General features: G+C 71.4%; 104 protein-coding genes, 1 other RNA gene and 1 pseudogene (2 of these 106 cut by a window edge). 49 read left to right on the top strand and 57 right to left on the bottom strand.

Annotated elements, in window-relative coordinates; all coding sequences use genetic code 11:
- Positions 1-405, top strand: the final stretch of a protein-coding gene (locus tag OHS57_RS11480; protein WP_443042872.1) for a bifunctional glycosyltransferase 87/phosphatase PAP2 family protein. It extends 1,704 nt beyond the left edge of the window; only the last 405 of its 2,109 coding nucleotides appear in the window; its start codon lies beyond the left edge, outside the window; the stop codon is at positions 403-405.
- 26 nt (positions 406-431) lie between these two features.
- Here the strand turns inward: OHS57_RS11480 and OHS57_RS11475 are convergent, their stop codons facing one another.
- A complete protein-coding gene (locus OHS57_RS11475) occupies positions 432-1,775 on the bottom strand; it encodes a prenyltransferase/squalene oxidase repeat-containing protein (RefSeq protein ID WP_328581853.1) in 1,344 nt (447 codons plus the stop codon).
- 358 nt (positions 1,776-2,133) lie between these two features.
- On the opposite strand from OHS57_RS11475, the gene OHS57_RS11470 reads away from it, so the two are divergent.
- Entirely contained in the window at positions 2,134-2,724 is a 591-nt protein-coding gene (locus OHS57_RS11470) for a DUF6461 domain-containing protein (RefSeq protein WP_328581852.1), read from the top strand.
- A gap of 73 nt (positions 2,725-2,797) precedes the next feature.
- Here the strand turns inward: OHS57_RS11470 and OHS57_RS11465 are convergent, their stop codons facing one another.
- The gene (locus OHS57_RS11465; protein WP_328581851.1) at positions 2,798-3,700 is read right to left on the bottom strand and encodes an LLM class F420-dependent oxidoreductase; all 903 of its coding nucleotides are present in this window, start codon (positions 3,698-3,700) and stop codon (positions 2,798-2,800) included.
- A gap of 127 nt (positions 3,701-3,827) precedes the next feature.
- Here OHS57_RS11465 and OHS57_RS11460 point away from each other — a divergent pair, with 127 nt between their 5' ends.
- From OHS57_RS11460 to OHS57_RS11450, 3 genes are all read left to right on the top strand, one after another.
- The gene (locus tag OHS57_RS11460; RefSeq protein ID WP_443042871.1) at positions 3,828-5,180 is read left to right on the top strand and encodes a glycosyltransferase family 4 protein; all 1,353 of its coding nucleotides are present in this window, start codon (positions 3,828-3,830) and stop codon (positions 5,178-5,180) included.
- 142 nt (positions 5,181-5,322) lie between these two features.
- A complete protein-coding gene (locus OHS57_RS11455) occupies positions 5,323-6,057 on the top strand; it encodes a class I SAM-dependent methyltransferase (protein WP_041990268.1) in 735 nt (244 codons plus the stop codon).
- On the top strand, positions 6,054-7,160 hold the full coding sequence (locus OHS57_RS11450; RefSeq protein ID WP_041990271.1) for a prenyltransferase: 1,107 nt from the start codon (positions 6,054-6,056) through the stop codon (positions 7,158-7,160). The genes OHS57_RS11455 and OHS57_RS11450 overlap by 4 nt, the downstream gene beginning before the upstream one ends.
- 23 nt (positions 7,161-7,183) lie before the next feature.
- Here the strand turns inward: OHS57_RS11450 and OHS57_RS11445 are convergent, their stop codons facing one another.
- Positions 7,184-7,477 carry a hypothetical protein gene (locus tag OHS57_RS11445; RefSeq protein ID WP_041990274.1) on the bottom strand — a complete coding sequence of 98 codons (294 nt, stop codon included), beginning with the start codon at positions 7,475-7,477 and terminating at the stop codon, positions 7,184-7,186.
- 74 nt (positions 7,478-7,551) lie between these two features.
- Here OHS57_RS11445 and OHS57_RS11440 point away from each other — a divergent pair, with 74 nt between their 5' ends.
- A complete protein-coding gene (locus OHS57_RS11440) occupies positions 7,552-8,364 on the top strand; it encodes a maleylpyruvate isomerase family mycothiol-dependent enzyme (protein ID WP_041990276.1) in 813 nt (270 codons plus the stop codon).
- Positions 8,365-8,455: 91 nt separating this feature from the next.
- On the opposite strand, the gene OHS57_RS11435 is transcribed toward OHS57_RS11440, so the two are convergent.
- The 4 genes from OHS57_RS11435 to OHS57_RS11420 form a co-directional block, all read right to left on the bottom strand.
- Positions 8,456-9,373, bottom strand: coding sequence for a hypothetical protein (locus OHS57_RS11435; RefSeq protein WP_328581850.1), 918 nt, complete (start codon positions 9,371-9,373; stop codon positions 8,456-8,458).
- Between the two features lie 179 nt (positions 9,374-9,552).
- Positions 9,553-10,488 (bottom strand): N-acetylmuramoyl-L-alanine amidase, encoded by a 936-nt coding sequence (locus tag OHS57_RS11430; protein WP_328581849.1) that lies wholly within the window; start codon positions 10,486-10,488, stop codon positions 9,553-9,555.
- Between the two features lie 114 nt (positions 10,489-10,602).
- Positions 10,603-11,250, bottom strand: coding sequence for a class I SAM-dependent methyltransferase (locus OHS57_RS11425; protein ID WP_328581848.1), 648 nt, complete (start codon positions 11,248-11,250; stop codon positions 10,603-10,605).
- 122 nt (positions 11,251-11,372) lie between these two features.
- Positions 11,373-13,148 (bottom strand): MFS transporter, encoded by a 1,776-nt coding sequence (locus OHS57_RS11420; protein WP_041990288.1) that lies wholly within the window; start codon positions 13,146-13,148, stop codon positions 11,373-11,375.
- Between the two features lie 335 nt (positions 13,149-13,483).
- Here OHS57_RS11420 and OHS57_RS11415 point away from each other — a divergent pair, with 335 nt between their 5' ends.
- Complete coding sequence (locus OHS57_RS11415; RefSeq protein ID WP_328581847.1) at positions 13,484-14,944, top strand: MFS transporter; 1,461 nt, start codon at positions 13,484-13,486, stop codon at positions 14,942-14,944.
- Between the two features lie 22 nt (positions 14,945-14,966).
- Here the strand turns inward: OHS57_RS11415 and OHS57_RS11410 are convergent, their stop codons facing one another.
- The 5 genes from OHS57_RS11410 to OHS57_RS11390 all read right to left on the bottom strand — a co-directional run bounded on the left by OHS57_RS11410 (position 14,967) and on the right by OHS57_RS11390 (position 20,098).
- Positions 14,967-15,599: a response regulator transcription factor gene (locus OHS57_RS11410; protein ID WP_041990291.1), complete on the bottom strand. Its 633-nt coding sequence runs from the start codon at positions 15,597-15,599 to the stop codon at positions 14,967-14,969.
- A gap of 100 nt (positions 15,600-15,699) precedes the next feature.
- On the bottom strand, positions 15,700-16,869 hold the full coding sequence (locus OHS57_RS11405; RefSeq protein WP_328581846.1) for a sensor histidine kinase: 1,170 nt from the start codon (positions 16,867-16,869) through the stop codon (positions 15,700-15,702).
- A complete protein-coding gene (locus OHS57_RS11400; RefSeq protein ID WP_041990294.1) occupies positions 16,866-17,594 on the bottom strand; it encodes an ABC transporter permease in 729 nt (242 codons plus the stop codon). Before OHS57_RS11400 ends, OHS57_RS11405 begins: the two co-directional genes overlap by 4 nt.
- The gene (locus OHS57_RS11395) at positions 17,594-18,544 is read right to left on the bottom strand and encodes an ABC transporter ATP-binding protein (protein ID WP_078863953.1); all 951 of its coding nucleotides are present in this window, start codon (positions 18,542-18,544) and stop codon (positions 17,594-17,596) included. Before OHS57_RS11395 ends, OHS57_RS11400 begins: the two co-directional genes overlap by 1 nt.
- A gap of 360 nt (positions 18,545-18,904) precedes the next feature.
- A complete protein-coding gene (locus OHS57_RS11390) occupies positions 18,905-20,098 on the bottom strand; it encodes a hypothetical protein (protein ID WP_328581845.1) in 1,194 nt (397 codons plus the stop codon).
- A 227-nt stretch (positions 20,099-20,325) separates the two neighbouring features.
- On the opposite strand from OHS57_RS11390, the gene OHS57_RS11385 reads away from it, so the two are divergent.
- The 4 genes from OHS57_RS11385 (at position 20,326) to OHS57_RS11370 (ending at position 24,494) form a co-directional block, all read left to right on the top strand.
- A complete protein-coding gene (locus OHS57_RS11385; protein WP_328581844.1) occupies positions 20,326-21,357 on the top strand; it encodes an ABC transporter substrate-binding protein in 1,032 nt (343 codons plus the stop codon).
- Positions 21,358-21,615: 258 nt separating this feature from the next.
- Complete coding sequence (locus tag OHS57_RS11380; RefSeq protein WP_328581843.1) at positions 21,616-22,452, top strand: Nif3-like dinuclear metal center hexameric protein; 837 nt, start codon at positions 21,616-21,618, stop codon at positions 22,450-22,452.
- Entirely contained in the window at positions 22,449-23,192 is a 744-nt protein-coding gene (locus OHS57_RS11375; protein ID WP_198533419.1) for a CT398-like coiled coil hairpin domain-containing protein, read from the top strand. Before OHS57_RS11380 ends, OHS57_RS11375 begins: the two co-directional genes overlap by 4 nt.
- A gap of 9 nt (positions 23,193-23,201) precedes the next feature.
- Positions 23,202-24,494: a bifunctional RNase H/acid phosphatase gene (locus tag OHS57_RS11370; RefSeq protein WP_328581842.1), complete on the top strand. Its 1,293-nt coding sequence runs from the start codon at positions 23,202-23,204 to the stop codon at positions 24,492-24,494.
- Between the two features lie 100 nt (positions 24,495-24,594).
- Here the strand turns inward: OHS57_RS11370 and eda are convergent, their stop codons facing one another.
- Both eda and yaaA read right to left on the bottom strand, forming a co-directional pair.
- Positions 24,595-25,224, bottom strand: coding sequence for a bifunctional 4-hydroxy-2-oxoglutarate aldolase/2-dehydro-3-deoxy-phosphogluconate aldolase (eda, locus tag OHS57_RS11365; RefSeq protein WP_328581841.1), 630 nt, complete (start codon positions 25,222-25,224; stop codon positions 24,595-24,597).
- Positions 25,225-25,308: 84 nt separating this feature from the next.
- Positions 25,309-26,124: a peroxide stress protein YaaA gene (gene yaaA / locus OHS57_RS11360; protein WP_328581840.1), complete on the bottom strand. Its 816-nt coding sequence runs from the start codon at positions 26,122-26,124 to the stop codon at positions 25,309-25,311.
- A 120-nt stretch (positions 26,125-26,244) separates the two neighbouring features.
- Between yaaA and rnpB the strand changes: the two genes are divergently transcribed.
- Positions 26,245-26,645, top strand: an RNA gene (gene rnpB, locus OHS57_RS11355) — RNase P RNA component class A.
- Between the two features lie 66 nt (positions 26,646-26,711).
- Here the strand turns inward: rnpB and OHS57_RS11350 are convergent.
- The 3 genes from OHS57_RS11350 to OHS57_RS11340 form a co-directional block, all read right to left on the bottom strand.
- The gene (locus OHS57_RS11350) at positions 26,712-27,452 is read right to left on the bottom strand and encodes a class I SAM-dependent methyltransferase (protein WP_328581839.1); all 741 of its coding nucleotides are present in this window, start codon (positions 27,450-27,452) and stop codon (positions 26,712-26,714) included.
- A gap of 82 nt (positions 27,453-27,534) precedes the next feature.
- Positions 27,535-28,470 carry an alpha/beta fold hydrolase gene (locus OHS57_RS11345; protein WP_328581838.1) on the bottom strand — a complete coding sequence of 312 codons (936 nt, stop codon included), beginning with the start codon at positions 28,468-28,470 and terminating at the stop codon, positions 27,535-27,537.
- A gap of 225 nt (positions 28,471-28,695) precedes the next feature.
- Positions 28,696-29,745, bottom strand: a complete 1,050-nt coding sequence (locus OHS57_RS11340) for a PP2C family protein-serine/threonine phosphatase (RefSeq protein ID WP_328581837.1) — start codon at positions 29,743-29,745, stop codon at positions 28,696-28,698.
- Positions 29,746-30,040: 295 nt separating this feature from the next.
- On the opposite strand from OHS57_RS11340, the gene OHS57_RS11335 reads away from it, so the two are divergent.
- Genes OHS57_RS11335 through OHS57_RS11325 form a run of 3 tightly spaced genes read left to right on the top strand, consistent with a single transcriptional unit; the run spans position 30,041 to position 34,833 of the window.
- Positions 30,041-31,405 (top strand): cytochrome ubiquinol oxidase subunit I, encoded by a 1,365-nt coding sequence (locus OHS57_RS11335; protein ID WP_443043071.1) that lies wholly within the window; start codon positions 30,041-30,043, stop codon positions 31,403-31,405.
- Position 31,406: 1 nt separating this feature from the next.
- Positions 31,407-32,435, top strand: a complete 1,029-nt coding sequence (locus tag OHS57_RS11330) for a cytochrome d ubiquinol oxidase subunit II (RefSeq protein WP_328581835.1) — start codon at positions 31,407-31,409, stop codon at positions 32,433-32,435.
- A 52-nt stretch (positions 32,436-32,487) separates the two neighbouring features.
- Positions 32,488-34,833: an FdhF/YdeP family oxidoreductase gene (locus tag OHS57_RS11325; protein ID WP_328581834.1), complete on the top strand. Its 2,346-nt coding sequence runs from the start codon at positions 32,488-32,490 to the stop codon at positions 34,831-34,833.
- 14 nt (positions 34,834-34,847) lie between these two features.
- Here OHS57_RS11325 and OHS57_RS11320 read toward each other — a convergent pair whose 3' ends face one another.
- A complete protein-coding gene (locus OHS57_RS11320) occupies positions 34,848-35,645 on the bottom strand; it encodes a DUF3152 domain-containing protein (RefSeq protein WP_328581833.1) in 798 nt (265 codons plus the stop codon).
- 340 nt (positions 35,646-35,985) lie between these two features.
- Here OHS57_RS11320 and OHS57_RS11315 point away from each other — a divergent pair, with 340 nt between their 5' ends.
- Positions 35,986-36,768 (top strand): DUF899 family protein, encoded by a 783-nt coding sequence (locus OHS57_RS11315; RefSeq protein ID WP_328581832.1) that lies wholly within the window; start codon positions 35,986-35,988, stop codon positions 36,766-36,768.
- A gap of 47 nt (positions 36,769-36,815) precedes the next feature.
- Here the strand turns inward: OHS57_RS11315 and OHS57_RS11310 are convergent, their stop codons facing one another.
- The 3 genes from OHS57_RS11310 to OHS57_RS11300 are packed head-to-tail and all read right to left on the bottom strand — an operon-like array spanning position 36,816 to position 40,026.
- A complete protein-coding gene (locus OHS57_RS11310) occupies positions 36,816-37,247 on the bottom strand; it encodes an STAS domain-containing protein (protein ID WP_041990331.1) in 432 nt (143 codons plus the stop codon).
- Positions 37,244-38,347, bottom strand: a complete 1,104-nt coding sequence (locus tag OHS57_RS11305) for a cobalamin B12-binding domain-containing protein (protein WP_328581831.1) — start codon at positions 38,345-38,347, stop codon at positions 37,244-37,246. Before OHS57_RS11305 ends, OHS57_RS11310 begins: the two co-directional genes overlap by 4 nt.
- Complete coding sequence (locus OHS57_RS11300) at positions 38,344-40,026, bottom strand: SpoIIE family protein phosphatase (protein WP_443042870.1); 1,683 nt, start codon at positions 40,024-40,026, stop codon at positions 38,344-38,346. Before OHS57_RS11300 ends, OHS57_RS11305 begins: the two co-directional genes overlap by 4 nt.
- Positions 40,027-40,409: 383 nt before the next feature.
- Between OHS57_RS11300 and OHS57_RS11295 the strand changes: the two genes are divergently transcribed.
- Positions 40,410-41,693, top strand: a complete 1,284-nt coding sequence (locus tag OHS57_RS11295; RefSeq protein ID WP_241778614.1) for an MFS transporter — start codon at positions 40,410-40,412, stop codon at positions 41,691-41,693.
- Here OHS57_RS11295 and OHS57_RS11290 read toward each other — a convergent pair.
- Positions 41,674-42,387: an MBL fold metallo-hydrolase gene (locus OHS57_RS11290; RefSeq protein ID WP_328581829.1), complete on the bottom strand. Its 714-nt coding sequence runs from the start codon at positions 42,385-42,387 to the stop codon at positions 41,674-41,676. The two genes, OHS57_RS11295 and OHS57_RS11290, sit on opposite strands and share 20 nt — an antisense overlap.
- Before the next feature lie 116 nt (positions 42,388-42,503).
- On the opposite strand from OHS57_RS11290, the gene OHS57_RS11285 reads away from it, so the two are divergent.
- Both OHS57_RS11285 and OHS57_RS11280 read left to right on the top strand, forming a co-directional pair.
- Entirely contained in the window at positions 42,504-43,031 is a 528-nt protein-coding gene (locus tag OHS57_RS11285) for a TetR/AcrR family transcriptional regulator (protein WP_041990339.1), read from the top strand.
- 64 nt (positions 43,032-43,095) lie between these two features.
- Positions 43,096-43,677, top strand: coding sequence for a mismatch-specific DNA-glycosylase (locus OHS57_RS11280; protein ID WP_328581828.1), 582 nt, complete (start codon positions 43,096-43,098; stop codon positions 43,675-43,677).
- Between the two features lie 6 nt (positions 43,678-43,683).
- On the opposite strand, the gene OHS57_RS11275 is transcribed toward OHS57_RS11280, so the two are convergent.
- Positions 43,684-44,673, bottom strand: a complete 990-nt coding sequence (locus OHS57_RS11275; RefSeq protein WP_328581827.1) for an SDR family NAD(P)-dependent oxidoreductase — start codon at positions 44,671-44,673, stop codon at positions 43,684-43,686.
- Positions 44,674-44,750: 77 nt separating this feature from the next.
- On the opposite strand from OHS57_RS11275, the gene OHS57_RS11270 reads away from it, so the two are divergent.
- Positions 44,751-45,359 carry a TetR/AcrR family transcriptional regulator gene (locus OHS57_RS11270; RefSeq protein WP_041990345.1) on the top strand — a complete coding sequence of 203 codons (609 nt, stop codon included), beginning with the start codon at positions 44,751-44,753 and terminating at the stop codon, positions 45,357-45,359.
- Between the two features lie 58 nt (positions 45,360-45,417).
- On the opposite strand, the gene OHS57_RS11265 is transcribed toward OHS57_RS11270, so the two are convergent.
- Positions 45,418-45,837, bottom strand: coding sequence for an ATP-binding protein (locus tag OHS57_RS11265; protein WP_328581826.1), 420 nt, complete (start codon positions 45,835-45,837; stop codon positions 45,418-45,420).
- Between the two features lie 601 nt (positions 45,838-46,438).
- Between OHS57_RS11265 and OHS57_RS11260 the strand changes: the two genes are divergently transcribed.
- The 3 genes from OHS57_RS11260 to OHS57_RS11250 are packed head-to-tail and all read left to right on the top strand — an operon-like array spanning position 46,439 to position 49,208.
- The gene (locus tag OHS57_RS11260) at positions 46,439-47,512 is read left to right on the top strand and encodes a hypothetical protein (protein ID WP_328581825.1); all 1,074 of its coding nucleotides are present in this window, start codon (positions 46,439-46,441) and stop codon (positions 47,510-47,512) included.
- 32 nt (positions 47,513-47,544) lie between these two features.
- Positions 47,545-48,462 carry a DUF4397 domain-containing protein gene (locus tag OHS57_RS11255; RefSeq protein WP_052457133.1) on the top strand — a complete coding sequence of 306 codons (918 nt, stop codon included), beginning with the start codon at positions 47,545-47,547 and terminating at the stop codon, positions 48,460-48,462.
- A gap of 5 nt (positions 48,463-48,467) precedes the next feature.
- Positions 48,468-49,208, top strand: coding sequence for a class F sortase (locus OHS57_RS11250; protein ID WP_328581824.1), 741 nt, complete (start codon positions 48,468-48,470; stop codon positions 49,206-49,208).
- Here the strand turns inward: OHS57_RS11250 and OHS57_RS11245 are convergent.
- A complete protein-coding gene (locus OHS57_RS11245) occupies positions 49,205-49,819 on the bottom strand; it encodes a TetR/AcrR family transcriptional regulator (protein ID WP_041990350.1) in 615 nt (204 codons plus the stop codon). The two genes, OHS57_RS11250 and OHS57_RS11245, sit on opposite strands and share 4 nt — an antisense overlap.
- A 130-nt stretch (positions 49,820-49,949) precedes the next feature.
- Positions 49,950-51,218 (bottom strand): aminotransferase class I/II-fold pyridoxal phosphate-dependent enzyme, encoded by a 1,269-nt coding sequence (locus OHS57_RS11240; RefSeq protein WP_041990353.1) that lies wholly within the window; start codon positions 51,216-51,218, stop codon positions 49,950-49,952.
- Between the two features lie 230 nt (positions 51,219-51,448).
- Between OHS57_RS11240 and OHS57_RS11235 the strand changes: the two are divergent.
- From OHS57_RS11235 to OHS57_RS11225, 3 genes and pseudogenes are all read left to right on the top strand, one after another.
- A pseudogene (locus tag OHS57_RS11235) lies at positions 51,449-51,622 on the top strand (glycosyltransferase); the annotation flags it as partial.
- Between the two features lie 155 nt (positions 51,623-51,777).
- The gene (locus OHS57_RS11230) at positions 51,778-52,356 is read left to right on the top strand and encodes an RNA polymerase sigma factor (RefSeq protein WP_041990357.1); all 579 of its coding nucleotides are present in this window, start codon (positions 51,778-51,780) and stop codon (positions 52,354-52,356) included.
- Positions 52,349-53,338: a CU044_5270 family protein gene (locus OHS57_RS11225; protein WP_328581823.1), complete on the top strand. Its 990-nt coding sequence runs from the start codon at positions 52,349-52,351 to the stop codon at positions 53,336-53,338. Before OHS57_RS11230 ends, OHS57_RS11225 begins: the two co-directional genes overlap by 8 nt.
- Before the next feature lie 43 nt (positions 53,339-53,381).
- Here OHS57_RS11225 and OHS57_RS11220 read toward each other — a convergent pair whose 3' ends face one another.
- On the bottom strand, positions 53,382-53,990 hold the full coding sequence (locus OHS57_RS11220) for a TIGR03086 family metal-binding protein (protein ID WP_328581822.1): 609 nt from the start codon (positions 53,988-53,990) through the stop codon (positions 53,382-53,384).
- Positions 53,991-54,067: 77 nt separating this feature from the next.
- Between OHS57_RS11220 and OHS57_RS11215 the strand changes: the two genes are divergently transcribed.
- The 3 genes from OHS57_RS11215 to OHS57_RS11205 all read left to right on the top strand — a co-directional run bounded on the left by OHS57_RS11215 (position 54,068) and on the right by OHS57_RS11205 (position 58,734).
- A complete protein-coding gene (locus tag OHS57_RS11215) occupies positions 54,068-54,481 on the top strand; it encodes a MarR family winged helix-turn-helix transcriptional regulator (RefSeq protein ID WP_328581821.1) in 414 nt (137 codons plus the stop codon).
- A 149-nt stretch (positions 54,482-54,630) separates the two neighbouring features.
- The gene (locus tag OHS57_RS11210) at positions 54,631-54,954 is read left to right on the top strand and encodes a hypothetical protein (RefSeq protein ID WP_041990364.1); all 324 of its coding nucleotides are present in this window, start codon (positions 54,631-54,633) and stop codon (positions 54,952-54,954) included.
- Between the two features lie 414 nt (positions 54,955-55,368).
- Positions 55,369-58,734: a discoidin domain-containing protein gene (locus OHS57_RS11205; protein ID WP_443043070.1), complete on the top strand. Its 3,366-nt coding sequence runs from the start codon at positions 55,369-55,371 to the stop codon at positions 58,732-58,734.
- Here OHS57_RS11205 and OHS57_RS11200 read toward each other — a convergent pair.
- From OHS57_RS11200 to OHS57_RS11175, 6 genes are all read right to left on the bottom strand, one after another.
- The gene (locus tag OHS57_RS11200) at positions 58,725-59,867 is read right to left on the bottom strand and encodes an aldose epimerase family protein (protein ID WP_328581819.1); all 1,143 of its coding nucleotides are present in this window, start codon (positions 59,865-59,867) and stop codon (positions 58,725-58,727) included. The two genes, OHS57_RS11205 and OHS57_RS11200, sit on opposite strands and share 10 nt — an antisense overlap.
- A gap of 88 nt (positions 59,868-59,955) precedes the next feature.
- Positions 59,956-61,005 carry a LacI family DNA-binding transcriptional regulator gene (locus tag OHS57_RS11195; RefSeq protein ID WP_328581818.1) on the bottom strand — a complete coding sequence of 350 codons (1,050 nt, stop codon included), beginning with the start codon at positions 61,003-61,005 and terminating at the stop codon, positions 59,956-59,958.
- A 57-nt stretch (positions 61,006-61,062) separates the two neighbouring features.
- Positions 61,063-62,064 carry an ABC transporter permease gene (locus tag OHS57_RS11190; RefSeq protein WP_328581817.1) on the bottom strand — a complete coding sequence of 334 codons (1,002 nt, stop codon included), beginning with the start codon at positions 62,062-62,064 and terminating at the stop codon, positions 61,063-61,065.
- Positions 62,061-63,029: an ABC transporter permease gene (locus tag OHS57_RS11185; protein WP_041990373.1), complete on the bottom strand. Its 969-nt coding sequence runs from the start codon at positions 63,027-63,029 to the stop codon at positions 62,061-62,063. The genes OHS57_RS11190 and OHS57_RS11185 overlap by 4 nt, the downstream gene beginning before the upstream one ends.
- Positions 63,026-64,759 (bottom strand): sugar ABC transporter ATP-binding protein, encoded by a 1,734-nt coding sequence (locus OHS57_RS11180; RefSeq protein WP_328581816.1) that lies wholly within the window; start codon positions 64,757-64,759, stop codon positions 63,026-63,028. The genes OHS57_RS11185 and OHS57_RS11180 overlap by 4 nt, the downstream gene beginning before the upstream one ends.
- Positions 64,760-64,801: 42 nt before the next feature.
- Positions 64,802-65,935, bottom strand: coding sequence for an ABC transporter substrate-binding protein (locus OHS57_RS11175; RefSeq protein ID WP_041990375.1), 1,134 nt, complete (start codon positions 65,933-65,935; stop codon positions 64,802-64,804).
- 415 nt (positions 65,936-66,350) lie between these two features.
- On the opposite strand from OHS57_RS11175, the gene OHS57_RS11170 reads away from it, so the two are divergent.
- Positions 66,351-67,298, top strand: a complete 948-nt coding sequence (locus tag OHS57_RS11170) for an aldo/keto reductase (protein ID WP_328581815.1) — start codon at positions 66,351-66,353, stop codon at positions 67,296-67,298.
- 91 nt (positions 67,299-67,389) lie between these two features.
- A complete protein-coding gene (locus OHS57_RS11165; protein ID WP_328581814.1) occupies positions 67,390-67,872 on the top strand; it encodes a MarR family winged helix-turn-helix transcriptional regulator in 483 nt (160 codons plus the stop codon).
- Positions 67,873-67,998: 126 nt separating this feature from the next.
- Here the strand turns inward: OHS57_RS11165 and OHS57_RS11160 are convergent, their stop codons facing one another.
- The gene (locus OHS57_RS11160) at positions 67,999-68,604 is read right to left on the bottom strand and encodes a TetR/AcrR family transcriptional regulator (protein WP_328581813.1); all 606 of its coding nucleotides are present in this window, start codon (positions 68,602-68,604) and stop codon (positions 67,999-68,001) included.
- 103 nt (positions 68,605-68,707) lie between these two features.
- On the opposite strand from OHS57_RS11160, the gene OHS57_RS11155 reads away from it, so the two are divergent.
- On the top strand, positions 68,708-69,754 hold the full coding sequence (locus tag OHS57_RS11155; RefSeq protein ID WP_328581812.1) for an ABC transporter permease: 1,047 nt from the start codon (positions 68,708-68,710) through the stop codon (positions 69,752-69,754).
- Here the strand turns inward: OHS57_RS11155 and OHS57_RS11150 are convergent.
- On the bottom strand, positions 69,714-70,928 hold the full coding sequence (locus OHS57_RS11150; RefSeq protein ID WP_328581811.1) for an FAD-dependent oxidoreductase: 1,215 nt from the start codon (positions 70,926-70,928) through the stop codon (positions 69,714-69,716). The genes OHS57_RS11155 and OHS57_RS11150 overlap by 41 nt on opposite strands.
- A gap of 90 nt (positions 70,929-71,018) precedes the next feature.
- Complete coding sequence (locus OHS57_RS11145) at positions 71,019-71,495, bottom strand: MarR family winged helix-turn-helix transcriptional regulator (RefSeq protein ID WP_328581810.1); 477 nt, start codon at positions 71,493-71,495, stop codon at positions 71,019-71,021.
- Positions 71,496-71,558: 63 nt separating this feature from the next.
- Between OHS57_RS11145 and OHS57_RS11140 the strand changes: the two genes are divergently transcribed.
- Positions 71,559-72,257 (top strand): DUF3159 domain-containing protein, encoded by a 699-nt coding sequence (locus OHS57_RS11140; protein WP_328581809.1) that lies wholly within the window; start codon positions 71,559-71,561, stop codon positions 72,255-72,257.
- 113 nt (positions 72,258-72,370) lie between these two features.
- Here the strand turns inward: OHS57_RS11140 and OHS57_RS11135 are convergent, their stop codons facing one another.
- Complete coding sequence (locus OHS57_RS11135) at positions 72,371-73,225, bottom strand: SAM-dependent methyltransferase (RefSeq protein WP_328581808.1); 855 nt, start codon at positions 73,223-73,225, stop codon at positions 72,371-72,373.
- A 165-nt stretch (positions 73,226-73,390) separates the two neighbouring features.
- Between OHS57_RS11135 and OHS57_RS11130 the strand changes: the two genes are divergently transcribed.
- Positions 73,391-73,930, top strand: coding sequence for an SRPBCC family protein (locus OHS57_RS11130; protein WP_328581807.1), 540 nt, complete (start codon positions 73,391-73,393; stop codon positions 73,928-73,930).
- A gap of 2,002 nt (positions 73,931-75,932) precedes the next feature.
- Complete coding sequence (locus OHS57_RS11125; RefSeq protein WP_328581806.1) at positions 75,933-76,415, top strand: hypothetical protein; 483 nt, start codon at positions 75,933-75,935, stop codon at positions 76,413-76,415.
- Here OHS57_RS11125 and OHS57_RS11120 read toward each other — a convergent pair.
- The 3 genes from OHS57_RS11120 to OHS57_RS11110 all read right to left on the bottom strand — a co-directional run bounded on the left by OHS57_RS11120 (position 76,405) and on the right by OHS57_RS11110 (position 79,209).
- Positions 76,405-77,295, bottom strand: a complete 891-nt coding sequence (locus OHS57_RS11120; protein ID WP_328581805.1) for a PhzF family phenazine biosynthesis isomerase — start codon at positions 77,293-77,295, stop codon at positions 76,405-76,407. The two genes, OHS57_RS11125 and OHS57_RS11120, sit on opposite strands and share 11 nt — an antisense overlap.
- A 41-nt stretch (positions 77,296-77,336) precedes the next feature.
- Complete coding sequence (locus OHS57_RS11115; protein WP_328581804.1) at positions 77,337-78,119, bottom strand: SDR family oxidoreductase; 783 nt, start codon at positions 78,117-78,119, stop codon at positions 77,337-77,339.
- Between the two features lie 73 nt (positions 78,120-78,192).
- Complete coding sequence (locus OHS57_RS11110; RefSeq protein ID WP_328581803.1) at positions 78,193-79,209, bottom strand: Gfo/Idh/MocA family protein; 1,017 nt, start codon at positions 79,207-79,209, stop codon at positions 78,193-78,195.
- A 79-nt stretch (positions 79,210-79,288) separates the two neighbouring features.
- Between OHS57_RS11110 and OHS57_RS11105 the strand changes: the two genes are divergently transcribed.
- A complete protein-coding gene (locus tag OHS57_RS11105) occupies positions 79,289-80,599 on the top strand; it encodes a multidrug effflux MFS transporter (RefSeq protein ID WP_328581802.1) in 1,311 nt (436 codons plus the stop codon).
- Between the two features lie 65 nt (positions 80,600-80,664).
- Here OHS57_RS11105 and OHS57_RS11100 read toward each other — a convergent pair whose 3' ends face one another.
- The gene (locus tag OHS57_RS11100) at positions 80,665-82,032 is read right to left on the bottom strand and encodes a hypothetical protein (protein ID WP_328581801.1); all 1,368 of its coding nucleotides are present in this window, start codon (positions 82,030-82,032) and stop codon (positions 80,665-80,667) included.
- Between the two features lie 129 nt (positions 82,033-82,161).
- On the opposite strand from OHS57_RS11100, the gene OHS57_RS11095 reads away from it, so the two are divergent.
- A complete protein-coding gene (locus OHS57_RS11095) occupies positions 82,162-83,214 on the top strand; it encodes a small ribosomal subunit Rsm22 family protein (RefSeq protein WP_328581800.1) in 1,053 nt (350 codons plus the stop codon).
- 195 nt (positions 83,215-83,409) lie between these two features.
- Entirely contained in the window at positions 83,410-83,796 is a 387-nt protein-coding gene (locus OHS57_RS11090) for an STAS domain-containing protein (protein WP_328581799.1), read from the top strand.
- A gap of 72 nt (positions 83,797-83,868) precedes the next feature.
- Here the strand turns inward: OHS57_RS11090 and ddaH are convergent, their stop codons facing one another.
- Entirely contained in the window at positions 83,869-84,735 is an 867-nt protein-coding gene (gene ddaH / locus OHS57_RS11085) for a dimethylargininase (RefSeq protein ID WP_443042868.1), read from the bottom strand.
- A 219-nt stretch (positions 84,736-84,954) separates the two neighbouring features.
- Here ddaH and OHS57_RS11080 point away from each other — a divergent pair, with 219 nt between their 5' ends.
- Positions 84,955-85,707, top strand: coding sequence for a bifunctional DNA primase/polymerase (locus OHS57_RS11080; protein ID WP_041990403.1), 753 nt, complete (start codon positions 84,955-84,957; stop codon positions 85,705-85,707).
- Between the two features lie 61 nt (positions 85,708-85,768).
- Here the strand turns inward: OHS57_RS11080 and OHS57_RS11075 are convergent, their stop codons facing one another.
- The 7 genes from OHS57_RS11075 to OHS57_RS11045 form a co-directional block, all read right to left on the bottom strand.
- Positions 85,769-86,680, bottom strand: a complete 912-nt coding sequence (locus tag OHS57_RS11075; RefSeq protein WP_328585040.1) for a hypothetical protein — start codon at positions 86,678-86,680, stop codon at positions 85,769-85,771.
- Positions 86,637-87,602, bottom strand: a complete 966-nt coding sequence (gene efeU / locus OHS57_RS11070; protein WP_078863675.1) for an iron uptake transporter permease EfeU — start codon at positions 87,600-87,602, stop codon at positions 86,637-86,639. The genes OHS57_RS11075 and efeU overlap by 44 nt, the downstream gene beginning before the upstream one ends.
- A gap of 27 nt (positions 87,603-87,629) precedes the next feature.
- Positions 87,630-88,883 carry an iron uptake transporter deferrochelatase/peroxidase subunit gene (efeB, locus tag OHS57_RS11065; protein WP_328581797.1) on the bottom strand — a complete coding sequence of 418 codons (1,254 nt, stop codon included), beginning with the start codon at positions 88,881-88,883 and terminating at the stop codon, positions 87,630-87,632.
- Between the two features lie 31 nt (positions 88,884-88,914).
- Positions 88,915-90,063, bottom strand: a complete 1,149-nt coding sequence (efeO, locus tag OHS57_RS11060; protein ID WP_328581796.1) for an iron uptake system protein EfeO — start codon at positions 90,061-90,063, stop codon at positions 88,915-88,917.
- 190 nt (positions 90,064-90,253) lie between these two features.
- Positions 90,254-91,135 carry a heme ABC transporter ATP-binding protein gene (locus OHS57_RS11055; protein WP_328581795.1) on the bottom strand — a complete coding sequence of 294 codons (882 nt, stop codon included), beginning with the start codon at positions 91,133-91,135 and terminating at the stop codon, positions 90,254-90,256.
- Positions 91,132-92,166, bottom strand: a complete 1,035-nt coding sequence (locus OHS57_RS11050; RefSeq protein WP_328581794.1) for a FecCD family ABC transporter permease — start codon at positions 92,164-92,166, stop codon at positions 91,132-91,134. The genes OHS57_RS11055 and OHS57_RS11050 overlap by 4 nt, the downstream gene beginning before the upstream one ends.
- A 66-nt stretch (positions 92,167-92,232) precedes the next feature.
- A complete protein-coding gene (locus OHS57_RS11045; protein WP_328585039.1) occupies positions 92,233-93,198 on the bottom strand; it encodes a heme/hemin ABC transporter substrate-binding protein in 966 nt (321 codons plus the stop codon).
- Between the two features lie 170 nt (positions 93,199-93,368).
- Between OHS57_RS11045 and OHS57_RS11040 the strand changes: the two genes are divergently transcribed.
- The 3 genes from OHS57_RS11040 (at position 93,369) to OHS57_RS11030 (ending at position 97,159) form a co-directional block, all read left to right on the top strand.
- Positions 93,369-94,757 (top strand): HtaA domain-containing protein, encoded by a 1,389-nt coding sequence (locus tag OHS57_RS11040; protein WP_328581793.1) that lies wholly within the window; start codon positions 93,369-93,371, stop codon positions 94,755-94,757.
- Between the two features lie 61 nt (positions 94,758-94,818).
- A complete protein-coding gene (locus tag OHS57_RS11035) occupies positions 94,819-96,405 on the top strand; it encodes an HtaA domain-containing protein (protein ID WP_328581792.1) in 1,587 nt (528 codons plus the stop codon).
- Between the two features lie 88 nt (positions 96,406-96,493).
- Entirely contained in the window at positions 96,494-97,159 is a 666-nt protein-coding gene (locus OHS57_RS11030) for a PhzF family phenazine biosynthesis protein (RefSeq protein WP_328581791.1), read from the top strand.
- Between the two features lie 31 nt (positions 97,160-97,190).
- On the opposite strand, the gene OHS57_RS11025 is transcribed toward OHS57_RS11030, so the two are convergent.
- Positions 97,191-97,850, bottom strand: coding sequence for a biliverdin-producing heme oxygenase (locus OHS57_RS11025; RefSeq protein ID WP_328581790.1), 660 nt, complete (start codon positions 97,848-97,850; stop codon positions 97,191-97,193).
- 169 nt (positions 97,851-98,019) lie between these two features.
- Entirely contained in the window at positions 98,020-98,877 is an 858-nt protein-coding gene (map, locus tag OHS57_RS11020; protein WP_041990423.1) for a type I methionyl aminopeptidase, read from the bottom strand.
- 68 nt (positions 98,878-98,945) lie between these two features.
- Between map and OHS57_RS11015 the strand changes: the two genes are divergently transcribed.
- Entirely contained in the window at positions 98,946-99,176 is a 231-nt protein-coding gene (locus OHS57_RS11015) for a hypothetical protein (RefSeq protein WP_041996546.1), read from the top strand.
- Between the two features lie 61 nt (positions 99,177-99,237).
- Here the strand turns inward: OHS57_RS11015 and OHS57_RS11010 are convergent, their stop codons facing one another.
- On the bottom strand, positions 99,238-100,560 hold the full coding sequence (locus tag OHS57_RS11010; protein WP_328581789.1) for an MFS transporter: 1,323 nt from the start codon (positions 100,558-100,560) through the stop codon (positions 99,238-99,240).
- A 74-nt stretch (positions 100,561-100,634) separates the two neighbouring features.
- A complete protein-coding gene (locus tag OHS57_RS11005) occupies positions 100,635-101,246 on the bottom strand; it encodes a hypothetical protein (protein ID WP_041990425.1) in 612 nt (203 codons plus the stop codon).
- Between the two features lie 280 nt (positions 101,247-101,526).
- Between OHS57_RS11005 and npdG the strand changes: the two genes are divergently transcribed.
- Positions 101,527-102,240 carry an NADPH-dependent F420 reductase gene (gene npdG, locus OHS57_RS11000; RefSeq protein WP_041990427.1) on the top strand — a complete coding sequence of 238 codons (714 nt, stop codon included), beginning with the start codon at positions 101,527-101,529 and terminating at the stop codon, positions 102,238-102,240.
- An 84-nt stretch (positions 102,241-102,324) separates the two neighbouring features.
- Entirely contained in the window at positions 102,325-102,519 is a 195-nt protein-coding gene (locus OHS57_RS10995) for a hypothetical protein (protein WP_041990429.1), read from the top strand.
- Here OHS57_RS10995 and OHS57_RS10990 read toward each other — a convergent pair.
- Positions 102,509-103,330, bottom strand: coding sequence for a site-2 protease family protein (locus tag OHS57_RS10990; protein ID WP_041990431.1), 822 nt, complete (start codon positions 103,328-103,330; stop codon positions 102,509-102,511). The genes OHS57_RS10995 and OHS57_RS10990 overlap by 11 nt on opposite strands.
- Positions 103,331-103,532: 202 nt before the next feature.
- Here OHS57_RS10990 and OHS57_RS10985 point away from each other — a divergent pair, with 202 nt between their 5' ends.
- Positions 103,533-106,859: an ATP-binding protein gene (locus OHS57_RS10985; protein WP_328581788.1), complete on the top strand. Its 3,327-nt coding sequence runs from the start codon at positions 103,533-103,535 to the stop codon at positions 106,857-106,859.
- Positions 106,860-106,966: 107 nt separating this feature from the next.
- Here the strand turns inward: OHS57_RS10985 and OHS57_RS10980 are convergent, their stop codons facing one another.
- The 3 genes from OHS57_RS10980 to panB form a co-directional block, all read right to left on the bottom strand.
- A complete protein-coding gene (locus tag OHS57_RS10980) occupies positions 106,967-107,821 on the bottom strand; it encodes an ABC transporter permease (RefSeq protein ID WP_328581787.1) in 855 nt (284 codons plus the stop codon).
- Positions 107,818-108,855 carry an ATP-binding cassette domain-containing protein gene (locus tag OHS57_RS10975; RefSeq protein WP_041990437.1) on the bottom strand — a complete coding sequence of 346 codons (1,038 nt, stop codon included), beginning with the start codon at positions 108,853-108,855 and terminating at the stop codon, positions 107,818-107,820. Before OHS57_RS10975 ends, OHS57_RS10980 begins: the two co-directional genes overlap by 4 nt.
- 169 nt (positions 108,856-109,024) lie before the next feature.
- Positions 109,025-109,900, bottom strand: coding sequence for a 3-methyl-2-oxobutanoate hydroxymethyltransferase (gene panB / locus OHS57_RS10970; RefSeq protein ID WP_328581786.1), 876 nt, complete (start codon positions 109,898-109,900; stop codon positions 109,025-109,027).
- Positions 109,901-110,107: 207 nt separating this feature from the next.
- Between panB and OHS57_RS10965 the strand changes: the two genes are divergently transcribed.
- From OHS57_RS10965 to OHS57_RS10955, 3 genes are all read left to right on the top strand, one after another.
- Positions 110,108-111,730, top strand: coding sequence for an MFS transporter (locus tag OHS57_RS10965; protein ID WP_328581785.1), 1,623 nt, complete (start codon positions 110,108-110,110; stop codon positions 111,728-111,730).
- Between the two features lie 250 nt (positions 111,731-111,980).
- On the top strand, positions 111,981-112,604 hold the full coding sequence (locus OHS57_RS10960) for a TetR/AcrR family transcriptional regulator (RefSeq protein WP_328581784.1): 624 nt from the start codon (positions 111,981-111,983) through the stop codon (positions 112,602-112,604).
- 229 nt (positions 112,605-112,833) lie between these two features.
- Positions 112,834-113,449 carry the 5' portion of an endonuclease/exonuclease/phosphatase family protein gene (locus tag OHS57_RS10955; protein WP_041990443.1) on the top strand. It continues 410 nt past the right edge of the window, so only the first 616 of its 1,026 coding nucleotides appear in the window; its start codon is at positions 112,834-112,836; its stop codon lies beyond the right edge, outside the window.

The raw sequence follows: 113,449 nt of genomic DNA, 5'->3' as shown, positions 1-113,449 counted from the left end.
TACGGCGCGATGACGGCGCTCACCAACCAGTACGCGGCCATGCCGTCGCTGCACTTCGGCTGGTCGCTGTGGTGCGGTCTGGTCATCGTCGTGCTGGCGCCGAAGCTGTGGATGAAGCTACTGGCGCTGCTCCACCCGCTGTTCACGGTCTGCGCGATCGTCGCGACCGCCAACCACTGGGTGCTGGACGCGGTCGGCGGCGCCGCCGTGGTCGGTGCGGGCTTCGGCCTGACGTATCTGCTGGCGGGCCCGCGCAAGCTGGTCACACCGGTCCCGAAGGAGCCGGCCGACGCCGACCGCGACCCGTTCCCGCAGGGGAGCAACGGCAGCAAGGGCGGCAACGGCGACAAGGACGACGCAGGGCCGGCGGGCGCTTCCGTCCCGGCCGGCGGGCCCGCGGGGTAGCGGGAAGGCGGCCCCGCGGGCGGGGCTCAGGACCGTACGGACCTGCGGCGGCGGCTGACGTAGACGGCCGCCCCGACGCACACGACCAGGCCGACGGCGATGACCCACAGCGCCGCCTGCGCCTTGCCGACGCTGGCTTCCCTCACGGCGGCGGCCTGTGCACTGGCGGGGATGGTCGACGAGGGGGAGAGGGCGGGTACCGGGATCGGGGCGGGGCCCGTCGCGTTGAGCCGCTCCACCAGGTCGACACCGCCGAAGTGGTGCGGGTCGACGCCCGCGGTGTGGGCGGCGAAGATGAGCTGGGCCCAGGCCGCGGGGCCGTTCGCCGCCGCCCAGGACGCGGAGTTCTTCTTCAGCCAGTCCAGCGCGCCCGTCGCCTTGTCCCCGTACCCCGCGGCGCCCAGCGCCACGATCGCGTCGGCCGTGTTGCCCGGGTCGGGCCGGGACGGTCCTGCGGGGGCGCCCGGCAGGGCCGACCGGTCGAGGTGCCCGTCCTCGGCGAGTATCCGCGCGAGGTAGGCGGCGCCGTTGCGCGCCGTGAACTCCGGTGTCGGATGCGCCGACTTGTGGCAGGTCGGGGCGGGGCCCGGCGATACGGGCGCGGCGACCATCCGCTTGCCGATGCCCCCCAGCACCGCGGCGGCCGTGGCGTCGTTGTCGGCGACGAGCGTGCCCGACGGGCCGGGCTGGTGGGCGAAGGCGCCGGCACCGGTCGCCGCGTCGCACGGGATGGCGAGAGTGATCAGCGCGTCGTAGCCGTTCTTGCCGTCCAGCGACCGCATGGAGCCGGGGTGCGCGCCCGCCGTGGTCAGTGAACCGATCACGAGCGCCGTGGAGTTGGCGTCGGTGGGGGCGCCGTTGGTCCGGCCCCAGCCGCCGTCCTTGTTCTGCGCCAGGCGCAGCCAGCCCACCGCCTTCTGCATGAACTCCCGCTGCCCGCCGACGCTGGCGAGCGCCTGGAGCGCGGCGGAGGTGGAGTTGACGTCCGTCGCTGTGTTCAGGTCGCAGGGCACCGCCGGGTCGGGGCGGTACGCCGGGAACGAGCCGTCCGCACACTGCTGGCTCTTGAGCCAGAGGATGGCGGAGTTGGCGGGTCGCAGCCCGGCCGCGTACTGCCCGAGCATCGCCAGCGACTGGCGCCACACACCGTCGCGGGTGGGGTCCTTCGTGCCGTACAGCCCTGCGGGGAGCCGGGCGGGCGCGCCGGCGGCGGGGGAGGGCGAGGCGGCGAGGGGGGAGGGCGAGGCGGCGGCGGGGGAGGGTGAGGCGGTGCCGGCCGTCGTGTCATCGGCTACTGCTGCCGGGGCCAGGGCCACACACAGCGCGGCGGATGCGGCGAGCGCTGCGGCGCTGCGGCGGACGGTGGTCATGGCGGGCGGTGCCTCTCCTGCGGGAGCCGGGCTCAGGCACACTCAGGCACCAGGCTCCGGCCCCGTGAACCTCGACGGTGCCGGGCCACCGGCGGATTCCGGTGGCACGAGCCGGTCATGACCGCCAACGGGGCACTCCGGCCCGCCACCGGCAAGGGCGGCTCACGGCTGCGGGTCGGCGGCCGGTTCTGCACCGGCTTTTCCCCGTACGGGCATGATGACGACCCGCCCACTCTACCGGCCGTCGCACGCGCGTCCCGTGCCGGATCGTGAGCGCGTCGCGCGCGCCCGGTGCGGGGCGCCGAAGGGCGGCGCAGACTGGACCGGGACGACAACGCGGCGGACCGGGGGAGCGCACATGGCCGGGGGTATCGGATGGCTCCTGGAGCCGTACGTGGTCGACTGCGTGACGTTCGCGCGCGGCATCGGCCCCGTCGACCTCGTGCTGCGGCTGGGCGCCCGCGGTGGCCCGCCCGCGCGGTCGGCGACGGCGGAGGAGGCGATGGATCTGCTCACGTCACCCGGCGTCGACAGCGTCGCCCGGGTCGGCACGGCCGGCGAGTGGGCGTATGCCGTCGAGTACGGGGACGCGGTCGGCTGGACCCGCGCCGGGCTCGCCGAGGCGTCGCGTGACGGGGCGGAGGTGGTGAACTTCCTGCTGACGCCGTGGCATCCGCCGTCGATGTTCAACTACTACCGGGACGGGGTCAGGGTCTGCTCCTTCGGCATCGGCGAGGAGGCCCACCGGTGGGGACAGGACCGGGATCTGCTGCTGCCCGCGCTGTCCCGCGCCGGTGTGCTGCCGGGCCGCCGCGCGCGGTCGGGCGCGGACCGCGAACACGGCCGCCTGCTCAGTGTGCTGACCGTCGGGGAGCACTTCGGTCTCCAACTGCCCAGGGAGGACATCGTGGAGGGCCGCCTCCCGCTCTACCTGGTGCGGGAGCGCTGAGATTGGTGCGCCGAGATTCGCGCGCTGAGATTCGTGCGCCGAGATTCGCGCGGCGGGAGTCAGGCGCGCGGACTCAGCTCTTGGCCAGGCCCAGCGTCGACGCCAGCTCGCGCCAGGCGGCCAGCGGCAGATCGGTGCGCGGGTCGTCCGACACCACCTGGATCGCGAGGTGGTCGGCGCCCGCTTCGAGGAATTCCGCCGCCCGGCTCGCGACCGTGTCCGCGTCGCCGAGGGCGAACATCGCGTCCAGCAGCCGGTCGCTGCCGCCGTCGCGGTAGTCGGCGTCTTCGAAGCCCAGCCTGGTGAAGTTGTTGGTGTAGTTGGGCATCGCGAGATAGCCGCTCAGGTACTCACGCGCGGTGGCCCGGGCGCTGCTGATGTCCGGGTCGAGCACGACCTTGAACTCCGGTGCGAGCAGCGCGTCCGTGCCGAGGATGGCGCGGGCCTTCGCGGTGTGTTCGGGCGTGACGAGATACGGGTGCGCGCCGCCGGCGCGGTCCCGGGACAGCTCCAGCATCTTCGGGCCGAGCGCGGCCAGCACGCGCGCGCTCGCCGGTACGGGGGCGGGCGCGGAGTCGAGCCCGGTCAGGTACTCCTTCATCGCCGAGTACGGCCGGGCGTACCGCTCGGCGAGCCGGCTGTGGCTGACCCCGATGCCCAGCACGAAGCGGCCGGGATACGCCTGCTCCACGACGGCGCGGTCCGCCGCGACGTCCGCCGCCTCGTGGTCCCAGATGGACAGGATGCCCGTCGCGACGCGGATGGTGGACGTGGCGGCCAGCAGCGGCGTCGCCTGCGTCACGGCCGGACTGCCGCCGATCCACAGCGCGCCGTAGCCGAGGGCTTCCAGCTCGGCCGCCGCGGCGCCGACCGCTTCGTCGTGCGCGGGATCGCCGTTTCCGGTGCGCAGCGCGCTGCTCCAGATGCCGATCCGGCCGAGGGCGGTGCGGTCCGTGGTCGTGGCGTCAGTACTCATGAGGTGCGTAACAACGGGTTGGATCTTGTTATTCCGTGGCGCGAATCACCTGCTCGGAAGGTTCGTGCGAGGCTACCTGCCGGTAGATTCAGAGGCTGCCGACGATCAGGGAGACAGGGGGCCGAGAGTGACCGCTGAGGCCATAGCGGCGGACACCGGTGCGGGGGCCAGCGAAAGCGCGGGAGTCCGCGCGGTACCCGGCGGCGCGGACGGGCGGCCGTTGCGCATCGCCCTCCTCAGTTACAAGGGGAATCCATTCTGCGGAGGTCAGGGCGTCTACGTCCGGCATCTCTCCCGTGAACTGGCGCGGCTCGGACACAGCGTCGAGGTGATCGGCGCCCAGCCCTACCCCGTGCTCGACGAGGGCGTACGCCTCACCGAACTGCCCAGCCTCGACCTCTACCGGCACCCCGATCCGTTCCGGACGCCGAAGCCCGGCGAGTACCGCGACTGGATCGACTCGCTGGAGGTCGCCACGATGTGGACGGGCGGCTTTCCCGAACCGCTGACCTTCTCGCTCCGGGCCAGGCGCCATCTGGCGGCCCGCGCGGGGGAGTTCGACGTGATCCATGACAACCAGACGCTCGGTTACGGGCTGCTGGGCGAACTGGGCGCGCCCCTCGTCACCACCATCCACCATCCGATCACCGTCGACAGACAGCTGGACCTGGCGGCGGCGCCCAACTGGCGGCGGCGGGCCTCCGTCCGGCGCTGGTACGGCTTCACCCGGATGCAGAAGCGGGTCGCGCGCCGGATGCCGTCCGTGCTGACCGTGTCCGGCACCTCGAAACAGCAGATCACCGAACACCTCGGGGTGCGGTCCGACCGTATCGAGGTCGTCCATATCGGCGCCGACACCGAGCTGTTCTCGCCCGACCCGGCCGTGCCCGAGATCCCCGGCCGGATCGTGACGACCTCCAGCGCCGACGTACCGCTGAAGGGGCTCGTCCATCTCGTGGAGGCCCTGGCCAAGCTCCGCGCCGACCACCCGCAGGCGCATCTCGTCGTCGTCGGCAAGCGCGCCGAGGACGGCCCGGTGGCGCAGGCCATTGAGCGCTACGGGCTCGGCGGCGCCGTCGAGTTCGTCAAGGGCATCTCCGACGCCGAACTCGTCGATCTGGTACGCGGGGCGCAGGCCGCCTGCGTACCGTCCTTGTACGAGGGCTTCTCGCTGCCCGCCGCCGAGGCGATGGCCACCGGCACCCCGCTGGTCGCCACCACCGGCGGCGCGATCCCCGAAGTCGCGGGCCGCGACGGCGAGACGTGTCTCGCCGTACCGCCCGGCGACCCGGCTGCGCTGGCGGCCGCGCTCGGCCGGCTGCTCGGCGACGAGCGGCTGCGCGCCAGGCTGGGGGCAGCCGGACGTGAGCGGGTGCTGTCCCGGTTCACCTGGGCCGGAGCGGCGCAGGGTACGGCGGAGCTGTACCGCGCCGCGATCGACCGGCAGGGGCGCACGGCGCTCCCGCGCGGCGCCGGCTGACCCGCGACCGGCGAAGGGCGCAGCACGGCGAAGCTCCGGCCGCCGCCCCGTGCGCCCGTACCCGCGACCCCGCGTCCTCCGTAAACTCTCCCGCCATGAGCCGCAGTTCCACCGACCGTCCCGACCGCGAAAGCAGGACCCTGTGCTGACCGTGGACTTCACCCGCTTCCCGCTGGCTGCGGGCGACCGCGTACTCGACCTGGGCTGCGGCGCGGGCCGGCACGCCTTCGAGTGCTACCGGCGCGGCGCCCAGGTGGTGGCGCTGGACCGCAACGGCGAGGAGATCCGCGAGGTGGCGAACTGGTTCGCCGCGATGAAGGAGGAGGGGGAGGCGCCCGCGGGCGCCACCGCCACCGCCATGGAGGGCGACGCGCTCAACTTGCCGTTCCCCGACGAGTCGTTCGACGTCGTCATCATCTCCGAGGTGATGGAGCACATCCCCGACGACAAGGCCGTGCTCGCCGAGATGGTCCGGGTCCTGCGGCCCGGCGGCCGGATCGCGGTGACCGTGCCGCGCTACGGCCCCGAGAAGGTCTGCTGGGCGTTGTCGGACGCGTACCACGAGGTCGAGGGCGGCCATATCCGGATCTACAAGGCCGACCAACTGCTGGGCAGGATGCGGGAGGCCGGGCTCAAGCCGTACGGCAGCCATCACGCGCACGCGCTGCACGCGCCGTACTGGTGGCTCAAGTGCGCGTTCGGCGTGGACAACGACCGTGCGCTGCCCGTCCGGGCGTACCACAAGCTGCTGGTCTGGGACATCATGAAGAAGCCCTTCGCGACCAGGGCGGCCGAACAGCTCCTCAACCCGGTCCTGGGCAAGAGCTTCGTCGCCTACGCGACGAAGCCGCACCTGCCGGCCGTGGCCGCCAAGTGACCTTCTCCGGGCCGGGACCCGGCCGTACGGAACATCTCGTGCTGCCCGGGGTGCTCACCGCCGAGCAGGCCGCGCTGACCGTGTCCGGCATCCTCGCCGTCCAGCGTCCCGACGGCGCCCTGCCGTGGTTCCGCGGGCACCACCTCGACCCCTGGGACCATGTCGAGGCCGCGATGGCGCTGGACGCGGCGGGTGAACACGAGGCGGCAGCCGCCGCGTACGCGTGGCTGGCCCGCGCGCAGAACGAGGACGGGTCCTGGTACGCGTCGTACCGCGACTCCTACCGGGACGGCGAGGCCAGCGTCCCCGACGACCTGGACCGCGAGACCAACTTCTGTGCCTACGCGGCGGTCGGCGTCTGGCACCACTATCTCGCCACCGGTGACGACGGGTTCCTCGACGGGATGTGGCCCGTCGTGCACGCGGCCGTCGAATTCGTCCTGGCGCTCCAGCAGCCGGGCGGCCAGATCGGCTGGAAGCGGACAGCGGCGGGCGTCCCCGTCAACGACGCGCTGCTGACCGGGTGTTCGTCCGTCTACCAGGCGCTGCGCTGTGCGCTCGCCATCGCGGAGGAACGTGAGGAGCCGCAGCCCGACTGGGAGTTGGCGGCCGGTGCGCTCGGCCATGCGATCCGCAGCCATCCGGAGCGGTTCCTCGACAAGAACCACTACTCGATGGACTGGTACTACCCGGTCCTCGGCGGCGCCCTGACCGGCGAGCAGGCGACGGCCCGGCTGGCGGAGGGCTGGGAGCGGTTCGTGGTCCCCGGGCTCGGGGTGCGCTGTGTGCTGCCCAACCCGTGGGTGACCGGTGGCGAGAGCTGTGAACTCGCCCTGGCGCTCTGGGTGATGGGGGAGTCCGACCGGGCCCTGGAGATCCTGCAGTCGGTCCAGCATCTGCGCGCGGACGGCGGGATGTACTGGACGGGCTATGTCTTCGAGGGCAACCGGGCCTTCTGGCCGCAGGAGTTGACGACCTGGACGGCGGGTTCCCTGCTGTTGGCGGTGGCCGCGCTCGGGGGGGACGAGGCGACCACCGCCGTGTTCAGCGGCGAACGACTGCCGCGGGGACTGGAGCCGGACTGCTGCCGGCCGGACCGGTGAGGACGGGACCGGTCAAGGACCGGTCAGTAGCGGCGCAGGCGGTTGGCCAGGCCGTGACCGATGAAGAGGTACACGACAGCGGCGAGACCGTAGCCGCAGACGACGCGGGCCCATGCCTTGTCGAAGGTGAACAGGTCGTAGGACCAGCCGGCCAGCCAGCGGGCCGCGTCCTGGATGAAGTCCACCAGGTCGTTGGCGCGGTTGGCGTCCAGCAGGTACATGAGGATCCACAGGCCCAGGATGAAGGCCATGATGTCCGCGATGATCACGATGATCGTTGCCGCGGAGCCGCTTCCACTGCGAGTACGTGAGGACATGCCGACCGTGTTGCCGTTTGTGCGCGCGTGAAACTCTTTGGCGGCGGGTTGGTGAAAAGCTTACAGTGCGGCGCATGAAACGGATGAACTTCGACCGGTATTGCGACGAAATCGTACGCCAGGCCGATCAGTTGCGGGCCCTCCTCGACGGCGCCGACCTCACGACGACCGTACCGAGCTGCCCCGACTGGACGCTGGGCGAACTCGCCCGGCACGTGGGCGGCGCCCACCGCTGGGCCGCCGAACTCGTCCGCACCCGGGCCCGCGACGACATCCCCGAGGAGACCGTGCCGGACCACGCGGGACCCGGCGACGGCGAACCGGCGGCGCTGGACGTGTGGCTGGCCGGCGGCGCGGACCTGCTCGCGGCGGAGCTGCGCGCCGCGGGTTCCGGCGCCGAGGTGTGGAGTTGGGGCTGGGAGCGCACCGCGGACTTCTGGGCGCGCCGGATGACACACGAGACGGTGGTCCACCGGGCGGACGCCGCGCTCGCCGTACGCGTACCGGGCGAGCGCGAACCGTACGACGTGGAGCCGGCCGTCGCAGCCGACGCGATCGACGAGTGGCTGCGCATCGTGGAGTTCGCCGCCGCCGACGGTGACGCCGAGGCGCTGGAGCTGCGCGGTGCGGGACGCAGCATCCACCTCCACGCCACGGACCCGCCGGAAGTGCTCGGCGGTGTCGAGGCCGAGTGGCTCATCGAGTTCACCGACGACGGCTTCAACTGGGCCCGTGGGCACGGGAAGGCGACGGTGGCGCTGCGCGGCGGACTCACCGATCTGCTGCTGGTCTTCTACCGGCGGCTGCCGGCGGACAGCGACCGGGTGACACTGCTGGGGGACGCGAAGCTGCTGGACTTCTGGCTGGAGCGGGCGAGCTTCGGCTGACCGGTTGGCGACCGGAGGACCGGTCAGGCACCGGATACGGCAGTGGCCCCCGCCGTCCTGGCGGGGGCCACTGCCGTACGTGTCGCGCTGATCAGCCGCGCTGAATGCCCGTGGTGTCCTGCAGCACGCCACGACGGCCGTCCTGCGTCTGGGCCACCAGACCGGACCCGCGCTGCTCGACCGCCAAGTACCAGGTGCCCGGGGCGAGTTCGGCGATCGGGGACGGTGAGCCGTCCTCCCCGTACAGCGGACGGGCGACCGGCACGGCGAACCAGAACGGCGCGAAGTCACCGGACGGTGCGGCACCGCCCTGCGCCGGGCCGCTCTGCGGAGCGGCCTGCGGGCTCCCCTGCTGCGGCTGCCCGCCGAACGGCGGCTGACCGGACTGGGGCTGGCCGGACTGGGGCTGGCCGGACTGGGGCTGCCCCGACTGCGGCTGCCCGGGAGCGCCGCCGCCGAACTGCGGCTGGCCCGGCTGCGCGCCGTACGGCTGCTGGCCGCCGCCCGGGTAGCCGTAACCCTGCCCGGCACCGCCGGGGCCACCGGGCTGGACACCGTACGGAGGCTGCTGCGCCGACGGCTTCGGGGCGCCCACGAGGGCGACCTTCAGGGCCGGTACGAGCGGCGTCGCGACCGCGGCGGCGGCGAGGATCAACGCGGCGATGAAGCCGAGGATCAGGCCGCTGCCCGCGTCGAGGCCGTCAAGGCCGAGCAGACTCCACAGCGCCGTCCAGGCCGCGAAGATCGACAGCGCGACGCCGAACTGGCCGAGGTCGAGCCCCACGATGACGCGCGGCGCGGGCAGCGCGTGCGAGACGACGATCAGCGCCGCCGCGATGACTCCGGCCAGATAGATGCTCATCACGATGCCCAGTGAGTCCCAGGCGTTCGGAGAGTCGATGGACCCGAGGCCGCTGGAGCTGTACAGAGAGAGGAACGAGGCGATGAACAGCAACACCGCTGCTCCGATCACCACGCCGTCGCCTCTAGAGAGGGAGCGGATGTTCACGTGAAAAGTCCTTCGTCAGTCGTCTCGTCGGGGCGGTCGTCGCTGCCGCGGGTACGGCGGTGCGGGGTGCGAAGCTCGGGGGCGGCTCCCTATCGTACGGATGAATGTATCGCCTGCCCGATCGCCCCGTCTGCCCGGTATCCGCCCTCGGTCCGACTCCTTTTCCCGTTTGCTTTCCGTTACTTCGCCAGAAAGCCGCTGACGCCCTCGGCAAGACCCTCGGCGGCTTTCTGCCGCCAGGCCGCGCTCTTCACCAGCGCCGCGTCCTTCGGATCACGCATGTTGCCGCATTCGACCATGACCTTGGGGACGGTTGACAGGGTCAGTCCGCCGAGGTCCTTGCGCACGTCCAACCCGGTTCCCGCACCGATGTAGTTGGAGGGCTTGGTTCCGGTTGCGTCTGCGAATGTGCCGACGATCAGCCCGCCCAGTGCGCGGGACGGCGCGACGATCTCGGAGGTGTCCGCGCCACCGCCCTTGACCAGGGCGGGAAGGATGACGTGGAAGCCGCGGTCGCCCTCGGGAGCACCGTCCGCGTGGATGGAAAGGGCCGCGTCCGCCTTCGCCTTGTTGCCGATCTCGGCGCGCTCGTCCACGCACGGACCCCACGGGCGGTCGCCGTCCTGCGTGAACCGCACCTTGGCGCCCTGCTTCTCCAGCAGCGCCCTGACGCGGTGCGCCACGTCGAGGGTGAACCGGGCTTCCGCGTAACCGTCGTTGGTCGACGTGCCGGTGGTGTCGCACTCCTTGGTGCTGTTGCCGTACTTCACCGGCTTGTTGATCTCGGCGGTGTGCTCGGCGTTGTGCGGATTGTGACCCGGGTCGATGACGACGAGCTTCCCCGCGAGCGGCTCGGCGGCCGGATCGCCGTCGCCGGGTTCGTCGTCACCGGGGGCGCCAGGACTGCCGGACGGCGAGGAGGAAGGGGACGAGCCGGCGCCGCCGCCGCCGTGCGGCGACATCGCGGCCGGCGGCCCGCCGCCGTCGGATCCGTTGGTTCCCTGCCAGACCAGCCACCCGGCCAGGCCGCCCGCCACGAGCGCGGCGAGTGCGACGGTGACGGTGGACCGGGAGAAGGGCCGGCGTGCGGGCGCTTGGCTTTCGTCGTACGACACCCGGCGATGCTAGTGCCCCGCCCCGCACGCTCCGCCCCTCTTCCCGACTCCGGTGCCGCGCGTCACACGTGTGCGTCACACCGGGGCGTCACGCGTGTGCGGCACACCGGCACGTCACACGCCGGGTCCGGTGCGGCGCAGGACACGCAGCGAGTCCGTGGCGGAGACCTCGGTGAAGGCGCCGGAGGCGAGCGCGCGGCGGTAGACGCCGTACGGGGCCCGGCCGCCGTCGGCCGGGTCGGGGAAGACGTCGTGGATCACCAGCAGACCGTCCTCGGCGAGCAGGGGCGCCCAGCCCTCGTAATCGCCGTTCGCGTGCTCGTCGGTGTGTCCGCCGTCGATGAAGACCAGCCCCAGCGGGCCGCCCCAGACCGCGGCGACCTGCGGGGAGCGGCCGACGACGGCGATCACGTACGGCTCAAGACCCGCCGCGTGCAGGGTGCGGCGGAAGGTGGGGAGCGTGTCCAGCACGCCGGCCTCCGGGTCGACCAGCGTCGGGTCGTGGTACTCCCAGCCGGGCTGCTGCTCCTCGCTGCCCCGGTGGTGGTCGACGGTGACGGCGACCGTACCCGCGGCGCGGGCGGCGTCGGCGAGCAGCAGGGTCGAGCGCCCGCAGTACGTGCCGACTTCGAGGAGCGGCAGCCCGAGCGCCGCCGCCTCGGCCGCAGCCGCGTACAGGGCGAGCCCTTCGTGGGCCGGCATGAACCCCTTGGCCGCCTCGAAGGCGTCGAGCGTCCCCGGTGCGGGCGCGGGCGCGGCCATGCGTTCTCCTCTTGATCGCGGTACGGAACGTGGCCGCCCATCGTGCCAAGCCGCCCCCGGCGCGACGGCGCCGGGGGCGGAGGTGGGGACATTTCGGCACGCGGACGTACCGCGCCCGGGTGTCAGGTCGTGACAGCGCCGCTGCGCTCGCCGGCCGCCTGCGGCAGCACCAGGTCGACCTCGACGGCGACACCGTCACCCGCGTACGACACCGGGTGCGCGTGCGGCGCGTGGCCGGTCGCCGAGCCGGCCAGGACGTACCCGCCGCCGGACGGCGGGAGCAGGGTGTACCGGCCTTCGTCGTCCGCGACCGTGAGCCCGGCCTGCCGGCCGTGCCGGTCGATGAGCGTCACGTTGGCCCGCGCGACGGGCTCGCCGTCCACTGTCAGCACCCGGCCGCGGAAGCCGCCGGACCCGGCGACCAGCGTCGAGGACAGCGCGTCCTCGTCGGCGCCGCTGACGGCCTTCGGCCCGGCCGGCCGCTGCGACGGCAGGAACGCGGCGAGCACGAGACCGCCGATCACCGCGCCGGTGGCGATCATGAACGAGATGCGGAAGCCGTTCATCGTCGGGACGGCGAACCCGCCGACCTCGACCGAGGTCTTCGCGAGGACCATGCCGATGACCGCACTCGACACGGACGTACCGATCGACCGCATCAGCGTGTTCAGGCCGGTGGCGGCGCCGGTCTCCGACGGGTCGACCGCGCCGATGATCAGGGCGGGCAGCGAGGAGTACGCCAGACCGATGCCGGCACCGATGACGACCGAGACGATGATGGTCTGCCAGGCGGCGCTCATCAGGCCGATGCCGGCGCCGTACCCGATCGCGATGACGACCATGCCGAGCATCAGCGAGACCTTGGGGCCGCGCCGCGCCGCGATCTTGGCGTAGAGCGGGGCCGTCAGCATCATCGTCAGACCGAGCGGCGCCACGCACAGCCCTGCGACGACCATCGACTGACCCAGGCCGTAGCCGTTGGACTTGGGGAGCTGGAGCAGCTGCGGCAGGACCAGCGAGATCGCGTAGAAGGCGACGCCGACCATGATCGAGGCGAGGTTGGTGAGCAGCACCTCGCGCCGCGCCGTGGTGCGCAGGTCGACCAGCGGCGCCGCGCTCCGCAGCTCCATGACGCCCCACAGGAGCAGGATGGCGACGGCGGCGCCGAACAGACCGAGCGTGGTGCCCGAACCCCAGCCCCAGTCACTGCCCTTGGTGATGGGCAGCAGCAGGGCGACGAGTCCGGCGGAGAGCCCGATCGCGCCGCGCCAGTCGAAGGTGCCGACGGCCCGTACCGCGGACTCGGGCACGACGAGGACGGTGAGCAGCATCGACAGCACGCCGAGTCCGGCCGAGGCGAAGAACAGCGCGTGCCAGTCGGCGTTCTGCGCGATCAGCGCGGCGACGGGCAGGGCGAGTCCGCCGCCCACGCCGATGGACGAACTCATCAGCGCCATCGCTGAGCCGAGCTTCTCGCGCGGCAGCTCGTCACGCATGATGCCGATGCCGAGGGGGATCGCGCCCATCGCGAAGCCCTGGAGCGCCCTGCCGGCGATCATCGTCAGCAGGTCGTCGGTGAAGCCGCAGATCAGCGAGCCGACCACCATGACGGCGAGGCTGGCGAGCAGCATCCGCCGCTTGCCGAAGAGATCGCCGAGCCGCCCCATGATCGGGGTGGATATCGCGCCCGCGAGGAGGGTGGCGGTCATCACCCAGGTCGCGTTGGACGGTGACGTCCGCAGCAGGGCGGGCAGGTCCTTGATGACCGGTACGAGCAGGGTCTGCATCACGGCGACCGTGATGCCCGCGAAGGCGAGGACGGGTACGACCCCGGCGGTTCTGCGCTCCCGTGGATCCGGGAGTGCCCCGGCGGGCTGTTCGGTCGTCGTCAGCGGCATACGTGCGCCCTCCGGGCAGGAAGAAATCAGGACAGAAGAGTCGAATGTGGATCAAAAGAGCCCAGGGCGGGCCCCGTTGACCGCCGATGGATGTCATGTGAACGCTTTCTCGTCGGCGCGCTATTCCGGCTCACGGCACTCGGTCGGCATCGGTTCGTAACGAGTGAATATCGGCCGGATACGGTCACACGTGGTCGTGCTCGTGGATCTGGACGCGGGCGCGGGCGTGGGCGCGGGCGCGGACACTGACGTGGGCGTGGGCGTGGTCGTAGGACCGGCGGACCATGGTCGCTGCGACGGAAAACCGATGTATGGACCGCGCACCGGCTGCGACCATGACACGCATGGTCAGAGCCGCAGCAGGAACCGAAACCGATTCGATACCCGGCCCGACGTCGACCGGAGCAGGCCACGGACGCACCTGGGCGGTGGTCCTCGCCGCGTGCGCCGGACAGTTCCTCGTCGTCCTCGACGTCTCCGTGGTGAACGTCGCGCTGCCGTCGATGCGCGCGGACCTCGGGCTGTCCGCCCTCGGACTCCAGTGGGTACTCAACGCCTACTCGATCGCCTTCGCCGGCTTCATGCTGCTCGGCGGGCGCGCGGCCGACATCTTCGGCCGCAAGCGGATGTTCCTCGTCGGGCTCGGGGTCTTCACCGTCGCCTCCCTCGCCGGCGGTCTCGCCCAGGCGGACTGGCAACTGCTCGCTGCGCGGGCCGTGCAGGGCCTCGGCGCCGCCGTACTCGCCCCCGCCACGCTCACGATCCTCACCTCGGCCGTACCGCCGGGACCCGCCAGAACCCGCGCGATCGGCACCTGGGCCGCGGTCGGCGCGGGCGGCGGCGCGGCGGGCGGGCTCGTCGGCGGGGTCCTCACCGATCTGCTGTCCTGGCGCTGGGTGCTGCTGATCAACGTGCCGATCGGTGTGCTCGTCATCGTCGGCGCCGCCGTATGGGTCAGCGAGAGCAGGAACGACCGGCCGCGCCGACTCGACCTGCCGGGCGCCCTGTTGGCCACGGTCGGGCTCGCCGTCCTCGCGTACGGCATCGTGTCGACGGAGGAGAAGGGCTGGGGCGCCGCGGCGACGCTGGTGCCGCTGATCGGCGGGCTGCTGCTGCTCGGCGCGTTCGTCGCCGTCGAGGCGCGTTCGGCCTCGCCGCTCGTACCGCTCAAGGTGTTCAGGAACCGGGCGGTCTCGGCGGCCAACGCGGGGATGTTCGTGTCGGGCGCGACCTCGTTCGCCGTGTGGTTCTTCATGACGGTCTACGCCCAGAACGTGCTGCACTACTCGCCGTTGAAGGCGGGCCTCGCGCTCATCCCCAGCTCGCTGAGCATCGTCGTCGGTTCGAAGCTGGCGCCCCGGCTGATGCCCAGGGTCGGTGCCCGCAACCTCGCGGTACTCGGCACGCTGATGGCGGTGGCCGGCTTCTGGTGGCAGTCGATGATGACCGCCGACGGCACGTACGTGACGTCGCTCCTCGGCCCCGGCATCCTCATGCTGACCGGCCTCGGCCTCGCCTCCACACCGCTCGCCGCCCTCGCGACGACCGGCGCGGCCCCCGGCGACGCCGGGCTCGTCTCGGGGCTGATCAACACCTCACGGACGATGGGCGGCGCGCTCGGCCTCGCCATCCTCTCCACGGCGGCGGCGGCCCGCACGGCGGGCGGCACGAGCCCCGAGGCGCTGACGGCCGGCTACGCGCTGTCGTTCCGTGTCGGCTGCCTGATCATGCTCTTCGGCGCGCTGCTGATGCTGGTGTGGCTGCCGCACCGGCGCGCCGAGACGCTGGGCTCTTGAGGGGCTGTTGGGCCGTTGAGGGCTACAGCCAGCCTTGCCGACGGGCGGAACGTACGGCCTCCATGCGGTTGCGGGTGCCGGTCTTGCCGATCGCGGACGACAGGTAGTTGCGGACGGTCGACTCGGACAGATGCAGCTTCGCGGCGATGTCCGCGACCGTCGCGCCGTCCACGGACGCGTTCAGCACGTCCCGCTCCCGCGCCGTCAGCGGACTGGGCCCCGCGCTCAGCGCGGCGGCCGCGAGCGCCGGGTCGATGACCGTCTCACCCGCGAGCACCCGCCGGATCGCCGCCGCCAGCTCCTCCACAGGTCCGTCCTTGACGAGGAATCCGGCGGCCCCCGCCTCCATGGCCCGGCGCAGATAGCCGGGCCTGCCGAACGTCGTCAGGATCAGCACCCGGCAGTCCGGCACCTCGTCGCGCAGCAGCGCGGCGGCGTCGAGCCCGCTGAGGCCCGGCAGTTCGATGTCGAGCAGCGCCACATCGGGCCGTGAGGTGAGCGCCTCACCCACGATGGCGTCCCCGGTCGCGACCTGCGCGACCACCTCGATGTCCGCCTCCATCCCGAGCAACAGCGCGAGCGCGCCCCGCATCATGCCCTGGTCCTCGGCAAGCAGGACGCGTACGGACGTGGCCGGCCTGTGGTCCTGCGGCATCTCGTTCACGGGGCCAGATTAGGGCCGGCCGCCCGCAGGCACCCGGTCGGCGGGGCCGGGCCCGTCCGGGCCTTGATCCGGCCTGATCCGCCGGCACCTCCTAGGCCGCCCCGGTCAGCGGCAGGCGCGCCGTCACCCGGAAGCCGTCTCCCACCGCGCCCGCCTCCAGCGAACCGCCCGCGCCCGACAGCCGTTCCGTGAGGCCCTTCAGGCCGTTGCCGGCCGCCGAGTCGACCAGGTCGGGGTGGGCGCCTATGCCGTTGTCGGCGACGGTCAGCGTGGCCCGTTCCTCGGAGCTGCCCACCACGATCTCGCACCGCGTCGCCCCGCTGTGCCGTACGACGTTGGTGACGGCTTCCCGTACCACCCAGCCGAACAGCGCCTCGGTCTGCGGATCCAGCGGGCGTCCCGACTGCCGTACGACCGGCTCGACGCCGGCGCCGCTGAGCGCCGAGCGCGCGCGGTCCAGGTCGCCCGAGAGGCTGCCCTCGCGGTAGCCGGTGACGGCCTCGCGGATCTCGGTCAGCGCCTGCCTGCCGACCGACTCGATGTCGCCGATCTGGCCCAGCGCGGAATCCAGCTGCCGCGGGGCCAGCCTGCGCGCCGCCTCCGCCTTCACCACGATCACGGAGAGGGTGTGGCCGAGCAGGTCGTGCAGGTCGCGGGAGAACCGCAGCCGCTCCTGCTCGACCGCCGACCGCGCCAACTCCTGCCGGGTCTCGCCCAGTTCGATCACCGTCTCGGACAGTGTGAGGATCGCGGCCGTGACCATCGTGGACAGGAACGTGCCGTACGCGACGGTCACCGCGTCCCAGCCCTCCTGGTACCCGCCGATCGTCCCCGCCGACACACTCAGCGCGAGCCCCACTACCCCGACGGCCCGGCCGCGCAGCACACTGCCGCACGCCAGACCGAGCAGCGGGAAGAACAGCAGCCAGCTGCCGCCGTACCCGATGCCGAGGCCGAAGGTCACCACCCCCATCGCGACCAGCGTCCAGCGGGTGCCCGCGCTGTCCCGCGCCCGCGGCACGAAGGCGCGGAACACCACCGACACGTACAGCGAGTTGAAGATGAACAGACCGACGGCGCCGACCCACGCGTTGGGCGTCTTGCCCTGGACGAGGTTGGAGAAAGCGCCGAGCAGCATCAGCAGCCACGGCAGCATGGCGTACCCGCTGGGCGGCCCCGGCCGGCGCTGTCCCTCGGGGGCGCAGGCGGCGGAGCGCCTGAAGGGCAGCGCCAGCAGCCGGGTCCTCAGCGCGGGTTTCATACCGTCCTCCCTGACTTGCGGTAGGAGACAACAGCGTACGAACCGAACAGCGTGAGCCACCCCAGCATCACCACGACGGTGAGCAGTCCGGGAGCGTTGCCCGCCGTCGTCGACCAGCCCAGATCCGCGAACCGGTTGGCGGGGGTGAACCGGGCGACCGAGCGCAGCCAGCCGGGGAACAGCTCCAGCGGGAACCACAGTCCGCCGATGACGGAGAAGCCCATCAGCGTGGCGACGTTGAGCACGCCCGTGGTCTGCGCGGTGAGCCGGTAGCCGTTGCCGATGCCGAGCAGGGTGAAGGGCAGCGCGCCCGCCCACAGCAGCACGATCAGCACCGGCCACTGCCACAGCGGCATCCGTACGCCGTTCACCAGCGCACCGGCCAGCAGCACGGCGCACAGGGCGGGCAGGACCGTCACGGATCCGGTGATCGCCCGGCCGAGCACGACTTGGCGCGGCAGCATCGGTGTGACGCGCAACTGGCGCAGCCAGCCGTGCGACTTGTCCTCGGCGATACCGGTGCCGGTGCTGACGGCGGCGCCGAGCGCCCCGTACGCCGCCATGCCGACCATGGAGGCCGTGCGCCACTCGTCGGAGTCAGGGCCGCTGCTCACCCCGATGTTGGTGAACAGCAGATACATCAGTACGGGCATCCCGGCGCCGAAGATGAGGAACCCGGGATCGCGCAGCGCCCGCCGTACTTCCAGCTTGACGTACTGGAACATCACGCCATCTCCTTCGCGAGCTTCTGGTCGTGGACCTCGGTCGGCTTCTGCTCATGGGTCAGGGCCAGGAAGGCGTCCTCCAGCGTCGCCGGGGTCACCTCCAGCCGGTGGATGCGCTGCGCCGCGGCGAGTGCCACGACGGTCGCGTCCGAGTCGTCGGTACGGAGCCTGGCCCGGTCGCCGCGCACCTCGACCGAGACCACGCCGGGCAGCAGGGTGAGCCCTTCCGAGCCGAGCCCCCGCAGGTCGAAGCTGACGAGATGGCCGCCGACGGTCTCCTTGATGCGGTCGCCCGAGCCGTCGGCGACGATCCGGCCGTGGTCGATGACGACGATCCGGTCCGCGTACTCGTCGGCCTCCTCCAGGTAGTGCGTCGAGAACAGCACGGTGTTGCCGCGCCGCGCGTACGCCCGCATGGACGCCCAGAAGGCGCGCCTTGCCTCCACGTCGAGCGCGGCGGTCGGCTCGTCGAGTACGAGCAGTTCCGGCGCGCCGGCCAGCGCGACCGCGAACCTGACCCGCTGGAGCTGGCCGCCGGAGAGCTTGTCGACGCGCCGGTCGCCGAGTTCGCCGAGACCGGCGAGCGCCAGCGCCTCGGGGACGGGCAGCGGCTCGGGGAAGGTGCTCGCCACGAACGTGACCAACTCCCTTACGGTCACCCGCCTGATGGGCCGGCCGTCCTGGAGCATCGCGCCGACCCGGCCGGCTGCCACGGCCCGCGACGGCGGGCCGTCGAAGAGTTGCACGGTCCCGGTGTCCGGCTCGTCCAGGCCGAGGAGCAGCCCGATCGCGGTCGACTTGCCCGCGCCGTTGCGGCCGAGCAGGGCCACGGTCTCGCCGCGCGGAATGCTCAGATCGGCGGCCACGACGGCGCGTACGGCACCGAACGACTTGCCGACTCCGGTGAAACGCACCGCCGTTGCCGCGGCTGGTTCTGCTGTCTGCGTCATGCCCATGACGCTACGGAGCGGGGCGGCACCGGCGGCAGATGCGCATGTACGGACTCGGGCAGTACATATGTCACAAGGGGCCGCCACCGGCGGCCCCTTGTGATCCCTCTGCGGTATGAGTCCGCCGGTCAGGCGGCCTTGGTCTGTTCTCCGTGGCGTCGGTGCTTGCCGTAGGCCGGAGACGTCGAGTCCTCCGTCGATGCGGCACCCCCGCGGTGCTTTCCGTAGCCTCCGGCTTCGTCCCGGGCGGCGTCCGCGGTCTGCGGACGGTCCTGAGCCGTGTCGGTTCGGGCCTCAGACATGTCGTGAAGTCACTCCGTCGTACTGTCGCTGTCGTGGTCGCTTTGTGCGCCAACCACCCTAGCCAGCCGTCCCACGGCCGGTCAGGGGTGCCTGCGGATCGGTGAGCGGCGCCTGTTGGAGCGGAACCGGTCTGCACAACACAGGAGTCCGCGGAGCGCCGGACGGTTCCAGCCCCGACGGATCGTTCTGCGCGATCCCGTCAGGGACCGGGGCGTCCGCGGGGGCGGCGACCCGCGCCACCCCGCACGGCACCGCGCTCGTCGCGTACGGCAGCCGCAGCTCACCGTCCCGTGTCCACAGCCCCGAGCCGGCCAGCCACCCTTCAGGCGCGGGCAGTTGATGCAGCTGGCGGCCGGCCGGGCGCCACACACCGAGCCAGCTGTCGCCGGCGGCGCCGCCGGCCGCGCCGTCCTTCGCGATGTCGATCCGCAGCGCCACCGCGCAGTTCTCGGGCATCAGCATCTGCCCGGGCTGCACGGCGAACGGGGTGACCACACAGTCCGCGGGACGCAGACATTCGGGGAAGCGCACCGGCCGCCTGCTGCCGAGCACACCCCAGCCGATCCTGCCGTGCCCCGGCGCGTCGGAACAGATCAGCAGCAGCCCGCTGTCGGGGTCGGCGAGCAGCAGCCGGTCGTTGCTCTCCTCCGTGATCTGGAGCAACGGCATGACCTCACCGCCGCGTTCGAGATCGACGGCGACGGCCTTGACGACACCGCCCAGCTCCCGGTCCACCGCCAGCATCCGCCCCGCGCGGTCCAGCCAGCCGCCGCCCGAGCAGCGGCCCGGCACCTCGGCGACCAGCTCGGGACCGAAGGCGCCGCCCGCCACCAGCCAGACCGCGGTGGAGTGTTGGCCGGGCGCGAGGGCGTACGCGCTCCGGCCGTCCGGCGCCGGCGGCAGCAGCGTCAACTCCTCGCACTCGACGGCGCCGACGGGCAGCTCGCCCGTGCCGCGCCCCGCCGGGTAGAGCAGCGAAAGCCCGAACCGGTCGGCGACCCTGCGGACGATGAGCACGCGCCCGTCGGACAGCGGCAGCACCTGGGTGCCGGGCTCCTCCGGCTGGTCGAGCGGGAGCGGTACGGCGTAGGGCTCATGGCCGTCGAGCGTCCACCGCTCGGGGAACCACGCGTCGCTGTCCGGCGTCGCGCGCGTCAGCCGCGCCGCGTACGTCCCGTCCGCCGTGATCGCGAATCCGGTGTGCCGCACAGCGCCGCCCGCCGCGGCCGTCCCCATGGCGCGGACCGTCATTCGGTGTCACCTCCGGCCATGAAAGTAGTTTTCGTACTTCCAGCCGAACAACATGAGAGCCCCCACTTCACACATAAGAGTGTCACTGAGGGGATTCGTCGGGAATGGCGGGGGTGGTTGTGCTGGTCAGCGAGGCGGTGGGTTAGGTTAGGTACGCCTAAGTAGGTACGCCCGACTCGGTATGCCCGCGTGGGCATGTCGACGGAACACAGCTGGAGCGAGTACCCATGTCCATACGACGCCGCGGCGCCATCACCGCGGTCGCCCTGTCGGCGGCCCTCACCCTCGCGGCCTGCGGCGGCGGCTCCGACAGCGGTTCCGCCACATCGGACTCGGCCGCCAAGAAGGCCGACGTCGCCACCGGCGGCAAGGACTTCGGCGACGCGGCCCAGAAGACGGCGGCCTTCGGCACCGACGCCAAGCCCGGCCAGTTCCCCCGCACCATCACACACGCCATGGGCAAGACCGTGGAGAAGAAGCGCCCCGAGCGGGTCGTCGTCCTTGACGTGGGCGAGTTCGACAACGTTGTCTCACTGGGTGTCAAGCCCGTCGGCTACGCCCCCACCGAGGGCGACGAGTCCATCCCCAGCTACCTGAAGAAGGACGCGGGCACCCCCGAGAACGTCGGCACGATCAACAACCTCAACCTTGAGGCGATCGCCAAGCTCAAGCCCGACCTGATCCTCGGCAGCCAGCTCCGCGCCGCGGACAAGTACAAGGAACTGGCGCAGATCGCCCCGACGGTCTTCTCCATCAGGCCCGGCTTCACCTGGAAGCAGAACTACCTCCTGAACGCCAAGGCGCTGGACCGGCTCGACCAGGCCGAGGCGAAGCTCGCCACGTACGAGGAGAAGGCCAAGGCGCTCGGCACGGCCGTCGGACCCGACAAGCCGACCGTCTCGATGGTCCGCTACATGCCGGGCCGGCTGCGCCTCTACGGCCAGGACTCGTTCATCGGCACGATCCTCAAGGACGCCGGTCTGCCCAGGCCGAAGAACCAGCAGATCAACGACCTGGCCGTGGAGATCAGCCCCGAGAAGATCGACGAGGCGGACGCCGACTGGATCTTCACCGGGGTGTACGGCGACGCGAAGGAGACCGACCGCGACACCGCACGCGGCAACCCGCTGTGGAAGAACCTGACGGCGGTCAAGGACGGCAGGGCCAAGGACGTCAAGGACGAGACCTGGTACCTCGGCCTGGGTGTGACGGCGGCCTACCAGGTGCTGGACGACCTGGACGGTTACCTGGCGAAGTAGGCGCCGGTACGAGGGCCGGCAGAGGGCCGGTACGAGGCGGGCGCTTGCGGCCCGGGTCCGTAGCGCGCGCCGACGCGGCGCCCCTGGCCCCTGACGTTGCGGGCAGGGCGCTGCGGGCAGGGCGGCCGCGGGCACGGGCAACGGCTCGCTCCTGGCCCCCGGCAACGGCGTGTCGCCGGATCTCACGCGGTGTGCCGCCGGAAAAGCGGCTGCCCGAGCCATGGTCGGCGGGGTACGCGGGACAGGTAGCCTTTCCCCGTGCCCCGTCTGTCCGAAGTCCTCGCCGCGCTCGACGCCCTCTGGCCCCCCGAGCGCGCCGAACAGTGGGATGCCGTCGGTACGGTCTGCGGCGATCCGGACGCCACGGTCACCCGCGTCCTGCTCGCCGTCGACCCGGTGCACGACATCGCCGAGGAGGCCGTGAAACTCTGCGCCGAGCTGATCGTCACCCACCACCCGCTCTATCTGCGCGGGACCACGACGGTCGCCGCCGACACCTTCAAGGGCCGGGTCGTCCACACCCTGATCAAGAACGACATCGCCCTGCACGTCGCGCACACCAACGCCGACAGCGCCGACCCCGGAGTCTCCGACGCCCTCGCCGGCGCGCTCGACCTGCGGGTCGTACGGCCGCTCGTACCCGACCCCACCGACCCGGCGGGACGCCGCGGCCTCGGCCGGATCTGCGAGCTGGACCGCCCCGCCGCCCTGCGCGACTTCGCCGCCCGCGTCGCGCACCGGCTGCCGGCCACCGCGCAGGGCATCCGCGTCGCCGGCGACCCGGACGCCCTGATCCGTACGGTCGCCGTCAGCGGCGGCTCGGGCGACAGCCTGTTCGACGACGTCAGGGCCGCGGGGGTGGACGCGTTCGTCACCGCCGACCTGCGCCACCACCCGGTCTCCGAAGCCACCCAGCACAGCGCGCTCGCGCTGATCGACGCCGCGCACTGGGCCACCGAATGGCCCTGGTGCGAGCAGGCCGCCGCCCAGCTCGACGAGATTTCCGACCGCCACGGCTGGGACCTGCGGGTCCACGTCTCGAAGACGGTCACCGACCCCTGGTCCTCCCATCACTCTTCAGGAGCCCCCAACTGAACGCCGCGCCCGCCGACCAGATCCGACTCCTCGACGTCCAGGCCCTCGACGTACGACTGTCGCAGCTCGAACACAAGCGAGACTCACTTCCCGAGCACGCCGAGATCGAATCGCTCACCGCCGACCTCGCCCAGCTGCGCAGCCTCCTCGTGGCCGCGCAGACCGAGGAGAGCGACACCGCACGCGAACAGACCAAGGCCGAGCAGGACGTCGACCAGGTCCGCCAGCGCGCCACACGTGACCAGCAGCGCCTCGACTCCGGCGCCGTCTCCTCGCCCAAGGACCTGGAGAGCATCCAGCGCGAGATCGTCTCGCTCGCCAAGCGCCAGGGTGATCTGGAGGACGTCGTCCTGGAGGTCATGGAGCGCCGCGAGTCCGCGCAGGAGCGGGTCGCCGAGCTGACCGGGCGCGTCTCCTCCGTACAGACGAAGAACGACGACGCGGCCGTACGGCGCGACGCGTCCACCAAGGACCTCGACGCCGAGATCGCCTCCGTCACCAAGGAGCGCGAGGTCGTCGCCGGATCCGTACCGGCCGATCTGCTCAAGCTGTACGAGAAGCTGCGCACCCAGCACGGCGGGGTGGGCGCCGCCCGGCTCTTCCGGCGCAAGTGCGAGGGCTGCCAGCTGGAGCTCAACATCACCGAGGTCAACGAGGTCAAGGCGGCGACGCCGGACACCGTCCTGCGGTGCGAGAACTGCCGCCGCATCCTCGTCCGCACCTCCGACTCGGGCCTGTAGGCGGTAGCGATGCCCAGGCAGACCCCGAAGTTCGTCGTGGAGGCGGACGGCGGCTCCCGAGGCAACCCCGGCCCCGCGGGCTACGGTTCGGTCGTCCTCGACCCGAAGACCGGTGAGGCGCTGGCCGAGGCCGCCGAGTACATCGGTGTGGCCACGAACAACGTCGCCGAGTACAGGGGCCTGATCGCCGGGCTCAAGGCGGCGAAGGCGCTGGACCCGGCGGCCGTCGTGCATGTCCGGATGGACTCCAAACTCGTCGTCGAGCAGATGTCGGGCCGCTGGAAGATCAAGCACCCGGACATGAAGCCGCTCGCGGCCGAGGCCGCGCGGATCTTCCCGGCGGGGCAGGTCAGTTACGAGTGGATCCCGCGCGAGAAGAACAAGCACGCGGACCGGCTGGCCAACGAGGCGATGGACGCGGGCAAGAAGGGCAAGCAGTGGGAGCAGTCCGCCTCCACCGCGGAACTGGACGCCCGCGCGGCACGTACGGCCGCGGTGACCCAGGCGCCGGTTCCGGGTGACGCGGCGGCCGGCGCGGCGAAGGCGCGGGCGGCGCTGGCGGGGCGAGGCGCGGCGGCGGCCGAGCACGTCCAGACGGGCTTCGACTTCGCTTCCGACACCGCCGCCTCGGACGCCGCAGAAGAGGCCCCGGCCGTCGGCTGGGGCGCCGCCGACCTCGGGACGCCCGCCACCTTCGTCCTGCTGCGGCACGGCGAGACGCACCTCACCCCCGACAAGCGGTTCTCGGGCAGTGGTGGCACCGACCCCGAGCTGTCGGCGGTCGGCCGCCGCCAGGCCGAGGCGGCAGCCGCCGCTTTCGCGGCGCGCGGCACCATCCAGGACATCGTCTCGTCGCCGCTCAGGCGCTGCCGCGAGACGGCGGACGCGGTGGCGGCCCGGCTTGGGCTCGACGTCCGGATCGAAGAGGGCCTGCGCGAGACGGACTTCGGCGCCTGGGAAGGGCTGAGCTTCGCCGAGGTGCGCGACCGGTACCCCGACGACCTGACGGCGTGGCTCGACTCGCCCTCCGTCGCACCGACCGGTGGTGGCGAGAGCTTCGAGACGGTCGGCCGCAGGGTCGAGGCGGCCCGCGACCGGCTGCTGGAGCGTTACCAGGGCCGTACGGTGCTGGTCGTCACGCATGTCACACCGGTGAAGGAACTGGTACGGCTGGCGCTGGGAGCACCGCCCGAGTCCCTGTTCCGGATGGAACTCTCGGCGGCCTCGGTCTCGGTCGTGGCGTACTACACGGACGGCAACGCGTCGCTGCGGCTGCTGAACGACACGTCGCACCTGCGCTGAGCCCCCGTCGTCAAGCAGGTGCGGCGGCGCAACGCGCCGTACCAGCGGCTCGGTTACCGCGCCGTGGCCGACTTCGTCTCGCTGTCCTTCGAGCCGTAGGTCAGGCCCGGCGGCTGAGCCGCAGTGTGGACGCCTCGCGCGCCAGGGACTCCACCCGGTCCCAGTCCTTCGCCGCGATGGCGTCCGCCGGGAGCATCCACGTACCGCCCACACAGCGGACGTTGGGCAGCGCGAGGTACGACGGCGCCGACTCGGCCGTGATGCCGCCGGTCGGGCAGAAGGCGGCCTGGGGGAGCGGGCTCGCCAGGGACTTGAGGTAGGCCGTGCCGCCCGCGGCCTCGGCGGGGAAGAACTTCATCTCCGTCACCCCGCGCTCCAGCAGCGCCACCACCTCGGACGTCGTGGACACCCCCGGCAGGAACGGCACCCCGGACGCCCGCATCGCCGTCAGCAGCGTGTCCGTCCACCCCGGGCTGACCAGGAACCGCGCCCCGGCCGTCACGGAGTCGGTCACGGCTGCGGGCGTCAGCACCGTACCGGCGCCGACCACCGCGTCCGGCACACCGTCGGCGATCGCGCGGATCGCGTCCAGCGCGGCGGGCGTGCGGAGCGTCACCTCGATCGCGGGCAGGCCGCCGGCGACCAGGGCGCGGGCGAGCGGTACGGCGTCGGCGGCGTCGTCGAGGACGACGACCGGTATCACGGGGGCGAGGTCGAGCACGGAGGTCATGGGGTCATCCTGCCGCGCCCTTCCCACCGTCCGCAATGCCCGTTGCGCAGGGTGCAACGGGCGTGAGTGTGGCGCCCGACCGGATCAGTGGATCTCGGTGACCACGACATCCAGCTCCCACGTCTTGCCCGCACGCGCCGGAGGCTTCGCCTCGACCACGTACCCCAGCTCCCGCAGCGCCTCCACCAGCCGCGCGGGATCCTTCGGCCGGGCGCCCGCCGTCAGCAGGTCCCGTACGATCCGGCCCTTCGTGGTCTTGTTGAAGTGGCTGACCACGGACCGCTTCTCGGCCCCGGTCGCCGGGTCGATCTGCGCGTGCAGCACCCGTACCGTCGCCGTCCGGGCCGCCAGCTCACCCTCGGCGCGCCAGGCCGCCGCGTACGCCGACGACCGCAGATCCAGTACGACCCCGCCGCCCGCGGCCTCGGCGGCCGACGGCAGGACGGCCGCCATGGGGGCGCGCCAGTGCCCGGCGAGCGCGCCGACGCCGGGCAGCTTCACCCCCATCGAGCAGCGGTAGGGCGGGATGCGGTCACCGATGTGGACGGCGCCCCACAGCCCGGAGAAGACCAGCAGCGACTTCGCTGCCCGCCGGCGCGCCGCAGCGTCCAGCGTGGCCAGGTCCAGCGCGTCGTACAGCACGCCGGTGTAGAGCTGCCCGGCCGGCCGCGTCCCCGCCGTCCGCAGCAGTACGTTCTTGGCGACCTCGCCGCGCAGCCCCTCGGTCAGCCCCAGTACCTCGCGCGCCTTCTCCTCGTCGGCGGCGCACAGCTCGACCAACTCGTCCAGCACGGCCTCCCGGGCCCCGGCGAGCCCCGGCAGCGACAGCGACTCGGGCTTCAGCGGGGCACCGCGCCCGGAGGCGGCCTTTCCCTCCGACGGCGGCAACAGCACGAGCACGGTGGTTCTCCTTCGGCGGATCAACTGACGGGGTGCGCGGCCCCCGGGCGCCAGGGTAGGCGAACTGCGGCGGAGGCGTTCCGCACCCCTTCGGCCGGGTAACATGAACGGCACGGCAGACGAGCCGGGCGGGCGGCCGCGTCAAGATCACCGATCTTGCCGAGGAACGTCCGGGCTCCACACAGCAGGGTGGTGGGTAACGCCCACCCGGGGTGACCCGCGGGACAGTGCCACAGAAAACAGACCGCCCGGCGCTTCGGCGCCGGGTAAGGGTGAAACGGTGGTGTAAGAGACCACCAGCGCCCGAGGTGACTCGGGCGGCTAGGTAAACCCCACCCGGAGCAAGGTCAAGAGGGGCCGTCGGTTGACGGCCCTGCGCGGACGTCCGAGGGCTGCTCGCCCGAGTCCGCGGGTAGACCGCACGAGGCCGGCGGCAACGCCGGCCCTAGATGGATGGCCGCCTCCCCGGCCGCCGCGAGGCGACCGGGAGACAGAACCCGGCGTACAGCCCGACTCGTCTGCCGCCACTCCGGCCCTGGTCGGAGCGGTGCGGCCCATGCTTTCTAGGGCGTTCCGCGAGGGACGGACTACGCGGGGCCGCGCGCCGCCACGAACACGAACTCCTTGCCCGGCCGGTCGGGTGCGTCGCGTACGTCCTCGACGACGAAGCCGTGCTCGTGCAAGTCCCGCTCGATCTCCGGCCGATCGCGGAAGCGGAGTGTCGATTCCGAGGTCAGTACGGCCCCGTCGGCGGCGAACACGTGCGTCCCCCGGAAGCTCACCAGTGGCAGGCTCACGTCCGTCAGCTCGGCCCAGGTCTCGACGCGGCCGATGCCCGGGATGTCCGTCACCCGGTACGTGCTCTCGCGCGTCCAGCGCGCCCACTCCTCCCACACGCGCCGCGCCGGGTCGCGCGTCTCGAAGACGAGTCGCCCGCCGGGTCGCAGCGCCTCGTAGGCGCCGCGCAGCGTCGTACGCCACGCCTGCGGATCGGTGATCGCCTGGGCAACGTTCGCGGTCATCGTCACCAGGTCGACCCGCAGGGGCGGCAGGTCCGCGGCGTTCCCGTCGAGCCAGCGCACCCGCTCAGCTCCCGGCTTGCCGCGTGCGACGTCGACGGACGCCCGCGCGGGGTCGATCCCGGTCACCGCGATCCCGCGTGCGGCGAGGAGCAGCGCGAACACGCCCGTACCGCACCCGATGTCCAGCACGGACCGTGCCCCGAACTCCTCCGCCATCGCGAGATACGCGTCGAGATCGCCGCGGTCCGGATCGAGTGGGTCGTAGAGGGCGGCGAGGCGTGGATGTCCGAAGGCTGCGTCAACCATGGAGGCGAACGTACGCGGCTCCGGGCCGCGCGGCGACTGCGTTTTACGGCAGCCGCAGACGCGGCCCGCTTGAGGCTGGAGGTCAGTGCCGGGCGGCGAACATGCCCTCGATCTCCTTGAGCACGAAGCCGGGACGGTCCGTCGGTACCTCGTGGGATGAGCCCTTGGCGGTGACGAGCGTGCGGTTCGGCGCCGCGTGGGCGAACGAGGCGGCGGCGTCACGCCAGCGCTGGGCATCCTCGGGAGACCCGTCGAACGGAGTCTTCTCGGAGACCACGACCGTGGCCGGCACCGAATCGGGCCATGTCACCTTGTGGAATGCCTGGTGTGCGGCGGCGAAGCCCGCCGCGGTGGAGATGAGTTGGCGGTTCTCCGGCTTCTCGGGGTCCTTCTTGGCCGCGTCCACGGCGGGCTGGGTCGCGGCCACAAGGCGGGGTATTTCTTCGTCCGTGAAGAACTGGGGGAGGTTGGCGTCCACCAGGACCGCACCGGAGAGCATCCGGGGGTTGTCCTGGGCGAAGTAGTTGGCGACCTCACCGGCCTGGGAGTGGGCCACCAGGGTCACATCCTTGGTGATGCCCAACTGCGCGAGCCCCGCCTTGAGGTCGCTGACAGCGCTCCGCACCTTCCACGGGCCGGGTACGACGTCGCTCTTGCCGAGACCGGCGCGGTCGTAGGTGATGACGGTGGCGCCGGTGGCCGCGTGCAGCTTGGGGACGATGTCCTTCCACTGCGACGAGTACTCGCCGCCACCGGAGTCCAGGACGATGGTGGAGCCGCTGCCCCGCGTGACGTAGAAGGCCAACCGGTGACCGCCGTTGTCGACCATGTGCAGCTTGGTCTTGCCGATCTCGCTGGTCGCCGGGGACGCGGACGCGACGGCGGAGTGCGAAGTCGGCTGCTTGGCGGCGGAGTTGTCGTCGCTGCAGGCCGTAACGGCGCCGGCAGCCACGACCAGCAATGCGAGGGCGGACACGGCGCGGTTCACGGAACGGCGGTTGGGTGTGGTGCGGGACATCACTGATCCTGACGATGGATGGTGTGGAGACGGTGATGTCCATCATTCGGTGGCTCGACTCGTCGCGGAATCCGGCTGACACGTGTGTCAGTGGTGCAACTGAGTCGCGCGGGCACGGTAGGGAAAACCCCCGCAACCGACCACCACGCGCCGCCCGTGCCCGGCGTCACCACACCGCTCACGCCGGTCCCTTTCCGATAAGTGCCAGCTCTGCTTTGGTCGTCCTCAGGCTCGCCGGAGGATCGGCTGAGGGTGCGGTGCAAGGGCCTGGCGGCGTGGGGTTTGTTTGATGGCCAGGACCGCCACGTCGTCCGAGAGCCGGCCCTCCGTGTGTGCCGTCATGTCCTGGAGCAGGTGGTGGAGCAGTTCCTCCGGGCCCGTCAGGGGGAACGTCGCCGCCCGTTCGGCCAGTGGGTAGAACGTGCCCTCGGGTGAGCGGGCTTCGATCACGCCGTCCGTGTAGAGCAGGAGCGTGTCGCCTTCGGCGAAGGTGAACGTGTCGCTGTGCAGGCCGGGGGTGCCCAGGCTGCCGAGGCCCAGTGGGGGTGCCGGGTCGGTCGACTCCAGGACCGTGACCTGGCCGTCGCGGAGCAGCAGGGGCGGCGGGTGGCCGCAGTTGATCATCGCGCCCTGGCCGGTCGCGTCGGGCAGGTCCAGGACGAGCGCCGTCACGAAGTGCTCGCCGGGGTCCTGTTCGATGTCGCCGGCGTCCTCGATGTCCGCGCTGACGCTCTCCTCCATCGCCCGCACCAGCGCGGGCAGCGTCTCGCAGTGCCTGGCCCCCTCGCGGAACGCGCCCAGGACCACGGACGCCTCACCGATGGCGGCCAGTCCCTTTCCCCGTACGTCGCCGATGACGACCCGGCTGCGGGTCGGGTCGGGGCGTACGACGGCGAACAGGTCGCCGCCGATCTGCGCGTCGGCGTCGGCCGTCAGGTACCGCCACGCCACCCGCAGCGGTCCCAGCTGCTCGGGCGGCGGGCGCAGCAGGACGCGCTGCGCGGTCTCGGCCACCACCCGTACCCGGCTCAGCTGCTGGCTGTGCGCCTCGCGCAGGTAGCAGAAGAAGACCACCACCGCCGACAGCAGCACCAGCGCCGCGAACTGCCACACATGGTTCGTTGTGCCCACCCCGCCGTCCAGCGCCGTGATCACGACCTGTGCCACCACCGCGGCCGCCGCGATGATGGCCGTGCGCCAGGGCCCGGCGAACGACGCCGTCAGTGCCGGTGCGATCACCAGCAGCGGGCTGAGATAGACGTCGCTCGGTGACACCAGTGCCACCGTGATGATCACAATAATCAGAACAATGGGAACAATCAGCAGCCGTCCTGCGGCGCGGCCCGGGAAATCATGCAACCGCCGGATATCCATCCGCCCATTCTTGTTGCCTGACGCACCGAATGCGGTGAAGGCGGCGGCGCGTCACCGCATCCTCGGTACGTGAAAAACCTAAAATTCACGCACTTCGCATAAACAGAGGTGCAAGGTGTTCAGACCGTCCGACATCGCCAGGCACCTGTCGGCGCTGCCCGCAGAACCCGCCCAACTCCTCCCGGCCCGGGAGCAGATGGCCTTCACCCTCGGCTTCCACATCATCCTGGTGCCGTTCGGTGTCGCGCTGACCACGCTGATGCTCGTCGCCCACCACTGCGGCCTGCGCACCGGTGACAGCCAGGCGCTCCTGCTGGCGCGGCGGTGGTCGAAGGTGGCGGCCGTGCTGTTCGCCGTCGGAGCCATCACCGGGACCGTGCTCTCCTTCGAACTGGGCATTCTCTGGCCCGGCTTGATGCGGAAATACGGCCCCGCCTTCGGATTCCCCTTCGCCGTCGAAGGGCTCTTCTTCTTCCTTGAGGCCATTTTCGTCTCGATCTACATCTACGGCTGGGGCCGAATGCGGCCCTGGGCTCATTTCTGGTCCGGCGTGCCCGTCGCGCTGTCGAGTATCGGCGGCACCGCCTCCGTCGTCGCGGCGAACTCCTGGATGAACGAGCCCGGCGGTATCACCGTCAGACACGGCGCGGTCGTCGGCGTACGGCCCGCCGAGGTGTTCTTCAACAAGGCCTTCTGGTGGGAGTTCCTGCACATGCTCCTCGCCGCGTACATCGTCGCCGGCTTCGTCGTCGCCGGTGTGTACGCGTGGGGCATGCTCAAGGGCCGCAGGAGCGCCTACCACCAGCTCGGCTTCAAGATCGGCTTCACGGTCGCCGCCTGCGTACTGCCGGTGCAGATGTTCGTCGGCGACACCATCGCCCGGCAGGTCTTCAACGACCAGCCCAACAAGTTCGCCGCCATCGAACTGCTCCCGAGGACCCACAGCCACGTCTCCGAGACGCTGGGCGGTGTACTCATCGACGGCGAGCCCCGGTACGGCCTCCCCATCCCCGATGTGGCCTCCCTGCTGGCCGACTTCTCACCGTCGACCACCATCAAGGGGCTCGACGCCATCCCCGCCGACGTACGGCCCACCGACCGGCAGGTCAACATCGTCCACTGGGCGTTCGACGTCATGGTGGGCGCCGCGAGCCTTCTGCTGCTGCTCGCGCTCTGGTTCGCCTGGCTGTGGTGGCGCCGCCGTGAGCGCATCGCCGTCAGCCGGCCATTCCTGTGGGCCGCCTCCGTCAGCGGTCTCGTCGCCATCCTGTGCCTGGAGAGCGGCTGGGTGGTCACCGAGGTCGGCCGCCAGCCCTGGACCGTGGACGGACTGCTGCTCACCCGCGACGCCGTGACCACCCGGGGCAACCTGTGGGCGCTGTTCAGCTGCGTCCTCGCCCTGTACATCGCCGTCGGCGCCGGCGCCCTGTGGGTGCTGCGGTCCATGCAGGCGCGCTGGCGGCAGCACGGCGACGAGACCGTCGACGTACCGTACGGACCGGAACCCCCGGACAAACCCCCGGCGGGGCACCCGGGCCACTCCCAGGGAAAGGTGTCCTAGGGTGCCGGACGCGGTGGCGGTCTTCCTCTTCATCGGCGTCATCGCCTACTGCCTGCTCGGCGGCGCCGATTTCGGAGCCGGCTTCTGGGACCTGGTGGCGGGCGGCGCGCGGCGCGGGCGGGCGCCGCGCAAAGCGATCGACACCTCACTCGCGCCGGTGTGGGAGGCCAACCACACCTGGCTGATCTACTGTCTCGTCATCCTGTGGAGCGGATTCCCCACCGCTTTCACCGCCATCACCACCACGCTCTACCTGCCGCTGGTCCTCGCCGCGCTCGGCATCGTGCTGCGCGGCGCCGGCTTCGCGTTCCGCAAGACCGCGATCCGCACCCGCGAACAGCGCCTGTACGGTGCCGCGTTCGCCCTCTCCTCCGTGCTGACGCCGTACTGCTTCGGCTCCATCGCGGGGGCCCTCGCCTCGGGCCGGGTGCCGACCCGGGGCAACGGCGACGCCGTCTCCAGCTGGCTGAACCCCACCGGCGCCCTCGGCGGCGTGCTCGCGGTGCTCGTCTGCGCGTACCTCGCCGCCACCTATCTGATGGTGGCCACGTACCGCGGCGGCGACCAGGGGATGTACCGCTACTTCCGCGTCCGGAGCCTTGTCGTGGGCGCGGTGACCGGCGCCGTCAGCATCGGCGGCATCTTCGTCCTCCGGTCGGACGCGCCCCGGCTCTTCCACAACCTCAGCCACCGGGCGCTGCCGCTGGTCGTCGTGGCCGCTCTCGGCGGTGTGCTCGGCATGGTCGGGCTGTGGGCGGGCCGGACCCGCGGCCAGCGCCAGATCGCGGCGGCCGCCGTCGCGCTCGTCGTGTGCGGCTGGGGCGTGTCGCAGTACCCGTACCTGCTGGGTACGCACCGCTCGCTGCACGAAGCGGCCTCGCCGGACGCCACCCTCAATGTGCTCGTGGGCGTCGCCTGCGTCGCGGTGGTGCTGATCCTGCCCTCGGTGGTCCTGCTCTTCCGGCTGGCGGGACGCGGCGCCATCGGCGCGGAAGAACCAGCGGATGAAGGTCGCGGCGACCGGGCGTAGCCTGAGTTGATGTCCGTCATCACACGATAATTCGTGCGACGAGGAGATCCTCATGTCGAACACACCCCGCAGGATTCCCGGGGACGACCTGGGCCGGGGAGCGCCAGGTGTCGCAGCGCGCGGGCGCGGGCCGAACCGTCAGGGGGAGGAGCCCTCCCAGCAGGACGACACGGCGCCGTCGGCGGGCTGGGGCGCCGCGCGCAGCGTGCTGAAGGTGCTGGCCAGGACGCGCGAGCCGGCGAACGGGCCGAAGGCCGTCATGAAGATGAACCACGAGAACGGCGGGTTCGACTGCCCGGGGTGCGCGTGGCCGGACGACATCAAGGGTCTGCATCTGGACGTGTGTGAGAACGGCATCAAGCACGTCACGTGGGAGATGACGCACAAGAAGGCCGGCCGCGAGTTCTTCGCCGCGCACACCGTCACCGAACTGTCCGGCTGGAGCGACTTCGCGCTGGAGGACCAGGGGCGGCTGGCCGAGCCGATGGTCTACGACCCGGCCACCGACAAGTACGTACCGATCGGCTGGCAGGACGCGTTCGACCTGGTCGGTACGGCGCTCCGCGGGCTGGCGAGCCCGGACGAGGCGGCGTTCTACACGTCGGGGCGGCTGAGCAACGAGGCGACCTTCCTCTACCAGTTGTGGGCGCGAGAGTTCGGCACCAACAACCTGCCCGACTGCTCGAACATGTGCCACGAGGCCTCAGGGCGCGCGTTGCAGGCGTCCCTCGGCACCGGCAAGGGCACCTGCGACATCAAGGACTGGGAAGAGGCCGACCTGCTGATCGTCATGGGGGTCAACGCGGCCACCAACGCCCCCCGGATGCTTACCGCGTTGGCGGAGGCGTACCGGCGGGGCGTGCAGATCGTCCACGTCAATCCGCTGGTCGAGGCGGCCTCGCGGCGCACGATCGTCCCGCACGAATTCGGTGCGATGGCCGCCTTCCGTCCCACCGACACCGGCACCATGGACGTGCAGGTACGCATCGGCGGCGACCTGGCGCTGCTGCGCGGCGTGGCCAAGGCGGTACTTGAGGCCGCCGAGGACGATCCGTCCGTGCTCGACCGCGAGTTCATCGACGTGCACAGCGCGGGCTTCGACGCCTACCGCGAGCTGGTACGGCGTACGGAGTGGGCGGACCTGGTCCGCCAGTCCGCGATCGACGAGGAGCAGATCAGGAAACTGGCGCGGGCGTACCTCCGTTCGGACCGCACCATCATCTCGTGGTGCCTCGGCCTCACCCAGCAGGACCACGGGGTCGACACGGTCCGCGAGATCGTGAACCTGCTGATGCTGCGCGGCAACATCGGCAGGGAAGGCGCCGGGCCTTCGCCGGTGCGCGGGCACAGCAACGTACAGGGGAACCGGACGTGCGGTATCGACCACCGTCCGACGCCCCAGTTCCTCGACGTGCTCGACGAGGTCTGCCAGATCGACGCGCCGCGCGCGCACGGGCTGGACACCGTCCACACGATCAAGGCGATGGGCGAGGGCAAGGTGAAGGTGTTCGTCGCGCTCGGCGGTAACTTCGCGCTGGCCACGCCCGACACCGACGCCACCGACGCCGGACTGCGTAACACCGAACTGACGGTGCAGGTCAGCACCAAACTCAACCGCAGCCATCTCGCGCACGGCAGGCGGGCGTTGATCCTGCCCTGCCTCGGGCGCACCGAGCACGACATGCAGGCATCGGGGGAGCAGGGGGTGAGCGTCGAGGACGGGATGAGCATGGTGCACATCTCGTACGGCATGCGCCACCCCGTGTCGCCGGACCTGAAGTCCGAGTGCGCGATCCTGGCCGGGATGGCCCGCGCGACCCTGCCGGCGTCGCACACCCCGTGGGAGTCGTACACCGCCGACTACGACCGGATCCGCGACACCATGGCCCGGGTGCTCCCGGGGTTCGAGGACTTCAACCGCCGGGTCCGCGAGCCTCTCGGGTTCCGTATCGCCCAGCCCGCCCGCGACCGTGTCTTCCTCACGGCCTCCGGCAGGGCCGAGTTCCACGAGTCGCCGCTGCCGGACGTCGTGCCGCCGGAGGGCCGGCTGGTCCTGTCGACGATGCGCTCGCACGACCAGTTCAACACCACGATCTACTCGGACAACGACCGCTACCGAGGGGTCAAGAACCTGCGCACGCTGCTCTTCATGAACCGCGAGGACATGGCGGCGCGCGGACTCGGTGAGCTGGACCTGATCGACATCACCAGCCACGCCCGCGACGGCAGTACCCGCTCGGTGTACGGGTACCACGTCGTCGCGTACGACATCCCGCGTGGCAGTGTCGCCGGGTACATGCCAGAGCTCAACATCCTCTGCGGGCTGGGCGATTACAGCGCGCAGAGCGACCAGCCGTTGACGAAGCATCAGTTGGTGAGCGTGACGGCCTCCGGCTGACCGGGGTGCGGAGTTCACAGCCCCGGCGGTCCCGCGATCAGGCGCCCCTTCTTGTCGTACGGCCACGCGTTGGCGACGCAGCCGTGCAGGCCCTTGATCTGCTGCATCATGACGGGGGCCAACTGTCCGGTCCCCGGGCAGGATTCGTGCTGGTGGCCGAGGAAGTGGCCCATCTCGTGGTTGATGATCAGGGCCCGGTAGTCGTGGATCGGACCGTCGAAGGTGGGCGAACCCTTCATCCAGCGCTTCAGGTTCACCACCACCCCGTTGGGCACCTCGCAGTTGTACTCGCCTCCGGTGTCCTGGTGGATGCCCGCCCAGCACAGGGCGTCGGCCGTGTGCGCGGTCGCGATCCGCACCCGGAGGTCGTACGTCTCACCGGGGCCCACCAGTTGGAACGACGAGACCCCGTCGTTGGTCCAGCCCCGGGGAGCGCCCAGTATGTCGGCGATCTCGTCGGCCGCGGCCACGGACGAGAGGCCGGAACCGTCCTCGACCTCCACCCGGTAGCGGAGCCGGTGGGCGCCGTGGCCGACGCTGGTGCGCCTGGCCCGTGCGGTGGCGAAGGTGCCAGGTCCCGACGCGGGGACCTTGGTCGCACCGGGGGCGGGCGACGACGGTGTCGGTGTCGGTTCGGGCGTGGGGCTGAGGGGGGCGCTCGGGGAGGGAGTCGCCGAGCGGGTGGGGGCCGGCCGGATGTCGACCACGCGCGGCGGACGCGAAGCACCGCTCGACGTCGCATCGCGGTCGCCGCCCAGGAAGAACGCCACCGAGCCGAGCAGTCCGACGGCTACGAGTACGCCGAGGAGCACACCTCGCCGCCGCCGACGCGCGCGCCCGCGTGCACGGCTGCGGGCACTGCCGCGCGTACCGCTACGCGTACGGCCGCGCCGGTGGGTGGCTGCGGTGCTGTCGGTGTGAGGTGCGGGTTCTTGCTGTCGTGCGGAGGGCATGGCAGCGCAGACTGCTCACACCACATGATGGACGTTGGTCCGGAGGATCACGAAAAGATAACGAATGACTCCTCGGCCTGCCCGCCTCGCCGGTGGACGACCCTGCCGCGATGAGTTCCGGCCCCGACCGGAGTCTGTTCCGGTGAGTGTCGTAGTACGCCGTACGACGCCGCCCGGTACGAGACTTCACGGAGGCACCATGACCACCACACCGAACGGCGCGGCCGGCGCGCCGTCCGCCCGTCCGCCCGTCGTCGACATGGCCACCTGGCAGGCCGCCCGTGACGAGCTGCTGGTCCGCGAGAAGGCGTACACGCGGGAGGGCGACGCCCTCGCCGCGGCCCGGCGGCGGCTGCCGATGGTGGAGTTCGACGGCAAGGCCGAGGTCGTCGGGGCCGAGGGGGCTGTCCCGTTCCTGGACCTCTTCCAGGGCCGCGACGAGCTCGTGGTCTACAAGCACATGTGGCACGACGGCGCACCGCACCAGGGACAGTGCGAGGGCTGCACCACCACGGCCTGGCACCTGCAGGACGCCACGTACCTCAACGTCAGCGGCGTCTCGTTCGCCGTCCTGACCACGGGCAGCTGGGACGAAGTAGCCCCCTACGTCGCGTTCATGGGCTACACCGGGCCCTGGTACTCGGTGCGCGAGGCGGACGCGCCGATCGGCGACAGCATGGGCTCCCTCACCAGCTACCTGCGCGACGGCGACCGGGTATTCCTGACGTACGCGACGACGGGCCGCGGCGTCGAGCGCGTCAACGGCTCCATCGGGCTGCTCGACATGACCCCCTACGGCCGCCGCGAGGCCTGGGAGGACAACCCCGAAGGCCGGCCCGAGGGCCACGACGCCTGCTGGTCCTGGCGCACGGACGCGGCCGGCGCGCCCACCTGGGGCCCGACCAGCCGCCCCGTCCCGCAATGGACCCGCCCGGGCGCCACCCCGGTGGAAACCCTGGGCCGCCAGGGCCACCACCACTGACGCGGTGACGCGGGGCGGGGAACGGCGCGGGCCACGAGGGGCCTGGGTCAGGCCCCGTGGTCCGGGCCGGGGAAGCGGGCCGACAGGGCCTGTTCCTGGCCCGCGGGGGATTCCTCGGCTTCGGCGAAGGCGTCGTCGGCACTGGCGGGGGGCGCTGTCAGATGGTCCAGGGTGCCGGTGATCGACAGCATGCGGTTCAGCGCCGGGGGACGGTCGTCCAGGTGGAGGCGTACGTTCGCGTCGTCGGCGCGGCGGCGGATCATCAGGAGCGTCGCCAGGCCCATGGAATCGGTGGTGCCGAGGCCCGCGCAGTGCAGGTGCAGGTCACGCAGGTGGGCGTTGTCCGTGAGTTTGCCGCTGACGGCCGTCAGGAGCTGGTCGGCGTTGTCGAAGTCCAGGTCGCCGTGCAGCTCTATACGGACGGTCGTCTCGCTGTCGACGGCCGTCAGGCGCAGGTGACTCGGTGGCATCGTGGTCATGCGGTGCTCCCGGCGGTGGTGAGGGAGGACAAGGTGAGGCGCTCGGCGCCGAGTTGGACGATCCTCGTCGCGCGAGGGAAGTCCTTCAGCTCGGCGGCCAGGAAGCGCAGGGCGGGGGGCAGACTGTGGGCGGGCACGTCGCGGGCGGTGAGGATCCCGGCGGTCCAGGTGAGGAAGTCCGTGAAGAGGTCTTCGTCGCCCGTATAGAGGGCGATGCCGAGGAACTCCACGATGTGCGCGAGGTCTGCGGCGGTGTGCTCACGCTGCAGTTCGCTGTAGTCGCGCATGGCGGGGAAGGCCGTCTCCAGCTTGCTGAAGACCGCGCGCACCAGGGCCCGGCCGCTGCGGGCGACCATGGTGTACTCCTGGTCGGCCAGATGGGGCAGGTCGTCGATGGCCTGGTGGTGGGGGTGCGGGCGCGACAGCGGGGTGCGGACGAGGAGTTCGGCGGCGGCGCGGGCGTCGGGGGCCCAGGCGTCGGCGCCGAGGAGACGGGCGTAGCGGCCGTCCGTACCGAAGGCGGCTCCGCCGACGAGGACCGGCACTCCCACGGCCTGGCAGGCGGTGATCGCCGCGTGCGCCGTGGGCAGCCGGGTGGCGATCGAGCTGGACAGCGCCACCGCGTCGCAGTTCGTGCGGTGCAGATGCGCGATGAGATGGGGCGTGGGCACCTGGGCGCCGAGGTAGTCGACCTGCCAGCCGCGCAGTTTCAGCACCTCGGCCAGGATCCGGGCGGGCAGGGCGTGCCATTCGCCGTCCACGCAGGCGACCGTGATCCTGCCCGGCCGCTCGACGCTCGTGCGGGCGACGGGGTGGAGCGAAAGCGCGGCCACGGCGCGGTCGTTGATGGCGGTGGCCGCGTGTTCCTGGGCGACGGTCAGCCGGTTGGCCGCCCACTCCTCGCCGACCTTGCCCTGCACGGGCGCGATCAGGTCGAGCAACACGCCTTCCGGGTCCAGGGTTTGCTCCAGCGCGTGCAGCACCACATCCGTCGCGGTGTACTCGTCGGCGCACGCGACGGCCTGCCACAGCTCGTCCGCCCACCGCCCGGCCCCGTGCGGGGCCGACGCGGTGGAGACAGCTGAGGTGTTCGGGGTCACGCGGTGTACCTGCCCCGAGTGCGGCCGTTCACCGCACTGAGGTGGTGGGTACGCGGAGCGGAGATCACCACGACCGCCATGTCGTCGTGCCGGCCGTCACCGACCCACTCGGAGGCGAGCATCTGTACCCGCTCGACGATCCCTTCCGCCGGCATGCCGGCGCACTCCGACAGCGTGCGGCGCAACCGCTTCTCGCCGAACAGGGTTTCGCCCAGCGGGCCGCCGCGCGCCTCGGTGATCCCGTCCGTGTACAGCACGCACGTCTCGCCCGGCGCGAGGGTCAGCGCCGTGGTGTGGGAGCGGGCGTCGGGGATCGCGCCGACCAGTGTGCCGTGCGTGTCGGCCTCCTCGACCTCGCCGCCCGCCCGCAGGATCAGCGGGGCGAGATGGCCGGCGCTGGTCAGCCGCAGCTGCACCTCGTGCCCCTGGCGGAGCGCCGAGGCCAGCACCAGCGTCGCGAAGCGGGTGTGGTGGGAGTTGAGCAGCGACGTGTTGAGCAGCGTGAGCATCTGCTGGTGATCGTCGGCCATGGGCAGCAACGCGTGCAGGGTGTTGCGGATCTTGCCGGTCAGCACGGCGGCTTCCAGCCCCTTGCCGCACACGTCTCCCAGCACGGCCAGCGAGGCCTCGCCCTCGGTCGCCGACGGGTGTACGTCGTAGAAGTCCCCGCCGATCCGCTCGTGGTCCCCGGACGGCCGGTAGCCGCCGGCGAAGTCGACCCCGCCGACCTGGTGCAGGGCGGGCGGCAGCAGTTCGCGCATCAGGACTTCCGAGATCGCCGACTGCTCCGCGTACAGCCGGGCAGCGGACATCGCGGCGCCCGCACGCGCGGCGAACAGCCGGGCGAAGACCTCCTCGCGCTCCGTGAACGCGGGCGTGTCCGAACGTCTCAGCAGCACCAGGGCCCCGGCGGGCATCCCGTGCCCGGGCAGCGGGGTGATCACGATCGAGCCGACCGTGCCGAACCCCTCGGGCACCAGCCAGCTCGGCGCGAGGTCGGGGTCGAGCCAGCGCGACGGCACCGGCGGGAAGCCCTGCAACGCCTCGCTCAGCCCGGGTACGTCGTCCGGATCCACCGTCGGGTGGGACATGGCGGGGGTGCCGCCGCGCAGGCAGGTCACCACGGGCAGCCGGCCGGCTCGCGGGGTGGCGATGACCAGGGCCGCGTCGGCGAGATGTGCCGCCGCCATCTGCGCTGTCACGTCCATGCAGCGTTCCAGGTTGAGAGAGGAGAGCAACAAGTTGGAGGAGCGGGCGAGCAGTTCGGTGTGCGCGCGCTCCATACGCAGCGCTTCGCGCGCCAGTCGGTGATCCGTGTCCTCGACCAGCCACCACGCCACGGTGCGGTTCCCCTCGGCCGTCCGGGCAGCCTGGACGGTCGGGTGAGCCTCGAAACTGCGCTCGCCCACGGCGCCCCGGACCACATCCGTTGCCGGAGTTTCCTGGGACGCGTCCCTGGACGAGGGCCGGAAGATCTCGTGCGCCAAGGACAGCCAGTCCGGCGCCACGTCGTCGAGCGCGGCTCCCGCACGCGCCCGCGGCAGGAGCGCACCCGCCGCTTCGTTCACGAAGACAAGAGTCCCGCGGGTGTCAGCCACCAGCACCGGATAGGGGGCACCGCGCCACGAAACGCTCGTCGATGAGCCCGCATCCGATTCCGTCCGGGTTGAAATCACCATGCGTTGAGGACCCGCTGTGCGAATCCCTCACCTCCCCGATCCGAAGAACCTTGCCTCCCAGCAACGATCTCTCAAGCCTTGTCCATCGTGCAACCACGCTGATTCCCCGAACCCGGCGGATCAGTCCTCCGCCGTTCCGGCTCTGGCCTTTCCGGTTCCGGCGGCGGCGCCGGTGATCCGGTGCGCCGGGTTCTCCCGGTACGGGTGACGGCTGTTCGGACCCGGCCGAACAAATCGCGATCCACGCGCTCATACCCAGGGCACAACGGACGGTTGTGGCTGTCCGGTCGGTCGGTTGTTTGATCTCGCTGTCTTCCTCGCGCTTTGATGCCGGTGGTCAGCGGACGGCTGTTCGCGCGGGTCGGGGGAGAGGTGCGTGGGGCGTGGCGGAGACGGTGGGCAGGCGGGCGCTGGGGCGGCGGTTCGGCTGGTTGTGGGCGGCGTTCGCGGTCAGTTCGTACGGCACGGGGTTCGGGTTCGGCGCGTTCCCGCTGATCGCGATCGTCGTCCTGCACTCGGGGCCGACGCAGGTGGCGGCGCTCGCCGCCGCGGGGCGCGCGGTGGGGGCCGTGGTCGCCGTGCCGCTCGGCCCGTGGGTGGAGTTCCGCCGTAAACGGCCGGTCATGATCGCGATGGACCTGACCCGGTTCGCCGCGATGATGACCATCCCCGCCGCCTTCGCGCTCGGCCGGCTCAGCTTCGGCCAGCTCCTCGTCGTCGCCGTCCTCGTCGCGGCTGCCGACATCGCCTTCAAGTCGGCAAGCGGCGCGTATCTGAAGGCGCTTGTGCCGCCGGAACACCTGCTCGTCGCCAACGGCCGCTTCGAGTCGACCACATGGTCGGCGACGGTGGTCGGACCGCCGCTCGGCGGCGCTGCCATCGGGCTGTTCGGGCCGGTGACGACGGTGCTGGCCGACGCCGTCAGCTATCTGCTCTCGGCGCTCGGCATCCGCGCCATCGGCGGCGGCGAACCGTCCCCCGTACGGAAAGGTACGGCGCCCCGGCTGCGGGCCGGCGATCTGCTCGACGGGTGGCGCCACATCCTCACCCACCGCGTGCTGCGCCCGCTGTTCCTCAACTCGATCCTGGTCAACGGCCTGATCATGGCGTCCGAGCCGCTGCTCGCCGTACTCCTGCTGGGCCGGCTCGGGTTCACCCCGTGGCAGTACGGTCTCGTGTTCGCCGCTCCCTGCGTCGGTGGCCTGGTCGGCTCACGCGTCGCACACCGGCTGGCGGCGCGGTTCGGGCGGCGCAGGGTGCTGCTCGTCTCCGGTGCGGCGCGCGCCTGTTGGCCCGTCGGACTGGCGTTCGTCCAGCCGGGGATCCCCGGGATCGTGCTCGTCATCGTCGTCCAGCTCGGCCTTGTGACCTGCATCGGAGTCTTCAACCCCGTGCTGGCCACCTACCGGCTCGACCAGACCGCGCCCGGCCGGGCCGCCCGCACCCTGTCCGCCTGGTCGGTCAGCAGCAGCCTCTCCATCGCGGCCCTGACCGCCGTGTGGGGTCTGCTGGCCGCCGTCACGAGCCCTCGTACGGCAATCGCGCTCGCCGGGGTGCTGCTGCTCGTCACGCCGCTGCTGCTGCCGCGCCGCGAGGACGTACTGCGGGCCACGGATGCGGATACGGCCACGGATGCGGCGGTACCGCTTACCCGGCGGCCTGCCTGACCGCCTCGGCCACCTCGACAGGCGTCGCGTGCGAGGGCGCGCCGTGGCCGGGCAGCACCCAGGACGCCGGCAGCTGGGCGAGCCGGTCGAGCGACGCGCGCGACTCGGCCGGATCGTCCGTGAAGGGGGCGGGCTGCGGACCCGTACGTCCCGTCAGGACGTGCCGTGTCGTCAGCGCGTCCCCGACGAACACGGCGTCGGCGAGCGGCACATGCACGGCGACGCTGCCCGGCGAGTGGCCCGGCATCCCGACGATCACCGGGCTGCCCGGCAGGTCCAGTACGTCGCCGTCGGCGACCTCGACCACCTCGCTCACGTATGTGGTGCGCAGACCGTTCTTGCGCAGGGAGTACGAGAAGAAGCCGAGCGCGGCGCCGACCTTCATCGTGCCGAGCGGCGTCTTGGGCTTCTCACCCGTGCGCGCCCGGTCGGCGTCGGCGGCATGCACGTAGACCGGTACGCCGTGTTCGCGGCGCAGCCGTTCGGCGAAGCCGATGTGGTCGGAGTCCCCGTGCGTCAGCACGAGGCCCCGGATGTCGTCGGCGGTCTTGCCCAGCGAGCGCAACTCGTTCTGCAGGTCGTGCCAGTGGCCGGGGAGGGCCGCGTCGACGAGCGTGATGCCGTCGTCGGTGTCGATCAGATAGCACGACACCACATCGTTGCCGAGGCGGTGCAGGTGCGGAGCGAGCTTCATGGCTCCCCTTTCGAGGGCTGCTGGATCGCCGGTCGCGGATCGCGGTCGGTTACGATGGCTACGATACATAGCCTTGATGGCTATGGGAAATAGCTTTCGCTGTGGAAGGGTGATCCATGCCGACTCCTGAGAAGACCTCGCGGAGCGCGATCGTGGCGGCGGGCCGGGACATCCTGGAGTCGGGCGGTCAGGACGGGCTGACGATGCAGAGCATCGCCAAGCGCGTCGGGGTCCGTGCCCCGTCCCTCTACAAGCACGTACGCGACCGCGCCGCGCTGCTCGTCGCCGTCGGCGAGGCCACGATCGACGAGCTGATCGTCCGGATCGATGCGACCGACGGCTCGCTCGAAGAGGTGGTGCGCACGTACCGCGGGTACGCCAAGGAGCGTCCCGAGGCCTTTCGGCTGACCATGGCTTCCCCTTTCGCGCCGACGGAGGCGCTGCAACGGGCCGCGGCCCCGATTCTCCACGCGTCCCGGCAACTCGTGGGCGAGCGCGACGCGCTTGACGCCGCGCGGCTGGTGACCGCGTGGGCCACCGGCTTCATCCAGATGGAGCTGGCCGGCGCCTTCCGGCTCGGCGGAGACGTCGACCAGGCATTCGAGTATGGCATCGCCCGCATGCGCCGGGCGCTCACGGACTGAGGCGCCCCGCGCTCACGGGCTCAGTCAGGCGCCCCGCGCCCGGCAGGTGCTCTACAGTCCGGCTGTGAAATTCACTCAAGCCGAGCTGGCGGCCTTTCGCGGCGGTACGCTGCCCGACCTGCTGGGGCCCGACGTGCGGCTGCTGTTCGTCGGGATCAACCCGGGGCTGCGGACGGTCGCTGTCCAGGCGCACTTCGGCCGCAGGGGCAACCGTTTCTATCCGGCCCTGTACCGGGCGGGCATCCTGGACCGGGAGATCGACGCGTCCGCGGGGTTCGATCCGGACGACCGGGCGCATCTGGAGGCGCGCGGTGTCGGGATCACCAGCCTTGTGCCCGGTGCGACGGCCCGTGCCGACGAGCTGTCGCGTGACGAACTGACCGCGGGCGCCGCATCCTTGGCGCGGCGGGTGCCCCGTATCGGTCCCAACGCCGTGGCGATGCTGGGCATCACGGCCTACCGGATCGCCTTCGGCCGCCCGAGGGCCGTCGTGGGGCGGCAGCCGGAGGACATCGGCGGCGCGCAACTGTGGGTGGTGCCCAACCCGAGCGGGCTCAACGCCCACGCCACGGCGGCGGGCCTCGGCGAGGCGTACCGCGAAGTGGCGGTCGCGGCGGGCATCGACGTCTTCGCCCCACCCGCGTAGACCGGTCTACGGTGCGTCGTCGCCGCCGATGAGGCCGAGCGAGACCGTCCACAGCTCCCGTGCGGTGTCGGGGTCGATCGCCCACTCCTTGACGCCGTGGCTGTTGTCGAACAACTCGGCGTCGTTCGGCACGGTGTGGGCCTCGCGACCGTCGTCGAGGTAGTGGCCGCCAGTGCGGGCGAACTCCGGGGCGACCGCCGCGACGAGCGTGGTGGCGGCGCCCTGTCCTGGGGTCTTGTACGTGAAGACGCCCGCGGCCTCGGCGTCGGCCAGGTAGTCCTTCTGTCGCTGCGTGAAGTGCCGTTGCAGGCCCGTGGCCACGCCGCCGGGATTGACGGTGTTGGCGACGATGCCGTCGGCCGCCCAGCGGCGGGTGGCTTCGACCGCGAACAGCGAGTTCGCCGTCTTGGACTGCGCGTAGGCCGCCTGCGGGTCGTAAGCGCGCCGCGCGAAGTGGAGGTCGTCGAACACGACGGGTGAGCGCATGTGCGCCGTCGAACTGACCGAGACGATCCGCGCGCCGCCGCGTTCGCGGGCGCCCGCGGCGAGGGCGGCACGCAGACCGAGGCTCAGGGCGAAATGGCCGAGGTGGTTGCTGGCGAACTGCAGCTCCCAGCCCTCCGGGGTCCTGGCCGGGCCTGGGGTGATGACTCCCGCGTTGTTGATCAGCAGATGCAGCGGACCGGACCAGCTCCGGACGAAGCCGGTCACCGCCGCCCGATCGGCGAGGTCCAGGGCGGCGACGTGCACACCGCCACGGCCGCCGGTCGACCGTGCGATGTCCTGGGCGACTTCGCGCCCCGCGACGGTGTTACGGACCGCCAGTGTGACCTCGGCGCCCGCGCGGGCGAGTGACGTCGCGGTCGCACGGCCGATCCCGGACGAGGCACCGGTGACGACGGCACGTATGCCGCTGAGGTCGACACCGGCGACGACCTCGTCAGCCGTGCTCGCCGCGTCGAAGCGTGTGGTGATGAGCGGACGGGGCGTTGCCATGGCGGTCTCCTGAGAACTCGACTATACAAACCAAGCATACTCTGTCTAGTAAGTCTGCGGTCGAGTACACTCTGGGGGTGAGTTCCGCCGAATCCGACGTCAGCAGGGGCAAGGAGGGCGAGGCAGGCCGGCGTGCGCATGTCCTGGACGCCGCGCTGCTGACCTTCGCCCGTTACGGCTACCGGAAGGCATCGATGGACGATGTCGCCCGGGCCGCCGACATCTCCCGGCCCGGTCTGTACTTCTACTTCGCCTCGAAGCGGGACCTCTTCAGGGCAGCCGCCACGCATGCGCTCGACGGTGACGTCGCAGCCGCCGAACGGGCCCTGGCCGACACCGGACGCCCGCTCGGCGACCGGCTCGTCGAGGCCTTCGACCACTGGACGGGCCGTTACGTCGGACCGCTGGCCAAGGACGTCGCCGTCCTGCTCGACAGCAGTCCGGACCTGCTCGGTGCGATGGTCACCGAATACTCCGCCCGGTTCGCCGGGCTGGTCACCGACGCCCTGACCGCCGCAGCGCCGGCCGGCCGCGCGGGCGTGGCGAACGATGTGGCGCAGACGCTGCTCAGCACCGCGAACGGCATCAAACACCAGGCGGCGACCCGCGAGGAGTTCGTCGCACGCATGACCACCGGCGTCGACCTGCTGCTGCCCGCGCTGGAGCGCGTCCCGCGATCCGGCTGAGTTCGCGATCCGGCTGAACCCACGACCCGGCTGAGCTCACGATCCGGCGGAGTTCGCGTCAACGCAGCGGCAGGATCACGCGGATGGTCTTTCCCGTCGAGGTGACGGTGACGGCGACCGCGTTCGCCAAGCGGTGCACGATGGGCCAGCCGAAGCCGCCCGGGTGGATGTCGCATCGCGAAGCGCGCGCCGACGGGAGCCGGGTGCTGCGGTCCGCGACCGTCACTTCGCACGAGTCGTCCAGCACGGTCACGGAGAACCCGGTGAGACCTCCGCCGTGTCTGATGGCGTTCGTCACCAACTCGGACGTCACCAACACGGCGTTCTCCAGGCGCTCTTCGTTCGTGCGGACGGACGGGCGGCGCAGTGCGTCACGTACCCGGCGGCGTGCATCCGCCGGCATGACCGACTGGTTTTCCTCGCCTGGCTTTTCTTCGCCCAGGAGCCCGGGCGCGATCATTTCTTCCGCCTCCGGCACCGCTTTCGCGGCAGCGCAAACGTAACCCTCCGTCGTACACGCTGCTTTCGCAGGGGCCGCCACCGCCTTTCCTCCGGTCTGCCATCGACTATTCGGTACCGAGCGGCCGGCGGATGGGTCCCGAATCGCAGGTTTCGCAATGATCACCCCTTGACTTCCGCCCCTCCCCACGGCTTGACTTCGGCCCGGAACCAGTCGTTCTCCTTCTGCCAACGACGGCTGTTGATGTTCCCGGTCCGCGGCCCCTTCCGGCTCGCGTAGACCCCCTCCCACGCCGGTGTCGCCGGGCGCCCCTACGCCCGGCGGCGCCGGTTCATATTTTCGAATCTCGACCAATCCGTGCCGCCCGCGGCGCCGAATACCGGTTGGCAGCCAACAGGAGGAGCTGGAATCTGGATCTTGTGAACGGGTGACGGGCACGCCGCACTCCCGCCGGGGAATTTGATTCCCGGTCAGGGAGGAGTTCGGTGTGCCTTTTGGCGTTTCCCTTCTTCGGCCCGCCGCTGACCGCTCCTTATGAACATTGAGCTACAAGTATTGCTACTCGCGATCGTTTGTGTTGATATGCAAACCCGTCTTGTCCTTTCTTAGTGAATGTGCGATGTCACAGAATCTCTTCGAACCTCGGCGCCCGGCCGAGCGCGAACCGGCACCGCCGGCCGTGCCGCCGCGCGACGAACCGTCGTGGGCGCGCATCTACTGGAACACCCTCCGGTCCTTCGTGCGCAGGAACTTTGGCCGCCGGCAGCGGCGTTGGCCGTACGCCGCGGCGGCCGTCGTGGTCGTCGCCGCGTTGGTGACGGGAACGGTCCTGCTGGTGGGCGGGAAGACCGGACAGGACCACTCGCGGAACTCCGCCGACGCCGATTCCGCCGGTGCCAAGGACGGGCCGGGCAGCGGCCCTTCGCCCGAGGTCCGGACCGAGGCGGCCCGGTGGATCGCGACCCATATCGGCGCCGGACAGGTCGTGGCCTGCGACGCCGCCGTGTGCGGCTCGCTCGCCGCCGTCGGCTTTCCCGTCGCTTCGACCGTCCGCGTCGGCGACAGCGCCGAGGAGTTGCAGAGCGCCGATGTGGCGGCCGTGACCTCGACGTTGCGGCGCCGGCTCGGCACGGGCATCGACAACGTGATCGCGCCGGACGCGCTGGCCGTCTTCGGGACCGGCGACCGGGCCACGGCCCTGTATCCCGTCGCCCACGCCGGCCGCGCCGCGTACGTCGTACAGGCCTCCGACGAGGCGGCGGCGCGACGCGCCGCTGGCAAGGCGCTGCTCGGCAACGACCGGCTGAGCTTCACGGGGCCCGCCCGCCAACTGCTCGGCGCGGGGCGGGTGGACATGCGCGTTTGTGCGCTGCTCGCCACGCTGGGCGGCCAACACACCGTGACCGTGACGTCGTTCGGCCCCGCCGCACCCGGCGCCGCGGTGGGCGTACCGCGCAGCGCGCTGGAGATATCGACCGTCGACCGGGTGTCGGCGGCCGGCCACGCCACGGCGGCCGTCGCGCTGCGCGCGCTGGTCACCGCCCAACGCGCGCCCTACCTGCCGCTGGACACCGCCGTACGGGCGGCACGCGGTCAGGAACCCGGAGTGCTGAGCCTGCGCTACTCCCAGCCCGCGCCCCTCGACCTGCTCGCCACGCCCACCGCCGAGTCGGCCGCGTCAGCGGCCTCCTGAACTCCTCCCCGTTCCCGAGAAAGGCCCGACGCATGAGATCCACCGCACCGCCCGTCGTCACCCGCAGGTCCCCGGCCCGCGCGGTCCGCGTGTGCGCGGCCGTGCTGCTGTCCGCCGCGCTCGGCACCGGTGTGCTCGCCGGGCCCGCCGCCGCTTCCGGCAGCGACGCCTGGTCGGGCGGCTGGGTGCGACTGGCGCACTTCTCGCCCGGCGCTCCGGCCGTCGACGTGTACCTCTACCCGTTCGGCGGCGCCAAGGCCGCGATGGTCCTGCGGAACGTGTCGTACGGCGACGCCTCCCCGTACGAGTCGGTCGCCACCGGCCAGTACACCGTGGCCATGCGCGCGGCGGGCGCCGCCGCCTCGGCCACGCCCGTCATCAGCTCGACCGTCCAGGTCAAGAAGGGCAAGGCGTACACCGTCGCCGGGCTCGGGCCTGGCTCGGCGCTCCAACTCCGCACCCTGCCCGACCAGATATCCGCCGGCGCCGACATGGCGGGACTGCGCATCATCCAGGCGTCGTTGAACCAGCCCTCGGTCAACGTCAATGTCGCCGGCGGCGACCGCAGCACACTGCGCTTCCCGACGTCCACGCCGTACGCCTCGGTCCCGGCCGGCGCGACGGCCGTCCAGGTCAGCAGCGGCGGCGCGACCACCTCGCGGACGCTGGACCTCGCGGGCCGCAGCACCCACACACTGGTGGTGCTGTCGTCGTCCGGCGCCGCCCCGAAGCTCCTCGACCTGACGGACTCGGACGGCGCCTCCATCGAGCCGCAGGGCGGTGTCGAGGCCGGATTCGGCGGTCTGAGCGGTACGAAGTCCACCGTGGCCGACGCGTCCGCCGGTGACGGCGCCTCGTCCGGCGCCGGTGCGACGGCCGGGTGGGCGGCGGCGCTCCTCGCGGGAGCCGCGCTCGCCTTCTTCGGCGTACGACGGCTGCGCAGGTCCTGACACCCGTGGGCCGCCACGCCAGACGCCGCTCCCCGCGCCGGGCCGTGCTCGGTTCGCTCACGCTGCTCGGCGCGGCTTCGGCGGCGGGCGGCGCGGTGGGCCTCGGGCTGCAACTGGCCCACGCGGGGCCGTTCGCCGCTGACGGGGCGGGCCTGTCGGACACGGCGAGGGCGGCGGCGACGGCGCCCGACATCCAGTCGGCCGGTACGCGGCCCGGCGACCCCGGACCCAACGTGGCGCACCCGCAGGGCGCGGTCGTCGCCCAACCCTCCATCGCGACACCGGAGTCGGGGGCGCGGCCGACCACGGTCTCCATCCCCGCGCTCCAGGTGCGCAGTTCGCTGGAGACGCTGGGTCTCGCCTCTGGCGGCACGCTCAACTCGCCCACCGATCCCCAGCAGGCGGGCTGGTTCGAGGGCGGAGCGCTGCCGGGACAGCCGGGACCCGCCGTGCTGGTCGGTCATGTGGACTCGCTCGACGGCCCCGCCGTCTTCGCCGATCTGTCGCTGCTGCGGCAGGGCGACACGATCACCGTCTCGCTCAGCGACGGCAGTTACGTACGTTTCCAGGTCACGTCGGTGCGGCGGTACGCGAAGGACGCCTTCCCCACGGAGGACGTGTACGGCGCGCGGCCGGACCCCCAACTGCGGCTGATCACCTGCGGCGGGACGTTCGACGGAGACCGTTACCGGGACAACGTGGTGGTGTTCGCGCGTCTCCAGCCGGCCGGCGCGCGAGCGCGCTAGCGCGTCAGGCGCAGTCCGGCGATCAGCAGCCCGACCAGCCGCCGCGCGTCGTAGTGCGGATCGCTGTCGGCGCCGACGCAGAGGTTGCCCACGCCGTGCATCAGCTCCAGGGGGTCCATGTCGGGGCGGATCTCACCGGCGGCGGCAGCGGCGTCGAGCAGCTCGCCGCAGACCGGTACGAGCCGGTCGCGGAAGTAGCTGAGCAGCGCGTGCAGGCCCGCGTCGTCGGACTGGAGCGCGGCGGCGAGCCCGTGCTTGGTGACGAGGAAGTCGACGAAGAGGTCGATCCACTGCCCCAGCGCGGCGTGCGGGGACGCGCTGCTCGCCAGCAGGGCGGGCCCGGCCTCGGCGCATGCCTCGACCTGGTGCCGGTAGACGGCGATGATCAGGTCCGCCCGGGTCGGGAAGTGGCGGTAGATCGTGCCCGTGCCGACACCGGCCTTGGCCGCGATGTCACGGACCGGAGCTTCCACGCCCGCGGTGACGAAGATCGCGGCGGCGGCGTCGAGGAGCGTTTCCTTGTTGCGCCGGGCATCGGCCCGCTTGGGCCGGGCGGCCCGCACCGGGTCCGGGGCCGGCCCCGAGCCCCCGGTGGCGTCGCTGTCGCTCACTGGGCCGTCCTCTCTGCGCGCCGCTCCGGCAACGGTACGGAACGGCGTGCGACGTTCCGTACCGTTATCGGAGCAAGGTTCCGTTTACCCGATGATGCCAGAGCGGGAAGCGGCCGGCCAAGCTCAGCCCTTATCGGGCGCGCTGCTCGTACCCGACGAGCCGGACACAGACGGTGAGGCCGAGGATCGCCTGCTCCAGCTCCGCGAGGCTCGGGTAGGTGGGCGCCACGCGGATCACCGCGTCGCGCGGGTCGTCACCGTACGGGTGGGTGGCACCGGCCGGGGTCAGGACGATGCCCGCCTCGGCGGCGCGGCGTACGACCTCCTTGGCGCAGCCGTCCGGCACCTCCAGGGTCACGAAGTAACCGCCCTTGGGGGAGGTCCACTTCGCCAGCCCCGTGCCGCCGAGTTCCGCGTCCAGGATCCGCGCCACCGTGTCGAACTTGGGCCGCAGCAGGGCGCGTTGGCGCTCCATGTGGGCCCGTACGCCGTCGGCGTCCCGCAGGAACATGACGTGCCGCAGCTGGTTGACCTTGTCGGGGCCGATGGACCGCTTGGCGTTGTTCGCCAGCAGCCACTTCAGGTTGGCGGGCGATGCGCCGAAGAACGCGACGCCGGCGCCGGCCGCCGTGATCTTCGACGTCGAGCCGAACACGAACACCCGGTCGGCGTTGCCCGCCTCGGCGCAGGCACCGAGCAGATCGGCGATCTCGGCCGGCTCGTCGGTGAGGTGGTGCGCCGCGTAGGCGTTGTCCCAGAAGATCCGGAAGTCGGGCGCGGCCGTGGTCATCGTGGCGAGCCGCGCCACGGTCGCGTCGCTGTACGAAACGCCGTCCGGGTTGCTGTACTTCGGCACGCACCAGATGCCCTTGACCGCCGGGTCCTCGGCGACCAGCCGCTCCACGGCGTCCATGTCGGGGCCGTCCTCGGTCATCGGCACCGGGATCATGTCGATGCCGAACCGCTGGCACAGCGCGAAGTGCCGGTCGTAGCCGGGCACCGGGCACAGGAAGGCGATCCGCTCCTGGTCGACCCAGCGCGACTCGGCGCCGGGCAGCACGCTCAACAGGGCGTGCACCAGGCTGTCGTGCATCAGCTCAAGGCTGGAGTTCCCGGCGGCGAGCAGCTGCGCGGCGGGCACCTGGAGCACCCCGGCGAATATCTCGCGAAGCTCGGGAAGTCCTTGCAGGCCGCCGTAGTTGCGTACGTCCGTGCCGTCGGCCGCGGTGTGCGGCCCGCCGGGCAGGCTCAACAGCTCGTCGGAGAGGTCGAGTTGCTCGGGTGCCGGCTTGCCTCGGGTGAGATCGAGCGAGAGCCCACGTCCCGCGAGGTCCTGGTAGTCCTGGCGGGCCTGGTCGAGGAGCCGCGTCAGGGCGTCTGGGCTCAGCTCGGTGGTCATGGTGTTTCCTCTCGCGGTACTGCTTCGACAGGTGCTGCTGCCGAGAATACAAACCGGCGCGCGGACCGCCGCAGGCGCCGTACGCGCTGAGGGACGTGAACCTGTCCGGTGGCTGCGGGCAACAAGGGGCAGACACGGGCGCCCCGTCGGCCAGGACCTGGGGTGCGGCCCGGCCGAGAACGCGGGGGAAGCTGCGAATGCCGGATCTGTCGGTGGTTGCGCCGTGCTTCAACTTCAGCCGTAACTTCGGCAAGGAGGCCGCCATGCTCGCCGGACTGCGCAGGGCGAGCGGGCGGGCGGTCGTCCTGATGGACGCCGACCTCCAGCACCCGCCCGAACTGATCACGCGCATGCTGGAGTTGCACGGCCAGGGCTACGACCAGGCCGTGGCCCGCCGGCTGCGTGGCCGACTACTACCAGCTGGACGAGATCACCTACTCGCCGCCCAGGCGGTGAGCGTGAACCTTTTCGAGCCCTCACGGGAAGTACGGGCGTCAGGTTCCGTCCGTACCCGTCCGCACGCCGTCCGCACACGGTCTGCACCCATGAAGGAGGCCAGGTGACCGGGCCACCCGATGACGCCACCATCATCAGACAGTCACTGGAACAGCCGGAACTCTTCGCGCTTCTCTACGAGCGCCACGCGCCCGACATCCACCGCTACGCCGCACGCCGTATCGGGGACGCGGCTGCCGACGACATCACGGCCGACACGTTCCTGGAGGCGTTCCGCTCGCGCGGCCGGTTCGACGGGCGGCGGGAGACCGCGCGGCCCTGGCTGTACGGCATAGCGGCGCACCGCATCGGCAAGGAGCGTCGCGTCGAGATCCGCAGCCTCCGCGCACGGGCGCAGGACCCACCGGCCGCCGAGGTGTGGACCGACCAGGTCGACCACCGGGTCACCGCGCACGCCGCGCTCCGCGGCGCCCTCGCGGACCTGTCCGCAGGGGACCGGCACGTGCTGCTCCTCGTCGCCTGGGCCGATCTGAGCTATCAGGACGTCGCCGACGCGCTGTCCATCCCGCTGGGCACCGTCCGCTCGCGGCTCAACCGCGCACGCAAGAAGGTGCGCAAGGCCCTCGGGGCCGATCCCACACTCGTGCTCGACGCCTCGGAGACGGTGACCGCCCATGGATGAGATGGACCTCCTGCGCGAACTGGACGACCGGCCACGCCCCGACCGGGCCCGGCTGACCCCCGGACGGCAGCGGCTGCTCGACGCGGCGGCGCGCGGCCGTAAGGTACGGCGGTTCCGCACCGACTGGCGGTTCGCGGCTGTCGGCGCGGTCGCCGCCGTCACCGTGGCAGCCGTACTGGCCGGCCAACTCGCCGCCGACGGACGGCAGAACGGGCCCGCCACCCGGCTCGGCCACGGACCGGACATCGGGACGCCGGCCGAGATCCTCACCACCCAGGCGGACGCCTTGGAGAAGCAGCACTGGCCCGTGCCGCAAGCGGGCCAGTGGGTGTACAGCCGCTCCATGTCGTTCTGGGCCCAGGGCGGCGACCGGACCACATCGGGACCGGCCGAACAGTGGGACCCGTACGCCAACCCGGCGCTGGAGAAAGGGAAGTCGGGGGACGACTACTCGCCGCGGAAGAGATACCAGATCCTGGTGTCCCTTCCCGACGACACCGAAGGGGTACTGGCGAAGGCGCGCGTCGTCTATCCGGCGCCGAAGAACGCGAGCGAAGGGGCCCCGGAGACACAGCCGCAGCACGATTTCCGCGCGCTGAGCGTGCTCGCGGACAGCTATCCGGCCGATCCGCACGGGATGGCTCAGGTCTACCGGGCCATGGCCACGGTCAAGGGCATCGAAGCGACGCCTGCCACGGATCTGGCCGGCCGGTCGGTGATCGCGTTCAAGCTGACCAGCCCCAGCGCCAACTCCGTTGCGGCCGGGATCAGCAGCGAGTACTTGCTCGACCCGAAGTCCCACCTGTTCACCGGGACGCGGAGCATCGCCCTGGCCGACACCACGGGCCAACAGGTGTCGGTGCCGCCGAACATAAAGGGACATCCCAAGCTGGTGGGGCCGAGCTACAAGAAGGGAGATGTCGTCATGGCGACCACATCGCTGGGACACGCCCTGGTCAGCGCCAAGGGAGTCAGACCCTGACCCCTGAACTCCCGTCCGCGGCTGGCTCCTGTCCGGGAGCTGATCAGCTGTGGGGCACTTCGGCGCGCCAGGCCGGGTCGCGGCCCAGCAGCGACAGCATGCGGTCCATGGGGGACGCGTCCGCCTCGTGCGGCCGTACCGGAGCGAAGGACGCGTCGGGTCGCAGGCGGTCGGCGCCCGTCGGGACCTTCCGCGCGATCGACAGGGCCGCTTCGACCACGTCCGGTGCGTACGACGCCTCGACGCCGAGCGTGGCCGCGACGTCCCAGCCGTGCGCCACGTAGTCGACGAGGTGGAACCCGACCGCGACGCGGCCCGGGAACGGGCCGCCGTCGCGGACCTCGGGCAGCCAGAAGGGACGGTCGAGCACGCCGTCGGCCGCGAACGCGGCCGTCACCCGCTCGGCCGCCGTCCGGTACTCCCAGGACGGTTCGGGGCCGACGGCCGCCGCCGCCCAGTCCGCGCGGTCGGATACGGCGCCGTCGGCGGCCGCCGCGAAACCGTGCTGGTGGGCGGTCATATGGCCGAGCAGGTCGCGGAGCGTCCAGCCCGCGCACGGCGTCGGCCTCTCCAGCGACGCGATGTCCACACCGTCGACGATCTCGGCGCTGCGCTCGACCGCACGCCGGTCCAGCTCGATGAGATCCGGCATCGGAGCCTCCGAAAAATAGTAAGCGTATATAGATAGTCTAACTCTGCTTATTATATGTCAAGGGTAGAATTCCGCAGATGGAGCGGCAGGACCTAGGAGCACTCTTCGCACGGATCACCCGTCGCCTCATCGACGCGGAGAAGCCGCTGCTCGCGGCGCGTGGCCTGGCGATGTGGGACTACATCGTCCTGGCCCAGCTCGCCCGTGGCACCGCGCCCACCCAGCTGGCGCTCGCGCAGGCCGTCGACTACGACAAGACGCGGCTGATCAAGCTCCTCGACGAGCTGGAACGCCGTGGCCTGCTCACCCGTGAGCCCGACCCCGCCGACCGCAGGGCCAGGATCGTACGGCTCACGCCGGCCGGCGAGCGGCTGCTGGCCGAGGCGCGGGGGGATATCCGCGTGATGGAGGAAGACCTGCTCGGGCAGCTCGACGGCGCCGAGCGTGACGTGCTGCTCGCGGTCCTGCCGCGGCTGGCCGAAAACGGCTGACGGCGGCCGCCGATCGCACGGCCGGCCGTCGCACAGGTGGCGGCCGACAACGGGTGCGGCGCCGCGTACCGGTGTAGGCATGAGGACGTGGCGCCGCCGCGTTTCGCGCCCACCCGCCCCCGTACCGCCATGCCTCGAAGGAGCCCCCCGTGCCCATCTCCGTCGACAAGCTCACCGATCCCGCGGTCCGCGCCTTCGTCGGCGCCCTTAACAAGGGTGACCGCGACGCCTTCCAGCAGACGCTCGCGCCCGGCGCCACCATGTCGGACGACGGCAGCGAGCGCGATCTCGCCGACTGGACCGACCGGGAGATCTTCTCCTCGCGCGGGCACATGGACGTCGAGTCGCAGGCGGACGGCGGGCTCGCGCTGATCGCCACGTACCGCAACGACACCTACGGCGAGATGCGGACCGCGTGGCGGTTCATCGTGGACGGCGGCAAGATCGGCCGCTTCGAAACGGGTCAGGCGTGACGCGTCGCGCCTGACCGCCGACGAACGCCGTTCCCCGCGGGGCGGGTCCGTGACACGGGCCCGCCCCGCGGTGCGTCTCGATGCGGCTGCGCGCAGGGCGGCTTGACGGGGCGTCAGGTCGGGCGTCAGGTCGGCTGTACCGGAGAGCGCTCTCCTGTACGGACCGGAAGATCCTCGTAACCTCCCGGAAGCAAGTTGCGGCACGAGTCTTGACGTGCAGTGAGCCGAGGGTGAGCATCTTGAGCGTCGGAGAGCGCTCTCCCACTTCCGTCCTCGCTGTGACGGAATCCCCCTCCCAGGAGGACCGACATGCTCGTTGCATCCCGTGGCACCCCCGCCCGGCACAGACCCTCGCTCGTCCGTTTCAAGGCCGTCGCCGCACTCTGCGCCGCCGCGCTGATCGGCGCGCTGCTGATGCTGCTGCCCGCGACCAGCGCGCAGGCGGCGGCGGTTCCGCTGTCCCAGGGCAAGACCGCAACCGCGTCCAGCGTCGAGAACGGCGGTACGCCGGCCGCCAACGCCTTCGACGGCGACGCCAACACCCGCTGGTCCAGCGCGAACAGCGACCCCCAGTGGATCCAGGTCGACCTCGGTTCCGCCCAGGCCGTCAGCCAGGTCGTGCTGAAGTGGGAGTCGGCGTACGGCAAGGCGTACCAGATCCAGCTTTCGACGGACGGGTCGAACTGGACGACGGCGTATTCGACCACCACGGGCGCCGGTGGTACGGAGACGCTGAACGTGTCCGGCACGGCGCGTTACGTGCGGCTGTACGGTACGGCCCGCGCGACCGGATACGGCTACTCCCTCTGGGAGTTCCAGGTGTTCGGCGGCTCGGGCGGCTCCGGCGGCACGTGCGGGACCACCAACGTGGCCAAGGGCCACACCGCCACCGCCTCCAGCATCGAGGGCGCGGGTACGCCCGCTTCGGGTGCCTTCGACGGGGACGCCGCCAACACCCGCTGGTCCAGCGTGAACAGCGATCCTCAGTGGATCCAGGTCGACCTCGGTTCGGCGCAGCCCGTCTGCCAGGTGGTACTGACCTGGGAGTCGGCGTACGGCAAGGCGTACCAGATCCAGCTTTCGACGGACGGGTCGAACTGGACGACGGCGTACTCGACCACCACGGGCGCCGGTGGTACGGAGACGCTGAACGTGTCCGGCACGGCGCGCTATGTGCGGCTGTACGGTACGGCCCGCGCGACCGGATACGGCTACTCCCTCTGGGAGTTCCAGGTCCGCACCACCGGTGACGGACCCACCGACCCGCCCACCGACCCGCCGACGGATCCGCCCACCGACCCGCCGGGGAACTGGTCCACGGTGTGGAACGACGACTTCACCGGGACGGCGGGCAGCGGCCCCTCCAACGACTGGAAGGTGGTCACCGGCACCTCGTACCCGGGCGGCGCCGCCAACTGGGGCACCGGCGAGGTGGAGACCGCGACCAACTCTCCCGCCAACGTCTCCCTCGACGGCAACGGCCATCTCAACCTCACCGCCGTGAAGAACGGCACCAGTTGGACCTCGGGCCGGATCGAGACGCAGAGCACCGAGTACGCGGCCCCGGCCGGCGGCCAGTTGCAGGTCTCGGCCACCGTCAAGCAGCCCAACCCGGCCAACGGGCTCGGCTATTGGCCGTCCTTCCGGATGATGGGCGCCGCCTACCGGGGTGACACCGCGTCCTGGCCGAAGAGCGGCGAGATCGACATCCTGGAGAACGTCAACGCCCGCAACCAGCTCGGCGCCACCCTGCACTGCGGCACGGCGCCCGGCGGCAACTGCAACGAGTACAACGGCATGACCAGCGGACTCGCCTCCTGCACCGGCTGCCAGACCGGTTACCACACCTACTCCACGATCATCGACCGCACGGTGTCCGACGAGCAGATCCGCTGGTACCTCGACGGTCGGCAGATCTGGCAGGTCAACGAGTCGCAGGTCGGCGTCTCCACCTGGGACGCGGCCATACATCACGGCTTCCTGCTGACGTTCAACCTCGGCATCGGGGGCTCGTACCCGGACGCCACCTGCGGCTGCACCACGCCCAGCGCGGCGACCAGTTCGGGCGGCGCCCTGAGCATCGACAAGGTCACCGTCTCCAAGACCACGGGCAACGCGCCGGCGCCACTGACCGACCCGGCCGTGCCCACCGGCGGCTCCACCGTCAAGGTGACCGGCAGCCAGGGCAATTGGGCGCTGACCGTCAACGGCCAGCCGTACCAGGTCAAGGGCATCACCTGGGGCCCGGCCAACAACACGGCCGAAGCCCACATCCGTGAGCTGAAGTCCATGGGCGTCAACACCCTGCGTACGTGGGGCACCGACGCCGGTTCCAAACCGCTGCTGGACACGGCGGCCGCGCACGGTCTCAAGGTGGTCAACGGCTTCTGGCTCAACCAGGGCGCCGACTACGTCAAGGACACGGCGTACATGGACAGCACCCTGGACCAGATCAAACAGTGGGTGACCACCTACAAGAACCATCCCGGCGTCCTGATGTGGGACGTCGGCAACGAGGTCATCCTCACCACCCAGGACCACACGTACGACGGCTCGACCGTCGAGCAGGAGCGGGTCGCCTACGCCAAGTACGTGGAGCGCGTCACGCAGGCCATCCACGCCATCGACCCCAACCACCCGGTCACGTCCACCGACGCCTGGACGGGCGCCTGGCCGTACTACAAGACGTACACCCCCAGCCTGGACCTGCTGGCCGTGAACTCCTACGGCTCGCTCTGCACCGTCAAGGGAGACTGGAACAGCGGCGGTTACAACAAGCCGTACATCATCACCGAGGCCGGCGAGCCCGGTGAGTGGGAGGTGCCGGACGACGCCAACGGGGTGCCGACCGAGCCCACCGACATCCAGAAGCGCGACGCCTACCTGACCAACTGGGGCTGCGTAACCGGGCACGCCGGGGTCGCGCTCGGCGCCACCGTCTTCCACTACGGCACCGAGAACGACTTCGGTGGTGTCTGGTACAACACCGTCCCGGCCGGCTGGAAGCGGCTCAGCTTCTACTCGGTCGCCAAGGACTACGGCGGCAGCGCGGCGGCGGCCGGTGCCAACACACCGCCGGTGATCAGCGACATGTCACTCAGCAACACCAAGACGGTCCCGGCGGGCGGCACCTTCGACATCACCGCCAAGGCCACCGATCCCAACGGTGACCTGATCCGCTACCAGCTGCTCTACTGCGGCAAGTACGTCAACAACGGAACCGGCTTCAGTCAGGTCGACTTCAAGGAGACTGCCGACGGCAAGTTCACCGTGACGGCGCCCAAGACACTGGGCGTGTGGAAGGTCTACGTCTACGCGTACGACGGCCACGGCAACGTCGGCATCGAGACCAAGTCCTTCAACGTGGTGGCGCCGCCGGTCAGCGGTACCAACGTCGCCCTCGGCAAGCCGACCACGGCGTCCACCTTCCAGGCCGACGGCGACGGGGCTCCGTACCCCGCGTCCAACGCCACCGACGGCAAGTGGACCACCCGCTGGGCCAGTGCCTGGGCCGATCCGCAGTGGGTGCGGGTCGACCTCGGCGGTGTGACGGCGATCAAACACATCCAACTGGGCTGGGAGGGCGCCTACGGCAAGGCGTACCAGATCCAGACCTCGAACGACGGTGACAACTGGACCACCGTCTACTCCACCACCACGGGCAGCGGCGGCGTCGAGGACTTCGGCGTCACCGGGAGCGGCAGGTACGTACGGATCAACATCACCCAGCGCGGCACCGCGTACGGCGACTCGCTGTACGAGTTCGGGGTCTACTCCTGACCCCTGCTGTGAGCTGCCGGTTGCTCCGTTCCGGCCGCTGAAGGGAAGCGGAATTCGGTACGGCTCGTGTACCTGGCATCGGGGCGCAACACCGTTGTCGGGTACGCGGGCCGGTTCGGCGAGTCGGGGAAGTGCTGGGTCTCCAGACACACCGCGCCGTGCCGCTCGTACGGTTTGGCCGTCTCACCGGCGTACGAACCGGCGAGTGAACCGTCCAGCTCGTTGCCGGTGTACACCTGGATACCGGGCTCGGTGGTCCACACCTCCAGCCGCCGTCCGCTCTCCGGATGGGCGAGCCGCGCGGCCCGCCGCAGCTCGCCGGGGACGGCAGGCGGGGTGAGGATCCAGCAGTGGTCATAGCCGCCGGCGTCGTGCAACTGCGCGTCGTCGGCGGCTATCTCGTCACCGATCGGGTGCGGCTCAGCGAAGTCGAAAGGAGTGCCGGACGTCGCGACGGCCGGTCCCAGCGGAACACCGCTCGCGGTGACCGGGAGATAGCGGTCGGAGTCCAGGGCGAGGGTGTGGCCGAGGACGGTACCGATGCCGGCGCCCGCGAGATTGAAGTAGGCGTGGTTGGTGAGGGAGACGACCGTCGGCAGTTCGGTACGTGCCGTGTAGTCGACGGCGAGCGTGCCCGAACTGTCCAGCGTGTACGTGACGGTGACGTCCAGCGCACCGGGAAAGCCCATGTCGCCGTCGGGGCTGTGCAGGCTCAACTCCACTGACACGGAGGGGAGATGTGTGCCACGGTCCGTGGTGCCCGGTCGTGCCGTCCAGATCCGCCGGTCGAAGCCGTCCGTACCGCCGTGCAGGGCATGGCCGCGGTCGTTGACGGGGATCTGGTGCGCGCGGCCGTCGAGCGTGAACCGCCCGCTGTCGATGCGGTTGGCGTACCGGCCGATCAGCGCGCCGAAGTACGGGCTGTGGGCCGCGTAGTCGCCCACCGACGGCAGGTTGAGCACCACGCACGCGGCGACGCCCGAGCTGTCCGGCACCCACAACCGGTGCAGTATCCCGCCGTACGTCAGCACTTCGGCGCGCACACCGCCGCCGGAGTCCAGCGTCCACCGGTCGACGGCCGCGCCGGACGGCGCCGTACCGAAGGGAGCACTGGCCAGGGAGGGACGGGACATGGGGGTCCTTCGGAGGGTGCGGGCACGGAAGTGCGACCGGGGGAGGGGGGTGGGGGTGTTCGGTGTGCGGCGGCGGGGCGCCGTCGTCTCAGCGTCTGCGGACCGTCGTCGACTCGCGCACCACGAGTTCGTAGCCCGGCCGGATACGCCGTGGCGACGGAGGCTCCTGCCCGCCGCCCGCGCCCGACTGGCTGCCGGCGCCCCCGCCGATGCGCTCCACCAGGCAGTCGACGGCGAGTTGGGCGATCGTGGACTTGTCGGGAGCGACCGTCGTCAGCGACACTGCGCCGTAGCGGCCCTCCTCGATGTCGTCGAAACCGACCACGGCGATGTCGTCCGGCACCCGGACACCTCGCTCGGCCAGCACGCGCAGCGCGCCGAGCGCCACCAGGTCGTTGTAGGCGAACACCGCGTCAGGACGCTGCCCGCGGTCCAGCAGCGCGGCCATCGCCGCCGCGCCGTCACGCCGGTCGTAGCCGCCGGTGACCACCACCATGGACTGCTCGGGGGTCCCTCCCGAAGCGGCGATCTCCTCGCGCCAGCCCCGCAGCCGCAGATGCGCCGGCTGCCGGGCGCTCTCCTGCTGGGCGCCGAGGAACGCGATACGCCGGCGGCCCAGGTCGAGCAGATGCCGTACGGCGGTCCTGGCGGCGGCAACGTTGTCGATGGCGATGTGGTCGTACGGCGCGTCGTACTCCCGCTCGCCCAGCAGCACCATCGGCGGGCCTGCCACGCGTGCGAGCAGGTCCTGTGCCTCCAGCCGGATCGGGCTGAGGATCAGCCCGTCGATCACATGGGACCGGAAGCCCTGCGAGACCAGCACCTCCTTGTCCCGCCGCCCGGCCGTGTGGTCGAGCAGGACGGTCTGGTCATGGCGAGCGGCGGCGTCGATGACGGCGCCCGCCAGCTCGGCGAAGTACGGGTTCGCCAGCTCCGGCACGGCCAGGGTGATGATGCCCGTACGCCCCTTGCGCAGATGACGGGCCGTCAAGTTCGGCCGGTAACCCAGCTCGTCGATCACACGCTGGACGCGCTCGCGGGTCGCCGGTGTCACATGGGGAAAGTTGTTCACCACGTTCGAGACGGTCTTCACCGACACCCCGGCGCGCAACGCCACATCCTTCAGGCTGACGCCCACAGGACCCCCACTCTCTCGTCTCGCCCCGTTCGTTCGGTACGCGCTCCCGCTTGTCCGCTACGCCAGTTGCTGGGTGCGGCTGAGCAGCGTCTGCAGCAGGACCACCACGGCCAGGAAGCCGCCGTTGACCGCGTCGGTGAAGGCCGAGCCGTACTGGGAGAAGTAGTGGTCGATCAGGTTGTGGATCACAGCGAGCAGCAACACCCCGCTGACCGTTCCCACGACGGACCCGCTGCCGCCGGTGAGCAGTGTGCCGCCGATGACGACCGCGGCGATGGCGGTGAGTTCGTAGCCGATCCCGATGGTGGTGACGCCGGAACCCAGCCGCGCGCTGCCGAGCGCGCCCGCGGCGGCCGCGAGGGTGCCGGACAGCAGATACACCAGCACCTTCGTGCGTACGACGGGCAGCCCCATCAGCTCGGCCGCGTTCTCGTTGCCGCCCATCGCGGTCAGTACGCCGCCGAACCGGGTACGGGTCAGCAGCAGCCCACCGAGGCCGAAGAGCACGGCGACGATGATGACCGGCGTCCACACTCCCTGGCCGAGGTGGCGGAACGCCGACCCCGCCGGTACGAGGTTGGTGGTGGCGCCTTCGTCGGTGATGGCCTGCAGCAGACCGCGCGCCCCGAGCAGCCCCGCCAACGTGACGATGAAGGGTGCCATTCCCGCACGGGCGATCAGCAGCCCCTGCACCAGACCCCAGGTCGCGCCGACGGCGAGCGGCAGCAGGATCGCCAGCCATGTCCCGCCCGTATGGGCGCCGTACGCGCCGAGGACACCGCCGAGCGCGTACATCGAACCGACGGACAGATCGATGCCGCCGGTGATGATGACGAAGGTCATGCCCAGGGCCAGCAGCCAGATGAAGGCGTTGCTGCCGAGGATGCCGCTGATGTTGGACCAGGTGGGGAACGTGTCGGAGGTGGCCGAAGCGATGACGACGACCAGTACGAGCACGGCGAGCGCGCCGCGCCGCTGCACCTGGGACGCCAGCCGCTCGCGCAGCGCGGGGGCGGTGGCGGCGGCCGGGGCCGCCGGACTGAGAGCAGTGGTGCTCATCGGGTACCTCGCTCCTGGGAGGCGTACACGGCGAAGCAGATGATGACCGCCTCGACGATCTGGGTGTAGGAGGTGTGCACGTTGTGCTGGGTCAGGACGGCCGTGATGAGCTGCATGAACAGCGCGCCGGCGACCGTGCCGAGCACACGTACCCGGCCGCCGCTGAGCGCCGTGCCGCCGACGACGACGGCGGTGATCGCGTTGAGCTCCATGTTGAGCCCCTGGTTCGCCGGGTCGGCCTCGGCGCCGTGACCGACGATCATCACGCCCGCGAGGGCCGACAGCACACCGGAGATCACGTACACACTGATCAGGACTCGGCGTACCGGCAGCCCGGACAACCCACTGGCCTGCCTGTTGTCGCCGATGGCGACGAGCTGGCGGCCGAAGGTCGTACGGCGGACCACGAGCCCGGTCAGCAGGGCGCAGCCGGCGGCGATCCAGGCCATCACGGGAATGCCGAGGACGTTGTCCGAGCCGAGCGTCAACAGACCAGGCTGGATGACGGACTTGGCGGAGTTGCCGTTGACGATCTCGGCGAGCCCGCGCACCCCGATCATCAGGGAGAGGGTCGCGACGATCGGCTGGATACGGGCGATGGCCACCATCGCACCGCTCACGGCCCCGGATGCGGCGCCGAGCAGCAGGGCGACCAGCAGGACCATCGGCAGCCCGTACCCCACGTACAGGGGGACGACGGAGGCGGCGAGCGCGATGGTGGCACCGACGGAGAGGTCGATGCCCTCGGTGCCGATGACCAGCGCCATCCCGAGGGCCACCAGGAGAGTGGGGGCCACCTGGAAGAGCTGGATGCGGACGTTGGAGAGGGACAGGAAGGAGCTGTCGAGCCCGACGGCCACGATGAAGAGGATGGCCAGGGCGGCGTAGACGCCGTACTGCTGGAGCAGCCGCAGGAGCCGGGCGCGGTCGAGGGAGGGGCGGTCCGCCCAGGTGGTGGAGGTCATCGGCGCTCCTCGTCGGGGGCGGAGGCAGGGGCGGGGGTGGACGCCGGCCCGTGATCGGGTGGGTCGGGCGTTCCGGTCGCGGCTTCGGGCTCGGTCTCGGCTTCCGTACCGCCTTCGGCTTCGGCTCCGGTCCCGCTGTCGGTCGCGGCTTCCGTACCGCCTTCGGCTTCGGTCTCGGTCCCGCCTTCGGATTCGCCCGGTGTGGCCAGCGCCGTCAACAGGGCCTCCTCCGTGACGTCCTGGCCTTCCAGATGGCCGACGACACCGCCGTCCTTGAGGACCACGACCCGGTCCGATCCCTCGACCAGTTCCTCCAGTTCGGAGGAGATGAGCAGCACCCCGAGCCCGTCGCCCGCCAGTTCGTCGATCAGGGCCTGAACCTCGGCCTTGGCACCCACGTCGATGCCGCGCGTCGGTTCGTCCAGCAGCAGCACCTTGGGGTTGAGGCAGAGCCAGCGGGCCAGCAGCACCTTCTGCTGGTTGCCGCCGGACAGATCGCTGACCCGCTGGTCGGGCCCGGTCGCCTTGATCCGCAGCCGGTCCATGAAGAAGCGCACGATCTCGTCCTGCTTGGCCTGCGAGACCACCCCCGCCCTGGAGAGCGTCGGCAGGGCGGCGAGCGAGATGTTCTCCCGTACGGACAGGCTGGGGATGATGCCCTCGACCTTGCGGTCCTCCGGCAGCATGACCACACCCGCCTTGATGGCGGCGGCCGGTGTACGGCGGTGCAGGGTCTTGCCCGCGATCTCCACCGAACCGCTGTCCGTGGGCAGCGCCCCGACGATGGCCTTCGCCGTCTCGCTGCGACCGGCGCCGAGCAGACCGCCGAGTCCGACCACCTCGCCGGGGTGGATGTCGAGGGACACCCCGTGCAGTCGGTGGCGGGCCGTCAGATCCGTTACCCGAAGGGCCGGTTGGCCGTCCTTACGGTCGTGGCGGTCCGCGTCGAACGCGGTGGCGCCCTTGTCGCGTACGGCAGACATCTCCCGGCCGAGCATCAGCGAGATGAGCTTCAGCCGCTCCAGACCCGCCATCTCGCCGGTGTGCACGATCGCGCCGTCCCGCATGACGGTGACGCGGTCGCATATCTCGTACAGCTCGTCCAGCCGGTGGCTGACGTAGACCACGGCGATGCCCTGGTCCCTGAGCCCCCGGATGACCGTGAAGAGCGTGTCGACCTCCCGGGGTTCCAGGGACGACGTCGGCTCGTCCATGATCACGACGCGCGCGTCGATCTGCACGGCGCGCGCGAGGGCCACCATCTGCTGGGCGCCGAGGCCCAGCGTGCGGAGCGGGCGGGTGACGTCCACATGCACGCCGTACCGTGCCAGCACCTCGGTGGCCTGGCGGTTCATCCGGCGGACGTCGATCAGGCCGAACCGGCGCGGCTCGCGGCCCAGATGCAGATTGCGGGCCACCGACATCAGCGGGACGAGATTGACCTCCTGGTAGATGGTCGAGATCCCGGCCGCCTGGGCTTCCAGCGGGTTGCGGAAGTCCCTGTCCTGCCCGGCGAACCGCACCCGCCCCTCGTCCGGGTGGTACACGCCGGTCATCACCTTGATCAGGGTCGACTTCCCCGCGCCGTTCTCCCCGATGAGCGCGTGCACTTCGCCGGCCCGCAGGCCGAAGTCCACGTCACGCAGGGCGTGTACACCGGCGAAGCTCTTGTTGACCCCGGTGACTTCGAGGACGTGCCCACTCCGGGGGTCGGGGTCCTGCTGGACCACGGTCTTCCTCCTTGCTGCCGCTGCCGTGACGGGAGTCCGCGATCAGTACACAAGGCCCTTGTCGAGGGCGTCCTTGGCGTTGTCGCTGGTGAAGTGGCCGTCCTTGATGATGACGTTGGGCTGGACGCCGTCCGTGCCGTAGAAGTCCTGGAGCGCCTTGAAGGCCAGCGGTCCGAACCGGGGGTTGGTCTCGATGTCCGCGACGACCTGGCCCGAGGCGACGTTCTGCACGACCTGCTGGATGCCGTCGATCGAGACGAGCTTGATGTCCTTGCCCGGGGTTTTGCCCGCGGACTTGATCGCCTGGAGCGCGCCGAGCGCCATCTCGTCGTTCTCGGTGTAGACCGCGTTGATGTCGGGGTGCGCCTGGAGCAGCTGCTCCATGACCTTCTGCCCGTCCGTCTGGGCGAAGTTGGCGGTCTGCGAGGCGACCACCTTCACGTTCGGGTACTTCTCCTTGATCCGGTCCTGGAAGCCCTTGGTCCGGTCGGTGGAGACGTTGTTGCCGGGGGTCCCGGTCAGGATGGCGACCTTCGCCTTGCTGCTGGTCGCCGTCGCGAGGTCGTCGGCGGCGATCTGCGCCTGGCCGTAGAAGTCCGAGCCGATGAAGGCGATGAAGTCGGTGCAGGCCTTGCCGCCGACGGTGCGGTCGATGGTGAGCACCGGGATCTTCTTGGCCTTCGCCTGGGCGAGGGCGGGGCCGAGCCCGTCGGAGTTCTCCGGCGCCACGATCAGGGCCTTCGCGCCCTGCGCGATCATGTCCTCGATCTGCGAATTCTGCGCGTTCACATCGGCGTTGGCGTTGCGCTGGATGAGCTTGACGCCCAGCCGCTTGGCCTCGTTCTCGATGCTCTTGGTCTCGGTGGCGCGGAACGGGTTGCTGGTCGACTCGGACTGCGAGAACCCGACCACCGTCTTGCCGTCGGTGATGTCCAGCTTCGGCGCACCGCCGCCGTACGACTGGAACGTGCAACCGGGGCCCGCCGCCGACGCGGAGGGCGAAGCGACCTGCTGCGCCGCGGCGGAGTTGTCGGCCGCGGGCGACGAGCTGTCCGAATCGTCCGACGAGGAGCCGGAGTTGGTGCACGCGGTGGCGGCCAGGCACAGGCCGGCGGCGAGCACAGCGGTGGAGTACGACTTGGCCCGGAAGGACTTGGCCCGGATGGAGGTGTTCATGCGCCGATCACATCCTCATTGATGCCGAAGGGGCGGGTTGGGGGGAGGCGTTGGAGAAGCGCGTTGGGGGAGGCGGATCGGCCGGGACGAGTGCGGCCCGGACGGGCATTCCAACGTTGTACAGGACCATGGAGCATGGCGGTCGGCACTGTCAAGAGTCCGGACTTCATGCCTTTCGGCGGCTCGCCAACTCGCCCTCGAACGGGGGATATTGGGTGTTTAGTCCCGTTGTTCGCGTCATTACAACGTTGTTATGGTGGGGCCGCTTGTCTTCGTGCGCGCTTCAACTCCTAGCGTTCGCGGCATGGAATCAACAGGAACTCCAACAGGAACCACAACAGGGGCCGCAGGAACCACAGGGGCAGCTGGAGCGGCGGGAGTCGGTGCCAGGGCGCTGGGACGCAGCGGGATCGAGGTGAGTGCCCTGGGGTTCGGCTGCTGGGCGATCGGCGGTGAGTGGAGCGACGGGGAAGGCAACCCGCAGGGCTGGGGCAAGGTCGACGACGACGAGTCCGTCGCCGCGATCCACCGTGCCCTCGACCTCGGGGTCACGTTCTTCGACACGGCCGATGTGTACGGGGCGGGCCACAGTGAACGCGTCCTCGGCAAGGCGCTCAAGGGGCGGCGCGACGAGGTGGTGATCGCCACCAAGTGGGGCAACGTCTTCGACGAGTCGGCGAAGGTCCGCACGGACGCGGATGCGACGCCGGGGTATGTCAGGCGCGCGCTGACCGCGTCGCTGAGCAGGCTCGACACCGACCATGTCGACCTCTATCAGCTGCACCTGTCGAACGCGCCGCTGGACCGGGCGGCCGAACTGCGCGACGCGTGCGAGGAGTTGGTGGCGGAGGGGCTGGTGCGCGCGTACGCGTGGAGCACCGACGCCCCGGAGCGCGCCGCGCTGTTCGCGGAGGGGGCGAACTGTGCGGCGGTGCAGCACACCTGCAACGTCCTGGAGGACGCGCCGGAGATGCTCGCGCTCTGCGACGAGCGCGACCTCGCGAGCATCAACCGGGGTCCGCTCGCGATGGGCCTGCTCACCGGCAAGCAGGGCTCCCGCAGTCGGGGCGCGACGGGCGACATCCGCGCCGTCCCGCCGGCCTGGCTGCGGTGGTTCGGCGAGGGCGGCGTCCCGGCCCCGGAGTGGGCGGCGCGCGTCGAGGCGGTACGCGACGTCCTGTCGAGCGACGGTCGCACGCTCGCCCAAGGCGCCCTGGCCTGGCTCTGGGCCCGCAGCCCCCACACGATCCCGATCCCGGGCTTCCGCTCGGTGGCGCAGGCGGAGGAGAACGCGGCGGCGATGGAACACGGCCCGCTGAGGCCGGAGCAGCTGACGGACATCGCGAAGGCGCTGGCGGGGTAGGGGGGTCCGGCTCGGACGGCGGGGCGCACGTCACGTTTGATTTCAGGTGATACCGTCTCGAATGAACCGACTGTCTGGTAATCTCCGGACCATGACCGTCGACACCCCGTCCGAGCAGACGCCATCGCGCGCGACCGACCGTCCAGGGGACGCATCCCCCTTCGCGCTGGGGCTTCTGCTGCGCCGCGCCCATACGCGTGCGGCCACGGTCATGGCCGAGGCGCTGCGTCCGCTGGGCATCGAGTTGCGGCACTTCGCGGTGCTGATCTCGCTGGTCGACCGCGGCCCCATGGTGCAGCGGGATCTCGCGCAGGCGACGGGGTCGGACAAGGCGGGGATCATGCGCGTCGTCGACGACCTCGAACGCGAGGGGCTGGCCGTACGCAAGTCGGTGCCGGGGGACCGCAGGGTTCGGTCGGTGGAGATCACGGCCAAGGGCCTGGAGCTTTTCGACGCCGCCCATCTGGCGGCCGAGCCCTTGGCCGAAGGGCTGGTCGCCCAGCTGGAACCGGGCGAACCCGAGCGGCTGATGGACCTGCTGACCCGCTTCACCTATCCGGCGCCGGCGGAGTGAGGCCGGTGCGGAGATCGCCCGCCGGACCCCCCGCGCGATCAGGCCGCGCGTCGGTTCCGCCGACGGCGTAGACCGCACTCCCCTGCACCCGGGGACCCGTCCGCGCGCACCTCGACGCGCCGGTCGTCAACCGGCGGCGGGGGCCGGCCACAGCCTCCGGACGGTGTCGGACACCCCGGCGACGGCCCCGGGGTCGAGCAGCGCCGTCTGGACGAGGAAGCCGGACAGGACGCACACCAGCGTCCGCGCCGCGGCCTCGGCCGTGATTCCCGTCGCCGGGCTCGCGCCGCCCTGGTGGGTGTCGATGATCTCGGTGAGGTCCTGGTGCAACAGCTCCACCAACTCTGCGAACTTTGCGCCGAGTTGACGGTTCCGTAGCGCCTCGCTCCAGACCAGCACGGCCAGCCCGGCAAACCCCGGCTCCTGCCGCGACCGGGAGCTGAGCGTGTCGATCGCCTCTCCGATCACCTCGCCCACCGGCCGTCGCGTGTTCCGGGCGGCGGCGGAACGTACGACATCGACGACGTCGGCCATGTTCGCCTCCGCGATCGCCAGGATGATGTCTTCCTTCTTGGCGAAGTGCCGGTAGACCGCGCCGGCCGACAGTCCGGAGGCGGCGAAGATGTCCTGCATGGACGTGGAGTGGAAGCCGTCCTTCACGAAGCACCGACGGGCCGCGGCCATGATCTCTTCGCGGCGGGCGTCCATGTGCTGCTGCGTCACCTTGGGCATGGGGCCATCCTAGCGACAATAAAAAACGATCGTTCGTCTTGACGCAAGAGACCCCAAGCCCGCAATCTAAAGGGAATGTCCGTTTTCTTTAGGAGTTGTTGTCATGCCCTTCCCCGCGTCGACCCGCACCACGGCGTCGGCCCGCAGCACGCTGCGCCGCTGGCTCCTGCCGGTCGTCGTGCTTCCGGTGGTGGCCACGCTCGCCGTACTCGCGTACGCCTGGCCGGCCGCCCGGATCGCGCCCCGGGACCTCCCCGTGGGAATCGTGGGAACCGGTCAGGCGAGCCAGCGGATGGTCGAACACCTGACAAGCGCCCAGCCGGGCGCGTTCGACCTGCACGTGTACGCGGACATGAGGGCGGCGCGCAGCGCCGTCAAGGACCGTGACATCTACGGGGCGTTCGACGTCACTCCGCAGCGGGTCACCGTGCTGGAAGCGACCGCGGCGAGCGCCACGGTCGCCCAGTCGCTCGATCTGGCCGGCAAGCAGACGGCGGCACGCCTCGCGGAGCCCGTCGCGGTCCAGGACGTCGTCGCCACCTCGGCGGACGATCCCCGGGGTGTGGTCTTCAGCAGCGCGCTCCTGCCCTTGACCATCTGCAGCATTCTGATCGGGGCCACCGTCACGGTACTGGGCGGCGGTCGGAGCCGGTGGAAGGCGCTGGTGGCCGTGGCCGTGGCGAGCGCCGTCGCCGGACTAGGCACCTACCTCGTCGCCCAGGGACTGCTGGGCGCGCTCCCGCACCACGGTGTGGCCACCTGGGCGGCCCTGTCCGCGACCGTCTTGTCGATGAGCCTGACCGCCGCCGGCCTGGCCCGGGTGATCGGCCCGGCCGGGGCAGGGGTGACGGCGCTGGTCATGGTGTTCATCGGCAACCCCTTCTCCGCCGTGACCTCCGCACCATCGCTGCTGCCGACAGCCGTTCACCACATCGGCCAGGCCCTTCCTCCCGGCGCGGGGGCGAATCTGCTCCGCAGCACGGCCTACTTCGACGGCCATGCCGCCGGCGGGCACGTCGTGGTGCTCGCGCTGTGGACGCTGCTCGGGGCTACGACCCTGTTCCTGGGCCGCCGCGCCGCCCCCGTGCCCGCGCATGCGGCGCGGGAGGTCAGAGGCGCGGCGGAGGTGCGGGGAAGATCCGCCGCTTGACCGCGGGCACGGCCTCCGCCACCCGCAGCACGGTGCGAAAGGCCGTGCGCGGCAGGCGTTTCGTGGTGGCGGCGGCGCGGGCGTTACGAGTGGACAGGGCCAGCGCTTCGTTGGCGTAGGCGCGCATCGCGCTCTCGTAGCGGCCCACCCGCTCGGTCAACGGGCCGTCGCCCAGCAGCGAGCCGCGCAGCACGTCGGCGTCGCGCAGGGCGGTGTTGGCACCGATACCCGCCATGGGCGTCATGTTGTGAATGGCGTCCCCCAGCAGTGTGACCCTGCTCGCCTCCCACGCGTCGAGAGCGGGCATCGTACGCAGCGGGATCGCGGCGATGGTGGGTGGTTCGGTGCGGGCGACCAGGTGGCGCAGTGCCGGAGCCCAGCCGGCGGTCCGCCCGACGACATGGGCACGCAGGGCCGTACCGTCCATCGCCGTCGGTTCGGTGGGATAGGTGTCCCGGCTCTCGGCCCACGCCCACACCAGGTGACGGCCGGCGGCGCCGTTGTCCCAGGTGGACAGGAACATCCAGCCGGGGCCCGCGGGCACCACGTTGTTCACCGATCCGTCGGTCAGCTCGACGGGCAGTTCGCCGAGCAGCGCCTCGGTGAGCGTCACACGCCCCGAGACGTTCACGATGCCGAGGTCCTGCCGGTCCAGTCCGGGCAACCGCAGGCCGCGCAACCGGGAGTTGCCGCCGTCCGCGGCCACGAGGAGATCCCCGGTGAGGATCTCGCCGTCGCCGCATGCGACGCGTACCCCGTCAGGGGTCTCGGTGTAGCCGGTGACCTGCTTGTTCCATGACACCGCCTCGCCGGGAAGGCCCGTCAGCAGAGCCTCGCGCAGCGCGTCCCTGGCCACCGCCCGGCGCCGTACGTCCGTGTCGGTCACTCCGTGCGCCTCGTTGTCACGCACCGCCAAGGCGCGCAGGTCCTGGTCGTGGAAGCGGATCACGTCCGGCGCCAGGACCGAGGACTCCAGCAGCCGCTGCCACGGCTTGTCGGGGAGGCAGCCCCGCAAGGCGCGCATGCCGTCGGTGTTGAGATGGATGCCGTACGTGGCCGGCTGGCCCCCGGCGCGGTCGCGGCGCTCCAGAACCACCGCTTCGACACCGCCCTGGCGCAACCCTTGGGCCAGGCACAGGCCGCCAAGTCCGGCGCCGGCGATCAGAACACGCATCACGAACTCCTGCTCATGTCAGAGGGGTTGTCGTCCGAGATGGGCTGTCGTCTCGGAGAAGTTGTCGTCGGGGCTGCACGCGGTGGTGGGTCAGGGGTGGTCCGGGTAGACGAACCGCTCCAGCAGGTCGAGAAGGTGCTCCGCCTCGCCGGGCCGAAGATGCGCGACCAGATCGCCGACGACGGGTGCGGCATCGGTGTGCGCCTGATCGAAGACGAGCTGCCCCTGTTCGGTCGGCGCCACGATCCGTACGCGCCGGTCCCCGGGCCGCGCGGCCCGCGTCACCAGCCCCGCGCGCTCCAAGTCGTCCACGACGCGCACCATCGTGGCCCGGTCGCTGCCGGTGACCCGCACCAACGCGCTCTGACTCATGGGCCCTTGGCCGCACAGAGCGATGAGCACGGCGAAATGACGCGGTTCGAGGCCCAGCGGGCGCAGCACGCGCGTCACAGCTCCCACCGCCCGGTTGTGGGCGCGGCGCAGTATCAGTCCCAGCGCGAAGGTGGAGCGGTCGCCGGGTCCGTCGGTGGCTCGGGGACGCGGAACGATGGCAGCGTCGTTCGTCATGGGTGAGATGGTATCACTCGAAACGACGTTGCGAGAGACTGTTTCATGTGTAACTATCGATCCATGGATGCCACCAGTACCCATCAGGCCAGCTCCACGGACCCAGGACCCGAGCCCGCGCAGAACGCGGGAGAGGCGGGAGAGACGGGAGAGGCGGGAGGGGCAGTCGCGGCAGGAGGCGGATGGCGCGCGAAGCTCTCCGGCGCTGCGGTCGCCGCCGCTCCCACGATCGCTTTTCTGGTGGCCAACGCGGCCGCCTCACTCAATGCCGGACTCGTCGCGGCCGGCGTCACCGCGACGGCCGCCTTCGCCTGGCGCCTGCTGCGCAAGGAGAAACTCCGCCAGGCCGTCATCGGCCTGCTCGTCGTCGGCGCCTGCGCCGCCGTGGCCGCCCTCACCGGTCAGGCGCGCGGCTTCTTTCTGCTGCCCGCCCTGATCCCGTTCGTCGTTCTGGCCGTGTGCCTGGCCAGCATCCTGATCGGCCGACCGCTGACCGGCGTGATCCTCAACCGGGTCAGCGGCGGCCCCGCCGACTGGCGCCACCGTCCAGGGCTGCGCCGTGTCTACCGCAACTCCACCTGGGTGTGCGTCGCCGTCAACGTGGTGAACGCGGCCCTCCAGGTCGTCTACTACCGCGACAACGAGCCCGTCGTGCTCGGCGTCCTCCACATCGCCACGGGGCCGATCTTCGCCTGCATCGTGGCCGTGACCATCACCTTCGCCCGCCGGGCCATGCCCCTGCGCAAGGCGCCGACGGGGTGAACGGTCTGCTCCGCGAGCGGGCCGTGACGGCGTGCGGCGCGTTGCGGGGTTCGGGTTTGGGGAGGCTGGCGGCCGGTGGCGGTCGCGGGTCGCCGGTCGTTGGCCGCCGCCGTTCAGTCCGGGAGGGCCGCGGTGGTGCGGGTGGCGGAGGCCAGCCAGGAGTGGCCTTCGGCTGCCGGGCCCGGCGTATAGGCCGGGTGCACCGTGCGGCCGAACGAGTCGGCGACGTCGGCGAGTTCGTGTACGGACGGCTCCCACCCGTGCCGGTGGAGCCAGGCCGCCGGATCGGTCGGCCCCGACTTCCACAGCCGGGTGAGGTCCGGGCTGATCCGGTCCGTGGCCGCGCGCAGCGAAGGCCCGACCTCGAAGTGGTCGAAGGCCAGGACGCTTCCTGGAGCGCTGAGTTCGCTCAGCACGGCCAGAAGCTGGTCCGCGCTGGTCTCCTCCAGGGCGTACAGGAGGCCCTCGACGAGCCAGGCCGTCGGGAGGTCCGCGTGGAAGCCGGCTTCTGTCAGGGCCGAGGCCCAGTCGTCCCGCAGATCGGTCGCCACGGGGTGCCTGAGGCCTGCGGGTTGGGCGTCATGCTCGTCCATCACGTGGTCCTTGAACCTCAGTACCGGCTCCTGCTCGACCTCGAACAGCACGGTGCCCTCGGGCCAGGCCAGCCGCCAAGGCCGGCTGTCCATGCCGGAGGCCACGAGGACGATCTGGCGGCACCCCGTTGCCGCCGCGCCGAGCAGCAGATCGTCGAAGTACCGGCTGCGCACGACGACCTGAGCCCCCATCACCGCGGCGAAGCCTCGGCTGTCGGCCTGCGGTTCCAGCGGCATGCCGGCCGCGCGAAGGATGCGCTCGGCGTACGGATCGGTGAACAGGCCTTCGGGGTGACGGTGTTCGGCCGCACGCAGAGAGGCAACCGCGAACGCGGTTCGCCCGATGGCGTCGATCCCGGAAAGTTCGCTGGCCATGAACCACCTCACAGGTCAACCGCGCGGCGGACGAACACGGCACGACCGGTCCGTTCAGCGGCGCGCTGGATTCCATTACGATCGCGACGGTATCATTCGATACGGTCGGGCGCTTGTGGTCTCCTGTCACGTCGGAACCTTGATCTGAGTCGGAGGGAGTTCCTGATGCTCACCACCACGGTCGCCCCCCGCCCCGACGAGACGTCCCGCGCCCTGCCGGGAGACGATCTCGTTCTCCGCCCGGACGCGGTCATGGACCGTGCCTTCACCCTGCCGGCGCCTCCCGAGGAGGTCTGGCCGTGGTTCAACCAGCTCGGCAAGAACCGCGCCGGTTGGTACATGCCCGCCTGGCTGGAACGAGCCGTCCCGCCGGGACGACGGGCACTGCGCGAGATCGAACCCGCCCTGCAACACCTCCGACCCGGCGACATCATCGACGACTGGGGCGGACGGCAGGCCACCTTCAAGATCGTCATCCACGACGCCCCGCACGCCCTCGTGCACCGCTCCACCCGTGGCCGGCTCAGCATCAGCTGGACCATCACCCTCACACCGGAAGCGTCCGGTACGACCCGGGTCCACCTGCGCTTTCGCATCAACGGAGTCAAACACCGCCGTCTCGTCGAACACGCCGGCGGCCTCGTCGACCTGCTCACCGTCGCCGCACTGGCAGCAGGCCTACGCGAACGCCTGACCGAGCCTTGAGTTAATGCCCGGGAGTGCGGTGAGCATATGCGCCGGTTCGGTTCGGGGTGGCGGGTGCGGGGGAGGGGAGCTGGGTTCGTGGTGGCGGGTGCTTGCCCGACTGCGGGTGTTGCGCGGCAGTTGCGTGGGGAACTCGGGCTGTCTCGGCGTCCGCCCCGGCGGGTGGTCGGCTGAGCCGGGTCCTGTGCGGGCCGGGAAGTTAGGCGCCCGTAGGGCCGCCCCTTTCTGTTGAGTGTCGCGGCTCCGGTCCGGGCGTCAAGGGCGCTCCTTCGTCGCGTCGGCTGCGCCGATTGCGCTTCGCTCCACCCTTGACCCCCGGCCCTCCACCGCAAGTACTTCTTTGAGGGGGGGCGGCCGGGGGGGGCTCCACGGAGGAGCTGGGCTCGTGGTGACGGGTGCTTGGCCGACTGGCGGGTGCCACGCACCAGTTGCATGGGGGGACTCGGGCCGTCTCAGCGTCCACCCCCACCGGGTAGCGGCTGAGACTCATGCCCCGCTGGTCACTGGAGGTGGGTCCGGGGCGGGAGGGTGCCTCGCCTTGGGTTGTGGGCCGGGCATCGGGCCGGTGGATGGGGTGGGTGTGACTGGGGTGACGGGGGATGGTTGGTGGGGCGGCCATCCGGCGCCTGTTGCGTCCCGTGTTGCGTTAAGCGCACTACGGAGTGTGTCAGGCCGCTGAGATGGCCCCGGGCGGGGTGTTTCGTGCGGGGCGTGGGGCGACGGGTGTTCATCGGCCCGGCGGTCCTGGTCTCGGCGGGGTCGGGTGGGTCCAGGGGCCGTACCCGGGCCCGTCGGTGGGGCGGATGTGACACGAGTGCCCGGTGAGGCCGCCGGCGGGTGCCTTTTGCGTGGGTGGTTGCGTTAGATGCGCTGCGGGGCGTGTCAGAACGGCGGGACAGCCAGGCGATGGGGCGGGTGTGACTGGTAGGGCAGGGGTGTGCTGGTGGGGATGTCTGACAGCCGATTCGCGTGGGTGGCTGGCGCCTCAACCCACGACGGCCCCCTGCCGTAGCCCACTTCCACTCCGGGGGATCCCCGACACCGGCCCATCCTCCTGGGTGCGCTCCGCAGCGCGCGGAATGCAACTCCCCACGCATAAGAGGCCGGACCGCCATCCCACGGGTCCAGTTCTGCCCCATCAGTCACACCCACCCCGCCTCCCAGGACCCCTCCGCCCGCCGCGCTCTATGGCGCGCTTAACGCAACACGGGACGCAAAAGGTGCCGGATGGCCGTCCCACCAACCATCCCCCGTCACCCCAGTCACACCCGCCCCATCCACCGGCCCGATGCCCGGCCCACAACCCAAGGCGAGGCACCCTCCCGCCGTACACCCACCCCCAGTGACCAGCGGGGCATGAGTCGCAACTGCTACCCGGTGGGGGTGGACGCCGAGACGGCCCGAGTCGCCCCATGCAACTGGTGCGTGGCACCTGCCAGTCGGCCAAGCACCCGCCACCACGAACCCAGCGCCTCCGTGGAGCTCCCCGGCCGCCCCCCCAGCCTTCCCTTGCGGTGGAGGGCCGGGGGTCAAGGGTTAAGCGCAGCGCAATCGGCGCAGCCGACGCGACGTAGGAGCGCCCTTGACGCCCGGACCGTAACCGCGACACTCAAACCTCAGGGGCGGCCCTCGGTTCGGCTAACTTCCGGGCCCGCCCAGCTCCCGGCTCATGCCGCCCTGACCCGCACCCGCCGCCCCAGAGTGATCAGCGGGGCATGAGTCACAACCGACCACCCCCCGGGCTGGACGCCGAGCCAACCCGAGTCGCCCCACGCCACTGCCGCGTGCCGCGTGCCGCCTGCCACCCGGCACCCGGCACCCGGCACCACGAGCCCGTTCCTGCGCCGGCCGCATCGGGCATCCATCCCCGGGTACTCGCAACGCGACCGCACAGCAGGGGCGTTACGGACCAGGGGGTGGCGTTGTGGGCTACGCGAGGGTCGAGCAGGGGAGCGCGCAGACGGATACGCAGGGGAAGCAGCCCCGGCGGGATCGGTGGTGGGTGTTCGCCAGCGTCGCGCTGGTGCTCTGGGTGGGGTTGCGGTTGGCGTTCTCCGGGCTTGATGCCTGGCCCGGGGCCGTGATCGGTGGCGTCGTCTACGCCGGGTGGATGTCCTGGTGGATCGTCCGGCGGCGCCGGGCCGACGCCGGGTCCGTCGGGGTCGACTCGGCCGCCGTGCCCGCGCTCGACCGGCGCATCATGAAGGGGGACATCCCCGACGACCCCGCCGAGCGGCAGGCCATGGCCCGGCTCGCGCGGCGGCGGCGGGAGAAGCTGACGCGGGCGCGGGGGTGGGCGTTTCCGCTGCTTGCCGTGATGGTCTTCGGCGGGTCCGCGTTCTGGTTCGCCGTCGGCGAGTACGTACGCGGCGGTGTGATGGCGGCCTTCGGCGTCCTGTTCCTCGGCTGGCTGGTGTGGATGAACCGGCGCGCCCTGCGCCGGATCGACCGGGTCGAGAGCCAGCTCAGGACAGCTACTCCTTGATCGCGGTTCCCGCGCCGCTCACCCGTACCCGCGCGTCGCCCGCCCGTAGCTCCACCGTCAGTACCCCCGGCCGGCCCATGTCCTCGCCCTGGTGCAGGGTGAGGACCGCGTCGGCCGGTACGGCGCCCAGTTCGCGGGCGTACGCGCCGAACGCCGCAGCGGCCGCGCCCGTCGCCGCGTCCTCGACCACGCCCCCGACCGGGAAGGGGTCGCGGACGTGGAACACCGACTCCGATGCGCGCCAGACCAGTTGGACCGTGGTCAGGTCCCGGCGGTGCATCAGCGCCGCCAGCCGGTCGAAGTCGTACGAGAGGTCCGCCAGCCGTGCGCGGGTCGCCGCCGCCAGCACCAGGTGGCGGGCTCCCGCGAAGGCGATACGCGGCGGCAGGTCCGGATCGAGGTCCGTGGCGGGCCAGTTGAGCGCGGCCAGGGCTTCCCGTACGTCCTCGTCGGGCGCGGCCTCGACATGCGGCTCCACGCTGGTGAGCGTCGCCCGCAGCGCGCCGTCGGTCTCCGTGACCGTCACAGGTACGGTGCCCGCCTGCGTCGCGAACACCAGGTCGCCGGGGCCTGTCCGCTCCGCCAGGGCGAGGGCCGTCGCGACCGTCGCGTGACCGCAGAAGGGCACCTCGGCCTTCGGGCTGAAGTACCTGATGGTGAACGCCCTGCTGGGCTCGCCGAGTCCTGCCGGGGGCGGCGTCAGGAACGCCGACTCGCTGTAGCCCAGCTCGGCGGCGATCGCCAGCATCCGTCCGTCGTCAAGGCCGGTGGCGTCGAGGACGACGCCCGCCCGGTTGCCGCCCTCCGGGGTGCTGGAGAAGGCGGTGTAGCGAAGGATCTCGGGGCCGTCAGTCGCGTCGGCTACTGGATGTTCCGTCATGTGTCGCGCAACTGTCGCGGGCGAGGATCCATTCCCGTCCCTCAGCCGCGCCCCACGTACGGCATCGTCGTCGCCAGCACCGTCGCGAACTGGATGTTCGCCTCCAGCGGCAGCTCCGCCATGTGCAGGACCGTCCGCGCGACGTCCGCCGCGTCCATCACCGGCTCCACCGCCAGCTCGCCGTTGGCCTGCGGCACACCGCGCTGCATCTGTGCCGTCATGTCCGTCGCGGCGTTGCCGATGTCGATCTGGCCGCAGGCGATCCGGTACGGGCGGCCGTCCAGCGAAAGGGACTTCGTCAGCCCGGTCATGCCGTGTTTGGTCGCCGTGTACGCCACCGAGTTCGGCCGGGGCGTGTGGGCCGAGATCGAACCGTTGTTGATGATCCGGCCGCCCTGCGGGTCCTGCGCCTTCATCAGCCGGAACGCGCCCTGCGCGCACAGGAAAGCGCCGGTCAGGTTCGTGTTCACGACCTTCTGCCAGGCCGAGAAGGGCAGTTCGTCCAGGGCGTAGCCGGCCGGGCCGAACGTGCCCGCGTTGTTGAACAGCAGGTCCAGCCGCCCGTACCGCTCACGCACCACCGCGAACAGCGCGTCCACGTCCTCCGGGACCGACACGTCCGTGCGTACGGTCAGCACGTCGGCGGCGGACTGAGCGGCGGACCCCACGGCAGTCCCAACGGCCGCCGCCGTCTCCTCCAGCGTCTCGGTGTGCCGTCCCGCCAGCACCACCGACCAGCCCGCGCCGCTCAGCACCGGCGCCACGGCCCGTCCGATGCCCGAGCCCGCTCCCGTCACCACTGCGATCTTCTGCTTGGCGTTCATGGCCACGCAGCGTACGGGAGCGGGGCATCCCCGACCGGGACACACCCGCCCCCGGGATGCGGGACGATCCCGACTACGCGTCCACCGGGAACCGCACGCCCACCAGCTCCCGCACCCGGTCCAGCGTCCGCATCACCGCGAGCGTCCCCGCCTGCGGGATCAGCGGCGAATCCGTCTCGCCCGCCCGCAGGCAGCGCATCACCTCGGCGGCCTCGTGCTGCATCCCCGCCAGCTCCGAAGCCTCGCCGGCCGCCGTGTACTCCACCGGCTCCTCACCCTCACGGCGCAGCACCAGCCGGTCCGGGTTGAAGAACGCCGAAGCGACCTCGATACGCCCCTCCGTGCCGGTCACCGTCGCCGTCGTCGGCGTAGCGCCCGTCACCGAGCAGCTCAGCAGCGCCGTCGCGCCCGAGTCCCAGCCCAGCAGCATCCCGGTGTTGAGGTCCACGCCCTCCGGGGAGAGCAGCGCATCCGCCTGCACCCGGTCCGGTTCGCCGAGCAGCAGTTGCGCGAAGGACACCGGGTAGACGCCGAGGTCGAGGATCGCGCCCCCGCCCAAGTCCGGGTTGCGCAAGCGGTGTTCGGGAGCGAACGGGCCCTGTAGGCCGAAGTCGGCCTGGACCGTGCGGATGTCGCCGATCGCGCCGTCCCGTACCAACCGCACCATCCGGCGGATCACCGGGTTGCAGTACATCCACATGGCCTCCATCAGGAACAGGCCGTGCTCGCCCGCGAGGGCCACCAGCTCCTCGGCCTCGCGGGCGTTGATGGTGAACGCCTTCTCGCAGAGCACCGGTTTGCCCGCCGCCAGCGCGGCGCCCGCAGCCGCCCGGTGCGCCGAGTGCGGGGTGGCGACGTAGACGACATCCACCTCGTCGTCGGCGAACAGGTCCGCCCACGCCCCGTACGCGCGGGGGATCCCGAACCGGCCGGCGAACTCCTTGGCCGGGGCCTCGCTGCGCGATGCCACCGCCACCACCTCGGCGTCCGGCAGCGCCTGGACGTCCTCGGTGAACCGCGCGGCGATACCACCGGTGGCAACGACACCCCAGCGCACCTTTTGTTCGTGTCCCGCTCGTACCGCTGTCATCAACGCCTCATTAACTGGTTCTGAACCACTCCGCCGCTCTGAGAGCATAGATAGCCGATTCAACTACATGGAGACGCGGATGCCGGACGGCGGCCAGACCACTCGTGAACGACAAGGACGGATACCGCGCCAGCGGCAGCAGAAAGCCACCAGTACGCCCGCAACCCGCCGCGTAGGTCTGCTGGTCACCCTCGTACTCGGAGGGCTCACGGCACTGCCGCCGCTCTCCATGGACATGTACCTCCCGGCGCTGCCCGCGGTCACCCGCTCGCTGGGCGCGCCCGCCGCGACCGTACAGATCACCCTCACCGCGTGCCTCGCGGGCATGGCGCTCGGCCAGATCGTCATCGGGCCGATGAGCGACCGGTGGGGGCGGCGCAGGCCGCTGCTGCTCGGGATGGTCGTCTACATCTTCGCCACCGCGATCTGCGCCCTCGCCCCCAACACCGAACTCCTCATCGGATTCAGGCTGTTGCAGGGGCTCGCCGGATCCGCCGGTATCGTCATCGCCCGCGCGGTGGTGCGTGACCTGTACGACGGCATCGAGATGGCGCGGTTCTTCTCCACCCTGATGCTGATCTCCGGTGTCGCGCCGGTCATCGCGCCGGTGCTCGGCGGCCAGGTGCTGCGGATCACGGACTGGCGCGGGGTGTTCGTGGTGCTGACCGTCGTCGGCATCCTGCTCACGCTGGTCGTGTGGAAGTGCCTGCACGAGACGCTGCCGCCGGAGCGCCGGCACAGCGGGGGAGTGGGGGCCGCCCTGCGCACCATGCGGTCGCTGCTGGCCGACCGGGTGTTCAGCGGCTATCTGCTGTCGGGCGGGCTCGCCTTCGCCGCGCTGTTCGCGTACGTGTCGGCCTCGCCGTTCGTGGTGCAGGAGATCTACGGGGCGTCGCCGCAGATGTTCAGTCTGCTGTTCGGCGTGAACTCCATCGGCCTGATGATCGTCGGGCAGATCAACGGCAAGATCCTGGTCGGCCGCGTCAGTATGGACAAGGCGCTCACCTTCGGCCTCGGTGTGGTCGTCGTCGCGGCCGTGTCGTTGCTGCTGATGACGACCGGGGTGTTCGGGGACGTGGGCCTGTTCCCCGTCGCCGCCGCGCTGTTCGTCCTGATGTCGGCGATGGGGCTCGCGATGCCCAACACCAACACGCAGGCGCTGATGCGCACCCCGCACGCCGCGGGTTCGGCCTCCGCCCTCATCGGCACGTCCTCGTTCCTCATCGGGGCCGTGGCCTCGCCCCTCGTCGGGATCGCCGGCGAACACACGGCCGTCCCGATGGCCGTGGTCCAGGTGGTCTGCGCGGTCGGGTCCGTCGCGTGCTTCTTCGGTCTGGTACGGCCCTGGCAGCGCAACCGGCCACCGGCGGGAGCCGTGCCCGCCGCGTGAAGGGCCGCCGCGTGAAGGGCCGCCACGCAGCGGGGCCTCGTAGCCCTCGCACGTAGCCCTCGCGGTCAGCCGCGCTCCGGGTACCCCGTCAGGTGCGGTACGTCACGGGCGTCCGTCCAGCGGAACAGGCCGACGCCCGCCGCCTCTCCCACCGGCAGCCGCACATTGGCCGCCAGCGCCTCGGGGGTACCGGCCGCCAGGTCGACGGAGAAGGGGATCCCGCTGCCGGCCGCCGCCTCCGGCACGCTCAGCGCGTTCTTCGCGCCGTACGCCGTGCCGTAGTCCGTGACCGCGGTCAGGGTCAGCGGCGCGGTGCCGTCCGGCTCCTCGAAGCAGCGGCCCGTCCTCGCGTCCACGTCGAAGGCGAGCCGCCCCGCGATCAGGAAGTGCCCGCCGGGCGACGCCAGGAGGCGGGGGTCGTCGCCCGGTTCGATCGCGGGTTTGCGGCAGCTGACCCGGGCGACGGCCTTGCCGGTCGACGCGTCGTGCAGAGCCCAGATCTCGTGTGCGGCCGCGTCCTTGGCGCCCTTGGGGCGCTGCCACTTCGCGAGTACGTAACCGGCGGCCGTCGAAGCGGCCTTACCCGTCGCCGGGTCGGCGCCGGCCGGTGCGACCGTACGGCTGGACCAGCCGCCGCGCACCCAGAACCCGCCGTCGCCGCCCACCAACAGGCCCTTGGCGGTGACGCCTCGCACCTCGGTGAGTCTGCGGCAGCCCGGACAGTCCTTCGGATAACCGAGCTTGCTCTGCGGGACCTTGGTCACGCTGCCGTCGGCCGGGTCGACGACCGCGCTCGTCGCCCGCCCGTCGGTGATCAGGATCCCGGGCCCGTCGGCGGAGACCGTCGGGTCACCGGACCACGGCACCTCGACATGGCGCCGGGAGCCGTCGGCCGCGTCGTACACGTCGAGGGAGACGACGGAGTCGGACGGAGTCGTCCCGCGCGGTTCGAGCTTCCCGTACGACCAGGTCGCGACGTACTCGGCGGCGCCCTTCGTGACGGACAGCAGCCCGGGGAAGCGGTCGGGGTAGCGGTCGGCGGCGAACAGCGGTCGCCACGGCGCACCGGTCCAACGGGGCTTGCCCGTCGCGTAGTCGAGCGTGCGCAGCCGGAACCGGTCGGCGCCGGAGCGCTCCAGCGAGGCGACGGTGCCGGCCGTCGCCGCGAGCGCGTAGTCGGGGGAGACGCCCGCGATGTCCCAGCCGCGCCCCGTGTCGTACGAGGGCGGCACGGTCAGCCGCGTGGCGGGCGCCGCGCCCGGTGCGGCGCCCGACGCGGGCGTCGGACCGCCCGAACCGTCCGAACCGCCCGCGCTCCCCGGGCCGTCCGAGCCGTCGCCCTTTCCCCCGTCGCCGCACATGGCGACCAGGAGCAGCAGCGCCAGCACGGTCACCCCGGCCACCAGGGTCAGTCGTACGACGCGCTGCCTCATGGTCCCCCCATGGTCCCGATGGCCGTCAGAGTAGCAACTTCCTCACTGTCCGCAGCAGTTCGATCCCGTACCGTTACGTCCGTGCCGTTATGCGCCGGACGCCCCGTCCCGACCCCCTACGATTCGGTGGTGAACGACGCGACCCACTCCACCGCGGAAGCCCTGCGTGCCGCGCTCGCCGGACTGCTCGACGGACTGCCGCCCAGCCAGGCCGCGCAGGCCGTCGACCGGCTGATCGCCAACTACCGGGGCACCACCCCGACCGACGCGCCCCTGCTGCGCGACCGGTCGGACGTCGCCGCCTACGCCGCGTACCGGATGCCGGCGACGTTCGAAGCCGTACGCGCGGCGCTCGAAGCGCTGGCGGACGCGGCCCCGTACTGGGAGCCGGCGAGCCAGCTCGACGTCGGCGGGGGCACGGGCGCGGCGGTCTGGGCCGCCGAAGCGGTCTGGGAACAGCAGCCCGGGACGGCCCCGGACGGGAGCGAGGGCGGGACGCCCCGGACGACCACCGTGCTGGACTGGGCCGCCCCCGCGCTCGACCTGGGCAGGGAGTTGGCGGCCGGGTCGCACGCCGTGGGGCCGCGGACCGCCGAGTGGCGGCGGGCGAGGATCGGCGGGGCGCTGAAGCTTCCCGAGGCCGATCTGGTGACCGTCTCGTACGTGCTGAAGGAGCTGACCGAACGGGACCGCGCCGCGCTCGTCGACGAGACGGCGCGGGCGGGACAGGCCGTGGTGATCGTCGAACCGGGCACCCCCGACGGCTATCTGCGGATCATCGAGGCCCGTGACCAGCTGATCGCCGCCGGGCTGCGGGTCGTGGCGCCCTGCCCGCACAGTGGCCGCTGCCCGATCGAACAGGGCACGGACTGGTGCCACTTCGCCGCCCGGGTCAGCAGGTCGTCGCTGCACCGGCAGGTGAAGGGCGGCTCGCTGCCGTACGAGGACGAGAAGTTCAGCTACGTGGCGGCGGTGCGCTTCGACGCGCCGCCGGTCGACGCGCTTCCCGTAACGGCACGGGTGATCCGCAAGCCGCAGATCCGCAAGGGGCAGGTGCTGCTCGACCTGTGCACCGTGGACGACGGGCTGCTGCGGACGATCGTCGCCAAGCGGCAGGGGCCGCTGTACCGGGCCGCGCGTGACACGGCCTGGGGCGACGCCTGGCCGCCGGACACCGACTGAGACAGATGCCCTGCGACCGCCCGTGCGGCCCCAGGCGGGACTATGCTGCGGGAGACGCCCGAGACCCCGGCGGCCGGTGGTAGGGCGTTGTGAGACGCAGCCGCCGGAGCACACCCGACCGGACGCACGTCGGAAGGATCGGAAGCCCGGTTCGTCCGCGACAGTCGACCGGCGGGTCTTCCGAACCGAGGCGTCATGCCGCAACCCCAACTGACTGTCCGTCGACACGACAGTACGGACCGGACGTTGCTTACTCTGTCCGGAGAAATCGATCTGGACATGGCCGCGTTGGTAAGCGAGTCGGTCCAGGGGTGCCTGAACGACGGCGTGCTGACCGTCGACATCGATCTGTCCGACGTCACCTTCTGCGACTGCAGCGGGCTCAACTCGTTCCTGCTCGCAGCGCTCAACGTCACCGAAGCCGGTGGTGTCCTGAGGCTTTGTCGTCCACAGCCGCTGACGTACCGGGTCATCGAACTGACGGGCTGTGAATTCCTGCTCGGCGGGCTGCCGTTCGCCCGTCCGGCCGCGCACGTGCCGTCACCCCGTGACCCCGCGTGGCACGCGGCGGCGGGCTGCTGAGACATGCCGGTCCGGCCCGGCTCACCGGCGACCAGGACGCCGGTGAGCCCAGGTGGCAGCTCGGGCCCCGGGTCAGCCCCGCAGCTCCTGCGTGCAGCACTTCACGCTGCCGCCGCCCTTGAGCAGCTCACCCAGATCGATGCCGATCGGCTCGAAGCCGCGCTCCCGCAGCGGCTCGTACAGTCCGACGGCCGCCTGCGGCAGCAGTACGTGACGTCCGTCACTGACCGCGTTCAGACCGAGCGCCGCCGCGTCCTCCTCCGCCGCGATCAGCGCGCCGGGGAAGAGCCGGGCGAGCACGGCCCTGCTGCCCGGTGAGAAGGCGCCGGGGTAGTACATGATCTCGTCCGCCGCCTCGTCCAGCACGCACAGCGCGGTGTCCAGGTGGTAGTAGCGCGGATCGACGAGATCGAGCCCGATCACCGGCCGCCCGAAGAACTCCTGGGCCTCGCTGTGCGACAGCGGACTCGACCGGAAGCCGCGCCCCGCCAGCACGTACGAGCCGGTCACGGCGAAGTCGCCCTCGCCCTCGTTGATGTGCGCGGGTTCGCGTACGTCGGCGTAGCCGCGGGAGCGGAACCACTCCAGATGGATCTCGGCCTCCCGTACGCGCTCCTCGTAGGCGAAGCGGGCACCGAGCACGCGCCCGTCGATGACGGTGGCGCCGTTCGCCGCGAACACCATGTCGGGCAGTTCGGGGCGGGGCTCCAGCAGGGAAACGGAGTGGCCGAGGGCCAGATAGCGGTCGCGCAGGTCCTCCCACTGGGCGAGGGCGAGCGGCAGGTCCACCGGCTTGGCCGGGTCCATCCAGGGATTGATCGAATACGTCACCCTGAAGTGGGCCGGCGGGCACATCAGGTACCGGCGGGGCGAGGCTTCACGAGGCAATGTGGGCTCCTCACGAGCGATGGTGCGCACGACATTGTGCGTGAGAGCCATGGTCCGCTCCGAGCGGCCGGACCGCTGTGATCCGATCGGGTGGTTCGTGTCCCGCAGCCGCCCGTACCGGTACCGCATATCAGTACATAGTCCGTGATGAACCCCCGCCCGGCACCTCGGCCCGCGCCCCCCGGTTGGGGAGAGCGGCCCGCCGGGTAGCAGGATGGTGCGACCATGGCAGTGTCCGCAGGGGCGAGTGCGAGGGTTGTGAGGGGATACATGGGCGACGATTTCGGCCGTTATCGCGGCACGGACGGCAGGATTCCCCAGTGGCTGCGACGCCGCCCCAAGAAGGCCGCGGCGGACTCCGCCCGCGAGGGCGAAGCAGCGGCCAGGGAGGGACTGCTCCTCGCCGTCGCCGAGGCCGGTATGCCCATCGCCCCAGCGGCGCACCCGCTCGGTTACCGGTGTTCGTGCGAGCGGATCGGCTGTCCCACCCCGGCGCGGCACCCCATCTCGTTCGCCTGGCAGACGCAGTCGACCACCGACCGCGCGCAGATCGAGCGCTGGGCGCGCAACCAGCCCCTGGCGAACTTCATCACGGCGACCGGCATGGTCCACGACGTGCTGGACGTCCCCCTCGAAGCGGGCAGCAGGGCGCTGGAGCGGCTGCTGGACGCCGGTGTCGACGTCGGGCCCGTCGCCGATTCGGGCGGCGACCGGATGCTGTTCTTCACCGCCACCCGCGGCACTCCCGAGGAGGAGGACGAGTGGTGGCCCTGCGAGCTGGACTGCCATCCCGAGACGATGGACGAGCACCCGGGCCTGCGCTGGCACTGCCGGGGCAGCTACGTGCTCGTACCGCCCGCCCGGCTGCCCGGTGAGCTGGCCGTGGGCTGGCTGCGCGGCCCCGAGCATCCGCTGCCCGATCCGCTGTCGCTGCTGGAGACGCTGACCGACGCCTGTGCCCGGTACGCGGGGGAGAACGGCGAGCTGGACCCGCACGCGGTGGCCTGGCCGCTCGGCCGCTGAGCGCCGGCCCCGCGGCCCGCCGACGACCGCGCCCGGACCTCGACGAGCCCTTCGGCCGGCGTTACGAGCCCTTCGCTCCCGTGATGCCCTGGAGCCGGCCCGCCACGATCACCTGCGACGGGTCGGCGCCGCGTTTCGGTACGTACACGGCCGCGCTCGACACCGACTCCTGCGTGACGGTGTTCGTCACCTCGCCCGTCATCAGCGCGGCCACGTCGGCGCTCACCTTCGGCCGGTAGCCCTTCGCCGCCGTCTGCCGCTCGAAGAACCGCGTGGTGAGGAACACCAGCGCGCCGCCGTCCTCCGTGGCGAGACCCAGCGGCTCGAAGTCCCCACCCGTCACCGGCTGGTCGATGTACTGCGTGGTGAGCCCCGGCAGCCTGGCGTCCTTCGCGCGGTCGGCGCGCCACCCGTCGGTGTGCGGACCCTTCGCGAAGGTGTCCGGCTGACCGCTCTTCAGATATGAGGCGTACTGGCCGCTCAGCTCCTTGGGAGGCACCGTGGTCGCCGTGCTGTCCGCCGGCACCGGCTGCGCCCAACCGTCCTTGTCCGTCTTGAACTTCGGGATCTCGTCGGGGGAGAGGATCGTCAGATACGCGGCCTGCCACGGCTCGCTCACACTGTGCCGCAGGAACACCAGCACCCAGCTGTTGTCCCCGGGGCCGCTGTCCCGGTCGCGGTTGCTGTCGGCGACCGCGACGAACCACCGCGGCCAGCCGGCCTTCTTGGGGATGGTGAAGACCGGGTCGGTCAGTTCGAGGTCCTGGTGCCCGGCGTTGCCGTCGGGGCTCGTGATGCTGCGCGCCTTGAGCCCCGCCTGGTTGATCGCGCCGAGCGCGCCGGTCACCCGGTTCGCGTCGAGCGCCGGATCGTACGCCTTGTCGGCTGCGTTGTACGCGTCGGTGAACTGCGCCAGCGCCTTGGCGGCCTCACTGCGCTGGACCGCCGGAAGAACCGCCAGCTCCCCGTGCACCGTCACGCACCCGCTCGCCGCCAACGACAGCACCGCCGCCGTCGCGACCCCCGCCGCTGCCCGAATCGGCCTTCTCATCGGTCGCCTTCTGCTCCTTGACCCCACCCCGCGCTGACCGTCCGAACCCTACCGGGGCGAGGAACAGGGCGAGCGTCGGGATCAGATACACCAGCCACACCACGGCCTGAACGACCGTCGGATCGGGCTGGAAGTTGAAGACGCCCTTCAGCAGCGTGCCGTACCAGCTGTCCGGCGGGATCGTGTCACTGATGTCGAAGGCCGTGTGCGTCAGTCCGCCGAGGATGTCGGCCTCCTGGAGGTCGTGCACGCCGTACGCGACGACGCCGGCGGCGACGATCACCAGCATGCCGCCGGTCCAGGTGAAGAACTTGGCCAGATTGATCCGGATCGCGCCCCGGTAGAAGAGGTATCCGAGCACGACGGCGGTCGCGATGCCGAGCACCACACCGAGCAGCGGCCCGTGGGTGCCGTCCTGCGACGCCCGCACCGACGCCCAGACGAACAGCGCCGTCTCCAGGCCCTCGCGGCCGACGGCGAGGAAGGCGGTGGCGACCAGCGCGCCCGTGCCCATCTGGAGCGCGGTGTCGAGCTTGCCGTGCAGCTCCGACTTCAAGTGCCGCGCCGTGCGCCGCATCCAGAAGACCATCCACGTCACCAGACCGACGGCGACGATCGACAGCGAACCGCCGAGCGCCTCCTGCGCCTCGAACGTCATCTCCTGCGAGCCGTATTCGAGCCCGAAGCCGAAACCGAGCGCGATGACGATCGCGACGGCCACCCCGATCCAGATCGGGCGCAGCGCGTCACGCCGGCCCGTCTTCACCAGGTAGGCCACCAGGATGCAGACGACGAGACTGGCCTCAAGACCTTCGCGCAGACCGATGAGATAGTTGCCGAACACGGCGGGACCTTTCTGCTCAGGAGATGCTCAGGACATCAGGGCCCGGCCCCACCAGTCGTCCTTGTCACGGACGCCCGGCGGGATCGCGAAGACCGCTGAACCCACGTGCTGGATGTACTCGTTGAGCGCGTCGGTGCGCGCGAGGCGCGTCTGTACGGGGATGAAGGCGTCGCGGATGTCGCGCTGGTACGCGAGGAAGAACAGCCCGGCGTCGAGCCGGCCGAGTCCGTCCGTACCGTCGGTGAAGGAATAGCCCCGGCGCAGCAGCCTGGCCCCGTTGTTGGTGTCGGGGTGGGCGAGGCGTACGTGCGAAGTCGGCGGCAGGGCCTTGAGGTTGGGCGCGTCACGCTCGTGCGCCTTGCCGTAGGCGGCGCCTTCGCCCTTGTCGCGGCCGAAGACGTCCTCCTGCTCCTTGAGCCCGGTGCGGTCCCAGATCTCGATGCGCATCGAGATCCGCCGGGCCACGAGGTAGGAGCCGCCGGTCATCCAGCCGGGGCCGTCCTTCTCCGGCACCCAGACATGGTCGTCCAGCGTCTTGGTGTCGGTGCCCGAGATGTTGACCGTGCCGTCCTTGAACCCGAAGAGGTTGCGCGGGGTCTGGGCGTCGGGGGTGGTCGACGAGGTCTTGCCGAAGCCCAGTTGGGACCAGCGGATGGCGACCTTGCCGAAGCCGATCCTCGCCAGGTTGCGGATCGCGTGCACCGCGACCTGCGGGTCGTCGGCGCATGCCTGGACGCACAGATCGCCGCCGCTGCGCGCCGGGTCGAGGTTGTCGCCGGGGAACTTCGGCAGGTCGGCCAGGGCGGCCGGGCGCTGTCCTTCGAGCCCGAACCTGCCCTTGGCGAACAGGCCGGGGCCGAACCCCACGGTCAGGGTGAGCCGGGACGGGCGCAGTCCGACCGCCTCGCCCGTGTCGTCCGGCGGCGCCTCGTCGATGCCGCCGAAGGCGCCTTCGCCGATGGTGCTGCCGGCGGTCAGCCGCTCGGCGGCCCGGGTCCAGTCCTTCAGCAACTGGACCAGTTCCGCGCGGTCTTCGGTCGTCACGTCGAACGAGGCGAAGTGCAGCCGGTCCTGGACGGCGGTCGCGATCCCAGCCTGGTGCGGGCCGTGGAAGGCGACGGCGGCGCCCGTATCGGCGGCGGGCGCCGCCGAGTCATCACCCCCGTCGCGCAGCGCCGCGACCGTACCGCCGGCCGCAGCGGCGCCGAGCGCGAGCCCGGCACCGCCCCAGCCCAGCAACGAACGGCGCGACGGGGAAGACGAGTTGGTCTGCTCGTCCATCGTCGGCTCTCCCCTCTGCTTGGTGACGGCGCTACTTGGTGACGGCCGCCGCGAGCTTCGAGAGCGGCTCGGCGAGCGCGTTCACGCCGTTGGAGAGCTCCTTGCGCTGCGCCTTGGTGACCTTGTCGTAGGAGACGAAGCCGTCGGGGCTCGACGTGCTGCGGTACTTGTCGAGCAGCGTGCCGATCGCGGTGAACTGCTTGTCCAGCTCGGTGGTCAGCGCCGGGTCGTTCTTCGACGCGATGGGCTTGAGCAGTTCGTACGCCTGCTGGGCGCCTTCGACGTTCGCCTTGAAGTCGGACAGGTCGGTGTGGCTGTAGCGGTCCTCCTCACCCGTGACCTTCCCCGAGGCGACCTCGTCCAGCAGCTCCTTGGCGCCGTTGGCCATGGAGGTCGGGGTGATCTCGGCCTTGCCCACGCGCTGCTGCCAGTCGGCGAGGTCCTTGTCCAGCTGGTCGGCGAGCGGCGTCGCGTCGGAGCCGAGCTTCTTGTCCTGCCAGAGCTGCTTCTCCAGCGCGTGCCAGCCGGTCCACTTCTGGCCCGCCTCCAGGCCGTCGGCGCGGGTGTCCGTCTTCGGGTCGATGTCACCGAACGACTCGGCCACCGGCTCGGTGCGCTCCCAGCCCACCCGGGAGAGCGCGAACGCGTTCTTCGCCGCCTCCAGATCACCGGCGCGCACGGCGTCGGTGAACACCTTCACCTTCGGCAGCGTCGCGTCGGCCTGCTCCTGCGCGTACTTGCGGTAGCCGGCGACGGCCGCGTCCATCTCCGGGCTGCGCCTGGCCGCTGTGCCGCCGGTGACGGTGACCTTCTGGCGTATGCCGTCGCCCTTCATCCCGGGGATGCAGGCGATCTCGTACGAACCGGCCTTCACCTCGGCGGTGATCTTCGCGCTGGTGCTGGGGCCGAGGTTCTCGCGCTCGGTGACGATCCGGTCGTCCGGGAAGAGGAGTTCGACCTCGGTGACTCTGGAGCCCTTGTTCTCCACGGCCAGCTCGACATGGCCCGAGGGGAACGACTTCTTCGAGACGCTGCAGGAGTCGTCCTTGGCGGTGACCTGGATCGAACCGCTGCCGCCGCTGGAGGCTTTCGAGTCGCTCTTGTCGGCGCAACCGGTGACGGCGGTCAGAGCAGCCAGCGCGGTGGCTGCGGTGACGACGGAGAGGCGGACGGGGCGCATGCGGGGCTCCACAATGGCTGGAAGAAGTAGGTGGCACAAGCAGGTGAGGCAGACCTAACTTAACGAAGGCTTACCTGGCCGGAGGGCGTCCGTCCAGTGATACGCATCTCACTCTTCGCCGCTTTCGACCGAGGGACACAGTGCGGTCACGGTCTGCCGTGGGTCGTCCCAGAATCAGGTCAAGCGCCGGTCAAGAAGGCGGTTTCGGCGCGCGCTCGGGGATCACGAGCGGTGTCCCTGTACGGGGGTGCGGAAACACCTCGACGGGCTGCCGGTAGACCCGGCTGAGCAGTTCGGCGTCGAAGGTCGCGGCGGGCGGTCCCTCGGCGGCGATCACGCCCTCGTGCAGGACGGCGACCCGGTCGGCGTGCGCCGCCGCGAGTCCCAGATCGTGCAGGACGACCACGACGGCGTCCCCGGCCGCAGCCCGCTCCCGGCAGATCCGCAACACCAGTTCCTGGTGGCGCAGATCGAGCGCGGCCGTCGGCTCGTCGAGCAGCAGCAGCGGTGTCCGCTGGGCGAGCACCCTCGCCAGCGCGACCCGGGCCCGTTCGCCGCCGGAGAGCGCGTCGAAGGGCCGGCCGGCGAACGCGGTGACCTCGGTGGCCGCCATCGCCTCCGCGACAGCCGCCTCGTCCTCGTCCGCCCGCTCGGTGCCCGCCCAGGGCGCCCGGCCCATCCGTACGACGTCCCCGACGGGGAAAGGGAACGAGAGGGTGGCGGCCTGGGGCAGCACGGAGCGGCGCAGGGCGAGTTCGGCCGCCGACCAGCCGGCGGCGGGACGGCCGCAGAGCCGTATCTCGCCGTCCGCCGGGGGCACATCACCGGCGAGCGCGGCGAGCAGCGTCGACTTGCCGGCGCCGTTGGGTCCGACGAGCGCGAGTACGTCACCGGCGCGCACCGCCAGATCGATCCCGCTGAGCACGTTCTTGGCGGGCGCGTCCCTCGTGGGTACGGAGCGTGCGCCGAGCCGCACATGGAGCCCGGCGGCTTCGGCGACGGGCGCGCCGGGGGAGGGGCGTTCGGGCAGCGCCAGCCCGCGCGCGTCGCCGAAGAGACGGTTGAGGATCATGCCCAGCCGCCCTGTCCGCGCCGGGTCCTCCGGAGCAGCCAGAAGAAGAACGGGCTGCCGAACAGCGCCGTCAGCACACCCAGCGGCAGCTCGGCGGGCGCGGCGACCGTACGGGCCGCCAGATCGCCCGCCACCAGCACCAGCGCGCCGCCAAGTGCGCTGCCCGGCACCAGGAACCGGTGTCCGGGCCCGTGCGCCATCCGCAGCAGGTGCGGTACGAGCAGTCCGACGAAGGTGATGATTCCGGCCACGGCCACGGCGGCGGCCGTGAGCAGCGCGACCACCAGGACCAGCACCACCCGCAGCCGCTCCACATCGACCCCGAGATGGCGGGCGGGCCGCTCGCCGAGCGCGAGCAGGTCCAACTTGCCCGCGGAGAACGGCGCCACGGCAAGACCCGCCAGCGCGCAGGGCAGCACGGCGAGCACCTTCGGCCAGGTCGCCTGCGCCAGCGAACCGAGCTGCCAGAAGGTGATCTGGCTGATCTGCGCGCTGTCGGCGAAGAAGATGAACAGACCGATCAGCGCCCCGGCGAACGCGTTCACCGCGATACCGGTGAGGATCAGGGTCACCACTTCCGTACGGCCGCCGGAGCGGGACAGCGCGTACACCAGCAGGACGGTCACCAGCCCCGCCACGAACGCGCAGACGGTCACCGTCCAGTTGCCGAAGAAGGTCAGGCCCAGCGCGATCGAGGCGACGGCGCCGACGGCCGCCCCCGACGAGATGCCGATGACGCCGGGTTCGGCGAGCGGATTGCCGAACACCCCCTGCATCAGGGCCCCGGCGCAGCCGAGCGACGAGCCGACGAGCAGTGCCAGCACCACACGCGGCAGCCGTACGTTCCACAGGACGCTCTCGCCGACCCGGTCCAGCGGGGTTCCGCCGAGCCCCAACCGGGCCTGTACGGAGGCCAGTACGTCGCCGAAGGGGATGTGGTACGCGCCGATGCCGGCGGAGAGCAGCGCGAGCACCAGCAGCGCGGCGAGCATCCCGCCGGTCAGCAGCGCGGTGTTACCGGGCAGGCTCACGCCGCGCGCGGGGGACGTGCGTGACGCCGGTCGTGGCCCCGGTCGTGACGTCGATGTCACGGCCCGTCACATCCCGTCCGGGTAGAGCTGGTCGACGACCGACCTCAGCACCTCGTCGGTGCGCGGACCGTAGTTGAGCAGGACGCCGTCGTCGACCGAGACGATCCTGCGGTCCATCCCCGCCGGGGTCTCGGCGACACCGGGGATCTTGACCAGCCCTTCGGGGCCGCCCACGGACTCAAGTCCCTTGGTCATGACGAGGATCGCGTCGGGCGCCGCCTTCGCCAGCGCCTCGCTGGTGATGGCCGTGAAGTCCTTCCGCAGCCCGGACGCCTTGCCCGCGTCGACGGCTCCCGCCGCTTCGAGCAGCGAACTCGCCCCGGATTCGGCGCCCCCGAGCAGATATACGGACGCCGACCCGCGCAGATAGAGGAAGGCGACCCGGGGGCTGCCGTCCTTCCCGTGCGCCGGAATGTCCTTCCGCACGGCGGCGATCCGCCGCTCCGTACGCTCCTTGAGCGCGGTGCCCGCCGCCTTGACGCCGAGGGCCGCCGCCACGGTGTCGATCCGGGGTCCGACGTCGGCGAGGGACTTGGCCGGCTTCACGACGAGCAGCGGGACACCGGCGTCGCGTATCTGGTCGACGGCCTCGGCGGGTCCCGTGGTCGTGTCGGCGATGACGAGGGTGGGACGCAGGGAGAGCACGCTCTCCGCCGAGACGTCGTGCGCCCGTGTCACCACCGGCAGTTGGGCCGCCTGCTCGAAGGTGGCGGTGATGTCACGGGCCACGACGTGCTTGCCGAGGCCCAGGGTGAAGACGATCTCGCTCAGCGAGCCGGTGAGCGGCACGATCCGGTCGGTGGAGGTGACGGTGGTCCTGCCGCCGTCGGCGGAGTCGACGGTGACCGGCAGCCGGGGTACGGGGGTTGTCGCCAGCGGCTCGACGCGGTCGGCCGGGCGGGCGGCGGCGCTGCCCCTGCCACTGCCGGCGGCGGTGTCACCACCGTCGGCGCCGCAGCCGGTCGCGGTCATGGCGAGGGCGAGCACCGAGACGAGTGCGCCCGCCAGGCGTGATCTGCGCACGGAGTGCACCGTCCTGTTCCTGTGGTGGCGGAGGGTTCCGCTCTGGCTCGAATGTAGCTTAGGTTAGCCTTACCTTCCTAGCGAGTCCCGCATCTCTCACGCCCTCCAGGAGCCATGCCATGCTGCCCTTCAGACCCGTGCGCGTACTTGCCGCCGCACTGCTCGTCGCACTGCCGGGAGCGCTGCTCCCCGCGGGCAGCGCGCAGGCGGCGGACCGTACGGTGCGGGGCGGCAGACTGGTCTGGGGCATCAAGTCCTCGTTCCAGAGCTATGTCACCGGGCCCATCGCGAACGGGAGTTGGAGCCTCACCGGAGGTGCGGCGACCGTCGGCGGCAGCCAGTTCCAGTTCCACTCGGCCACCGGCTCCTACGACCCGGACAGCGGCACGCTCCGGGCCGGCTTCTCCGGCGGCGTGCACTTCCTCGGCCACCGGAAGACGGACGGCTCGTACGAACTCGACCTCACCATCAGCCGGCCGACGGTGCGGATCTCCGGCGGCGCGGGCACCCTCTACGCGGACATGACCAGCAAGGCCAAGGGATCCGGCCGGGTCAGCACGGCAGCCCAGGTCCCGCTCGCCACCCTCGGCACGGCCGGGATCAATATGCGGGGCGGCTCGACCCCCGTCACCCTCAACAACCTCCCGGCCAGGCTCACCGCGCAGGGCGCCACCGCCTTCGCCGGGTACTACACGGCCGGTACCGCGCTCGACCCGGTCAGCCTCTCGGTCGACACACTGACTCCTGCCAAGCCGGCACCCGCGACGACCTCGGCGCCGGAACCGGGCACACCGAAAGCGCGCGCACCGAAGAAACACACCACCGGTGCCTTCCGGACGGCGGCCGTCGACTGGGGCGTCCGCCGCACCTACCGCGAGTACGTCACCGGCCCCATCGCCAAGGGGAAGTGGACGCTGAGCGGCGGCGCACAGGACGGCGGCGCACTGTTCCGCTTCCCGCGCGGGAAGGGCAGCTACGACCCGGCAGGGCACACACTCGACGCCGCCTTCGCCGGCAGTGTCCGCTTCCAGGGCACCGGACTCGACCTGACACTGACCAAGGTCACCGTGCGGGTGAAGGACGGCACGGGCACACTGTCCGCGAACGCCGTGCCCCTGGTCACCTTCCCGGCCGAGGACATCACCGCCAAGAAGGGGCTCGTCAGCCTCGACGAGGCTCCCACCAAGCTCACTTCGCGGGGCGCCAAGGTCTTCGGCTCCCTCTACGAGGCCGGCACGGCGATGGACCCCCTGTCGCTGGCCGTCGCCGTCGACACGAAGGCGCAACTGCCCGCACTGCCCGACCTCGGCAGCGACACCACCCTGGCCGCGTCGGCGGCGCCGTCCGCTTCGCCGCAGGCCACCACCGGCCCCACCGAGCAGCCCGCCGAAGCCGCGTCCTCCTCGCCGTCCGTCGGCGCCGGGACCTACGCGGCGATAGGCGCGGGTGTGCTCGTCCTCGCGGCGCTCGGCGTGTACGTCGCCATCAGGCGCCGCACCGCGCGCTGAGCCCGCACGCAACACCCCCTCACACATCACGTCACACCACCTCAGAGGAGAACCCCGAACCATGGCAACCACCGCCCGCCCGATAGCCCTCGCCGCCGCCGTAGCGACGGTGACCGCCCTGGGAGCGACGGCCTTCGCGCTCCCCGCGTTCGCGGCCGGCAGACCCGCCGCCGCGCAGGCGGCGCCCGCCGCCGCACCGAAGCTGGAGCTGACCGACTCCACCCTGGACTGGGGGCTCAAGCAGTCCTTCCGCTCCTATGTGACCGGCATCGCCGCAGGCACCATCACCCCGTCCGACGGCGCCACCCAGGCGGCCGGCAACGGCGCCTTCACCTTCGGCAACGGCACGGGCTCCTACGACCCGGCCACCCACAACGTCAGCACGGACTTCGACGGCGCCGTGCGCTTCTCCTCGGCCGCCCACGGCTTCGACATCAAGGTCGCCGACGTCAAGCTCGTCACCGAGGGCACCACCGGCGCCATCCAGGCGGACGTCACCCTCAACGGCGCCACCCAGGACGACATCGACCTCGCCTCGATCGACCTGGCGGGCGTCCGCCCGGAGACGGCCGACGGCGCGATGGTCTTCAAGGACATCCCGGCCAAGCTGACCGCCGACGGCGCGAAGGCGTTCAACGGCATGTACGCCGAAGGCACGGCGCTCGACCCGGCTACGCTCGCCGTCCACTACGCGACCCCCGAGCCCGACCCGTCGCCTACGGTCACCGACCCCGGCACCGACCCGGACCCCACCCCCACCGAGACCGCGCCCACCGACCCGCCGGCGACCACGAAGCCGACCCCGACGCCCACCGGCTCGACCCCGGTCCCGCCGCCCGCTTCGCAGCCGGCGGCCGTGGACGGCGCGATCGTGGACGGCAACCTCGACTGGGGCGTCAAGGAGTCCTTCCGTACCTACATCACGGGCCCGATCGCGGCCGGCAAGGTCGAACTCGTCGCAGGCGCCACGCAGTCGGGCGCCGCGTACCGCTTCCCCAAGGGCACCGGCACCTTCGACGCGTCCGAGCAGAGCCTGGCCGCGTCCTTCGGCGGCAGCGTCCGCTTCCTCGGTCACCAGGAAGCGGGGGAGTACGTCCTCGACCTCACCCTCAGCGGCTTCCAGGTCGCGGTGAAAGACGGCAAGGGCACGCTCGTCGCCGATGTGGCCACCAAGGACCGCGAGACGCACAAGGTCTCGACGTACCAGGGCCTCACCTTCGCCACGCTCGACCTCCCGGCCGGTGAACTGGCCGCCAAGGACGGCGTGCTGACCCTGAGCGCCGTCCCCGCGACCCTCACCGCCGACGGCACCAAGGCGTTCGGCGGGATGTACCCGGCGGGCACGTCCCTCGACAAGCTGACGCTCGCGGTCTCCCTGGACGCGGGCGCCGACCTCCCGGGCGGTACCGGCGGCAGCGGCGGCACGGACGACCCGTCCGGCAGCACGGGCGGCTCCGGCACCGGCGGCAGCACCGGCAGCGGCTCGGTCGGCGGCAGCGGTCTGACGACCGACACCGGCGCCCTCGCCTCCACCGGGTCCGACCTTCCCACCGGCGCCCTCCTCGGTGCGGCGGGAGCCATCGCCGCCGCGGGCGCGGCCGTCGTCTTCGCCGCGCGCCGCCGCCGTACGGCACCGCACGCAGGCTGAACCAACAGCCGGCAGGCAGCACGAGAACGGCCGCACCGCGCGAGAACCGGCGGTGCGGCCGGTCACCCCGTGGTGCTTCAATGCCGGGGTGACTGACATCGACGTGCTCCGCGTCTTCTGCGCCGCCGACGGCCGACACGGCAACACGCTCGGCGTCGTGCGCGAGGGCAGGAACCACCCCGACCAGGCGTCCCGGCAGGCCATCGCCGCCGAACTCGGCTACAGCGAGACGGTGTTCGTGGACGACCCGGAGCGCGGCGTGGTGGACATCTACACACCGGGGCTGCGGCTGCCGTTCGCGGGACACCCACTGGTGGGTGTCGCCTGGCTGCTCGACGTCGAAGCGGTCAACCCGCCGGCGGGCGAGGTGTGGGTGCGCCAGGACGGCGAGTTCACCTGGATCACCGCCCGGCCCGAATGGGCCCCGCCGCGCGAGCTACGGCAGTACGGCTCCGTCGCCGAGGTCGAGGCACTGCCGGCGCCGCCGCCCGGCGAAGGCTGGCTCTACGCCTGGGCCTGGCAGGACGAGGCGGCGGGCCGGGTCAGGGCCCGCGCCTTCCCGCGCCGGGACGACGGCATCGTTGAGGACGAGGCGACGGGCGCGGCGGCGCTGCTGCTCACGGATCGGCTCGGCCGCGCCCTGAACATCACCCAGGGCCGCGGCTCCCAGCTCATCACGGCGCCCGCCCCGGACGGCGAGATCGAACTCGGCGGCCGGGTCCTGCTGTTGGGGCCCGCGGGCGACCCGGCGTAGCCGCGCGTCCGCGCGGCCACGCCCGGTACGCTCACGCGCTGCGTGAGAAGGAAGCGGTCAGCTCGGCGAACACGGCGCCGTTGAAGTCGAAAGCGCGCTTGCACTCCTCGACCATGCGCCGCTTCTCCAGCTCGTCGGCCGCCACCGCGTCGAGCATCTCGCGGTAACCCCGCTTGAAGGCAGCCGGGTTGGTGATGGACTCGAAGACGTAGAACCGCACCCCGTCGCCCTTGCGGGCGAAGCCCCAGGTCTTCTCCGCCGTGTCGCGGACGATCTGGCCGCCGGACAGGTCGCCGAGGTAGCGCGTGTAGTGGTGGGCCACATAGCCGCCCGGCCAGGTGCGGGCGCACTCTTCTATGCGCGCCGCGTACGTGGCGGTCGCCGGCAGCGGCTCCAGGCCCGTGCGCCAGTCGGCGCCCCGCAGATACGCCAGATCGCGCTCCAGCTCGGGGGTGCGGGCCAGTTCCGTCCGGACGAAGGGGCCGGCCACCGGATCGTCCGCGAGCAGGTCGGTGGCGCGTTCCAGCGCCCCGTAGACGAACCACAGTTGCTCGGTGTACCGGGTGTACGCGTCCACCCCGAGCCCGCCGTTGAGCATGTCGGTCATGAAGGTGGAGGTGTTCGTCCGGGTGTGCTCCTCGTGGGTGGCCTCGCGCAGGAGTGTGGAGAACGGGGTGGCGGTTGCGTCCAAGGCTGGCCTCCGGGGCCGAGAGGTGCGGGAGCAGGCGAACGCGCCTGCGCCGGCGGCACAGTGTGCCGCCAGCACCGATCCTCTAACTTAGGCTTACCTAAGTCAACAGTTTCCCGACGTGCTGTCGGTAAGACTCCCGCCCGGCTCCCACCGCCACCCGGTGTCCGGCTCAGGGCAGCGTGAGGATTTCGACGCCCGTCGCCGTGACCAGCAGCGTGTGCTCGAACTGCGCCGTCCGCCTGCGGTCCTTCGTCACGACCGTCCAGCCGTCGTCCCACATGTCGTAGTCGTACCCGCCGAGCGTCAGCATCGGCTCGATGGTGAAGGTCATGCCCTGCTTGATCACGGTCGTGGCCTGCGGGCTGTCGTAGTGCGGGATCACCAGCCCCGAGTGGAAGGAGGTGTTGATGCCGTGCCCGGTGAAGTCCCTGACCACGCCGTAGCCGAAGCGCTTCGCGTACGACTCGATGACGCGCCCGATGACATTGATCTGCCGGCCGGGCCTGACGGTCTTGATCGCGCGGTTCAGCGACTCGCGGGTCCGCTCGACGAGCAGCCTCGACTCCTCGTCCACATCGCCGCAGAAGTAGGTGGCGTTGGTGTCGCCGTGCACCCCGTGGATGTAGGCGGTGACGTCCAGATTCACGATGTCGCCGTCCCGCAGCACCGTGGAGTCCGGGATCCCGTGGCAGATCACCTCGTTGACGGAGGTGCACAGCGACTTGGGGAAGCCCCGGTAGCCCAGCGTCGAGGGGTAGGCGCCGTGGTCGCACATGTACTCGTGGGCCACCCGGTCCAGTTCGTCCGTGGTCACCCCGGGCGCGATGTGCTTCGCCGCCTCCTCCCGCGCGTCGGCAGCGATACGGCCCGCGATCCGCATCCGCTCGATGATCTCGTCGGACTGCGCCTCGGGCCCGGTGTACCGCGCCGGCATCGGTTTCCCGACGTACTCGGGGCGCCGGATGTTTCCGGGGACGGAGCGTGCGGGAGAGAGCTCCCCTGGTACGAGCAGCGACTGGCCAGACATAACAAAGAGTCTATCCAGCGTTCGAACGCCCCTCATGGGGCAGCATGGCGTCGAGGGAAGGAATGAAGATGGCCCTGTTCAAGAAGCGCACAGCCGGCAAACCCGGCGAGTGGTACTACTGCCTGCAGCACAAGAAGGTCGAGGAGGGCCCCGACTGCCCGGCCAAGGACCGGATGGGGCCCTACGCCTCCCGCGAGGAGGCCGAGCACGCGATGGAGACGGCGCGCGAGCGCAACGAGGAGTGGGAGAGCGACCCGCACTGGCACGACGCGAACCGCGGCGACGGCCCGGCCTCCTGAGCCCGGCCTCCCGGGTCCCGACCTCCTGAGCCCCGGCGTCCCGGGTTCCCGCCGAGGACCCTCAGGCCTCCGCGCCCGCCACCGGCGCGACCACGGCCGGCGCAGCCGCTGCCGCCGCCGCTTCCTTCTGGGCGCGGCGGCGCAGCGCGTCCTCGTCCGTCCGCGCGTCGTACGTCATCAGCTTCGGCAGGACGGCGGCCAGCAGCCCCACCCCCGCCACACACGCCAGCCCGCCGCCCCACACCGCCGGACGGGTCCCGGTCCAGCCGGCCATGGTGCCCGCGCGCACCTGCCCGAGCTGCGGGCCGCAGCTGTACGACAGCACCTCGATCCCGGCCAGCCTGCCGCGTAGCTCCTCGGGCACCGTCTGGTCCCAGATGGTGTGCCGGGCGAGCCCGCTGAGCATGTCGCCGCCGCCCGCGACCGTCAGACACAGCAGCACCAGCCAGATGTTCGACATCAGCCCCGCCGCCGTCATGGCCAGCCCCCAGCTCGCGGCGCCGAGCACGACGAGCCGGCCGTGCCGCCGGGTACGGGACGCCCAGCCGCTGGTCAGACTGAGCAGCACGGCGCCGAACGGGATCGCCCCGTACATCAGCCCCAGCGCCCACCGCGCGTCCAGCTCCTGGGCGAGGAACGGGAAGATCGCGACGGGATAGGCGAAGAACATCGCGACCGTGTCGATCGCGTACGTGCCCAGCAGCACCGGCTTGCTCCACGCGTACCGCGCGCCCTCCACGATGCTGCGCAGCGAAGGACGGCCCGCCTCGTGCGTGGGCGGCGCGGGGGAGAGCCGCAGACACATCAGCACGGAGACGGCGAACCCGGCCACGGTCACCGCGTAGGCCGTCGGCGTACCGGCGTACGCGACGACGACACCCGCGAGCGACGGGCCGGCGACGGCCGCCGTCTGGCTGCGGGTGGAGTTCAGCGCCGCGGCCGCCGTGAGCTGGTCGTGCGGGACGATCCGGGCGATCAGCGAGCCCAGGGCGGGCTGTTGCAGCCCGGACAGCGCGGAGACGCCGGCGGCCACGACGTACAGCGGCCAGAGCGCCGGGTGCGGCAGCAGCCCGTTCAGCAGCAGGACGACGGCCAGCAGGCCGAGCCCCGCCTCGGAGAGCAGGATGACCCGGCGCCGGTCGACGGCGTCGGCGAGCGCGCCGCCGTACAGACCGAACACGATCAGCGGTACGAGCTCGACGGCACCCATCGCGCCCACCGCGAACGGTGAGTTGGTCAGGTCCTTGATCTGCAGCGGCAGCGCGATCATCGCCATGGAGCTGCCGAACTGCGTCACCAGGCCCTGGGTCCAGAGCAGCCGGAACTCCCGCAGCGTCCGCAGAGGGGTGAGGTCCGGCAGGATCGCGCCGAGCTTTTTCGTCACGAGGCGCCATGTTCCGTGCACATACGTGTGCGGTGCAAGCGCGTTACGTACGGTGCGAACCGGTGCGGTGCCCCCTACCAGCGGGCGGGCGGCGGCGCCGTCAGCCGGTCCGCGAACCGGGACAGCCGGTCCCTGAACCGCCGCCGGCCGCGCGGGCCCGGCACGCTGTTCTCCCCGGCCGCCGCGCTGACCAGATGCTGCACTGTGTCGAAGTCCACACCCGGGAGCGCCTCGGACTCCGGCACGGTGAGCGCCTCGTGGGCGAGGCCGTGCACCTCCGGGTCGCCGCTGTCGAGCGCCAGCACCGTCGCACCGGCCCTGCGCGCGTCGTGCACCCGCTCCAGCAGCCCCTCGCCCGGCCGGTCGGGCGCCACCACGAGCAGCGTCGAGCCCCGGCCGGCCCCGGCGAGCCGGCCGAGCCCGACGGCGAGGTGGGCCGGTTCACCGGGCCGCACCTGGTGGCGCACCAGCGTGGGGGCCAGCTCGGGCTGTCCCGACCAGGCCGCCTCGTCGACCAGATGCGCCGCCAGATGCCACGGCTCGTACTCCTCCGTGCCGACCAGCAGCAGCCCACCGCCCTGCGGGACGACGGAGGCACGCAGCGTCCCGGCGAACCGCCGGGTCGCCGACGGCCACCGGGTACCGGCCAGAACCTCACGCAGCAGGGCGACACGTACGGCATCCATGGCGCCGCATCCTGCCCCTCGCGCCCCGCCCGCACCCCCCGTTCGGCCGCACCCTCACCCGAACGTGGCCGGCCGGTGCGACGTAACGCGGGCCGTCGGTGCGCAGTGCCCCTCCCGGCAAGCTTTGCCCTGTCGCGGTCCCCGGCACGCGCGCTCGCCGCGTTGGCCGGGAGCCCGAGTAGCTCCGCTACAAGGGCTCCCGGCCGCCTTGCGATCACCCCCACCGGGCCCCGCTCCCTGACGGGCAAAGATTGCCGGTCGCGGCACTAATGTCAGTGGCATGACTTCTACTGACGGCGGCAGCGCCGCGCCCAAGCCTCCCGCCAAGGACCCCTGGGACCTCCCCGACGTGTCAGGTCTCGTGGTCGGTGTGCTCGGCGGCACCGGCGACCAGGGCCGCGGTCTCGCCTACCGGCTGGCCAGGGCGGGGCAGAAAGTGATCATCGGCTCGCGGGCCGCCGAGCGCGCCGAGGCCGCGGCTGCCGAACTCGGCCACGGGGTCGAGGGCGCGGCCAACGCGGACTGCGCGACCCGCAGCGACGTGATCATCGTCGCCGTGCCGTGGGACGGCCATGCCAAGACCCTGGAGTCCCTCAAGGCGGAGCTGGCGGGCAAGCTCGTTATCGACTGCGTCAACCCGCTCGGCTTCGACAAGAAGGGCGCCTACGCCCTCACCCCCGAGGAGGGCAGCGCCGCCGAACAGGCCGCGGCCCTGCTGCCGGACTCCCGGGTGACCGCCGCCTTCCACCATCTCTCGGCGGTACTGCTCCAGGACCCGGAGATCGAGCTGATCGACACCGATGTGATGGTGCTCGGTGAGGTGCGGGCCGACACGGACCTCGTACAGGCGCTCGCCGCCCGGATCCCCGGCATGCGGGGTGTCTTCGCCGGACGGCTGCGCAACGCCCACCAGGTGGAGTCGCTCGTCGCCAACCTGATCTCGATGAACCGCCGTTACAAGGCCCACGCGGGCCTGCGCGCCACGGACGTCTGACCGGCGTCCGACGGGCAGCGGGCATGGGGGACACTGGACGGCGTACCACCGCAGTCCGGAAGCCGCCGACAGGAGCCGACCCCCATGCCCCGCCTCGCCGTGTACGCCACCGTCGTCTGCGTCCTCGCCGTCGCAGCCGCCGTCATCTCCTTCGTCCAGGGCAATCTGATCGGCATCGTGTGGGTGCTGATCGCCGGGCTCTCGTCGAACATGTCCTGGTACTACCTGCGCAGGGCGAAGGCGGAGCGCGCGGCCCGTACGACGACCGTCACCGGCTGAAGCTGAGCCCGGCGCCCGCCTTGCAGTACGGGTCGGTGCTCGTCCAGAACTGGTAGAGGTTCTGCCCGCAGTAGGCCGCGTTCGGGTTGCTGACCCCCAGCCGGCGCAGCACCGCGTCGACCGCGTCGAAGAAGCCCTCGTTCACGCTGCCGATGTACAGGATGACGAACACCGCGATCAGTCCGAACGGCGCGAACGGCTCGACCTGGCGGCGGATCTTGTGCGAGAGCCAGGGCTCGATCACGCCGTAGCCGTCGAGCCCCGGCACCGGCAGGAAGTTCAGGATCGCGCCGGTGACCTGGAGCAGCGCGAGGAACGCCAGCGCGTACTGGAACTCCATCGGCACCCCGTCGAGCCCGCCGAGCCAGAACGGCGCCGTGCAGACGACGGCGAACAGCGCGTTGGTCAGCGGGCCGGCCGCCGAGATCAGGCTGTGCTTCCAGCGGCCCTGGATGCGGCCCCGCTCGATGAAGACGGCGCCACCGGGCAGTCCGATACCGCCGAGGATCACGAAGACCACCGGCAGCACGATGCTCAGCAGCGCGTGCGTGTACTTGAGCGGGTTGAGCGTCAGATAGCCCTTGCCCGGGATGGAGATGTCACCGCTGTGCAGGGCGCTGCGGGCGTGCGCGTACTCGTGCAGACAGAGCGAGACGATCCAGCCGCCCGTGACGAACAGGAAGACGGCGAAACCGGCGCTGGCCGCGTACCTCTCCCACACGGCCCAGCCCGACACCGCGGTGACGGCGACGATCCCGACGAAGACGGGACTGATCCGCCGGTCGCTGTTGCGGTTGATGGCGGTGGTCATGGGTGGTTCTCCCGTTGGTCGGCGGCTGTGCGGATCGACCGTACTGGTGACGCGGGGGAAACGACCCGAGGGGGCACCTGGTTCCCCCCGGTCCGCCGGGCGTACGGCGCTCCTGCCGCCCTCGGACGCGGGACCCGGGAACGAACACACCCGAACGTACGGACGGTGTGAGCTGCCGGGCGCGCACAGGGACAATGGGGTCATGCGTATCTCCGTCCTCGGCACGACCCGGGCATTGCACGACGACGGCACCCCCGTCGCCCTCGGCGGGGCGCGGCTGCGTGCCCTGCTGACGGCCCTCGCGCTGCGGCCCGGCCGTACCGTGCCCGTCGCCGTGCTCGTGGCGGAGGTGTGGGACGGCGATCCGCCCGCCGACGCGGTGGGCGCCGTCCAGGCCCTGGTGGGCCGGTTGCGGCGGGCGCTCGGGCCCGGCGCCGTCGCCTCCTACGAAGGGGGCTACCAGCTCGGCGTCGACGCGGAGGACGTGGATCTGCACCGCTTCGGCCGGCTCGCCGACGAAGGCGCAAGGGCCCTGCGGGCGGGCGACCCGGCCAAGGCGGCGGGGCTGCTCGACGACGCGCTCGCGCTCTGGCACGGCCCCGCGCTGACCGACCTGCCGGAGCGCGCGCCCGACGCGGTCCGCTGGGAGACCCGGCGGGTCGGCGCGCGCAAGACCCGGCTGGCCGCCGCGCTCGCGCTGGGCGGCGCCGAGGAGTCGCTGCCCGAACTGGCCGCCCTCTGCGACGAGTTCCCGCTGGACGAACCGCTCCAGGCGCTGCGTATCCGCGCGTTGCGCGACGCGTCACGTACGGCGGAGGCACTGGCCGCCTACGAGCACGTCAGACACGCGCTCGCCGACCGGCTCGGCGCCGACCCGGGCCCCGAACTGACCGCGCTGCACCAGGAACTGCTCCACGAAGGGCACGAGCCGCCCCCGGCGCCCGCCCCGCTCCAGGGCGCCCGGCCGGCGCCCGCCGGGGCCCCCGCGAGGGCGCGCGGCAACCTCCGGGCCAGGCTCACCAGCTTCGTCGGCCGCGAGAGCGACATCGGCACCCTCCACGACGACCTCGGCCGCGCCAGGCTCGTCACCCTGCTCGGCCCCGGCGGCGCCGGCAAGACCCGGCTGTCGCAGGAGGCGGCGGAAGCGATGGCCGAGCAGTGGCCGGACGGTGTGTGGCTCGCCGAACTCGCCCCCGTTGACGACCCCAAGGGCGTCCCCGAGGCCGTACTGACCGCGCTCGGCGCCCGCGAGACCGTGCTGCGCGGCGCCGGCGCCGAAGAACTGCGCGCCGTCGACCGGCATTCCGGCGATCCGCTCGCCCGGCTGGCCGAGCACTGCGCGCGCCGCCGGATGCTGCTGATCCTCGACAACTGCGAGCACGTGATCGAGGCGGCGGCCACCCTCGCCGAGGAACTTCTCGCGCACTGCCCCGAGTTGACGGTCCTCGCCACCAGCAGGGAGCCGCTGGGCGTGCCCGGCGAGGCCCTGCGGCCCGTGGAGCCGTTGCCGCGTGACCCGGCGCACCGGCTGTTCGCCGAGCGTGCGCGCGCGGTGCGGCCCGGATTCGATCCGGCGGACGACCCCGCCGCCGTCGCCGAGATCTGCCGCCGTCTCGACGGGCTGCCGCTGGCGATCGAACTGGCCGCCGCCCGGCTGCGGTTGCTCACGCCGCGCCAGATCGCGGACCGGCTCGACGACCGGTTCCGGCTGCTGACCAGCGGCAGCAGGACCGTTCTGCCGCGCCAGCAGACCCTGCGGGCCGTCGTCGACTGGTCCTGGGAGCTGCTGGACCTGCCCGAACGCGCCGTCCTGCGCCGGCTGTCGGTCTTCTCCGGCGGCTGCGACCTGACGGCCGCCGAGTCCGTGTGCGCGGGGCCCGGCGTCCCGGCCCGCGAGGTCGCCGCGCTGCTCGGCTCGCTCATCGACAAGTCCCTTGTCGTCGCCGCCCCCTCGGAGGACGGCGGCATGCGCTACCGGCTGCTGGAGACCGTCACCGAGTACACCGCCGAGCGCCTGGACGAGGCCGACGACCGGCAGGCCACCGAACGGCGCCATCTGACCTACTACCGCGAACTGGCCAGGACCAGCGACCCCGAACTGCGCGGCAGCGGACAGCGCGCGGCGCTCGCCCGGCTGGAGCTGGAGAACGAGAACGTGCGCACCGCGCTGCGCAGGGCCGTCGCCGCCGAGGACGAGCAGGAGGTGCTGTGCCTCGTCCTGTCACTCGCCTGGTACTGGCAGATGCGCGACCTGCGCTTCGACGCCATGCAGTGGGCGAGCGCGGGGGCGGCGCTCGGGCCCGATCCGTTCGCCCCGCCCTACCGACCCGCCGAACCGCTCCAGGAGCGGTGCACGGACGCGCCGCCGCCCATGAGCCCCGAGGTGCTGCTGGAGGCGCGCCGTGAGGTCCGGCTGATCGAGCTGGTCAGCATGGATCACTCGGACAGCGAATGGAGCATGACCGAACGCGTCGAATGGTTCGGGGCCGTGAGCGAGGTCTACCGCGCGGGACTGCCGCAGACCTGCCGGTTCCCCGGCACGATGTGGTTCTTCTCGATGCTGTTCGCCGGCGAGGGGGAACGGCTCTTGGCGGCTCTCAACACGACGGTCAGCGCCTGCGAGGACTTCGGCTTCGACTGGGAGCTGGCGGCGGCTCTCCAGACGCGCGCCAACCTCCTCGCCAACAGGGGCATTTCGGCCGAGGACGCGGCCAGGGACGCCGACCGGGCCCGGGAGATCTACGAGCGGCTCGGTGACGACTGGGGCGCCGCCGAGGCGCTGTCGGCGCACGGCGAGGCCCGGGAGAGGGCAGGCGACTTCGACGGCGCCGTCGAGGACTTCACCGCCGCCATCCGCTACGCCGAAGGTCTCGGTGCCCGGGGCCATGTGACCCTGCTGCGCTGCCGGCTCGGGGGCAATCTCCTGGAGTCGGACCACCCGGAGGAGGGCGAGCGGATCCTGCGCGAGGCGCTGGCCGAGGGCGAGGAGGCGGCGGACGAACGGCCCGACCGGGAACCGGTGCCGATCGCCCGGCTGTTCCTGGCGATGTGGCTCGGCCGCAGCGGGCGCAGGGACGAGGCCAGGGAGCAACTGGAGCTGCTGCAGGCCGCACTCGCCCAGGACTCACTGGCTGTCTTCGAGGGGTTCGCGAAGGGCGCCTTCGCCTGGCTGGACTGTGCGGACGGCGACTTCGCGCGGGCGCGGGTGCTGGCGCGGGAGGCCGCGATACAGGCGAACGCACCGCTGTCCCGGATGATTGCCCCCGAGATGGTCGCCGTGCATCTGCTGACGGCCGCCTGGGCGCTCGGGGGTCTCGGCGGGGAGCGGGCGGAGGACGCGGCCCGGCTGATCGGCGCGTACGAGGCGCTGCTGCCCACCGGCCACTTCCGCGTCGCCACCGAGAGGATGGTCATGCGGGGGGCGCGCGAGGCCGTGCTGGCTTCGCTCGGTGGCGACACGGCCCGCTTCGACGCGGCACGCGCCGAGGGCGGCGGCCTCACGATGGAGGAGGCCGTCGCCCTCGTCTGATCCCGGGAGCACCGGGTCATCGGCTCAGGAGACCCCTACGAATCCGGAGCCACCTCGCGGCTCCCGGGACGCCTCGGGCGCCCTCGGACGTGTCCCGGCCGCGCGGGTCAGGACTTCTTGCGGAACCTGGCCACCGCGAGCGGCGCCGTCACCAGCGTGATCCCGGCGGCCCAGGCCAGCGTGATCCAGACGGAGTGGGCCACCGGGCCGCCGTTGAGCAGATTGCGCGCCGCGTCGGCGAGATTCGACAGCGGGTTGTAGTCGGTGAAGTTCTGCAGCCAGCCGGGCATCGTCGACGGCGGGGCGAAGATCGACGAGCCGAACTGCAGCGGCATCAGGACCAGCATGGCCACCCCCTGGACGGCCTGCGCCGTCTTCATGGTGAGACCCAGCAGGATGAAGACCCACATCAGGGACGCGCCGAAGACCAGCGAAAGGCCGACGGCGGCGAGCAGTTCCAGGACGGACGTCCCGACGCTCATGCCGAGCAGGAAGCCCATGCCGAGCAGGATCGCCGTGGCGACCAGCATCCGGCCGATCTCGACCACGATCTTCGCGATCAGCACCGACGACCGGGCGATCGGCATCGTACGGAACCGGTCCATGACGCCCTTGCGGAAGTCGTCGTTGACCCCCGTGCCGACCGCCATCGCGATGTTCATGCCCATCATCGCCATCAGCCCTGGCACCACGTAGTTCACATAGGCCTCACGGCCGCCGCCGATGCTCGCGCCGACGGAGCCGCCGAAGACGTACACGAACAGCAGCGTGAAGATGATCGGCATCAGCAGGACGTCGAACATCGACTCCGGGTCCTGCTTGATCTGCAGCACGTTGCGCCGGGCCAGCGCGCCGATGTGGCGCACATTGGCGCGCAGCCCGATCCGCCCCTCGTCGACGGGCCTGCGGGCCGGAGCGGTTGTCTGCTCGGGTGCGGACGTGGGAAGCGTGGTGGTGCTCATACGGCGACCTCCTCGGGCGCGGAGCCGGCGTCGGCTGCGGTGTCGGACTCCGAGGTCAGCTTCTCGCCGGTGATGGCCAGGAACACCTCGTCCAGGCTGGGCAGATGGGTGCCGATATGGGCGACGGAGAAGCCGCGCTCGGCCAGCAGTCCGATGACCGCCGTCAGTTGGCTGTCGCTGAGGATCGGGACGTACAGCAGACCCTCGTCGGGCACCACGGACGTACCCGACACGCCGTCGAGCCCCGTCTCGGCCAGCGCCCGTGCCATCGCGGGCAGTTGGGCCGGATCCGTGGGCCTGATCTGCAGGGTGCGGCCGCCGACCTTCGCCTTCAGCTCGTCCACCGCGCCACTGGCGACGATCTTGCCCTTGTCGATGACCGTCAGCTCGCTCGCCAGCTGCTCGGCCTCTTCCATGTACTGCGTGGTCAGCAGGACCGTCGCGCCTTCGGCGACCATCCGCTGCACCTCGTCCCAGACCTCGTTGCGGGTCCTGGGGTCGAGGCCCGTCGTCGGCTCGTCCAGATAGAGCACGGCGGGCTGCCCGATCATCGAGGCGGCCAGGTCGAGCCTGCGCCGCATACCGCCGGAGTACTGCATCACGGGCCGCTTGGCGGAGTCCGTGAGCGAGAAGCGCTCCAGCAGTTCGTCGGCACGGCGGCGCGCGTCCTTGCGGGACAGGTCGAGCAGCCTGCCGATCATGTAGAGGTTCTCCCGGCCGGACAGCTTCTCGTCCACCGAGGCGTACTGGCCGGTGAGGCCTATCGTTCGGCGCAGCTGCCTGGGCTGGCGCAGCACGTCGTAGCCGGCTACCACCGCTGTGCCCGCGTCGGGCTGGACCAGGGTGGAGAGGATCCGTACGAGAGTTGTCTTGCCGGCGCCGTTGGGCCCGAGGACACCGAGGACGGTGCCTTCGCGCACGTCCAGGTCGATGCCGTCGAGCGCCTTGGTCGCGCCGTAGTGCTTGACCAGCCCCCGCACCTCGACGGCGATGCCCGTGCGGCTGCCGCTGGGGTTCTTGTCGATTCGCGTCATGGGTACATAGCACCAGACGCCACCGACAATCCACCGACAGGCCGCCGACATCGCCGACAGGGCGCCGACCCCGGGCGACGGCGTGCGACAGCCCGCCGACGGGGGATGATCGGCGGGCTGTCGGATGTGCGAGGAGTGGTCAGGGGAAGGTGCTTCGGCGGACAGCCGCTCAGTGGAAGGTGTGCTCCTCCTGCGGGAACGTTCCGCCCACGACGTCCTCGGCGAACGCCCGCGCGGCGTCGCCCATCGTCTGCCGCAGGTTCGCGTACTGCTTGGTGAAGCGCGGGACCTTGCCGCCGGTGAGACCGACCATGTCGGTGTACACGAGCACCTGCGCGTCGGTCTCGGGACCCGCGCCGATCCCGACCGTCGGAATGTGCAGGATCCGGGTCACCTCGGCGGCCAGCTCGGCCGGTACGAGCTCCAGGACGACGGCGAAGGCGCCCGCGTCCTGCACGGCCTTGGCGTCGCGGAGCATCTGCTGCGCGGCCTCCTCGCCGCGCCCCTGCACCCGGTAGCCCATCGAGTTGACCGACTGCGGGGTGAGCCCGATGTGGCCCATCACCGGGATGCCGGACTGCACCAGCAGCTCTATCTGGCTGTGCGAGCGCTCGCCGCCCTCCAGCTTGACCGCGCCCACACCGGCGTCCTTCACCAGCCGGGTGGCGCTGCGCAGGGCCTGTACCGGCCCTTCCTGGTACGTGCCGAACGGCAGGTCACCGACGATCAGGGCGCGCTTGGTGCCGCGCACGACGGCGGCGGCCAGCATCGTCATCTCGTCGAGGGTGACCGGCACGGTGGTCTCGTAGCCCAGATGACAGTTGCCCATCGAGTCGCCGACGAGCATCACGGGGATGCCCGCCTCGTCGAAGACGGACGCCGTCATCGCGTCGTACGCGGTGAGCATGGGCCACTTCTCGCCGCGGTCCTTCGCTGCGGTGATGTCATGGACGGTGATGCGACGGGAGCTCTTGCCGCCGTACAGCGCCTTGCTGCTGTCGGAGGGGCTGCCCGCGGGCGGGTTCTGCGCAGAGTGGAGCGACATGGCCGACGGCCCTTTCGTCATCTCGAGGCGCCCTGACGGCGTCCCCGGACCACACCCATGGTGGCACTCCACGGAGCTGACGGGAAGTGGGGGTGGGGCAGACGGGTCTCCGCGGCTCTCCCGGTGCGGGTTCGGGACCCGTCCCCGCGGGCAAAGAATTTCCAATACGAGACGGTCTCGTATCGAAATTGCTCTACGCTGTTCGCCATGTCCATACCGTCCGGCGGCCCCGCCGCCGCGCCACGCATACCCGAAACTGTCCACCGCAGGCGCTGGGCCATCCTGGCCGTCCTGATGTTCAGCCTGCTCATCGTCGTGCTGGACAACTCGATCCTGAACGTGGCCGTCAAGACCATCGCGGCGCCGAAGCCCATCGGCATCGGCGCCACCCAGAGCCAGCTCGAATGGGCCATCAACGCCTACACGCTCGTCTTCGCCGGACTGCTGTTCACCGCCGGACTGCTCGGCGACCGCATCGGCCGCAAGAAGGTGCTGCTCTTCGGCATCGTCGTCTTCGGCGTCGGCTCCGCGCTCGCCTCGATGTCCGGCTCGCCCGCCCAACTCATCGCCTTCCGCGCCCTGATGGGCTTCGGCGCCGCCTTTGTGATGCCGGCCACACTGGCCGTGCTGATGAACGTCTTCGAGCGCGACGAGCAGCCCAAGGCCATCGGTATCTGGGCGGGCGGTGTCGGCCTCGGCATCGCGATCGGCCCCATCACCGGCGGACTGCTGCTTGAGCACTTCTGGTGGGGTTCCATCTTCCTGGTGAACGTGCCGGTCGCCGCCGTCGCGCTGATCGCCATGGTCCTGCTGGTGCCGGACTCCAGGGACCCCAGGCCGGGGAAGCTCGACCCGCTGGGCGTGCTGCTGTCCATCGTCGGACTCGTCCTGCTGGTGTACGGGATCATCCGCGGCGGCGAGCTGGCCGACTTCACCGCGGTCTCCTCGCTCGGCCCGCTGCTGGGCGGGGTGGCCGTGCTGGCCGGCTTCGTCTGGCACGAGAAGCGCAGCAGCCACCCGGCCATCGACGTCGGGTACTTCAAGAAGCCGGCCTTCGCCGCCGCTGTCGCCGCCATCGCGCTGGTGTTCTTCGCGCTGATGGGCGTGACCTTCTTCTCCGCCTTCTACCTGCAGAGCGTGCGCGGCTACAGCGCGCTCCAGTCCGGGCTGCTGATCCTGCCGCTCGCCGCCGCCCAGATGGTCTTCGCGCCACGGGCCCGGCTGGTCGTCGACCGGTTCGGCGCGCGCGCCGTCTGCACGGCGGGCATGGTGCTCGTCGCGGCGGGACTGGCGATGTTCGCCTTCTTCGACGCCACCACGCCCGTCTGGGTGCTGTGCGTGGTCTTCTTCGTCCAGGGCACCGGAATGGCGCACATCATGCCGCCGGTGACCGTCTCGATCATGCAGGCGCTGCCCCGTGAGAAGGCCGGCTCGGGCTCGGCGGTCAACAACACCTTCCGGCAGGTCGGCGGCGCGCTCGGGATCGCCGTACTCGGCTCCGTGCTGTCGGCGACGTACCGCAGCGGCATCGAGGGACACCTCGGCGCCGTACCGGCCGGGGCGAGGGACGCGGCGGGGGAGTCGATCGAGGCGACCATCGGCATCGCGGAGAAGCTCGGACCCGCGGGCCGGCCGCTGATCACCTCGGCGCACGACGCGTTCCTGCACGCCATGCACGTCACGGCCGTCGGCTCGGCCGCCGTGGCGCTGATCGGCGCCGTCGTGGTCGTCCTGTTCCTGCCCGGCCGGCCGGCGGCCGACGGGTCCGGCGAGGCGCCGAACGCCGGTGAGAAGCGGGAACCGGCCACGGAGCCGGCCGCACGGCGCTGACGCCGGGCGCCTCCGGCCCCCGTCGTGCGGGAGAATCGACAAGGCGGGGGCAGGGAGTGTCCGCGAAGTATCGTCGTCCGCCCTTTGGGCGGGGCTCGCGGGGGCTGGTGCGTGCGATCGTAAGGCGCCGGTGTGCCCTTGTAGCGGAGCTACTCGGGCAGGTCGGCAACGCAGCGAGCGTGCGTGCCAGGCATCGCGAGCCAGACGAGACTTCGCGGACACGACCTAGGGACGGCGAGAGGCGGAGTACGTGCAGGCGCGCGATCAGGATCACGCACCGGAGCAGCGGCGCGGCAGGCCACGCAGTGAAGCGGTCGAGCGGTCGATCCTGGACGCCGTCGTGACCCTGCTGGAGGACGGTGTCCCGCTCGGCGCCCTCTCCATCGAGCGCATCGCCCGTACGGCCGGCGTCGGCAAGGCCACCATCTACCGGCGCTGGCGCGGCAAGGAAGAGCTGTTCGTCGACGTCCTGCGCGAGGTCGAGCCGCCCGAGCCGGCCCTGCCCGGCACCTCGGCCCTGGACGACCTGGTGGTCATCCTGGAGGCGATGCGGGTACGCGGCCTCGCCCAGCGCTCGTCCGCGATGCTGCACAACGTCTTCGTCGAGATGAAGAGCCACCCCAAGCTGTGGGACGAGTACCACGACACGGTCATCGCGCCGCGCCGCCAGGCCACCTTCGAGGTGATCCTGCGCGCGGTCGCGGCCGGTGAGCTGCGCGACGACATCGATCCGCAGCTCATGAACGACCTGCTGACGGGCCCCATGCTGATGCGCTCCGTGCACCGCCCGTACGGCGACCTCCCCGACGGCCTGGCCGAGCAGATCGTCCGTACGGTGCTGGAGGGGCTGCGCCCCACGGGCGACGACGACTGACGCGCGGCGCCCCGCCCGGTCGGCCGGACCGCGTCGTGCCGGGACCATGCGCGGCACATGCGCGTTCTGTCACAGCCGCCGCCCATTCGTCCACGACCGGAACCCCGTGGCCCGTCCGTTACGTCCTCGTGTCCGTACAGCCGTCGCGGGACGGCAACGAAACCGCCTCTCGAATCCCCTAGGGTCATGGGCGGGCGTGCACCACGGCAAGGCAGCGAGGGCGGCGGACATGACGCAGGAGTACACGGCGGAGTCGGTGACGGCCGGCTCGCACCACGAGCGCACCGGGGTCCGGCGAGTGCTGACGCTGTTCGACCGCTGGCGGGGCGACAGGAACATCTGGCGGCGCGGCATCGTGCTCGCCGTCATCGCCGTGCTGGCCGCGCTGCTGATGATCCTGCACTCGAAGATCCCCAACAAGATCGGCAACCTGGGCAGCCTCACCGAGACGTTCCTGCCCTGGCTCGGCCTGCTCGTGCCGGTGATCCTGGTGCTCGCCCTGGTGCGCCGCTCGGTGACCGCGCTGATCGCCCTGCTGCTCCCGGCCGTCGTCTGGATCAACCTCTTCGGCGGGCTGTTGCTGGAGAAGTCGGGCGGCGGCGGTGACCTGACCGTCGCCACGCACAACGTCAACGCGGAGAACCCCGACCCGGCCGGCACCGCGCGCGACCTGGTCAAGTCGGGCGCCGACGTCGTCGCGCTGGAGGAGCTGACCGCGGACGACGTCCCGACGTACGCCGAGGGGCTGGCGGCGACGTACAAGTACCACTCCGTGCAGGGCACGGTCGGGCTGTGGAGCAAGTACCCGATGACCGGCACCGAGCCCGTCGACACGAAGATGGGCT

Source organism: Streptomyces sp. NBC_00370 (assembly GCF_036084755.1).
Lineage (GTDB): Bacteria > Actinomycetota > Actinomycetes > Streptomycetales > Streptomycetaceae > Streptomyces.
Note: the sequence above shows the minus strand (reverse complement) of the source record. Positions and strands in the feature narration are given on the sequence as shown.

Coding starts and splice junctions, on each gene's coding strand:
- OHS57_RS11475 (WP_328581853.1), bottom strand. CDS start 1,775: ATGACCACCGTCCGCCGCAGCGCCGCAGCGCTCGCCGCATCCGCCGCG.
- OHS57_RS11470 (WP_328581852.1), top strand. CDS start 2,134: ATGGCCGGGGGTATCGGATGGCTCCTGGAGCCGTACGTGGTCGACTGC.
- OHS57_RS11465 (WP_328581851.1), bottom strand. CDS start 3,700: ATGAGTACTGACGCCACGACCACGGACCGCACCGCCCTCGGCCGGATC.
- OHS57_RS11445 (WP_041990274.1), bottom strand. CDS start 7,477: ATGTCCTCACGTACTCGCAGTGGAAGCGGCTCCGCGGCAACGATCATC.
- OHS57_RS11440 (WP_041990276.1), top strand. CDS start 7,552: ATGAAACGGATGAACTTCGACCGGTATTGCGACGAAATCGTACGCCAG.
- OHS57_RS11425 (WP_328581848.1), bottom strand. CDS start 11,250: ATGGCCGCGCCCGCGCCCGCACCGGGGACGCTCGACGCCTTCGAGGCG.
- OHS57_RS11420 (WP_041990288.1), bottom strand. CDS start 13,148: ATGCCGCTGACGACGACCGAACAGCCCGCCGGGGCACTCCCGGATCCA.
- OHS57_RS11415 (WP_328581847.1), top strand. CDS start 13,484: ATGACACGCATGGTCAGAGCCGCAGCAGGAACCGAAACCGATTCGATA.
- OHS57_RS11410 (WP_041990291.1), bottom strand. CDS start 15,599: ATGCCGCAGGACCACAGGCCGGCCACGTCCGTACGCGTCCTGCTTGCC.
- OHS57_RS11405 (WP_328581846.1), bottom strand. CDS start 16,869: ATGAAACCCGCGCTGAGGACCCGGCTGCTGGCGCTGCCCTTCAGGCGC.
- OHS57_RS11400 (WP_041990294.1), bottom strand. CDS start 17,594: ATGTTCCAGTACGTCAAGCTGGAAGTACGGCGGGCGCTGCGCGATCCC.
- OHS57_RS11395 (WP_078863953.1), bottom strand. CDS start 18,544: ATGACGCAGACAGCAGAACCAGCCGCGGCAACGGCGGTGCGTTTCACC.
- OHS57_RS11390 (WP_328581845.1), bottom strand. CDS start 20,098: ATGACGGTCCGCGCCATGGGGACGGCCGCGGCGGGCGGCGCTGTGCGG.
- OHS57_RS11385 (WP_328581844.1), top strand. CDS start 20,326: ATGTCCATACGACGCCGCGGCGCCATCACCGCGGTCGCCCTGTCGGCG.
- OHS57_RS11370 (WP_328581842.1), top strand. CDS start 23,202: ATGCCCAGGCAGACCCCGAAGTTCGTCGTGGAGGCGGACGGCGGCTCC.
- eda (WP_328581841.1), bottom strand. CDS start 25,224: ATGACCTCCGTGCTCGACCTCGCCCCCGTGATACCGGTCGTCGTCCTC.
- OHS57_RS11350 (WP_328581839.1), bottom strand. CDS start 27,452: ATGGTTGACGCAGCCTTCGGACATCCACGCCTCGCCGCCCTCTACGAC.
- OHS57_RS11345 (WP_328581838.1), bottom strand. CDS start 28,470: ATGTCCCGCACCACACCCAACCGCCGTTCCGTGAACCGCGCCGTGTCC.
- OHS57_RS11335 (WP_443043071.1), top strand. CDS start 30,041: ATGGCCTTCACCCTCGGCTTCCACATCATCCTGGTGCCGTTCGGTGTC.
- OHS57_RS11325 (WP_328581834.1), top strand. CDS start 32,488: ATGTCGAACACACCCCGCAGGATTCCCGGGGACGACCTGGGCCGGGGA.
- OHS57_RS11315 (WP_328581832.1), top strand. CDS start 35,986: ATGACCACCACACCGAACGGCGCGGCCGGCGCGCCGTCCGCCCGTCCG.
- OHS57_RS11310 (WP_041990331.1), bottom strand. CDS start 37,247: ATGACCACGATGCCACCGAGTCACCTGCGCCTGACGGCCGTCGACAGC.
- OHS57_RS11300 (WP_443042870.1), bottom strand. CDS start 40,026: ATGGTGATTTCAACCCGGACGGAATCGGATGCGGGCTCATCGACGAGC.
- OHS57_RS11290 (WP_328581829.1), bottom strand. CDS start 42,387: ATGAAGCTCGCTCCGCACCTGCACCGCCTCGGCAACGATGTGGTGTCG.
- OHS57_RS11285 (WP_041990339.1), top strand. CDS start 42,504: ATGCCGACTCCTGAGAAGACCTCGCGGAGCGCGATCGTGGCGGCGGGC.
- OHS57_RS11275 (WP_328581827.1), bottom strand. CDS start 44,673: ATGGCAACGCCCCGTCCGCTCATCACCACACGCTTCGACGCGGCGAGC.
- OHS57_RS11260 (WP_328581825.1), top strand. CDS start 46,439: ATGTCACAGAATCTCTTCGAACCTCGGCGCCCGGCCGAGCGCGAACCG.
- OHS57_RS11255 (WP_052457133.1), top strand. CDS start 47,545: ATGAGATCCACCGCACCGCCCGTCGTCACCCGCAGGTCCCCGGCCCGC.
- OHS57_RS11240 (WP_041990353.1), bottom strand. CDS start 51,218: ATGACCACCGAGCTGAGCCCAGACGCCCTGACGCGGCTCCTCGACCAG.
- OHS57_RS11225 (WP_328581823.1), top strand. CDS start 52,349: ATGGATGAGATGGACCTCCTGCGCGAACTGGACGACCGGCCACGCCCC.
- OHS57_RS11220 (WP_328581822.1), bottom strand. CDS start 53,990: ATGCCGGATCTCATCGAGCTGGACCGGCGTGCGGTCGAGCGCAGCGCC.
- OHS57_RS11215 (WP_328581821.1), top strand. CDS start 54,068: ATGGAGCGGCAGGACCTAGGAGCACTCTTCGCACGGATCACCCGTCGC.
- OHS57_RS11205 (WP_443043070.1), top strand. CDS start 55,369: ATGCTGCTGCCCGCGACCAGCGCGCAGGCGGCGGCGGTTCCGCTGTCC.
- OHS57_RS11200 (WP_328581819.1), bottom strand. CDS start 59,867: ATGTCCCGTCCCTCCCTGGCCAGTGCTCCCTTCGGTACGGCGCCGTCC.
- OHS57_RS11190 (WP_328581817.1), bottom strand. CDS start 62,064: ATGAGCACCACTGCTCTCAGTCCGGCGGCCCCGGCCGCCGCCACCGCC.
- OHS57_RS11185 (WP_041990373.1), bottom strand. CDS start 63,029: ATGACCTCCACCACCTGGGCGGACCGCCCCTCCCTCGACCGCGCCCGG.
- OHS57_RS11175 (WP_041990375.1), bottom strand. CDS start 65,935: ATGAACACCTCCATCCGGGCCAAGTCCTTCCGGGCCAAGTCGTACTCC.
- OHS57_RS11165 (WP_328581814.1), top strand. CDS start 67,390: ATGACCGTCGACACCCCGTCCGAGCAGACGCCATCGCGCGCGACCGAC.
- OHS57_RS11160 (WP_328581813.1), bottom strand. CDS start 68,604: ATGCCCAAGGTGACGCAGCAGCACATGGACGCCCGCCGCGAAGAGATC.
- OHS57_RS11155 (WP_328581812.1), top strand. CDS start 68,708: ATGCCCTTCCCCGCGTCGACCCGCACCACGGCGTCGGCCCGCAGCACG.
- OHS57_RS11150 (WP_328581811.1), bottom strand. CDS start 70,928: ATGCGTGTTCTGATCGCCGGCGCCGGACTTGGCGGCCTGTGCCTGGCC.
- OHS57_RS11145 (WP_328581810.1), bottom strand. CDS start 71,495: ATGACGAACGACGCTGCCATCGTTCCGCGTCCCCGAGCCACCGACGGA.
- OHS57_RS11140 (WP_328581809.1), top strand. CDS start 71,559: ATGGATGCCACCAGTACCCATCAGGCCAGCTCCACGGACCCAGGACCC.
- OHS57_RS11135 (WP_328581808.1), bottom strand. CDS start 73,225: ATGGCCAGCGAACTTTCCGGGATCGACGCCATCGGGCGAACCGCGTTC.
- OHS57_RS11130 (WP_328581807.1), top strand. CDS start 73,391: ATGCTCACCACCACGGTCGCCCCCCGCCCCGACGAGACGTCCCGCGCC.
- OHS57_RS11120 (WP_328581805.1), bottom strand. CDS start 77,295: ATGACGGAACATCCAGTAGCCGACGCGACTGACGGCCCCGAGATCCTT.
- OHS57_RS11115 (WP_328581804.1), bottom strand. CDS start 78,119: ATGAACGCCAAGCAGAAGATCGCAGTGGTGACGGGAGCGGGCTCGGGC.
- OHS57_RS11110 (WP_328581803.1), bottom strand. CDS start 79,209: ATGACAGCGGTACGAGCGGGACACGAACAAAAGGTGCGCTGGGGTGTC.
- OHS57_RS11105 (WP_328581802.1), top strand. CDS start 79,289: ATGCCGGACGGCGGCCAGACCACTCGTGAACGACAAGGACGGATACCG.
- OHS57_RS11100 (WP_328581801.1), bottom strand. CDS start 82,032: ATGAGGCAGCGCGTCGTACGACTGACCCTGGTGGCCGGGGTGACCGTG.
- OHS57_RS11090 (WP_328581799.1), top strand. CDS start 83,410: ATGCCGCAACCCCAACTGACTGTCCGTCGACACGACAGTACGGACCGG.
- ddaH (WP_443042868.1), bottom strand. CDS start 84,735: ATGGCTCTCACGCACAATGTCGTGCGCACCATCGCTCGTGAGGAGCCC.
- OHS57_RS11080 (WP_041990403.1), top strand. CDS start 84,955: ATGGGCGACGATTTCGGCCGTTATCGCGGCACGGACGGCAGGATTCCC.
- efeB (WP_328581797.1), bottom strand. CDS start 88,883: ATGGACGAGCAGACCAACTCGTCTTCCCCGTCGCGCCGTTCGTTGCTG.
- efeO (WP_328581796.1), bottom strand. CDS start 90,063: ATGCGCCCCGTCCGCCTCTCCGTCGTCACCGCAGCCACCGCGCTGGCT.
- OHS57_RS11055 (WP_328581795.1), bottom strand. CDS start 91,135: ATGATCCTCAACCGTCTCTTCGGCGACGCGCGCGGGCTGGCGCTGCCC.
- OHS57_RS11045 (WP_328585039.1), bottom strand. CDS start 93,198: ATGACCGCGACCGGCTGCGGCGCCGACGGTGGTGACACCGCCGCCGGC.
- OHS57_RS11040 (WP_328581793.1), top strand. CDS start 93,369: ATGCTGCCCTTCAGACCCGTGCGCGTACTTGCCGCCGCACTGCTCGTC.
- OHS57_RS11035 (WP_328581792.1), top strand. CDS start 94,819: ATGGCAACCACCGCCCGCCCGATAGCCCTCGCCGCCGCCGTAGCGACG.
- map (WP_041990423.1), bottom strand. CDS start 98,877: ATGTCTGGCCAGTCGCTGCTCGTACCAGGGGAGCTCTCTCCCGCACGC.
- OHS57_RS11015 (WP_041996546.1), top strand. CDS start 98,946: ATGGCCCTGTTCAAGAAGCGCACAGCCGGCAAACCCGGCGAGTGGTAC.
- OHS57_RS11005 (WP_041990425.1), bottom strand. CDS start 101,246: ATGGATGCCGTACGTGTCGCCCTGCTGCGTGAGGTTCTGGCCGGTACC.
- npdG (WP_041990427.1), top strand. CDS start 101,527: ATGACTTCTACTGACGGCGGCAGCGCCGCGCCCAAGCCTCCCGCCAAG.
- OHS57_RS10995 (WP_041990429.1), top strand. CDS start 102,325: ATGCCCCGCCTCGCCGTGTACGCCACCGTCGTCTGCGTCCTCGCCGTC.
- OHS57_RS10990 (WP_041990431.1), bottom strand. CDS start 103,330: ATGACCACCGCCATCAACCGCAACAGCGACCGGCGGATCAGTCCCGTC.
- OHS57_RS10985 (WP_328581788.1), top strand. CDS start 103,533: ATGCGTATCTCCGTCCTCGGCACGACCCGGGCATTGCACGACGACGGC.
- OHS57_RS10980 (WP_328581787.1), bottom strand. CDS start 107,821: ATGAGCACCACCACGCTTCCCACGTCCGCACCCGAGCAGACAACCGCT.
- OHS57_RS10975 (WP_041990437.1), bottom strand. CDS start 108,855: ATGACGCGAATCGACAAGAACCCCAGCGGCAGCCGCACGGGCATCGCC.
- panB (WP_328581786.1), bottom strand. CDS start 109,900: ATGTCGCTCCACTCTGCGCAGAACCCGCCCGCGGGCAGCCCCTCCGAC.
- OHS57_RS10965 (WP_328581785.1), top strand. CDS start 110,108: ATGTCCATACCGTCCGGCGGCCCCGCCGCCGCGCCACGCATACCCGAA.